Raw genomic sequence first — 113,291 nt, 5'->3', positions numbered from 1 at the left:
CGACGCGGCGGTTCTGGGCACGGCCGGCAGTCGTCGCATTGTCGGCGATCGGCCGCGACTCGCCGAAGCCGGTGACGGCGAAGCGGCGCGGGTCGACGCCCTGTCCGCTCAGGTAGTTGGCGACCGAAACGGCGCGGCGCTGCGACAGGTCGAAATTGTGCTGCTCGCTGCCCGTCGAATCGGTATGGCCGTAAACGTCGACGACAGTCTGGTTGAACTTCTTCAGCACCAGCGCGACCGAATTCAGCGTCGGGTAGAAGCCGGCCTTCACCGCGTCTTGGTCGGTGGCGAAGGTGATGTCCGACGGCATGTTGAGAATGATCTGATTGCCGGTGCGGGTGACACTGACGCCGGTTCCCTGGAGTTGGGCGCGCAGTTCGGCCTCGTTGCGGTCCATGGTGGCACCGATGGCGCCGCCGGTAAGCGCACCGATGCCGGCGCCGATCAGCACGGCGTTGCGCTGGGCATTGCTGCTGCCGCCGACTGCGAGGCCGGCGAGCGCGCCAAGGCCCGCGCCGAGTGCCGCGCCGCCAGCGGTGTTCGATACCTTCTGCTGGCCCGTATACGGATCAGTGGTGCAGGCAGCGAGCATTGTACCGGCGACAATAGCGGCGACGATCTTTTTGGACATGTTTCCCCTCACAAGAATGACGCCGGCTGGCGGCGCAACAAAGCGTTTTGCAGGCCGGCTTTTAGCATGAATTGCGGCAAAATGCGGGTGAGAGGCATTTCGCTGCCGACGGTTTCCGAACGCCCGCAGCCTTATCCGAGGACGGGACAATTGCCAAGCCGCCGACAATCTGGCGAAGGCGGGCTGTTCCTACGGCAAGTCAGACCCGCTTGCCGGCCGTGTCGAACCAATGCAGCTTCTCAGCCTTTGCCACCACCTTGAGCGTATCGCCGGGATTGGCGGGCGAGCGGCCGGATACGCGAACGATGATCTTCTGACCGCCGGCGGCGCAATAAAGAAAGCTCTCCGCGCCGACGGGTTCCACCCCTTCGACGGTGGCCGGCAGCGAGAGGCCACCAGCCGACGCTGCCGCGCCGACAGCAACGTCCGCATCTTCCGGGCGGACCCCGAGAATTGCTGCCCCTTTCGGCGCTTGCGGCACCGCCGTCCCATCGGACAACGTTGCGCCGTTGGCGCTATCGGTGAGCGGCAACAGGTTCATAGGCGGAGCGCCGATAAAGCTGGCGACAAAGGTCGAAGCCGGCTTCTCGTAGATGTCGAGCGGATTGCCGACCTGCTCGACCAAGCCGCCATTCATCACCACCAGCACGTCGGCCAACGTCATCGCCTCGAGCTGATCGTGGGTGACGTAGACAGAGGTGACTCCCAAGGTGCGTTGCAGATTCTTGATCTCCACCCGCATCTGGCCGCGCAGCTTAGCGTCAAGATTGCTGAGCGGTTCGTCGAACAGGAAAACCTTCGGGCTGCGAACGATGGCGCGGCCCATGGCGACGCGCTGGCGCTGCCCACCGGAAAGCTCGCGCGGGCGACGCTCCAGCAATGCGCCGAGCTCCAGTATCTTCGCCGTTTCGCGGACGCGCTTGTCGATCTCGTCCTTGCCCATGCCGCGGTTGCGCAGGCCGTACGCCATGTTGTCGTAGACCTTCATGTGCGGATAGAGCGCGTAGTTCTGGAAGACCATTGCAATGTCGCGCTCGGCTGGACCGATGGTGTTGACCACCTTGCCATCGATCGAAACGGTGCCATCGGTAATCGTTTCCAGCCCCGCGATCATGCGCAGAAGCGTGGACTTGCCGCAGCCGGACGGCCCGACCAGCACACAAAGCTGGCCGTCGGGAACGGCGATCGACACGCCCTTCACCGCCACGACATTGCCGGCGTAGGTTTTCTTCACATCTTTCAGGTCGACAGTCGCCATGTCTTCGTCAGCTCACTTCTCGGTTTCGACCAGGCCCTTGATGAACAGGCGCTGCATGAAAAGGATCACCAGCACCGGCGGCAGGGCGGCCAGAATCACCGCCGCCATGACGAGGTTCCATTTCGGATCGGCGTCGGCGACAACGGCCATGCGCTTAATGCCCATGACGATGGTGTAATATTGGGTGTCGGTGGTGATCAGCAGCGGCCACAGATACTGGTTCCAGCCATAGATGAAGAGGATGACGAACAGCGCCGCGATATTGGTGCGGCTAAGCGGCAGCAGGATGTCGCGAAAGAATTTGAGCGGCCCGGCGCCATCGACCCGTGCCGCCTCGACCAGTTCGTCCGGAACGGTGAGGAAGAATTGCCGGAACAGGAAGGTCGCGGTCGCCGAGGCGATCAGCGGGATCGACAGGCCGGCATAGGAATTCAGCATGCCTAGGTTCGCCACGACCTCGAAGGTCGGGAAGATACGCACCTCGACGGGCAGCATCAGCGTGACGAAGATCGCCCAGAAGGCAAGCATCCGGAACGGGAAACGGAAATAGACGATCGCATAGGCCGACAGGATCGAGATGGCGATCTTGCCGATCGCGATCGACAGCGCCATGACCAGCGAATTGAACATCATTGGCGCGATCGGCGGCGCGCCATACGACGTCATGCCACTCTCCAGCATGATCGAATAGTTCTCGAGCGTGTGAGGCCCCGGCATCAGAGGCATCACGCCGGAAAGGAAATCCGCTTCGCCGCGTGTCGAGGCTATGAAGGCGACATAGACCGGAAACGCCACGATCAACACGCCGAGAATCAGCGTCAGGTGCGTCAGGAAAGTGAGGAAAGGCCTGTTCTCTACCATGGTAGACCTCAATATTGAACGCGCCGTTCGATCCAGCGGAACTGGATGACGGTGAGAACAACGACGATCGCCATAAGCACGACCGACTGGGCTGCGGAGGAGCCGAGGTTGAGGCCCAGTTGGCCGTCGGCATATACTTTGTAGACCAAGATCGTCGTCGAGCCCGACGGCCCGCCTTCGGTTGTCGCATGGATGATGGCGAACGTATCGAACATCGCATAGACGATATTGACGACCAGGAGAAAGAAAGTCGTCGGCGACAAAAGCGGGAAGACGATCGTGCGGAACCGCTTGAACGGCCCTGCCCCGTCAATTGCCGCGGCCTCGATCAGAGAGTGGGGGATCGACTGCAGACCGGCGAGGAAGAACAGAAAGTTGTAGGATATCTGTTTCCAGGCCGCCGCCAGCACCACGAGGATGAGCGCGTCCGTGCTGTCGACGCGGTGATTCCAGTTGATGCCAAACCCGGCCAGCATATAGGGCAGAATGCCGATCGAGGGGTTGAACATGAACCACCACAATATGCCCGCGACCGCAGGCGCGACTGCGTAAGGCCAGACGAGCAAGGTCGTGTAGGCCTTGCCGGAACGGATCAGGCTGTTGACGCTCACCGCCATAAGCAGCGACACGCTCATCGAAAGCAGCGTGACAGCCAGTGCAAAAACGGCGGTGATCCAAACCGAATTCAGATAGGCCGGGTCCTCGAAAAGCTGAATGTAGTTCTCGAACCAGACGAAGGTGGACTTGAAGCCGAAAGCGTCCTCACGAAGGAACGATGTCCACAGCGCCTGACCAGCCGGCCACAAGAAAAAGACGATCGTGATCAGAAGCTGCGGAGCAAGCAACAGATACGGTAAGAACTTGTTCGGAAAGATGGTTCGTTTGGCCTGCATGCCGGACGCGCGCCCCCAACGGAATAGGTCCGAGCCCGCGCCGTGCGGCGCGGGCTCTTTGACAATTTTCGGCTAGTTGGCGCTTTCGAACTCGCGCAGGATCTTGTTGCCGCCGGCTACCGCGGCATCAAGCGCTTCCTTGGCGGTCTTGTTGCCTGCCAGCATCGCTTCGAACTCCTTGTCGAGTACGTCACGTGCCTGGGTAAGATTGCCGAAGCGAAGGCCTTTCGAGTTGGCGGTTGGTTCGGTGCGGGTCATCTGCTTGATGGCAACGTCCGAGCCGGGCGTCTTCTCGTAGTAGCCTTGGCTCTTGCCGAGATCATAGGCGGCATTGGTGATCGGCAGATAACCGGTGAACTGATGCCAATCGGCCTGCACTTCCGGCTTGGAGAGGTAGGCGAAGAACTTCGCCACACCCTTGTACTCTTCATCAGGACGGCCATTCAGCGTCCACAGCGTGGCGCCGCCGATGATCGAGTTCTGCGGGTTCTGGATGATGTCGTCGTAATAAGGCAGCGGAGCGAAACCGACTTCAAAACCCTTGGCATTGTTCACGACGGCGGCGCGTGCAGCAGACGAATTCATGTAGATGGCGCATTCCTGGCTGTAGAAGAGCGGTGGCGCGTCATTGCCGCCCACCGGGCCGCCATACTTGTAGAGGCCGGCGTCGTACCACTTCTTCAGATTGCCCCAGTGACGCTCATGCAGTTCGTCATTAAAGGTGAATTCCGCATCTAGACCCTCGAAGCCGTTGCCCTTGGTGCCATACGGCTTGTCATGGATGGCGGCGAGGTTTTCCGTGTGGATCCAGGACACCCAGGCAGTGCTCAGACCGCAGGGGGCGGCGCCTGATTCCTTGATCTTTGTGATCGCGGTCTCGAATTCTGTCCATGTCTTCGGCGGCGTCTCGGGATCGAGGCCCGCCTTTTTGAAGACGTCCTTGTTGTAATACATGATCGGCGTCGACGAATTGAACGGGAAGGACAGGATGTTTCCGTCGGGATCCGAATAGTAGCCGACGATGGTCGGCAGGAAACTCTTCGGCTCGAAGGCTTCGCCCTGGTCGGCCATCAGCTTGTAGACCGGATAAACGGCGCCCTTGGCCGCCATCATGGTGCCGGTGCCGACTTCGAATACCTGCACGATCGCCGGCTGCTGGTTGGCTCGGAACGCGGCGATCGTCGCGGTCAGCGTTTCCGGGTAGGTTCCCTTGAACACTGGCACGATCTTGTAGTCGGCTTGCGATTCATTGAACTTGGTGGCGATCTCCTCGAGCTTCGTTCCGAGTTCGCCGCCCATCGCGTGCCACCATGCGATTTCGGTAACGGCGAATGCGGAAGTGGTCGAAAGAAGTGCGAATCCGGCCGCAAAACCGGCCGCAATTACCTGATGTTTCATAGTTTTCTCCCGTTTTTCGTTGGCGAAATAGTGAGTTCCGCAGACGGGAGTATCGGCGGTATGTGACAATCCGACAACGGTTTTGTTTCAAATCAACAAAAAAATCGCAATTGATCGTAACCGAGCGAACCCGATGCGAAGATTTCGCGCAAGCGCCGGAACGGTTGAACGCCGTTCTTTTTGCCGGCTAATGCCTGCTGCGGCGCTCCTACAAGGCCTTCAGCACTTCGCTGATCTCACGATACGCCGCGACAGCGGATGGATAGGAAACCTGCGGCATCTGGCGCTCGGGCCGCGCGATCAGCCAGGCAATGGCCGTGTCGGCATTACGGATGCTTTCTGCCCATTCGACGATGCGCGCACGCTCCGCGCTGGCTTCAGCGGCGTGCTGGTTAAAATCCGCAACGCCCCGCTCGCCGCTCTTTCCGACAGGCAACGGAGCCAAGGGGGCAGTACGCGAAAAATACATCACATGGTCCCAGAAAATATCATCCGGGCCGCGATCTTGGCCGACAAAGATCGGAAATCGGTTCCGATCGGAACCGCAATTTTATTCAAAAGGAAATCGAACGAAATGCCGCGTCGGACTTCAGCACTTCGTTGAATTCATCGAGATCGACATAAAAGACCTTGGTCATCTCGACGATGATTTCTTCGGTGCGGTAACCACGCGTCCTGAGAATGTTCACGGCGGTGAGTATGTCGACGCGATCCGTCAACCGGCGCTTGGACGTGTCTTCGACAAAATGCAGCATTGGCTTCCCCCATTCGACCAACCCGCTGAACTCGATACGAACACCCTTGCCTGTAGTCATCGAAGCTTGCGCGAGGCCGAAACCACCGCCGTCCGATGTCAAAACCTTTTTGGAACGCCTGAACCGGCGACTCACCCTGCCCGGATGGACGATAGCATGCACTTTCGCCGATGCACGAGAAGCAAGCGATTCAGTTTGACCACTTCTCGGCTGGGCATTGGATAAATCCCGACAAGTGAGATTTTCCACTGGGAACGTCACAAACGCCGCAGCCAATCGTCATCTCTTCATCTAAGCCAACAATGGAAGGCAGACCCGAGGCACAAACCAGTTGCGCGATGCCCGGCCTCGCAAAGGAGATTCCAACGTGACCGTCACAGACACCCTGCTTCTGTTCAAACTGGTGCTTGCGGGAGGGCTGGCGCTGTGGCTCACCGTGGGTTTCTTCAACAACATCATGGGGTTCGGAGCCGGCGTTGCGGCGATCGGCCGCCTCATGGGCATGCAGATGTTCGACCAGCCGCCGACGATCCAGTCGCCGCTTCTGTCGCGTCGTGTCAACGCGCCAGCGCTGCATCTGGCGGTCTACAGCTTCATCACTCTCATCGAGGGTGTGGCAGCGGTGCTGTTCTGGTATGCGGTTTTTGGGCTGAGCGCCGCGCTGTTCGCCGGAGCCGACATCAACGAGGCTGTTTCGCGCGCCAATCTGGCGCTGTCCGTCCTCGCCTTCATGTCGTTCGTCATGCTGCTTGGCGGCGGCTGGTTCGCCTACCACATTCGCCAGGAGGGCCTGCAACTGACGCATTTCACGCTGATCGGTCTTTCCATCCTGGGCATCATCGTGATGAATCTGCCGATCGCCTGACAAAACCTCAGTGTCGACGCGCCTGCACCAGGTAGCCGGAGATGGTGGTCTCGCCCAGCCATTTGCAAGCTTCCAGCCGGTGCAAGCCTTCAACGAGAATATGCCTTTTGCCGTCGTGGCGGACCATGATGGGCTGCTTCAGGCCATTCTCGAGAATATCCTCGGCGAGCAGGCGCACCGTCTCGGGATGCAGCGTCTTGCGACGTGCCGTCGGGATATAGATGTCGTCGATCTTGAATTGTTCGACCCGCAGCATTCTTCCATCCATCCGAATGTGACACTCGCAATGAATAGAGCTTCCGGCCTGAAGTCCATGGTGGATCGGGCTGCCAAAGCGGCAACAGGGTTGATGGGTGACGATACGCAGTGGCGGCCCGTCAGCCGATACGACGCGCATCTTGCCTGGCCATCCGGCAATCTTCCAGGAAATCCAACGCCGCATTGGGATTTTCGGAAAACAGCCGATACTCGCTGTCGGTGATCGAAAAATATGCCTCGAACTCAACGGCGTGCATATTTCCGCTGACCGGCGTCGAGAGGAAGTGTTCGCCGGTGTCGCGATCGATCCCCAGCGAGAAACGTTCGGCACGGAAGACATGCGTGTCAGCGAAGCGCGGCATGGGCTCAACCTAACCTTGCCCTGTCGCTCAGGGCAAACCGGCGCGAACGGGCATGGCGTTCGCGCCGGTTTCCGCCGGGTGGGAGGTGCTTGCGCGGCGAGCCTTCTAAATCGTGCCCGCCGCCATTTCCCCGGCAATGTGCTCGGCCTGGCGGATCGCCAGCGTAACAATGGTCAGTGTCGGGTTTTCGGCTGCTCCAGTAGTGAACTGGCTGCCGTCGGACACAAACAGGTTCTTGATGTCATGCGTCTGGCCAAACTTGTTGACGACGCCGTCGGAAGCCTTCTCGCTCATCCGGTTGGTGCCTAGGTTATGTGTCGACGGATAAGGCGGCGTGGGGAACGAGCGCGTTGCGCCGACGGCGTCGTAGAGTGCCATGCCCTGCTTGTAGGCATGATTGCGCATGGCGACATCGTTCGGATGGTCGGTGAACGAGACATCGGGGATTGGCATCCCGTGCTTGTCCTTCAACTCGGCATGCAGCTTTACGGCATTCTGCTCCTGCGGCATGTCCTCGCCGACGATCCACATGCCGGCCATGGAATCGTAATGGTCGAGCACCGTGGTAAAGCCGCGTCCCCAGCCGCCTGGATTGAGGAAGGCTGCCATGAACGGAATTCCGAGCGCCAGCGTCTCCAGTTCATAACCGCCCACGAAGCCCCGCGATGGATCGTGTTTTGCCTCGTCGCGGATGATGCCGGCCATGGTGGTGCCGCGATAGAAATGCACCGGCTTGTCGAAGATCGCATAAACCGAGCCGGTGGTGTGGCGCATATAATTCTTGCCGACCTGGCCGGACGAATTGGCCAGCCCGTCCGGGAACATGGTCGAGGCCGAATTCAGCAGCAGCCGCGGGCTCTCGATCGAATTGCAGGCAACGCAGACAAGGCGCGCTTTCTGGCTTTGCAGCTTGCCGTCCTTGTCGGCGTAGACGACGCCGGTGATTTTCCCCGACGCGTCATGCTCGATTTTGACGGCATGGCTGTTCGGCCGCACCTCCAGCTTGCCCGTCGCCTCGCCTTTCGGGATCTCGGTATAGAGCGTCGACCATTTGGCGCCCCATTTGCAGCCCTGGAAGCAGAAGCCCGTCTGCTGGCAGCCCATGCGGCCGTCGCGCTCGGCCGAATTGATGGCCATGTTGCCGGTGTGGCATTCCTTGTAGCCGAGTTTGTCGGCGCCCGCCTTGAACACCTTGAAATTGTTGCTTGGCGGCAAGCCTTCGATGCCATTGGTGCGGGTCACCCCCATCTTGTCTTCGGCCTTGGCGTAGAACGGCTCGAGATCAGCCAGGGTGATCGGCCAGTCGAGCAGGTTGGCGCCTTCCACCTTGCCGTAATGGGTCAGGTCCTTGAATTCATGCTCCTGGAAGCGCAGCGATGCGCCTGCCCAGTGTGTGGTGGTGCCGCCTACCGCCTTGACGATCCAGGCCGGCAAATTGGGAAAGTCCTTGGAAACGCGCCAGCCGCCGCTTGTGGTGCGATTGTCGAGCCAGGCGAGCTGTGAGAACGAGTCCCACTCGTCATTGATGAAGTCCTCATATTCGATGCGCGGCCCGGCTTCGAGAATGACGACGTCGATGCCCTTTTGCGCGAGTTCGTTGCCGAGCGTGCCGCCGCCGGCACCCGAGCCGATGATAACGACCACCTTGTCGTCGTTGAGATCATATTGTGCAGCCATGGTTTCCTCCCCAAAGGCCGTGAATTTCTAGAGAAAGCTGTCAGAGCCACTCGATGTCGTCGAAGCCGCGGGTGATATAGCCGCCCTTCGAGTAGGACTCGCCCTCGTAGCCGAACAGCGGCCAGACATCCTTCTGGTTGTAGAGTCCGACGACGAGGCCGCCGCGCACCGCCTGGAAGAACGGCGTATCCTCGATCGCGGTGAGCAGTTTCACCCGCTCCTCTTCCCAGCCGAGGCCGGCATAGCCGCCGGCGCCGGCCTTCGTGTCGAGGTCGGCGATGCCCTTCTCGATCAGTTCCTTGTGCGCCGGATCCTTCGCCGCCGTTTCATCGTGGCTCTTCACCGCGATAGCGTAGAAGCGGTCGGGGATCTGGTCGTGAGGGTAGACGTCGCGCGCCATCTGGATCAGCGTCGCCATCGTCTCCGGCTTCAGCGCGGTGGTTTCCAGCCCCCATGCCTGTTGCGGGCTGATGACGGCACTTCCGCTGATGACGAGCAGTGCGCCTGCACCGAGCGTACTGCCGCGGCGCAGAAGCTCGCGGCGCGACAACCCCGGCTTGCTTTCGTAAAGTGTGACCATGTTTTCCTCCCTTGCTTGCTGTGGCGCCCGAAGACGCGATTGGCTGGCTGAGCCGCGCCCCTCTCCGGCGCGGCCTTTCACGGTCTCATCGGTAACGGCCGTGCCGTTGCAGAACCTCGATCTGGTAACCGTCGGGATCGGCGACAAAGAAGAACCGCGCCAGCAGCGCGCCATCCTTGTTGAATTCCACGATTTTCCTGGGATTGAAGCCGACCGTCTCGAAGCGCTTGTGCTCGGCGTCGAGATCGTCGACGGCGAAGGCGATATGGCCGTAGCCGTCGCCCAACGCATAAGGTTCCGCCCTGCCCTTGTTGATAGTCAGCTCGACCTCGAAATCGGCCTCGGCATTGCGCATGTAGACCAGCGTGAAGGTGTCGAAATCCAGCCGCTCGGCGATATCGAGGCCGAAAGCAGTTTTGTAGAAACCGACCGAACGGGCCTCGTCGAGAACCCGGAGCATCGAGTGGATCGCTTTCGCCAAATGCACCTCCGGCTGCCGTTAACGGGAGCGATTATGATCCGTTGGCCAACGAACGGGTGGCAGCCGGTTACCACGCCCGGAAATTGCCGCCCGGCAAGGACGAAAGTCCGATTGCCGCTGCGGCCAAATCGGCGGAAACTGCCCGGAAATGGACGGCGGACGGCCTCTTGTCTGCCCAAGAGCAACAAGAACGGGAGGTTTCATCATGTGCAGGGTATTTGCCGGGCAGGACCCGGAAGGCTATCGGCAGGTTAACCGCTCCATCCGCATTGGCGGACATTCGACCAGCATCCAGCTTGAGGCTACCTTCTGGTCGCTGCTCGACGAAATCGCGCAGGGCCAAGGGCTTTCGACACCGAAGTTCATCTCGAAGCTTTACGACGAAGCGCTTGAGATCAATGGCGAAATCCCAAACTTCGCTTCGATGCTGCGGACCACTTGCGCACTCTATCTGCGCGGCCACCGGCCATCGGAGGCCGAGGTCACCGAGTTGAGAAGCAGGGCCGCCTGAGCGCCGTCAGGCTGCCAGCGGCAAGGCAGCCGTGGCGCTTCTGACCTCATCGAGCACGATCCCCGCAAGGAGATCGGCCGGCGACCCGTGGTCGACGCCGGCCCGGCGCAGCGACAGCGCCAACGACGGAAGTTTTGGCAATCCACCCTCGCCCACAGCCATCGCATGAACTGTGGCGGGGAGACCGATGCCGGTGCGGATCGTGTAGCCGAGGCCGGCGGAGACCGCGGCCCACAGTCCGCCGAGGCTCGGGCTGGTGACCACGACGCGCCACGGGATGCCGGCACGGTCGAGAGCGTTTGTCGCCGCCGAACGCACGATGCATGGCGCTTCGAATACCACCAGCGGCAGCGGTTCGCGGCCCGCCCGCCAGATTTCGCGCTTGGCGGTCGGCCCGATCCATCGCAATTGCACCTCAGAGACGGTTTCGCCGCGCGTCGCGATGCTGCCGTCGTTCCAGACAAGTGCCAGATCGAGACGATTTTCCGCAGCTTGAGCGAGCAGGTCGGCGTTGCGCGCCACCCGTGCCTCGATGCGCACCTTCGGATGAGCGCGGGAGAAGCGGCCAAGAACGTCCGGCAGCACCGCCTCGCCGAAATCCTCCGGCATGCCGAGCCGCACCCACCCTTCCAGATCGGTGCCGCGCATCGCGCCCGCCGCCTCGTCGTTGAGGTCGATCAACCGGCGTGCATAGGCGAGCATCGTTTCGCCGGCTTCGGTGAGCGCCAGACCGCGCCCAGCCTTGCGGAAGACAGCGGTTCCCGCCTGCTCTTCCAGCTTGCGCAACTGCGCGCTTACCGCCGAGGTTGAACGGCCGAGCCTCTCAGCCGCCTGCGCGAAGCTGCCGAGTTCGACACCCGTGACGAAACTGCGCAGCACATCGAGTTCGAAATTGATGCGGCTCATCACAACCATCCTGATTTTTGGGATTAATATTACAAAACTTCCGAATTTTCAGGATAATCGTGCATCGCTATGGTCCATGGTGTCAAGCCCGTTCGGGCAACCAACAAAGGGACCACTCCAATGCCATTCGCACGTGTAACGCTTCTCAAGGGCAAGTCGGATGAATACATCGCCGCCGTTTCCGACGGCATCCATCAGGCGCTGGTTGACGAATACGAGGTGCCGCTGACCGACAAGTTCCAAGCCTTCCACGAGTTGGAGCCGGGCCGGCTGATCTTCGATCGCCACTATTTCGGCGGGCCGCGTTCCTACGACTTCATCGTCATCGCCATAACCGCCGGCCGGCCGCGCGAGACCGCAACCAGGCAGGCCTTCTACAAGCGCCTGGTTGAACTGCTTGGCCAAAAGCCCGGCGTCCGCAAGGAAGACGTGATGGTGGTCATCAGCACCTCGGAACGCGACGAATGGTCGTTCTCCAATGGCGAAGCGCAGATGGTGGCGGCCGCCTGAGGCTGTATGAGCTTCTCATACTAACGGCGAAGATGCCGAATGCCTTTGCCAACTTCCCGATAGACCCAACGTGGTGGTAGGTTTTTCCTCCCGGGGGGCATCCGGGAGGAAAGCATGTCTAAAAAGACCGTTCTCTTGGCGGCGCTCATGGCCAGCGCCGCGACAGTCGTTCATGCGCAGACCAATCTGGAAAAACTGTCCGGTTTCAAGAAAACAGGAACCACCGATTTCACCATCATCGAACAAGGCGGTTCCAAGGCCGAGGCGATCAAGGCAACGCTGGCGAAGATCAAGTTGCCGGAAGGCTTCAAGATCGACTTCTACGCCATCGTGCCCGACGCCCGGCATATGGCGGTCGGCCCGCAAGGCATCGTCACCTTCGTCGGCACCCGCAAGACCAAGATCTGGGCGGTTACCGATCGCGACAAGGACAGGATCGCGGATGAAGTGAAGGATTTCGCTCCGTCAATCGACTTCATGGTGCCTAACGGTCCCTGCTTCTCGCCAGAGGGCGTACTTTATCTCGCCGAGCAGAACCGGGTCCTTTCTTTCCCTGCCGCCGAGTTTTTCTATGAAGGGCCGGATGTCGCTGCGTTCAACGTCGTGAAACAGGGCGAACTCATCCCAGTCGACGAGGAAAGCTACAATCATACCGCGCGTGTCTGCCGCGTCGGTCCGGACGGCAAGCTCTACATTTCGCTCGGCCAGCCGTTCAACGTGCCGGCACCGGAAAAACTCGACCTGTACAAGCAGCACGGCATTTCAGGCATCATCCGCGTCGGCCAGGACGGCACCGGCCGCGAGGTATTTACGACCGGCGTCCGCAATTCGGTCGGCCACGACTTCAACCCGAAGAACGGCGACCTTTGGTTCACCGACAACCAGGTCGACGGGCTCGGCGACGACCAGCCGCCGGGCGAATTGAACCGGCAGACCGCCGCCGGACAGAATTTCGGCTTTCCCTGGTACGGCGGCGGCACGGTGCGCACCACCGAATACAAGGACCAGGAGCCGCCGGCCGACACCGTGCCACCTGCAGTCGAGATGGCGCCGCATGCCGCCGATCTCGGCATGACCTTCTATTCCGGCACGCAGTTCCCCGAAAAATACCGGGGCGGCATCTTTTCGGCACAGCACGGCTCGTGGAACCGCACTACGCCGATCGGTGCCCGCGTCATGTTCACCGCGGTCAACGAGGATGGCAGTGCGGGCGAAAGCGAAGTGTTCGCCGAAGGGTGGCTCGACGGCAATGGCGAATATCTCGGGCGGCCGGTGGATATCGCGCAGCTGCGTGACGGATCCATTCTCGTCTCCGACGACCTGGTCGGCGCCGTTTATCGCATCTCGTACGGTGACTAACCGAAGCAAACGAGCCCATCGGTTGCTCCGGCCCGTATATCGGCCGGAGCAAACTTTTCACCGGACCGAAGTTCATGAAAAAACTCCGCCTATGCCTTGTCGCGGTGGCTTCCATGTTGGCGGCACCATCCCATGCCGCCGACGCCAAAGCCGGCCGCGCTCTCGCCGCGCAGAAGTGCCAGGTTTGCCACGGCATCGACGGCATCGCCAAAATGCCGGTGGCGCCGCATCTCGCCGGCGAAAGCGACATCTACCTGCAGACGCAGTTGAAGTCCTTCCGATCCGGCAAACGGGAAAACGAGATGATGACGGTGGTGGCCAAGGACCTGTCCGACCAGGACATCGCCAACCTGGCGGCCTGGTATGCGTCGATCGAAATCAGTGTGAAGGTGCCGGAATAGCCTGGTTGGGCTACTCAGCTTCCAGAACATCCTTCACCACGGTCGCCAGCTGCTTCAGCGAGAAAGGCTTGGGCAGGAAGCCGAATTTGGCATCTTCCGGCAGGTTCTTGGCGAAAGCATCCTCGGCATAGCCGGACACGAACACGAACTTGATGTCCGGCTGCAGCTTGCGCAGTTCACCGAGCAAGGTCGGCCCGTCCATTTCGGGCATGACGACATCGGAAACGACGATGTCGACCTTGCCGTTCAGCTCGTTGAAAATTTCCAGCGCCTCGACGCCCGACGATGCCTCGTGCACCGTATAACCGCGCGAGGTGAGCGCCCGCATGCCGCCCATTCTGACTGCGTCCTCATCCTCGACCAGCAGCACGGTGGCGGAGCCTGACAAATCCTTGGCGGCATCGGGAATTTTCGGAGTGGCGGCGACCGCCTCGCCTTTCGGATCCGCGCTCTGAGCTTTCGTTTCGGCGACATGGCGGGGAAGGAAAATGTGAAAGACCGTGCCAGAGCCGACATCGGAGGTGCAGAAAATGAAGCCGCCGGTTTGTTTGATGATGCCATAGACCATCGACAGGCCGAGCCCGGTTCCCTTGCCGACCTCCTTGGTGGTGAAGAACGGCTCGAAAATTTTCTTCAGCGTGTCCGGCGCTATGCCCGTGCCGCTGTCCTCGACCTCGACCAATGCATAGTCGGCCGGCACGAGTTCTCGGAAAGCAAAAGATTTGCTCTCCTCCGCGGTAAGGTTCTTGGTGCGGATGACCAGTTCGCCGCCATCCGGCATGGCGTCGCGGGCGTTCACGACAAGGTTGACGATCACCTGCTCGAACTGGCCGATGTCCGCCTTGACCGGCCAGAGGTCTCGGCCGTGATCGACGCGCAGCTTGATTCCATTGCCGACCAGGCGAGACAGCAACATCCTGAGGTCGGCCAGCACGTCGGTCAGGTTGAGCACTTCCGGCCGCAAGGTCTGCTTGCGCGAGAAGGCGAGAAGCTGGCGGACAAGCGAGGCGGCGCGATTGGCGTTCTGCTTGATGTTCATGATGTCGGGGAAAGACGGATCCGACGGCCGATGGTTGGTGAGCAGAAGGTCCGACGCCATGATGATAGCGGTGAGCACGTTGTTGAAATCGTGCGCGATGCCGCCGGCAAGTTGGCCAACCGCCTGCATCTTCTGACTCTGCGCCATCTGGCCTTCGAGCGCCTTCTGCTCGGTCGTCTCGACGGCATAGACAATCGCCGCCTCCTCGGCGCCTTCGACGCCGGCGCCGTCGGCGATGGCGTTGACGTAGAAGCGCATGTGGCGCTCCTCATTGTCGGGCAACACGGTATCGATCGGTGCGATTTCCGCCTGGTGCTGTTTGGCCTTGTCGAGTGCAGCCGCGAAAGACATGCGGTCGCGATCGTGGATGACGGTATCAAGCCTTACGCGGCGATCGACGGCGTCGCGATCGACCACGGTCGAGAAAAGCGACAGGAACGGCGCGTTGGTGCGCACGATGCGGCCGTCCTGATCGACGCCGGCGATCGCCATCGGCGTTGAATTGAAAAACCGCGTGAAACGTACCTCTGCCGCCCGCAGTTCGGCGGACGCATCCTCGCCCTGGGTGCGGTTCAATACGATGGTGCGGCTCGGGCCGGGTAGACCTTCGCGGCTCGCCGTCACCCGGTGCATGAAGCGGACAGGCAGTGCCTCGCCCTTCACCGTGGCGAGATCGAGATCGATGACGGCGTTGCGGGTGGTGCCCGGATCGGCCTTGACCGAACGGATCAGCGCCATGCCGTCGCCGGCGACGATCTCGCGCAGGCTGGTCGAGCCAGGCGTGAAACTTGCAAGGTCGAGGCCCAGCCATTCGGCAAGCGTCGCGTTGATGTAGGTGACCCGGCCCTCCTGATCGGCCGCGAAAAACCCGGCCGGTGCGTGGTCGAGATGATCGATCGCCTTCTGCAGATCGAGGAAGAAGCGCTCCTGCTCGGCCCGTTCCGCCGAAATGTCGGCAAGCTGCCAGGCCAGCAGTGGCTGCCGCTGGCTTGGTATGCTGAAGGTCCGGGCGCGAACCCGGTACCAATGCGCGCCGGACTCGGAACCAGGCCGGATTGCCTGCTGAAGGCGGAACTCGCCGTCGCCGGCCTGACCATCGCGCAGGCCTGACGCAACGCGATAGATGACGGGCGAAGCCTCAGCTATGTCCGACAGCAATCCTTCAACCGTCTTTACATCCGCTGCGGACGTGGCTCCGGTCATCGTCGCATAGGCACGGTTGGCGTAAATTATGCGGCCTTTCGTGTCAGTCACGATCAGGCCCTGCGACATGGAGTCGACAAAGGACTTCGACAGTTCGTCGGCGGTCGAGCGCGGCGCGATCTGCACGAAACCTATGGCCGTGGTGAAAAGATAGCCGACACCGATCATCGCCAGGATGCCAAGCATTCCCAGCAGGAACGGATCGCCAAGGCGCTCGCGGAATATTCCAAAAACGATCGCCGAACCGGTCAGGACCACGATGAAAATGATCAGGCGCGTGATAACGCCTGGGCGCATGTTCTGGTCGACGATCGGTGTCGGATAGAAATCGTTGCGGGTTTCCCTCGCCATCTGCCTGCCTGTGATTCCCGGCGCTCCGGTGCCCCCTACCGGGGTCCGGTTGAATCACATTCTATCGGCCCGGAAAAGGCCTCGACGGAAAAAGCCCGGGAAAACCTGCGCTTCATTCTGCATGCGTTAACATCGGCGACGCAAAGGCGGCAATGGTAACTTGCAGTCGCCCGCCGCAACGGCATAGAGTGCCGCCGCTGCACGTACATCTGGAGGGCTCGATGCGGGAGTGGCTCGAAGGGCTGGCTGGCCCGGAATACGCTATGGCGCTGCTTTGGACCCTGCTTGCACTTTTTCTGCTTGTGGTGGTTCTGGTGGTGGTCAAGTTGGTGCGCAACTTGACATTTGGAACCTTCGTGGCAGGTGGGCGCAATCGCAAGACGCGGCTTGCGGTGATGGATGCAACCGCCGTCGACAGCCACCGACGTCTGGTGCTGGTGCGGCGCGACGATGTCGAACATCTGCTGCTGATCGGTGGTCCGACCGACGTCGTGGTCGAACAGGATATCCGGCTTCAGTTCCAGCAGCGCAGGCCCGCGCAGCACACCGAGCACGACCTGCCGCCGCGTCAGCCAGAGCGCTCACGCCCCACCGAGGTTCCACAGACTGCACCGCAGCGGAACGAAGCGCCGCCGCGCCACCCACAGGCTCAACCGGTTCCTCCGCAACAGCGCGCGCCTGAGCGGCATGCCCCGCAACTCGTAAGCCCGCATCCCGGGCGTCCGCCAAACAATTCCGTTCCGGAAACCCGCCCCCCTGCTCCAGCGCGCGCTCCTGCCGCTGTCAATACAGGTGGTCAGACTCACTATCTCGGCTCGCGGGCAACGCCGGTCGCGGCGAAGCCGCAACCGGTCGAGGTCGACGACGATATCGACGACGCGTTAATGGAGGAACTGGAAGTGAGCCTCGACAACGGTTCCGCCAGGAAACCGGCAAAACCGGAGCTTTCGCTCGAGGACGAGATGACCAAGCTTCTCGGCGAATTGTCCAGCCACAAACGCTAATTCAGACCCAGGCTCCAGAAATCTCTTGAAATGGAAAAGGCGGCACATGTGCCGCCTTTTCCATTTCTTCCGGTTCGATGCGCCGGTCAGTCGTCGCGATAGACCTTTTCGCGGCGTTCGTGACGTTCCTGCGCTTCGATCGACAGCGTTGCGATCGGCCGGGCGTCAAGACGCTTCAGCGCAATCGGCTCGCCCGTTTCTTCGCAATAGCCGTAGGTGCCCTCGTCAATCCTGTTAAGCGCGGCGTCGATCTTGGCGATCAGCTTGCGCTGGCGATCGCGTGCCCGAAGTTCGATCGCGCGGTCCGTTTCAGACGAAGCGCGATCGGCAAGATCGGGCAGATTGGCGTTTTCCTGCTGCAGGATTTCGAGGGTTTCACGCGCTTCGCGCAGAATGTCATTCTTCCATGAGACCAGTTTCGAGCGAAAGTACGATTTCTGCCGTTCGTTCATGAACGGCTCGTCTTCCGAGGGTACGTAATGGGCATCAACGACTGCGTTCATTCGACTCACCCTACCACCGCAATTGGCGCCTATATATTCGGCGACCAAAGGCCGCACAAGATCAATCCGAGCGCGAGTCACGCATTTGTTAGCTTGCGCTTAACGCAGACATGCCGCCCGAGTTTGCATGCCTACGTGAGCATGATTCGGTGCATAACCGTCGTATATCCGAGCGATACCTTGGCCTAAGGGCCGTGTTGCACGAAGTGTCTCGCGCTACTAAACCGTCTTCGGGTGATACGGATCGCCTGCCGCAACGGTGACCATGACAAGGCTTTTTCTCTTGAGGCATGCAAAAGCCGGCTGGGCGGAGCCCGGAATGCGGGATTTTGACCGGCCCCTCGATGCCACCGGCAAGGCCGACGCCGAAGCGACAGGTGCAGCCATGCGCGCTTGCGGCTATGTGCCCGAATTGGTGCTCTGTTCTTCGGCCAAACGTGCGCGGGAAACCCTGGAAGGGTTGCTCCGGCATTCGGCCATCGATCACCGGCGTGTTTCCTATATGGACCTGCTCTATTCCGAGGACGCCTACGGCTATCTCACGATCATCCATGAATACGGGCGTCAGGCGGCGTCGATGATGATCATCGGACACAATCCGATGATGGAAGATCTCGCCATGGCGATTTCGGGCGATGGCGAGGACCAGGCGCGCGGCGCCATGATCGGCGGTTTTCCGACCTCGGGCCTGGCGGTGATCCGCTTCAGCGACGGCATCGGCGAAGCGGCTCCCGGCAAAGGTTATCTCGAAGCCTTTTTTACGCCCGCCGATCTCTGAGAAAATTACATCCATTTCCATACCTGCCCGCAGTGCCTATATCGGGAGCCACGATTGGCCGGAACCGAGCATTTGGCGTCTCTGACCACCTATACCGACGAGGCGCGCATCGCGCTGGATACAATGGCTGGACGCGCAACGGGACTTTGGTCGCCGTCGCTGCGGCTCGGCGTGACCGGCCTCTCCCGTGCCGGCAAAACGGTGTTTATCTCCTCCTTCGTGCACAACCTGATCCACGGAGGGCGGCTGCCGCTGTTCGAAGCGCAGAAGTCGGGACGTATTTCGCGCGCGTTCCTCGAACAGCAGCCGGACGACGCGGTGCCGCGATTCCAGTACGAGGATCATATCGACTCGCTGGTGACGAGCCGCATCTGGCCGGAATCGACACGCGCGATTTCCGAGCTGAGGCTAACCATCGAGTATGAATCGGCATCCGGCTGGAGCCGGCTGTTTTCGAGTGGAAAGCTCTCCATCGATATCGTCGATTATCCTGGAGAATGGCTGCTTGATTTGCCACTTCTGGGAAAAAACTACCGCGAATTTTCAAAAGAAGCCTTCGAAATGGCGGAATTTCCGGTCCGTGCCGACCTTTCAGCGGATTGGCGCGCACTGTCCGCAACCATCGACCCGACCGCGGCGGCCGACGAGATGGTGGCTCGAAATCTGGCAGAGAGTTTTTCGAAATACCTGAAAGCCTGCAAGGAAGACGGACGAGCACTGTCTACGCTGCCGCCCGGACGGTTCCTAATGCCCGGCGATCTCGAAGGTTCGCCGGCGCTGACCTTCGCTCCGCTGCCGGATCTGGCAGACGGCCGCGCCCGCTCCGGCTCGCTGCAGGCGATGATGGAGCGCCGCTACGAGGCCTACAAGACGCATGTCGTAAAACCGTTCTTCCGCGAGCACATCACGCGTCTCGACCGGCAGATCGTGCTGATCGACGCCATGCAGGCGCTGAATGCCGGCCCGGGAGCGATGGCTGACCTCGAGCGCGCGGTGATGGAGATCCTAGCCTGTTTCCGGCCGGGGCGTGGCGGTTTCCTGACCGATCTTTTCTCGCGGCGGATCGATCGCATCCTCGTCGCCGCCACAAAGGCCGATCACCTGCATCACGAAAGCCATGACCGGTTGCAGGCGATCGTGCGCCGGCTTGCCGATCGGGCGATCAAAAAGGCCAATTTTTCCGGCGCCGAAGTGGACGTGCTCGCCATGGCCGCGGTCCGCGCCACACGCGAAGGAACAGTGAAGCAGGGCCGTGAAACCTTGCCGGTAATCATCGGCACGCCACTCAAGGGCGAGACGATTGGTGACGAAAAATTCGACGGCAAAACCGAAACAGCCATATTTCCCGGTGACTTACCGGCAAAAATTGATGACGTATTCGAGCAAGGCAAGAACACGGCATCCGACGATCCGGCCGTGCGTTTCGTGCGCTTCCGACCGCCCAAGCTGGAAAAGACCGCAGAGGGAGTGACGCTGTCTTTGCCCCACATTCGGCTCGACCGGGCGCTGCAATTCCTCATCGGGGACCATCTGGCATGACGGGAAATCGCAAACCCACCGCGTTTCGTCTTGAGCCGGAGCCCGAGCGCAAGCAGCAGTCTCCCGCCTCACGATCTTCGGAAGCGGAGACACCGCGTAGGCCGCGCGCGCTGAAGACCGTGGTAACGCCCGACGCCGTCGATGTGTTCGACGAACCGGATATGGTGACGAGCGAACCGCCTCCGGCCACGGCACCGAAACGACGCTCGCGTCTCGGCGCGGTCTTCATCGGCGCTTTCGGCATTCTCGTCTCGCTGGCGGTCGGGCTCTGGACCGACAGCCTGATCCGCGAGCTTTTTTCCCGCGCGGACTGGCTTGGTTGGGTTGCCACGGCCGCGGCGGCGATCGCCATGCTGGCACTCGTCGTCATTCTCATGCGTGAGGTGCTTGCACTGTCGCGACTGGCATCCATCGAAAAACTGCGCAACCGTGCCGCCGACGCGCTTCTGCGCGACGACCCGAAGGCGGCGCGGGGCGTGGTCGACGAATTGTCGTCTTTGCTTGCCGGCAGACCGGAGACGGCCGCCGGGCGCCGCATGCTCGGCGATCTACGCGACGACATCATCGACGGCGCCAATCTCGTGCGCCTCGCCGAGACCGAGATGCTGTCACCGCTCGACGCCAAGGCGAAATTGATGATCCTCGATGCAGCAAAGCGCGTCTCCCTGGTTACCGCGGTCAGCCCCCGTGCGCTGGTCGATGTCGCCTATGTCGTGTTCGAGGCCGGACGGCTGATCCGCCGACTGGCGGAACTCTATGGCGGCCGGCCTGGAACGCTCGGCTTTTTCCGCCTCGCGCGCAGCGTGCTGGCGCATCTCGCCGTCACCGGGTCGATTGCGGTAAGCGACAGTTTCGTCCAGCAGATCGTCGGTCACGGGCTTGCCGCGCGGCTTTCGGCAAAGCTCGGCGAAGGTGTCGTCAACGGCATGATGACGGCCCGCATCGGTATGGCCGCGATGGAGACAGTACGGCCTCTGCCCTTCAGCGCGGTAAGGCGGCCCGGCATGGCCGATTTCCTCTCAGCACTGACCTCCTTTGCCACGGCGCGGCAGGCCGAAGTAACCAAGCCTGAAAAATGAACTTGCAGCGGTTCACACACCGCAGCATGGTGCGCCGTACACGGGGAATAGACGAAGCATTAACCATTGTTGTTCATGGTCAGGCCGAGTTCATTCTCCAGTCCTGTTGCCGGGTGTCCCTTGATGAAACGCGCATTTCTGTCCGCTTTCCTGCCGCTTGTGGCCATCACTGCAACCACGGGAATCGGCGAAGCCGCCGACGGCCCGGAGCGCGACAAGAAATTCTTCCAATCGGTAGAGGGCGAATGGGTAGGACCCGGCGAAATCGTCGCCGGCAAGTACAAGGGCACCAAGTTCACCTGCACTTTCACCGGCTCGACGCCCAAGGTGAAGGTCGGCATGACGCTCGACGGCGCCTGCCGCGTCGGTGTGTTCACTCAGAAGATGAGCGCCACGGTAGAGCGCAAGGGAAAAGGCTATGGCGGAAAATTCCTGGACGGCGCCGCCGGCAAGGGTCTTGACGTCGTTGCCGGCAATGTTGATGGCCGCAAGGTCGTGCTGTCGCTGAACCGCAAACAGTTGAAAGGCGCGATGCTGGCCCGCCTACCCGACGAGAACACCATGAACGTGACGGTTTCCGTCCGCGTCGAGAAGCAGATGGTGCCGGTGATCGGCATGAGCCTCAAGCGTGTCGATGGGGCGGCCGTCGGCTCCGTCGCCCAGCAGTAAGAATTTTTAGCAAGACTTCATATAGCCGGGCTCATGCCCGGCTTTTTTGCTTATGCGGCCGGCGCCGCGTCGATTGCGTTCCTCGACTGCTCTCCGCATAGTTAGGCTCAAGTCGAACAAATGAGATCGAGGGCATATTCACGATGGCGGCAGAGGCAGCTGGAAACGACCTGGTTCAGGCAGTGGTACTCCTTGCGGCCGGTGTGGTCGCGGTGCCGATCTTCAAACGCCTGGGGCTTGGGTCGATTCTCGGCTATCTCGCTGCGGGACTTGTCATTGGTCCGTTCGGATTGGGGTTTTTCAGCGATTCCCAGGCGATCCTCCACGTCGCCGAACTTGGCGTGGTGATGTTCCTGTTCATCATCGGGCTGGAGATGCAGCCTCTGCGTTTGTGGGGGCTCAGACGTGAAATCTTCGGGCTGGGCGTGCTCCAGGTCGGCCTCTGCGCAGTACTTCTTACCTGTGTGGGCCTGGCCACCGGATTTCCCATCGCCGTCTCTTTCGTCGCGGGGGCCGGCTTCGTGCTGACCTCGACGGCGATCGTCATGCAATTGCTGGAGGAAAGCGGCGAAACCGCCGCGCCGAAAGGCCAGCGCATGGTGTCGATCCTGTTGCTGGAGGATCTGGCCATCGTTCCACTGCTGGCGCTTGTCGCTTTTCTGGCGCCGCTCGATCCGAACGCCGCGGAAACGGCGATGCGCTCGCGCTGGGTCGATGTCAGCATCGGTGTCGCGTCGATCCTTGGCCTGGTGATCGCCGGACGTTACCTGCTCAATCCATTCTTCCGTATCCTGGCCAATTCGCGTGCCCGCGAGGTGATGACGGCAGCGGCATTGCTGGTGGTGCTGGGTTCCGCGCTCGCCATGCAGTTGGGTGGCCTCTCAATGGCGATGGGCGCGTTCCTCGCAGGCGTGCTCTTGTCGGAATCATCATTCCGGCACCAGCTCGAAGCCGACATCGAGCCGTTCCGCGGCATCCTGCTCGGCCTATTCTTCCTGGCGGTCGGCATGGCGCTGGACCTCTCGGTTGTCGCCGCCAACTGGCATACCGTCGCCCTCTACGTTGCCGCTTACATGATCGTGAAGGGCGCCGGCATCTATGCCGTTGCGCGTATTCTCAAGTCGGATCACCGGGAAGCGCTCGAACGGGCCGTGGTGATGGCGCAAGGTGGCGAATTCGCATTCGTGCTCTACGCGGCGGCGACGGCAGTTGGCATCATCGACGGCGAAGCAAATGCAATCCTCACCGCCATCATCATCATCTCCATGGTGCTGACGCCGCTGGCGATTATCGTGTTGCGCTACTTCACGCCGAAAGACGAGCCGTCACTGGATGGCATCGAGGTAGCCGATGGGCTGACCGGCAGCGTGCTTGTTATCGGCTTCGGGCGTTTCGGCCAGATCGCCAGCCAACCGTTGCTGCTGCGCGGAATCGATGTCTCGATCATCGACAACGACGTGGAGATGATCCAGGCGGCCGCCACGTTCGGCTTCAAGGTTTATTATGGCGATGGCACCCGGCTGGACATTCTGCATGCCGCCGGCGCCGGCCGCGCCAACGCCGTGCTGATCTGCGTCGACAAGGGCGATGTCGCGGTGCAGATAGCGACGCTGTTGCGCCACGAATATCCCCTGCTTCAGGTGCTGGCGCGTTCTTATGACCGAGGTGTATCGCTGCAGCTCATCAACGCAGGCGTCGATTTCCAGGTGCGCGAAACATTCGAATCCGCGCTCATGTTCGGCGAGAATACATTGAAAGCGCTTGGCGTCGACGAAGCCGAAGCGGCGGAAGTCATCGAGGATGTCCGACGCCGCGACCAGGCGAGGTTCGACGAACAACTGGCCGGCATCGACCCCGTTGTGGCTGCCGGCAAGCTGCTGAAAGGCAACATGCCGGTGCCGACCCCGCTGACCCCGCCTCGCCGCGCCGGGCGTGCGCTCAACGAGGAGACCGCGGCCGTCCTAGAGGATTCGCCGAATGCCGCGCAGTAGGCCTGGAATTCGTCCTGGCCTGACAGTAACCGGCCGAACCACGGCCCATCAGCTCTTCCACCAATCACGGTCAGGAAGACGTTCGATCCCGCTGGCGTCGAGATTTGTGAGATGGTTGCCCACGGAGAGGCCCTCGATCACGAAATCCCCGGCAATCTCGGCAAGCGGTACAAGCACGAAAGCCCGCTCCAGCATGCGCGGATGCGGTATCTCAAGCCCCGCTTCATGGATCTTGCTGTCCCCGAAAGCCAGTATGTCCATGTCGATGAGGCGCGGCCCCCAGCGCTCTTTGCGTACCCGCTTCAGGCGGCGTTCGGCTTCAAGGCAGACATCGAGCAGCCCGCGCGGCGTAAGCGTCGTCCGCAGTTCGGCAGCGGCATTGAGGAAATCCGGCTGATCTATCTTGCCCCACGGCGGCGTGCGGTAAAGCGACGACACCGCAACGACATCGATATGCGGCTCCGAATCGAGCATCCGCAACGCCGCACCCATCGCCTGGGCCGGCTCGCCGAGATTGCCGCCAAGGCTGAGAAAAGCGCGCTCGGGGCTGATTTCAGGCAAGGTGGCCTCGATTTCCGAAGATGGGGCCAACAGCCGAAAAACATCGACTCTTCAAATCGTTCGACAGCATTTCTCGCACGCTGATCCCCCCTAACGCTGCCGTTCGAGCATAGCATCGGCGAAAACCAGCGCATCGATATTCATTGCGACATTGTGCACCCGAAAAAGGGCCGCCCCTTTCAGCCTGAGAATGACGCTGGTCGCGGCGGTTCCCGGATCGCGGGTTTCAGGATCGCGACCAGTGACGTGGCCTACCAGCCGCTTCCGCGACGTACCGATCATCCAGGGACGACCAAGCCCGCGCAATTCCTCGAACCTTGCCATGAGCTGCAGGTTTTCTTCATAATCCTTGGCGAAGCCGAAGCCGGGATCGAGCACGATCTGCTCCTCGGCGACACCGGCAAGCCGCGCAATCTCAAGCGATTTTTCGAGGAAGAGGAACTGGTCGGCGATGACATCGGCGAGTTTTTCGCGATCGCGGCCGGTGTGCATGATGACCAGCCCGGCGCCAGTCTCGGCCGCGACTTTCGCGATGCCGGGTTCGCGCTGCAGCCCATGCACGTCGTTGACGATATGCGCACCAGCGGCAACCGCCAGCCGCGCGGTCTCCTCGCGATAGGTATCGACGGAGATCAGGGCCTTGCCCGCGGAAGACAACGCTTCGATGACCGGCAGGATGCGCGACTGCTCTTCTTCAGCGGTCACCTGGACTGCTCCGGGCCGGGTCGATTCGCCGCCGACATCGACGATCGCGGCACCCTCGCCGACCATGCGTTCGGCCTGCGCGAGCGCGGCGTCCAGCACGTCGAACTTGCCGCCGTCGGAAAAACTGTCGGGCGTGACGTTGAGAATGCCCATCACCAGCGCTGTCGCGCCGAGATCGAGATGGCGCCCATGCGCGAGTTGCCAGCGTGTCATGTCGAAAGGTCCAGCGCGTCCGTGCCGGCTTCTTGTCGCTGCGCCGGCTCAAAAATCAAGTGGCAAAAGGTACCGTCTAGGGATCGCCAGCCTCAATTCGGCGTGTCGAACAGCCTGAAAATGAAGGAAATCTGGTAGATGAGACTGGCTGCCACAAAGGCGAGGTGGAAACGCCGATCCGATACCTGCATAGCGACCAGACAAAGCAGCACATAGGCTGGAGTGCGGATCATGTATTCCAGTCCGAACTCTTCGAAATGCGCACGCCCCTTGATCAGTGTGTCTACGAGGTCGAACAGAAAAGTGATCGCGAGCAGACCGAAGAACCATCGCCGCCTCGAAATGAAGAATTCCTCATAACCCGAATATTCCGCGATGTTGTCGGGAAACAGCAGCGTGCACATCAGGAACAGGAGAATGGCGTAGCCGATCAGGAAGAGATAGACTTGAAACGTCCATTCGCCGAGGTGAGACAGGCCGAATTCCCACCACCAGAAATGCACGAGCATCAGCAGAAGCGACAGAACCCAGCCGAGATGCACGATGTATATGCGATCCTTGCCGGGATGCTGAACAAAGCGGGCGGCGCCGGTCAGAAGCCGCGTTATGCCGAGACCGATCACCATCCCCATCACAATGCGGATGTGGACGAAGACGTCGACGGCGGGAGGCTCGGGGTGCATGGCGGACTCGGGCAATCGGACCAATGGTCGATCATCCTAGAGAATCCGCGCAACCGATCAACACAAGGCAAAAAACGCGAGTGCCGGGAATTTTAATTGCCTGGAGAGGAGTGCTGGCGCATGGTCGGGAAAACGAGGCGGCGCATGCTCTCCAGATTTCCGCTTACCATCCTTTTTGTCGCCGGCATGATGATGCCCACGGCGGCCGCCAGCCTCAACAAGACCTATAGCTATTTCTCCATCGGCGGCAAAACGCTGGAAGAGATCGAAGAAGAACTGGTCAAACGCGGCCCGCAGGTGAAAAGCACCGGCCGGCGACATCCTGGCGCCACCCAGATGGAGTTCACGACACGTCTGGCTTACGCCGAAAAAAAGGGCAGCTGCACGATCGTCAAGGCCGCGGTGAGCGTGCGTGCGAAGATGATCCTGCCGCGTTGGCGGCAGCGCGCCAGGGCGGATGGCGACACGCGACTGATCTGGGATACGCTTTCTTCCGACATCAAGCGGCACGAGGAAAGCCACGTGGTGATCGCCAAGAACCACGCTCGCGAGCTTGAACAGGCATTGAAGGCGATCGGCCGGCAAAAGAACTGCCAGATCGCCGCGGCCAAGGCAAAAACGACATCCGAAAAGATACTCGAGCGGCACGATCGCGCGCAGGATGCCTTCGACAAGGTGGAAGGCATCAATTTCGAAAGCCGCATCATCCGGCTGCTGCGCTACCGTATGGAGCGCATCGAGGCCGCTAAAAAGCCGGGTTGAGAAGTCATTGCTGGCGAAAGAGAAAACTCCTTCGCCAGCAAACCCTTAGCTCCAATTCTTCAAGCCGAGCAACTTTTCGCCGAGGTCGCTGAGCCTGGCGGTTTCATAGCGGTTTTTTTCCCATTCGCGCGGATCGCCCGGAAAAGCCGCCCGCTTCGGCGATTCGCGGTTCTTCCAGCTGTCGATACGGATCTGGCGCTCCTCGGCGTTTTCCTCCTCGGCCGGCTGCATGGCGATGTATTGGGCCATGCGGACACGGTTTTCGGAGCGGTTCGGCCGAATGCCGTGGGCGAGCAGGCTGTTGAAGATCAGGAGGTCGCCGGGGTTCATGCTGATGTTGGCGATCTCGAAGCCTTCGATGTTAGGCGCCTTCGGATTGCGGTCAGCCGGCTGCGTCTTGATCCATTCCTCGAGGTTCTGGAACAATTCCGGAATGCACTGGAAGCCGCCAACGTCGCCGTCCTGCTTGATCAGCGACAGTACGCCCTGCACGCCGATCGGCAGCGGCTTCAGCGAGGTGTCGGCGTCCCAGTGGATGAAGCCGTTCGTCGAGCGGGCGCCCCTGTTGGGCGGGTTGAGGTTGGCGCGGTCGATGGTGACCCAGAGCTCCTCCGTATCCCATATGTCGACGAAAGCGTCATAAACACGGGTATTCTGGCGGTTATCCCAGAGATACTGATGATTGTAGATCTCGACCATGCCGGTGTTGTTCAACTCTTTCATGGCGTGGTCGCGCAATTGCGGCTTGTACCAGCTCTCCGGGTCGTTCGGATCCATCTCCTGGAATTCCCAGAGCAAATCGGTCAAACGCTTTACATTTTCCGCAGGCACGGCATTGCGAACGATCACATAACCGTTGGTCGTCCAGTGCTTCCAGTCCTCCGGTGAGAGCACCCGGAGCGGCAGTTTTTTTTGGATGTCCTTGAGCTGCGTCGTCACCCGGCGGGTTGTCGGATGGCTGTCGGTCCTGACGTCGAGGGCTGCGCTCATTTCGTTTCCTCCACTGAAATCTTGATGCCCAACATAATGCCGGCGAAAAAGCCGTGTTGGCGAGGAGACGCAACAACTGATACTATTATGGCGTCAAAAGCACGATTGAAGCGTCAATTGGCACGAAGGGAGAGGATTTGCGCCCGCTTCTGGAGAAAGTGACCGTCGCGGAAGGCACGTCATGGACGCTGCTCAACCGCCGACTGGAAACGGAAATCCCGTTCCAATGGCACCATCACCCGGAATACGAGCTGACGCTGACGCTTAACAGCCGCGGCCAGCGTTTCATCGGCGATCATATCGGCAGCTACGACGATGGCGACCTCGTGCTGCTCGGGCCGAACCTGCCGCATACCTGGTGTTCAGCCGAAAAGATCGATCCGGAACGGCCGCACGTCGCGCTGGTGATGTGGTTCACGCCGGAATGGGCCGAACCGCTTGCCGATCTTCTGACCGAACTGGCGCCCGTCCGTGCAATGCTGCGCGGGGCAGGCCGCGGTCTGGCTTTTTCGAGGGAAGCGATCCGCGAAGTCCGTCCCGCAATCGAGGCGATGCCGGATTTGCCGCCTGACCAGCGCCTGCTGGCTCTGATGCAGGTATTGACCGCGCTGACCCGCGATCCAGCGCCGCAACAGCTGGCGAGCCTGGCAGTCGGGCGCAGTCCCGCCGCTCCCGCCGACCGGCAGCGCATTGATCGCATCCTGGCGCACATCCACACGCACTATCAGGACGAAATCTCGATCCCCGAACTTGCCGGCATCGCCTTCCTCAGCGTGTCCGCGCTACACAGGCTTTTCCGACGCCACACCAACACGACGGTGATGCACTATGTTGCGAGGCTGCGGGTCGGCGAAGCCTGCTCGCTGCTGATCGGTACGGATCGCCCGATCGCCCATATCGCCGAAGCCGTCGGTTATTCCAATCTCGCCAACTTCAACCGGCAGTTCCGCGTCATCAAAATGATGACCCCACGGGCGTTCAGGGCGAAATTCAAGGCGAGCAATACCGCCTGACCTGATTCAGCAGCCGCATATGTCTTCGAAGCATTCTTGTCTTTTCAAGCAAGTAAATTTTGTGTTTATATCAAATATCCATTCACACAATTGCCGAAAGACAAAGTCATGCATTTCTCGTCGAAGAAAACAGGTGGATATCGTGTCTTTGCGGTAAGTGGAACGAATACCGTTTCTTTCGCTATCGATTTCAGCGAGGCTGACACTGTCGGAATGCTTGGCTTTGCCGTGGAGCGGGAGGACCAAAAAGAGAACGAACGTTACTTCATGTACGGCTTCAAGGTTTTCGAATCCGTCATTCCCACCGTGACGGAAGATACCACCGTCTCGACATTCAATCATCCGGTGCAGAGCTTCATCTGGGACGATTTTACCGGCAAGCCCGATCGCACCTACACCTATTGGTTCCATCCCCTCAAGGGAAAGCCGAAGAACCTCGACCGCTCGGCGAAACCCATCGAAATCACGGTAAAGACGGAAGCGCTTTTCACCAAGGGGCGGCACGATGTGTTCTTCAATCGCGGTGTCGCCAGCAGCCAGGCCTATGCTCGCAAATTCAACAACCTCAGACCGGACAAGCAGCCGACCCAGAAGAAACGCGACGAAGCCTTGCAATGGCTGAGCCGCGACCTCGACGACGCATTCTTCAAGTTCATCGACAATGCAAAGGCCGGCGACACGCTGCTCGGCTGTTTCTACGAATTCCGCTACGAACCGGTCGCCGACCGCCTCAAGGCAGCGGTGGCGCGCGGCGTCACCGTCCGGCTGATCATTGATGCCAAGGTCAATGAATCGACCGACAGCGACGGCACGTTCCACGAAAGCTTTCCGCGCGTCGAAAATCTCAAACTCGTCGACGCCAAGGGGCTGAAACCCCAGATCGCCCGCCTGCGCGTCAACAACCCATCGAACATCCAGCACAACAAGTTCCTGGTTCTGCTGAAAGGTGCCGCGGCAAAACCGGCCGAGGTATGGACCGGCTCGACCAATCTTTCCGAAGGCGGCATCCACGGGCAGACCAACGTTGGACATTGGGTGCGCGACAACGCCATCGCCACGTCCTTCGAGAGTTACTGGAACCTTCTGCTTTCCGATCCAGGCTCAGCCGACGGCGACGACAGGTCGACGGCCAGTGCAAAGAAAAAGCTGTTCCGTGAACAGGTGGCGGCGCTCGAAGCCGTGCCTGCCGGATGGCAGGCGATCCCGGCTGGAGTTTCAACCATCTTCAGCCCGCGCTCCGGCAAGGCAGTACTGCAAATGTATGCCAAAGCCATCGACGAGGCCGGCGATGCCGCCTGCATCACCCTCGCCTTCGGGGTGAACAAGGTGTTCAAGGACCTGCTGAAGAACAACACCGCGCAATCGGCGATCACCTTCCTGCTACTGGAGAAGCGCGACGTGGCAAAGGCCAATGCCAGGACGCCGTTCGTCCCCTTGAATGCCAGCCACAACGTCTATCAGGCCTGGGGTTCGTTCCTGCGCGACCCGCTTTATCAGTGGACGCGCGAGACCAACGCGCTGGGGCTCGGCCTCAACAAGCATGTCGCCTACGTCCACTCGAAGTTCCTGCTGAAGGACCCGCTCGGTGCCGATCCGATCGTGGTCACGGGCTCGGCCAACTTCTCCGACCCGTCGACCAACGACAACGACGAGAACATGCTTTTGATCCGTGGCGAGCAACGCGTCGCCGACATCTATTTCACCGAATTCAACCGGCTCTTCTTTCACTACTATTTCCGGTCCGTGCAGGAGGCGCTGTTCGGCTGCCGTCCCGCGGAGGCCAATGCCGCGGCGACCAGCAGGTCGAGCCTGTTTTTGCGCGACAACGACAGTTGGCTGACGGACTACAAACCGGGCAAGCTGAAACGCAAACGGATGGAAATGTTCACCCGCATGGCGAACCCCATCACCTTGTGAGAAAGTGCCTGCAAGCGGCTGATCGCATTGATGAATCGCCGACCATGGATAGCACGGGCCGTCAGGCGACCCCGAGCTTCTTCTGCAGGCTGGTCGAGGAGGTCGTGTATTGGAACACGATCCGCTCGCCGGGACTGACTATGCGCTTTGCCGCCTGTGCCATCAGTGCAACTTCATGGAAGCCCGACAGGATCAGCTTTAGCTTGCCCGGATACCAGTTGATATCGCCCACCGCGAAAATGCCGGGAACGGAGGTTTCGAATTTCTCGGTGTCCACCGGAATAAGGTTTTCGTGGAGATTGAGGCCCCACTCTGCGATCGGGCCAAGCTTCATGGTCAGCCCGAAGAAGGGCAGCATGCGCGTGCAAGGCACCTCGACGTCTCCCTCCGGCCCTTTGATGGTGGCCGATTTGAGTTGACCACCCTCGCCCGACAGGCCCGTCACCTGCCCCACCTGGAAATCGAGCTGCTTCATCTCCTGCATGGCGTACATCTTGTTGACGCTGTCGGGTGCGGCGCGGAATTCCGGCCGGCGGTGAACCAGCGTGACGCTTTTTGCGATTGGCTGCAGGTTGAGTGTCCAGTCGAGCGCAGAATCGCCGCCGCCGACGATGACAAGGTCATGCCCGCGAAACTCCTCCATGCGGCGTACCGAATAGAAGACGCTTGAGCCTTCGTAAGCCTCAATACCAGGGATCGGCGGCCGCTTCGGCTGGAACGAGCCCCCGCCGGCCGCGATCACCACGATCTTGGCCTCTATCACCTCGTTTTCATCGGTGGTGACACGAAAACTGCCGTCTTCAAGCCTTTCCAGCCCGGAAACCATGCGGTTGTAGGTGAATTGCGGACTGAACGGCGCGATCTGTTCCATCAGTTGGTCGACCAGACCCTGCGCGGAAATCTTCGGCCACGCAGGAATGTCGTAAATCGGCTTTTCCGGATAAAGCTCCGCGCACTGCCCGCCCGGCCTGTCGAGAATATCGATCAGGTGGCATTTCATGTCGAAAAGGCCGAGTTCGAAGACTGCGAACAGGCCAACCGGTCCTGCCCCGATAATCACGACGTCGGTCTTGGTGATCGTGGTGATGCTGCTGTTCATCCGGCAATCCTAAAAGCTCCCAGCGCCGCAGTCTTTCAGAAGCGGCGCGGCAAGACCAGCATGCCAGCAGTGGAAAGTGGTTGGACCGGAAGCCTCAGCCTTGCCGCTCAGGCACCTGCACGACAAGGCCGTCGAGTTCGTCGCGCACCTTGATCTGACAGGACAGCCGCGAATTCGGCCTGACGTCGAAGGCGAAATCGAGCATGTCCTCTTCCATCGCCTCGGGCTCGCCGACAATATCGGTCCAAGCCTCGTCGACATAGACGTGGCAGGTGGCGCAGGCACAAGCGCCGCCGCATTCCGCCTCGATGCCTGGTACGGCATTGCGGATGGCGTTTTCCATCACCGTCGAGCCGTTTTCGGCCTCGACGTCGAAACGCGTGCCGTCAAAGGCGATATAAGAAAGCTTGGTCATGCGACGGCCTCGGAAGCACTGCCCTGAAAAGTCTTCCGCCGAGATAATCACTCCGGCGGGCAAGTCAACTGCGGCCGAAAAGCGCCGCCAGATGGCGTATTTGCGGGAAACTCCGCCGAAACGATATCAGCGGTTGATGGCGGCGATGAAGTCACGGACCTCGTCGATCAGCAAGGTCAGCCGTTTCAATGCGGCACGGTCGCCGGGATGCGCCTCGATCTCGCCGGCACAATCGGCCAGCGCAAACGCGCCGATGCCGCGCGCCGAGCCTTTCAGGCCGTGCGCAAGCTGGAAACGTTCGCCGGCACCTGCCTCAAGTATCCTGTCGCGGACCGCCAGAGCTTGGCTCACGAACAGCGCGAGCACTTCCTGCTCGACCTTGCGGTCGCCCAGTGTCTGACGCGAAAGATGCGCCAGATCGATCGGACGTGACTGCGATTGAACAGACGATTCGCCACCCGGACGGTCGAATGCGACCACCCTGGAATTCTGCAATGCCATCAGAGATTCCACTCCTAAGATTTGGTAGCGATAATTGCTCAAACTGCGGCAATCATGTGGACAACGGGTTAATGTCTGCCATTTATAGGTTCCTGCCGGGGAGCTTGCCGAAAAAAGGCCTGAAAGGCCGGGGTGTTAACCCTATGTTTAAACTTTTACGCATGTGGCCAAATCCGGGTTCCCTTTACCGGTGTGTGCCACTACGATACGGCAAGACCATAGTAAGCCACGCGCGCGGCCGACGAGGAACCAGTTTTGGTTCGGCTGCGCCTTTTTGTACAGGGTAAACGGCGGCATGGCGCGAAAAGCAACGACGACACAAAATCTCGACAGCGACGTCGCCAAGGAACTAGAGGAGGCTCTCGACTTCGACCTCACCGGAGGGATTGAGGGCGATCTCGATATCGCGGCATCGATGGAAGATCTCGAAGCGCAGATTTCCCAGGCCGCCGACGAACTGGCGCGCGAAAGCCGCAATGGAAACACGCCCGTTGCCGAGGAGCCAAAGGCAGAGAAAACGCAGCCGAAAAAAGAGAAAAAAGAAAATGGCAAGCTTTCGCTAAAACCAGCCAATACAGAGCCAGAGCCTGAACCGCACCTGCCAATGGGGCTCCGCCCAGCAGACGAGCCGGAGGAAAACCGCCCGCAGGCGGCCAACGGTTTCTCCCCCGCCAATGACGACCGGCAAAAGGATTTCCGCGCCGCCATGAACGGCCTTAACCGGCGCTCGTCGAGCACGCTCTACTGGATGGTCGGGCTGCTCACCGTCGCGTGGGTCGGTGGCAGTCTTCTTTTGGCACATATGCTGTTTGGCCCTGAAATCTGGAATATCCGCACTGGCCAGCAGCTGATCGCCCGGCCTTACCTCGTCTTGCTGGCGGTCGGAACCTTCCTGCCGGTCATCCTGTTCTGGGCGTTCGCCGTGATGATGCGCCGCGCCCAGGAAATGCGCATGGCGGCGCGGTCGATGACCGAATTGGCATTCCGCCTCGCCGACCCGGAAACGCTCGCACAAGATCGCGTCATGATGGTCGGCCAGGCCGTTCGCCGCGAGGTCGCAGCGATGGGCGAAGGCATCGAGCGCACACTGGCCCGCGCGGTCGAACTCGAAACGCTTGTTCATACAGAGGTCAATGAACTCGAGCGTGCCTATACGCAGAACGAGATGCGCATCCGCACGCTTGTCGATGGACTTGGCAGCGAGCGCGACGCTCTGATCAGCCATGCGGAACGTGTGCGTTCGTCGATCTCGGGCGCCCATGAGACGCTCCGCGACGAATTGGGCGGCGCCACCGACATGATTCGTGACAGCATCCTGGCAGCCTCCACCAAGCTGTCGATGACGATCACCGATTCCGGCGGCACGCTGATCGACCGTATCAATGAAAGCGGCATGTCGATCTACGATTCGATCGACCAGCGCATGGACACCATATCTGATCGCATCACGACGTCCGGCGAAGCTTTCGCGAGCCTGCTCGATACCCGTATCGCAACGCTGACCCAGAGCACCGACGATGTCACCCGCTCGCTGTCGCAGATGCTCGACGAACGCGCCACCGGCATGGTTTCGCTGCTTGGTGGCGCCACGGACAGCCTGAACGCCGAGCTTGAAACGCGTCTGAAGAGCATCGAGACCACGCTTGCCGAGCGTGGCCAGGCGCTGATCGGCGAATTCCAGACCCGCGCCGAGGCACTTGATACCGGCACTCAGAAGCTGAATGCCGCGCTGGAGGCCCGCGCCCGGCAGATCAACGACACGCTGGTGGAGCGCGCCCGCGAAATCGCCAACACCTTTACCGCCGGCAAGCAAGACCTGTCGACCGCGATCGACGAAGGCAAGGCACAGATCGGCGCCGAAATGGCCGACATAGTCATGTCCACTTCGACCATGCTCGAAGCGCGCGCGTCGGAGTTTGCCAACCGCCTGGAAGCCGGCCGCAGCGTGATCGGACAGGCCTTCGAAGCCGATATCGAGAAGCTCGCCGAAGCACGCGACGGCATCGACGCGGCAGTGGAAAGCCATACCCAGAGGCTCGCCGAGAGCCGCGAGCGCATGGCGTCCGCCCTGCATGAAGATCTGCAGAAATTTACCGACGGTCGCACCGAAATCGACCTCGCGATCGGCTCGCATCTCCAGAAGCTGGCCGAAGGGCGAAACATGCTTTCAAGGGCGCTCGACGACGACCTGCGCAAGGTCACCGAGCAGCGCGCCACGATCGATGCGGAGCTTGGCGGCCAGTTGGAACGCCTGGACGCTGGACGGACCGCCCTCGCCCGCACCTTGAGCGACGACATGCAGAAACTCGGCCACACACGGGCCGCGATCGACGAAACGATCGCGACACATGTCGGCAAGCTCGCCGAGGGCCGCAACATCCTCGCGCGTGCCCTTGAAGCCGACCTCGAGAAGCTCGCCGAAAGCCGCAGCGGCATCGACAACATCGTCGCCGGTCAGGTCTCGAAGCTGGCCGAGGGCCGCGACATCCTTTCACGCGCACTCGAAGCCGACCTGGGGAAGCTCAACGAAAGCCGCAGCGGCATCGACAACATCGTTGCCGGCCAGGTTTCGAAGCTGGCAGAAGGCCGCGACATCCTTTCGCGAGCGCTCGAAGCCGACTTGGAGAAGCTCAACGAAAGCCGCAGCGGCATCGACAATATCGTTGCCGGCCAGGTTTCGAAGCTGGCAGAAGGCCGCGACATCCTTTCGCGCGCGCTGGAAGCCGACCTGGAGAAGCTCAACGAAAGCCGCAGCGGCATCGACAACATCGTCGCCGGTCAGGTTGCCAAGCTTGCCGAAGGCCGCGACATCCTTTCGCGAGCACTCGAAGCCGACCTGCAGAAGCTCGACGATAGCCGCGGCGGCATCGGCGACATCGTCGCCGGACAGCTCGCCAAGTTGGCCGAGGGCCGAGACGTGCTGGCGCGTGCGCTGGAGGACGACCTGCAAAGGCTCGCCGAAACCCGTTCCGACCTCGACGACACGATTGCCGGCCATGTGGGCAAGCTGGCCGAAGGCCGCAATATGCTGACCCGCGCGCTGGAAGACGATCTGCGCCAGCTCGGCGCGACGCGCTCCGACATCGATAACGCGGTGGTTGCGCATATCCAGACTCTGGCAGACCGCAGGGCCGACATTTCCGAGGCGCTGTCTGCCGACGTCGAGAAGATCGAGGAAACATTCCGCCACCAGACCGGCGTCATCGAGGAGCGGACCGGCACGATGGAACGTGCGCTCGCAACGGGCATCGAAAATGTCCGCGGCGTGCTCGAGCGGAGTGCGGGGGCAGTTGCAGGCGCGTTGCGCGAGAAGGTTCTGGCAATTACGTCCGCACTCGGCGATGAAGCCGGCAAGGCTCTCGACAACGCCGACGAGCGGATTTCCCTCCGGGCGGAACAGACCGCGGAGGCGCTTGCGGCCCGTGCGGCCGAAATCGCCCACACATTCGATCAGGCTGACGAACGGCTGTCCGCACGCGCCCTGGAATCGGCGGGATCGCTGATCAATCGCGTTGCCGACGTGACACGCACCTTCGAGGATGCCGACAGGCGCCTGGTCGCACGTGTCGACGAAACGGCCGGTGCGATCGCCGCACGGGCCGATACGGTCGTTCAGGCTTTCGACATGGCCGACCAGCGCCTTTCGGCAAGGGCGGAGGAAACCGCCGGTACCCTGGTTTCGCGGGCGGAAGAAACGGCAAGTGCACTCGCCGCTCGTGCCGACGAAATCGCCCGCAGTTTCGACGATGCCGATCAGCGCCTCGCTGCCCGTGCCGGTGAAACCGCCGAAACCTTGCAGGTCAAGGCGGATGCGATCGCCCGCGCCTTCGAGGAAGCCGACCGCAGGCTCGTTACCCGCGCCGAGGAAACTACCGGTGTCATTGCAGCACGCGCATCGGAAGCTGCGGGATCTATCGTCGCCAAGGCGGCCGAAATCGTCCGCTCGTTCGACGATGCCGACCAGCGTCTGGCTGCCCGTGCCGGCGAAACCGCCGAAACCTTGCAGGTCAAGGCGGACGAGATCGCCCGCACCTTCGAGGAAGCCGACCGCAGGCTCGTTACCCGCGCCGAGGAAACCACCGGTGTCATCGCGGCACGCGCATCGGAAGCCGCGGGATCTATCGTCGCCAAGGCAGCTGAGATCGTCCGCTCGTTCGACGACGCCGACCAGCGCCTAGCTGCACGTGCAAGTGAAACGGCCGAAACCTTGCAGGCACGCGCTAGCGAGATCGTCAGGTCGTTCGACGATGCGGACATGCGGCTTGCCGCGCGTGTCAGTGAAAGTGCCTCGTCGATGGAAGCGCGCGCTGGGGAACTCGCCCGCGCCTTCGAGTCCGCCGATCGGCAACTTGCCGCCCGCGTCGACGATACCGCTTCGGCTATCACCGCCCGCGCCGCCGACATCGCCAATGTGTTCGACGAAACCGAACAGCGCATCATCGCGCGGACACATCAGACGTCCGCTGAACTTGATGCGCGCGCGGTAGCGATTAGCGGAGCGCTGGCTGCGGCCGACGAAAAACTGGCTGCCGGTGTCGATGCGATCGCTGCCCGTGTCGCCGGACATGCATCGGAAGTCGAGATCCGACTGACCACGAGCGCCGAAACGATCGGCCAGAAGCTGAACGATCAGGTTGCGGAAAGCGAGGCCCGCCTTGCGCAGCGCGCCAACGTGATCGCCGATACCTTCACCGCCGTCGGCCAGCACATCAGCCAGCGCACCAACGAGGCTGCTAAGTCGATCGGCGAGAATACCCGCGAACTGAATGCCATGCTGGCCAGCCGTTCATCGGAGATGTCCAAGATCCTCGACGAAACGGCAAGGCCGCTGGTCGAGCGCTTCGCGGAAAGCGGTGGCGAATTGCAGAAGAGCCTGGAGGAAGCAACACAACGGGCGACCGAACGACTGCGCTCCGAAAACGCCGCGCTCGTGAATGCGCTCGCCAACCGCACGGCCGAAACGCTGACCGTGCTGGATGGTGCGAAAACGAGCCTCGCCGACGGCGTCGGCGCGTTGATCGACCGGCTCTCCCATTCCAATGCAACGCTCAGCGAGTTGATCGAGAAGGCGTCCGAAAATCTTTCGGGCGTTGACGAGCGGTTGTCGTCGACGACCCAGAGCTTCCTCGTGACAACGGAAAAGGCGGCACAGACCTTTGCCAGCTCCGCCCGTTTGATCGACGCCAATGCCGGCCGCCTGACCGAGGTGTCGTCGCATACGCTGAAGGACATCGCAGCGATCGCAAACCGCTTCGACGACCACAGCAAGCTCCTGTCAAGCGCATCGGACCTGCTCGGTGCTGCCCAGACCAACCTCGCCTCGACGCTCGGCGACCGCCAGACGGCGCTCGAGGATCTGGCGGTTGGCCTGGTCAAGAAGTCCGAGGATATCGAACGGATGATGCGCTCCTTCGAGACCATCGTCGAACGTTCGCTGGAAACCGCAGAGGGGCGCACGCGCAAGTCGACGGACCAGATCCGCGCCTCGATTTCGGAAGTTGTCGAATCGGCGACCCAGCGTTTCGCCACTGCGACCGACGAAATGCGGCGCACTGCCGGAAGCATCCGCGAGGAGCTCGACCAGACCCGAGCCGAGCTGAAGCGCGGCGTTCTGGACATGCCGGTGGAAGCGAAGGAATCGACCACGGCGATCCGTCGCGCCGTCACCGAGCAGATCAATGCGCTGAAGGAACTCTCTGAGATCGTTGCGCGTTCAGGCCGGACAGTCGACGTTTCCGATGGCCGCGCGAGCCGCGCGGCAGCGCCGGCACCACAGCCGCGTCCAGCCGAGCCCGCCCGCCGGCCGGCTTCACCGGCGCCGGTCCAGGAACGCCGTCCGCTTGCCGAGCCCGCCTTGCGCGGCACTCTCGATGTCGAGCGAGTCGCACCGCCGCAGCCGCGCAACAACGGCCAGCAGCGCCCTGGCGGATGGGTAAGCGATCTGCTCACCAATGCGTCGCGCGACGAGGTCGAGGCGAAACCAGCAGAAGCACCGCGCCCGGCAGCCAGCCAGCGTTCGCCGTTGCATGTGGTGGAATCGCTGAACTCGCTTTCAGTCGACATCGCGCGAGCCATCGATCACGAAGCCTCGATTGAACTGTGGGACCGTTACCGCCGCGGCGAGCGCGATGTGTTCACCCGCCGCCTCTACACGCTGAAGGGCCAGCAGACCTTCGATGAAATCCGCCGCAAATATCAGGCGGATCCCGAATTCCGGGCCGCTGTCGATCGCTACTGCGACGATTTCGAGAAATTGCTGAAGGACGTCGCGCGCAGCGATCGCGACAACATCATGACGCAGACCTATCTCACCTCCGATACCGGCAAGGTCTACACGATGCTGGCGCATGCCAGCGGCCGGCTGCGGTAAGGCCCGAGAGATCAAAACTAAAAAGGCGGGATAATCTCCCGCCTTTTTGGTTTTGACTCGCTGCAGCTTATCTTGATCAAACCGCAGCGCACTGGCACAGTGCCTACATCCGCGCGCCGGGCCTACATCACTGTAATCGACCAGCGCACGATCTCGTCGGCAACATCGGCGAAAGCCGCGTCGAGCGCCCGGACATAAGCGTCGTTGCCACTGCCGCTGCTGACAGGCTGGCTTGCCTTGAACGTACGGGAGGCGCGAACGACGCCGTTGCGGTCGTTCAGCACTTTCACGAAGATTTCCACATCCGCTCGGCTGCCCTGCCCGACATTGATCTGGAAAGCGCGGATTTCGGTAAGCACCTGATAATCGATGGCAAGTCCCTCGCCCGGCTTGCCGACACCGCCGAAGCTGCCAGACTGCTGGAAGGATTCCGCCAAGCGGGCCTGGACAACCTTCGGCAGTCTGTCCGCCCACTGCGCACCCTTGAGGAACTGAATGGCGCCCGGTGCCGGCGTGATGACGATGTTCTGGCCATCGAGCGACTTCAGAGCGGAGGGTTCGGCGATCAAAACCTGCGTACCGCGGCGTGTCCGGCCGGTATCCGGCGTGGGAGCCGACAATTCATAGGTATCAAGCGGTGCCGGTCCGCCGCCAGGCAGCGCGGCACAGCCGGAAATGACGAGGGCCGCGAACGCCGCCCCGGACAAAAGCTTACCAAATCTCACGTGCGGCTCCCCGGAGACTCACGAATGCAAAGCTTACATCCCTCAAGGATTCTGTCTTGCGGGGTGACGCTCCCGATGTCAACGGCGAGCCCGACCATCATACTGGCGGACCTCGCCATCTCCACCGCTCAATATGCGCTGCGGATTGCGTTCCAGGTCGCTGACCGCTTCCTCGATGCGATTAATGGAGCGCCGGCTATCACGCGCCAGCGCCTCGATTTCCCGCAGACCCTGGTTGGAGAAGCGCGCGAACCCGTCTGTTATCGTGCCGAGGCGGGAATTGAGCGTATCGGCAACCTGCTTGAATGACTTCAGGGTCTGGCTGGCATCGGCCATCACGCCTTCCGCCTCACCCGAGCCGAGCAGATTGTCCACCTTCGCCAAAACGCCGTCGACGCGCACGGAAGCCTGGTTAAGCCGCTGCGCGAGTTGTTTGGCATCGCTGATGATCTGATCGATGTCCTCGGCACGGTCGCCGAACTTGTCGGTGACCTTGGCGACGTCTTCGGCCGCGCGGTTGGCAGTCTGGCTGGCCTTGCCGATATCGGCAAGAACCTGGCGCACAGTCGCCGGATCAACCGCGCCGACCACGTTGTCGACCTTTTCCAGGGTGGAGCTCGCCTTGCCGGCAAACTCGTTGACCGATCTCACCGTGGTATCCACGTTGGCGATGATTTTTTCCAGTTCGTCGCTGCTGTCGCCGAGGCTCTTGGTGAACGTCTCGACGTTGGCGACGATCGTTGCCACCTTCTCCCGGTCCACCGACCTCAGCAGTTGCTCCGCCGCGTCCAGCGTTCCGTCAAGCTTGCCCGAAACGCCCGCCAGTTCTTCGGAGAGAGCACTGACGCTCGACAGGAATTTCTCGACCCCATCTGCATTGGCGGCCAGCGCATCGGAAAACTTCTGCGCGTTCTGCACTGTCTGCGTCAGCGGCCCTCTTGCATCGCCGACAAAGCCCTCAAGCTGAGACAGCACATTGTCGGCGCGCTTGAATATGTCCTGTGCGGTCTGCAGCAGGTTGGTGACCGCAGACGGGTTGGCGACGATTTCGGCGACCGTGCCGTTCGCCTCCGCTTCGTCCAGGATGTTCGGTTCCTGGGAAACAGCGCCTTTCAATTCGATATTTGCCTGGCCGGTGAGGCCGGCAAGCCCGATGTCGGCCTGGGTGGAGCGGGTGATCGGCGTATAGCGATCGACAAGTGTATCGGCGATCGCCACGCTTGGGTTGTCGACATCGATGAAGACGCGCCGCACATCCCCGACTTTCACGCCATTGAACAGGACGGCGCTGCCCCGGCTCAGGCCCGACGCCGATCCCGGAATGCGGACCCGCAATTCGATCGTCTCACCCCGGTCTCCTATCGCAGCCGTCCAATAGACGAAACCGAAAGCGGCAAGGATCGCGGCGAGCGTGAAAATTCCGACGATGACGTAATTCGCTTTGGTTTCCATGCGCCCTATTTCCTCGCAGCGAGGTCGAGTTGCCGCGCCCTCTTGCCGCGGAAGTAGGATTTGACCCAGGGTTCTTCGCTGGCCAGCATGTCCTCGACCGTGCCTTCGACCAACACCTTTTTCTTACCAAGCACGGCGATTCGATCACAGACCGAGAACAGGCTGTCCAAATCGTGGGTGACCATATAGACGGTCAATCCCATCGTGTCGCGCAGCTTGGCGACCAGTTCATCGAAATCGGCGGCACCTATCGGATCCAACCCGGAGGTCGGCTCATCCAAAAAAACGATGTCGGGATCGAGCGCCAGCGCCCGCGCCAAGGCCGCGCGTTTGATCATGCCGCCTGACAATTCCGACGGAAACTTCACCGCGGCATCACGCGGCAATCCGACGAGTTCGATCTTTAGCAGAGCGAGTTCGTCCATCAGCTTTTTCGGCAGGTCCAGATATTCGCGCATCGGAACCTGAACGTTCTCCTGCACGGTCAGCGCCGAGAACAGCGCGCCATGCTGGAAGAGAACGCCGAGCCGCATATCGAGACGCTGGCGATCGAGCTCCGTCGCCTTGTCGACATCAATGCCGAACAGCTTGATCGTCCCGGACTGCTTGCGGTTGAGTCCAAGAATGGTGCGCAGCAACACCGACTTGCCGGCGCCGGAGGCGCCGACAAAGCCGAGAATTTCACCGCGGTAGATATCGAGCGACAGCTTGTCGAGGACGACCTTGTCGCCGAAAGCGACGGTAACGTCGCGGGCCGACAAGACGACGTCGTGCTGGCCCTGCGGAGCCGGCGGGTCTTCGACGATTGTCTCTGTCGCGTTTTGCATCCGCCGCCCTAAAAATCGATCGCCGCGTAGAACATCGCGAACATTCCGTCGACGATGATCACCACAAAAATGGACTTCACCACCGATGATGTAACCCGCAGCCCAAGCGATTCGGCACTGCCGCCGACCTTCATTCCCTCGACAGAGCCAATAATGCCGATGATCAGTGCCATGAATGGGGCCTTGATAAGACCGGCAAGTATGGTCGAAAGATCGATGCTGGCGCGCATGCGGTCGATGAAGGCTTCCGGGGGAATGCCGGAATAAACCCAGGTAACCGCGATCGCGCCGCCGATGGCGGCGAAATTTGCGGCAATCGTCAGGCAAGGCAAGGCGATCACAAGAGCAACGAGGCGCGGAAAAACCAGCACCCCGACGGGATTGAGGCCAATAACGGTCAGCGCATCGACTTCTTCGCGCATCTTCATCGAGCCTATTTCGGCTGTGATCGCACTGCCGGACCGGCCGGCGATCATGATGGCGGTGAGCAGGACGCCAAGTTCGCGCAGGACGAGGATGCCGACGAGGTCGACGACGAATATCTCGGCGCCGAAATAGCGCAACTGGAATGCACCCTGCTGTGCGACGATCGCGCCTACGATGGCCGACATGAGCACAACCACGGGAATGGCGCCGACGCCCATGCGGTCGATCTGGCTGACGATCGCCGCCGGATTGACCCCGTGTCCGCGCCCAAGCTTCATCTGAGCGCCGCGAATGGTCGAACCAAGAATGTACATGCTGGCGATAAAATCGTCTCGGGCGGCATAGACGCCCCGTCCGAGCGTTTCCAGGAAGCGGATCACAATGTTCGACTGAACAGGCCTGGGCGGAGCTTCCTTGCCTCGTGTCGCCTCGCCCACGGCTCCAAGCAAAATGCTCGCCGCCTCGCTTCCCCCCACAAGCTTGGTATCGACCCCGCGGCTCGTATTCGCGGCGATCAAGCGCTCGATGATCCATGCGCCGGCAGTGTCTATGCGCTGAATGCCGGAAATATCGACAGTCATAGACTTGGCGTCGCGTCGTGATTCCAGCACTCGCATGTCGTGATCGACAAAATGCACGCGCCGAGTCGTCCAATTACCCGAAAACGCACAGACCAGCGCACCGCCGTCCTCCCGAACCTCGATTTTGGGATGATTCTGCGCATCGGGCGTGCGGCTTGCTTCCAACGGAGCATCGTTCAACATGGCCTGAAGTCTTAACCGCTCGCCTCCGGTCTGTCACTTTGCTACGACCCACGGTGCTGATTCCAAGGAAGAAAAATATGCCGCGTGACATTTCCGTTGAGACCGAACGGTTCCCGATTGCCGGGGTTTTCACCATCTCGCGCGGCTCCAAGACCGAAGCCGAGGTGCTGACCTGCACAATTACCGAAGGCGGGTACAGCGGGCGCGGTGAATGCGTGCCTTACCGCCGCTACAGCGAGACGATGGAAAGCGTCCGCGACGCGATCGAAGCCGCGCGGACGCATATCGCCAGGGGCATCGACCGCACTGCGTTGCTGGCCTTGATGGCGCCGGGTGCCGCTCGCAACGCGGTGGATTGCGCGCTGTGGGACCTCGAAGCCAAGGCCACCGGCAGACGTGTTCATGAGCAAATCGGCAAGGGTATCCCTCACGCCCTCGAAACGGCTTTCACCCTGTCTTTGGCCGAACCGGAAGCGATGGCGGCGCAGGCCCGCGCCAATGCCGCAAGGCCGCTGCTCAAGGTGAAGATCGGCGGCAGCGGCGACGACATCGCCCGCATCCGCGCTGTCGTCGAAGCTGCCCCCGACAGCAAGATCATCCTTGATGCAAACGAGGGCTGGACGAACGAGAATATCCGCGAAAACCTGGCAGCGGCAGCGAAACTCGGCATCGCGCTGATCGAGCAGCCGTTGCCCGCGGGACAGGACGGCATTTTGCGTGAGATCGATCACCCAGTGCCGATCTGCGCCGATGAAAGCATTCATACGGCCGACGGCCTGGAGGCGCTGGTAGGCCTTTACGATGCCGTCAACATCAAGCTCGACAAAGCCGGCGGGCTGACGGCGGCAATCGCCTTGCGCGACCGGGCACGCGAAATGAAGTTCGGCGTCATGGTCGGCTGCATGATCGGCACGTCGCTGGCCATGGCGCCTGCCGTCCTGCTGGCACAGGGTGCGGACTTCGTGGATCTCGACGGACCGCTGCTTCTCGCCCGCGACCGCTCGCCTGGCCTCGTCTACGAGGGATCGATGGTGTCAGCGCCAGAGGCCGCGCTTTGGGGCTGAGCGGCGAGCCATGATCGCCAGAGCCAAGCCTCCCAACGCGGTTACCGCCATCACATAAAAGCCGTGCTCTTCAAGCGCATCGTAAAGCGGCCCGGAGAGCAGCGTCATGACCGCCAGGCCGAAGCCGCTGGCAAAATAATTGACGCCTTGCGCGGCGCCTGTCCGTTCTTCAGAAACGGTCTCCGCGATCATCTTCTGCAGGCTGAGCAGGATCAGGCCCGTCGACACGGCGTGCAGCGCCTGCACGAGAAAGAAACCGAAGACCCCGGCTCCGCTTGGCCAGACAAGCGGAAACGCGATCCAGCGGATCATTGCCGCGACTGAAGCAATGATAAGCGTGGTCGTCGCGGGAACCGAGCCGAAAAGCCGGGTGAAAACCATGAAAATGCCGACTTCCGCGATCACCGCGAAAGCCCAGAGCATACCGATCAGCGAATCGGAAATGCCAAGCGATTTCCAATAGATGGAGACGAAAGCGTAGAGAAATGCATGACTGGCGACGGTGACGCCGGCGCTTGCGACGAAATAGAGGAAATAGGGTCGCATGAGCGATGGAGCGGCTTCAGGCAGTTCGGCCGTCGAAAGAGGCGACGCGCGGCGCGGACGTCCAAGACGCGGTGTCATGAACGATGCGGCCAGCGCTATCGCCAGCCCAACCGAGATCATGACCGGCACGATGTCCTCGCTGGTCTTCGCAATGATCACGCCGCCGAAAAAATTCGCGCAAAAGAAGATGACCGAGCCCCAGATCCGCATCTTCGAATAATCGCAGCCGAAACGGCGCACACCCGACAATGCCAATGAGTCGACAAGCGGCGAATGCGGCGTCCAGACGATTGCCAACGCCAGGGATACGCCGAGAATAACGCCGTAGCTCGGCGGCAGGAAATAGCCGGTCGAGATCGCCAGCGCGCCACCGCAAAGGCCGATCAGGACGTCGGCCCGGTCGTCGGCGCGATCGGCGAGCGTAGAAATGATCGGTGTCGTGACGACGCGCAGAAACATCGGCGCGGCAAGGATGACGGCAATCTGCTCGGCGCTGAACCCGCCGGCTTCCAGCCACACCGGAAAATACGGCAGATGCACCCCCATCGGGATGAAGATGGCCACGAAAATCAACGAAATACGCAGCTCGAAATAGCGCGGTTTGACAAGCTGTTCGGGCGTGAGTGGCGGGAGCGACATCGAAGGAAGCCGAAGAGAGGCAGGCGACGCGACATATTTCGCCAGCCTTCCGGCTTCCATATCATGAGACTGCGGGCAAGAAAGCTGCTGGCCCAATCGATTTGTGTCAACAACCTGCCGAATGGCGGAATCACGCGGCGATGGCAATGCCGGAACCGGTGGAAACCGGCTGGTCTCCTACCGATATGTTGCGATCCGGAGTTTTGCGGGTCGAGCCGGTTTCGAAATGTTGCGGCGTACCAAGCACACCCAGGCGGACGCCATGACGGGAAACGGCAGCAAGCCCGGGCAAGCCTGACGGACGGACGTCAAATGGCGGCATTTCCACCCGGGCGGAGGTTTTCGATGATTTCCGGCGCATCACGATTCGCCTCAGGCGGCTTCCGCGGTCTTGTCCTCGATAACGACCGGGACGAAGCGCCCGTCCGACGCGGGCGCGTCGGCAAGAATCTGCGCCCACTGGATGATCTCCATCGTCCCGTCGAAATTTTCGGCCACGGCCGTGCAGCTCTCCACCCAGTCACCGGTATTGATGTATTCGACGCCGTCGATCCGCTCCATCGCGGCGTGGTGGATATGGCCGCAGATAACCCCGTCGACATGCGAGCGCCTCGCTTCCTGGGCGACGATCTCCTGGAAATGGCTGATGAAGTTGACCGCTTTCTTGACCTTCACCTTCGCCCAGGACGAGAACGACCAGTACGGCATGCCGAACAAACGGCGGAACCGCGCCACGATCCGGTTGACGATGATTGCAGTGTCGTAGGCCTTGTCACCGAGGTAAGCGAGCCAGCGCACGTTGTGAACGATCGAATCGAACTGGTCGCCATGGATGACCAGGAAGCGCCGCCCGTCGGCGGTCTCGTGGATCGCCCTGTCTGCGACGACGATGCCGCCGAAGTGCGTACCCTGGAACATGCGCAGGAATTCGTCGTGGTTGCCGGCGATGTAGGTGATGCGGGTGCCCTTACGCGCCTGGCGCAGCAGCTTCTGCACGACGTCGTTGTGCGATTGCGGCCAGTGCCACGAGCGACGCAACCGCCAGCCGTCCACGATGTCGCCGACCAGGTAGATCGTTTCCGCCTCATGGTGACGCATGAAATCGATCAGGAACTCGGCCTTCGCCGGCTTCGAGCCGAGATGGACATCGGAGATGAACAAAGTACGGAAATTGCGTGTCTTCTCGCCGGACATCGAGCTTTCCCAACCGGTTGCGGCGCGCTTGCTATGCCCCGATTCATGCAACAGGCGTGTGACGGTTGCAGTTGGAGCGCCCGGCAAGCTAGGTTGCCGCCCATCAGGAAAAGGATTGCATCATGGATCTCGGTATTCGCGGAAAGAAGGCCATTGTCTGTGCTTCGAGCAAGGGGCTCGGCAGGGGTTGCGCGATGGCGCTGGCCGAGGCCGGCTGCGATCTCGTCGTCAATGGTCGCGATGCAAAAACCCTCGCGGCAACGGCGGCGCAGATTCGCGACCGCTTCGGCGTGACGGTTACGGAAGTACCAGGCGACGTGTCGAAACCGGAAATCCAGAAGGCGCTGCTCGCCGCCTGCCCGCAGCCGGATATCCTGGTCAACAACAATGGCGGTCCGCCGTTTCGCAAGTTCGCCGACCTGACCCGCGAACAGATCCTGGCGGGCGTGACCAACAACATGATTGCGCCGATCGAACTTATCCAGGCAGTTCTGGTCGGCATGGCCGAACGCGGCTTCGGCCGCATCGTCAACATCACCTCGCTGTCGGTCTACATGCCGATTCCCGGCCTCGACGTCTCGTCCGGAGCACGCGCGGGGCTGACGTCATTCCTCGCAGGCGTTGCCCGGACCGTCGCCGACAAGAATGTCACCATCAACAATCTGCTTCCCGGCAAACTCGATACCGAGCGGCTGCGAGGCGCGAACCGCGCCGGCCACCAGATGACGGAGGATGAAAAGAAGATGCTGGCCGACATTCCGGCAAAGCGGCTCGGTACGCCCGAAGAATTCGGTCAGATCTGCGCCTTCTTCTGCTCGGTGCATGCCGGATACCTGACCGGGCAGAATATCCCCGTGGATGGCGGCAGTTACGTCAGCGCGTTTTAGCGTCGGAAGATTCTCCCGCAGTTTCCTGCGCTAACCTCCTGAAATGATAGGAACTTAGATCGGCGTAGATCCAAGCCACGCTTTTTGTGACGCGGCATCTCGCGATTTCATTTGCGCGTGCTAAAACCGGACTGGAAAACTGCGAAGGGAGCGCTGGATGAACGTCGAGACCAAGAAAGCCGAGCGCTCCGATCTCGACGAGGCAGCGCTCTTCTTCCACAAGCATCCGACGCCCGGAAAGCTGGAAATCCAGGCGACCAAGCCGCTTGGCAACCAACGTGATCTGGCGCTCGCCTATTCGCCCGGCGTCGCCGCGCCGTGCCTGGCCATCAAGGACGATCCGGCAACCGCCGCCGACTACACGGCGCGTGGCAATCTCGTCGCTGTCATCTCCAATGGTTCGGCGGTCCTCGGCCTCGGCAATATAGGGCCGCTGGCCTCCAAGCCGGTGATGGAAGGCAAGGCGGTCCTGTTCAAGAAGTTCGCCGGCATCGACGTTTTCGACATCGAGATCGATGCGCCGGAGATCGACCGCATGGTGCAGACGGTGGCCGCCCTTGAGCCGACATTCGGCGGCATCAACCTCGAGGACATCAAGGCGCCGGAGTGCTTTGAAGTCGAGGAGCAACTGAAGGCCCGCATGGGCATCCCGGTGTTTCACGACGACCAGCATGGCACCGCGATCATCGTCGCCGCCGCGGTGCTGAACGGTCTGGAGTTCGCCGGCAAGAAGCTCGAGGACATCAAGATCGTCACGTCCGGCGCGGGTGCGGCCGCCCTCGCCTGTCTCAATCTGCTGGTCTCGCTCGGCGCCAAACGTGAAAATATCTGGGTCACCGACCGCCACGGCGTCGCCTACAAGGGCCGGCTCGAGGAAATGGACCGCTGGAAGGATCCGTACGTCAAGGATACCAACGCCCGGGTCCTGGCCGACGTCATCGGCGGCGCCGACGTTTTTCTCGGCCTGTCCGCCGCCGGTGTCCTGAAACCCGAGCTGCTGGCCAACATGGCCGAAAAGCCGCTGATCCTGGCCCTGGCCAATCCGACGCCCGAGATCATGCCGGAACTAGCGCGTGCGGCGCGACCTGATGCAATGATCTGCACCGGCCGTTCGGATTTCCCGAACCAGGTCAACAACGTGCTTTGCTTCCCGTATATTTTCCGCGGCGCGCTGGATTGTGGCGCGACCGCCATCAACGAGGAAATGAAGATGGCGGCGGTCCGCGCCATCGCCGCACTTGCTCGCGAAGAACCATCCGATATCGCCGCCCGTGCCTATTCGGGCGAAACGCCGACTTTCGGGCCGGATTTCCTTATCCCCTCGCCCTTCGACCCGCGGCTGATCCTGCGCATCGCGCCCGCCGTCGCCAAGGCAGCCTGCGAAAGCGGCGTCGCCCAACGGCCGATCGAAGACTGGGCTGCGTATCTCGATCGGCTGAGCCGCTTCGTCTTCCGCTCCGGTCTCGTCATGAAGCCGGTGTTTTCCGCTGCCAAGGCGGCCGCCACCAAACGCGTCATTTATGCCGACGGCGAGGACGAGCGCGTGCTCCGGGCGGCGCAGGTGGTGCTCGAGGAAGGCACCGCTGAACCGATCCTGATCGGCCGCCCGCATGTCGTCGATGTCCGGTTGCGGCGCTATGGCCTCAAAATCCGTCCCGGCACCGATTTTGAGTTGATCAATCCTGAAGACGATCCGCGCTATCGGGGCTATGTCGATCTGTTGATAGAGCTTGGCGGGCGTCGCGGCGTCACGCCTGAAGCAGCCCGAACCATGGTGCGAACGAACACTACGGTGATCGCCGCACTGGCGCTGAAGCGCGGTGATGCCGATGCGATGATCTGCGGGTTGGAAGGCCGCTTCGAACGGCATTTGCGCAACGTCCAATTGATCATCGGCGCGCGTGACGGCGTGCAGGATCGCGATCTCTCCACACTATCCATGCTGATTACTCAGCGCGGCATCGTGTTCTTCACAGACACCTATGTTTCGGTCGATCCCACGGCGGAGGAAATTGCGGAGATGACGGTCCTCGCCGCCGAGGAGATCAGCCGCTTCGGCATCGAGCCGAAGGCCGCACTCCTGTCGCATTCGAACTTCGGCTCACGGGATTCGGCAAGCGCATTGAAGATGCGGGAAGCCACCAGGATCTTGCAGCGTATCGCACCCAACCTTCAGGCCGATGGTGAAATGCACGGCGATTCCGCCCTTTCGGAGCATTTGCGGCATCGCGTCCATCCACATTCGACACTCAAGGGCGAGGCCAATCTCTTGGTTTTTCCGAACCTCGATTCCGCGAATATCGCGCTGACGACGGTCAAGCAGATGATGGACGCACTGCATGTCGGGCCGATCCTGCTCGGAACCGCAAAGCCCGCGCATATTCTGACGCCATCGGTTACATCGCGCGGCGTCGTCAACATGACGGCTCTTGCCGTCGTCGAGGCCGCACAGCAGGCACAGAACCCAGCCTAGCGAAAGACTATCCGGAGAAAGATGTCGTCCGTTGGTAACCATGGCTTCTAAGCGGCGGTTAACCCGGCGGATGATAGTATCTATAAGACTTGGGTTGCGGCAAATTCCAGGCGCAAGGCTTTGGGAGGCTAAATGGCTGCGGGGATGGAAAGGCTTAACCGGCTCGCCGCTACGATAGCGGTCGTTGCCGCCTGTCTTTTCCTCGACGCCGGCGCGGCCCTCGCCGATGCGCGACTGTGCCGGCAATTGGAAGCCCAGCTCGCCTCCCTTTCTTCCGGAGGTGGAGGGGTACAATACAGGAAATACGACAAAGCCGTCGCTACCCAGCGGGCTCAGTTGCAGCAGGCGCGTGGGCGCGCCCGCAGCGCCGGTTGCGGTTTTTCGCTCTTCGGTCGTGGAGGCCGCGGCTGCAGCAAGCTCGACGATACGATCGACCGGATGGAGCAAAACCTCTCGGCGTTGCAAAGCAAACGCACGCAACTGGCTGGAAACAGCGGATCGAAGCGGCAGCGCGGCCGCCTGCTTGCTTCGCTCGATGCCAACGGCTGCCGTGGAAAGACGGCGCCCCGGCAACGTGAGGCCCAGCGCTCGAGCGAGAAACCCAATCGTGGAACATCCCTTTTCGATCAGATTTTCAACGGGGATGTCCGGCAGCTCGATGAGATCGATGAAGAAACTCCGCGCAATGTCCGCCGTCTCGGACCGTCACAACGGCAATATTCCGGCGGACAATACCGAACGCTCTGCGTACGCAGCTGCGACGGCTATTACTTCCCGATCTCGCCGTCTTCCTCGATACGCGAATTCGAGCGAGACCAGCAGAACTGCCAGACGATGTGTCCCGGAACCGACGTGCAGATCTACTATCAGGATGCCGATGACGAGAACGCGGAAGCTATGGTCTCGACCGCAACCGGCGAACCATATGCAAACCTGCCCACGGCATTCCTGTATCGCCAAACGGACACACCCCGCCAGGCGCAATGCGCCTGCAATCCTGCGAAGAACTTCTCCGTGATTGCCGGAAACCCGCCATCGAGCTGGACAACCATCAACGTCGAAGCGGAAAGCGCCACCTCGGCTCCAGCCAGCGGCAGCATTTTGACCTTTGGCCAGGAACCCACGAGTTCGCCGGCTCCGACGCAGATGCCTCAGGCGACGGAACTGCCGCCACCCGGTGAGCGCAAGGTCAGGGTCGTCGGGCCAGTGTTCCTTCCCGACCCAGCAGGGGCAATAGATCTGCAAGCTCCGGCCCAGAAGCAAGTCCAGTAAGCGCCAGCCGCAATGGCATGAACAATGCCTTGCCCTTGCGGCCGCTCTTTTCCTTCACCTGATCGGTCCATGACTTCCAGGTCGACCTGTCCCATGGCTCCTCCGGCAGAAGATCGAAGGCCTCCCGCACGAATTCTCGGTCCTCCGCGGAAAGCATCTCGCCTGGTTCAGGACCCTCGTTGACGATCCCCCACCATTTCCCGGCGTCCGCGAGCCTATCCAGATTGCCACGCACGGTGATCCAGAATGGCTCGGCGCGCTCGCCATCGACGCCAAGCGCCAGCAGCCGGGTGCGGGCCTCCTCGAATGGCATGGCGTGCAAAAGCACCCGATTGAGCACACCCAGTTCGGCGGGATCGAATTTGGAAGCGGATTTCGAGGTCGATGCCGGATCGAATTTTTCAGCGAGTTCGTCCATCGTGCGTACGGCCGAGACATTTTCCGACGTACCGATCAGCACCGCGAGCGACGCGACCGCCATCGGCTCGATGCCGGATTCGCGCAGGCCGGAAATCGACAGCGCGCCGGTTCGCTTGGACAGGCCCTCGCCGGAGGCGGTCGTCAGCAGATTGTGGTGACCGAACGCGGGCGGCTCGGCGCCTAGCGCTCGAAACAGCGCAATCTGTACACCGGTGTTGGTGACATGGTCGTCGCCGCGGATCACATGGCTGACACCCATGTTGATGTCGTCGACGACCGACGGCAGCGTATAGAGGTAGGTGCCGTCGGCCCGGACGAGCACCGGATCGGACAGAGATGCCAGATCGACAGTCTCTTCGCCGCGCACCACATCGTTCCAGTGGATCTCGGTGCGTTCCGTCTCAAAAGGGTCCGAGCGGAAGTTCGGCAGCAGGAAACGCCAGTGCGGCTGGCGGCCTTCGCCCTCGAAGTCGGCTTTCTCGGCTTCGTTCAACTTCAGCGCTTCGCGGCCGTAGACCGGCGGCAGGCGGCGCGACAACCGTACCTTGCGTTTCAGTTCAAGCTCTTCGGCCGTTTCATAGCAGGGATAGAGCAAGCCCGCCGCCTTCAGCCGCTCGACCGCCGCGTCATAGTCACCGAACCGTCGCGACTGGTAGTCCACCGCATCCGGGAAAATGCCCAGCCAGCCGAGATCGTAAAGAATGCCGTCGGCATATCCCTGCTTCGAGCGCGCGAGGTCGGTGTCGTCGAAGCGCTGGATGAAACGGCCCTTGTTCTTCAGGGCGTAAAGCCAGTTGAACAGCGCGGTGCGCGCATTGCCGATATGGATATGGCCCGTCGGCGACGGGGCGAAACGGACGGTAACGGTCATCGGCGGGGCGTAGCGGATGAGTTTGACGTTGGCAAGGCGGTGATCTGCAAGAGAAAGGGCCGCACCTTGCGTGCGGCCCTTCCCTTATCAACAAGCCTTGGTCAGACCAGGCCCTTGGTCAGTTCCAGCGCCTGGCGTTCGAACAACCGGCGATAGATGCCACCGTCGAGGCGGATCAAGGCGTTGTGGTCGCCCTCCTCGGTGATACGGCCATTGTCGAACACCAGCAGCCTGTCGAGTGCACGCACTGTCGACAGCCGGTGGGCAATCACCAGCGTCGTGCGCCCGACCATCAGCCGCTCCATCGCCTGCTGGATCAGCACTTCCGATTCCGAATCGAGGCTGGACGTCGCCTCGTCGAGGATCAGGATCGGCGCGTCGGCGAGGAAGGCGCGGGCAATCGCCACGCGCTGGCGCTCGCCCCCCGACAGCTTCACACCCCGCTCGCCCACCAGTGTGCCGTAGCCTTTCGGCAGGCTCATGATGAAATCATGGGCGCTGGCGAGCCTGGCCGCTTCCTCGATCTCCGCCTGGCTGGCCCCGGGCCGGGCATAGGCGATGTTCTCGGCAAGCGAGCGATGGAACAGGATCGGCTCCTGCTGAACGATGGCGATCTGCTGGCGCAGCGACGCCTGGCCGACCTTGGCGATATCCTGACCGTCGATCAGGATGCGCCCCGATGTCAGATCATAGAGACGCTGGATCAGCTTGACGAAGGTCGTCTTGCCCGAACCCGAATGCCCGACCAGACCAACGCGCTCGCCCGCCTCGATCGTCACCGAGAAGTCGCGATAGAGCGGCAACCGGTGATGGCCGTAGTGGAACGTGACGTTCTCGAAGTCGATGCGACCGGCGCCGATGCGGATCGCTCCTGCGCCGGGACGATCGGCGATGCCGAGCGGCTGGCCCTGGATATCGACCAGTTCTTCCATGTCGTTGACCGAGCGCTGGACGTTGCGCACATGCATGCCGACGTCGCGCAGATAGCCTTGCAGCACGAAGAACGACGTCAGCACGAAGGCGATATCGCCCGCGCTCGCCTGCCCGCGTGACCACAAGACCAGCGCGAAGCCGATCACTGCGGCCCGAAGCACGAGCAGCGTAACACCCTGCGTCGTGCCGTTGACCGTACCACGCACCCAGGTTCGGCGCGTCCGGTGATGCCATTTGCCTGTCACCTTTGCGAGACGGCTGTCTTCGCGATCCTCAGCGCCAAAGCCCTTGACCACGGCGTTGCAACTGATCGCGTCGGCCAAGGCGCCGCCAAGCCGCGTATCCCAGCTGTTCGCAAGGCTCGCCGCAGGTGCGACGTAGCCGAGCGACAGCGAAACCGTCAGCGTGACATAGACGATCGAACCGACGGCGATGATCACACCCATCATCGGCCAGTACCAGCCAAGCAGCAGCGTCGAGCCGACCAGCATGACAAGCGACGGAAACAGCGCCACCAGCAACGTGTCGTTCAGCAGGTCGAGCGCCCACATGCCGCGCGTTACCTTCCGCACGGTCGAACCGGCGAAGCTGTTGGCGTGCCAGTCCGTCGAGAACCGCTGGACGCGATGGAATGCGTCCGCGGCGATGTCCGACATCATGTTCAGCGTCAGGTCGATGATCGTCATGAAGGCGATGTGGCGCATGACGATGGCGCCGAGCGCCAACGCGATCAGCATGGAAAATGCCGCAACCGCGGCGTTCCAAGCGATGACGTCCGTCGCCCCGCCGTCGGCGACAGCGTCGACCAGCCGGCCGGAATAGAGCGGTGTCAAGACGTCGGCCAGCGTCGACACCAGAACCGCAACCATGATGATGGCGACCCGGCCGGGCTGCCGACGCCAGTGCGCGCCGGTGAATTTGAAAACGCTGCGGAATGCACCGCCGCGCAGGTCGATACGAAAACGAGCCATGATCTCATGCGGGCACGACAAGGCGCCCGTTCCCAAGAAAGTTCTGAAAAATGGAACACCGTGGAGAACGAAAATGTCGTTCGAAAACGATGTATGACGCGAAAATTGGCAACCGGCCCGTCTTTGCGCGGGCGGGGACCGAGATCTAACGATGCCTGTTCTGCAGCCTGCCGCTCCTACCGGAGCGAAGCTGAAGACCTAGGCCTCGCGACCTCGCACAACAACACTGTTGAATACTGCCATTCGTACCTCCCGCAGAGGGATGCGGAGAGGTGCTTATAAGAGAGGCAATTCGCCACGCCAACCCCTCAACGTGTAAAAAACCAACTGGCACAACCCATGAGGCAAGTTTGCAACAGTTTAGCCGACACGAATTCGGGACAGCAGCGCCGACGCGAACGCGCCTGCGATTTTGGCACAGGCCGTTAACGGCGCGAGCGTAGTTATTCCGGCAACCTGCGTGGCTCACGCACCAGCCGCATGTACATGCCGTCGTTCTGCGTCACGAATCCGAACCGCGCATAAAGTTCGTGGGCATCGCTGGTGCGCAGGCTCCAGCCTTCGACGGATGCGAGTTCGGGATGGTCGAGCAAAGCCTGGATCAACCTGGTGCCGATGCCTGCGCCGCGAAAGTCCGGCCAAATTACGATGTCAGCGAGATAAGCGAAATAGGCATAATCGCTGACGACTCGGCCGAAGCCCACCTGCCTTCCATCCATATAAGCGCCAACGCAGAGCGAGTTTTCGAAAGCGCGCCGATGCCCCTCGTCGGTGCGTCCGTCACCCCAATAGCTCGCCTTGATCACATCGGACGTCGCCCTGAAGTCGATGCGCGAACGGTCGAAACTGATTTCAATGTCGGGCAATACGTACGGCTCCGAAATAGGCACCGCCGGCTCAGCCGCGATCCCTGAACCTGTTGGTGATCGGGTAGCGGCGGTCGCGGCCGAAATTCTTCCTGGTGATCTTCACCCCGGGTGCCGCCTGCCGCCGCTTGTATTCGGCGACGTAGAGCAGATGCTCGATGCGATGCACCGTTTCGCGGTTGTGACCGCGCGCGACGATCTCGTCGACGCCCATCTCGTTCTCAACCAGGCATTCCAGAATGTCGTCGAGCACCGGATAGGGAGGCAGCGAGTCCTGGTCGGTCTGGTTCTCCCTGAGTTCGGCGGACGGCGCCTTGTCGATGATGTTCTTCGGGATCACCTCGCCCGAGGGGCCGAGCGCCCCGGGCGGCACGGTCGTGTTGCGCCACGCAGACAGCGCATAGACCTGCATCTTGTAGAGGTCCTTGATTGGATTGAAGCCGCCGTTCATGTCGCCATAAAGCGTTGCATAGCCGACCGACATCTCGCTTTTGTTGCCGGTGGTGACGACCATCGAGCCGAACTTGTTGGAGATCGCCATCAGGATGGTGCCGCGGGCGCGGCTTTGCAGGTTTTCCTCGGTGATGCCTTCCTTGGTACCCTCGAACAATTGCGTCAGCGTATGGTTAAAGCCGTCGACCGGCTCGAAGATCGGTACGATGTCGTAGCGACAGCCCAACGCACGGGCGCAATCCTCGGCGTCCTTCAGCGAATCCTTCGACGTATAGCGATAAGGCATCATGACCGCGCGCAGCCGCTCTTCGCCAAGCGCGTCGACGGCAAGTGCCGCGCAGATCGCCGAGTCGATGCCGCCGGAAAGGCCCAGCACGACATTCTTGAAACCGTTCTTGTTCACATAGTCGCGCAAGCCGAGCATGCAGGCTCGGTAATCGGCCTCTTCCTTGTCGGGTATTTTCGACATCGGCCCGTCGGCGCAGGCCCAGCCTTCTTCCCCACGCTTCCAGAGGGTTGTGACAACCGCTTCCTCGAACTGGCTCATCTGGAAGGCGAGCGTCTTCGCGGCGGATATGGCGAAGGAGGCGCCGTCGAAGATCAACTCGTCCTGGCCGCCAAGCTGGTTGGCGAAGAGCAGCGGCAGGCCGCTTTCGATCACCTGGCGGATCACCACCTGGTGGCGAACGTCGAGCTTGCCTCGGTAGTAGGGCGAGCCGTTCGGCACGACCAGGATTTCGGCGCCGCTCTCAGCCAGCGTTTCGCAGACGCCGAGATCGCCCCAGATATCCTCGCAGATCGGGATACCGAGCCTGACACCGCGAAAATTGACCGGTCCGGGCATGTCCGGTCCAGCCTGGAACACACGCTTTTCGTCGAATTCGCCGTAGTTCGGCAGGTCGACCTTGAAACGCTCGGCGATAATCTTGCCACCATCGGCGACAACCACCGAATTGTGGGTGCCGCTCTCGCGCTTCAACGGCGTCCCGATGATGACCCCCGGGCCGCCGTCGGCCGTGTCCTCGGCAAATTCCTTGACCGCGCGCTCGCAGGCGGCAAGGAAGGCCGGCTTCAGCACCAGATCCTCGGGCGGATATCCGGCGATGAACAGTTCGGTGAAAAGCACCAGGTCCGCGCCCTGGCGCGCCGCATCGGCGCGTGCCTCGCGTGCCTTGGCGAGATTGCCGGCGACATCACCGACTGTCGGGTTCAATTGGGCTACGGCTATGCGGAGAACATCGAGGCGCTTGGTCATGGAAGCGGTTTAGCGCGGCGGCTTTCGGGCGGCAATGCTGTTCGCTTGTGCCACTAGATTCCCATATATTCACTCAAGACCTCGGGCGGGTTGTTTTCGCCGATCGACATCGAAAGAATGCGGGAAAGGTGCCGGTAAGGCAGGCCGGTTTCTTCGGCCCAGGCGTTCATCTGCTCCTGTATCCGCGCCAGATCGCGTTTCGATGTGGGGCTTTCCGCCACGTCGAGGCCGCTGTCGCGTAATGCCGCAACCAGGTCGCGCGACATGATGAAGGCATCCCAGCCGATCCAGCGCAGGAAATACTGGCCGGTGTTACCGCCAAGCCGGCTGCCGTGCTTGCCGAGATAAGCAGTCAGGCCGATCTGGTCGTCTTTCGGCCATCGGCTGAGGAATTTTCCGAACCCACCATGTTCTTTCGACATCCGCTCGACGAAAGCGGCGTTCTCCTTCACCGACTTGATCTTCTGCGGATTGCGCACGATACGCTTGTCGGATGCGAGTTCGTACCAGAAATCGTCTGGCTGGAAGAGCAGCCGCTTTGGTTCGAAGCCGAGGAAAGCTTCCTCGAAGCCAGGCCATTTCTGCTCGATGACACTCCAGACGAAACCGGCAGAAAATATACGCTTGGCGATCGTCGAGAGAATGCGGTCGTCTGTTATACCGGCAACTGCAGCATTGCTCGGCATCGGTCCGAGCAGCGATTGCAACACTTCTTCACCGCCTTTGCGCTTTGCGGCACGGGCACGGATCTTCGCAAAAGTGGACATTCGCCTCTCCCTCAGCCGTCAAATCGCCCATTCGTGGGTGGAATGGCGGAGCATCTTCATATAGTCGGGCCATGGCGCGCAACCTGGATACTGTGGAGCGAGGAGCGTGATGAACAAGACCGTGGCCGACCTCGCCCTTCGCTGGCTTACCCGCAATGCCGATTCGCTGAGCGACGCCGAGCGCCGGGTATTGCAGAGTGCCATCGACCGAAAGCCGATATCGCGAGACCAGTTTCAGGCTCATGCGGACGACCAGAAGATCGGCGAACGCATCGCCGATTCGATCGCCAGGGTTGGAGGCTCGTGGACCTTCATCATCAGCTTCCTTATCTTCCTTGTAGCCTGGTCGACCCTGAATACCGTGCTTCTCGCTACCGGCGCCTTCGACCCCTACCCTTACGTCTTTCTCAATCTCATCCTCTCGATGCTGGCCGCGCTGCAGGCGCCGGTCATCATGATGTCGCAGAACAGGCAGGCCGAACGCGACCGCCTAGACGCGTCACACGACTACGAGGTCAACCTCAAGGCCGAAATCGAGATCATGGCGCTGCATGAAAAACTCGACGAATTGCGGCATGGCGAATTGCTGGCCGTACGCGACAAGCTTGCGGAACTCACCGGCGCCGTTCTGCGTCTCGAGGAACGCCTTGGCGAGCGCGGCCAGCCCGGATGACCGAGACGTTCCATTTCCTGATTACCAAGTACGGACTGCTCGCCGTGTTTGTCGGCTGCTTCGCGGAAGGTGAAAGCGCCGCCATCCTCGGCGGCTTCTTCGCCCATCAACGGGTATTCGTACCCTGGCAGGTCTTCTCGGTGGCCTTCGCCGGATCCTTTCTCGGCGACGCGGCGCTGTTCTTTCTCGGACGGCACTATTCCGAGAATGCCTTTGTGTTGCGGATGCGGAAAAAACCGGGTTTCAGCCACGCGCACCGGCTCGTTACCCGATACCCGAACACCTTCGTTTTCTTCAACCGTTATGCCTATGGCATGCGGGTCGTCGGAGGCGTAACCGCCGGATTGTCAGGTATTGCGGTGGGACGCTTCCTTCTCCTCAACGCGTTGTCCTCGCTGGTGTGGGTCACACTGTTCGGGTCGATCGGTTACCTCGGAGGCCTGGGTGCCGAAAAGCTGCTCGGTGAAGCGCTGGTCGAACACCAGCGGCTGATCTTCGCCCTCATCGGCGGATTGGTGATCACCGCGCTCGCATGGTACGCTGCCCACCATTTCTTCCGAAACGGGAAGAAAAACGACTGACCGCCAGCCACGGCCAGCCTAGATCGCGAGACCGGTGATGCGCTCGATGATGGCGATGCCCCAGACACCCGCGGCAAGCACGACCGAGATCAGCACGGCGAGCGAACCGCAATCCTTGGCGAGTTTGATGTCGATGTTGAATTCACGCGAGACGGCATCGCAGGCTGCTTCGATGCCAGTGTTCAGCACTTCGACCATAATCATCAGCAGCACCGAACCGATGAGCAGCGCGTAGCCGCGCCAGGTCGTTGCGATAAACCAGCCGAGCGGCAGCGCGATCACCAGCAAGGCTAGTTCCTGCTGGAAAGCCGCTTCATGACGCATGAGATGCCGCGCCGCCCGCATCGAATTTTGAAATGCCTTGATCAGCCGTTCCATCCAGCCGAATCCCTCTCCGAGCCCGAGAATGCGATCATGTACCGCACAGAACGCCTTCTCGAACAGCCAGGAATGCCGGCAAAGAGTCGTGCATGCTGTAACCGTCAGTCATTCGCGACCCGGATCGACGCCGTCGAGCGGGTATGGCACGGCAGGCCGTCGTCGATTTCGTAATATTCGCCCTTGTCCTCGACGAAGATATGCCTTTCGCCCTTCAGGCCGGATGGCTGGTCGAACGAACCAGCCATTATGGATATTTCGGCAAGATCGTTGTGTTTCCAGAAGAGAGCCGAGCCGCAGACCTTGCAAAACCCGCGACGGGCTGCGTCGCTGGCGTTGTACCAGGTCAGATTTTCGCCGCCGGTAACTTCCAGGTCGACATCCGTGACATTCGTCGCCGCGTAATAGTGGCCGGATTGCTTGCGGCATTGCGAGCAATGGCAATAGACCACGCCGCGCAATCTCCCGCTCGTCTTGAAGCGGACCGCACCGCAAAGACATGAACCGGTGTGAATCTCAGCCATTTTTTCCTCCCATCGTCTGGATCGGCCTCTTCGCATTTTCGCGCATCCGGAAGAATCGCAAAATTTTCAACGAACGATCAGAGATTTGCGACTCGGCTTGCCTCAAGCGCCGCGCTGGCGAAGGCAATCTCTCCGGCGGAAACCGGAATATCTGCTTTGTATGTCAACATAAGACATAAGACTCGTACGATATTGTTTCTGGAACAGTTGTTTAGGGTTCTTCCGGCTTAAGGAAGCTTTAGCGGCGTTGTTCTATGTTGCGGGAGGGAAAGTGCATTCTGCAGGGCGTCGCCTTTGCCGAATGCTTCAGGGCCGGCGGGATAGAATGCAAGCAGCGAGTACTGCGGAAGATCGCGTGACCGACATCGCAACGACGATTGCGGTGACCATGCGGCAGATGGGCGTACTCGGCCTGCCACGCAACTATGAAATCTTTTATGAGGCGCTGAACGGATCGAACCACGCGCTCAGCCTGGAGGTGGTTTCGCTCGGCAACCAGCCGACGCAGGAAGATCTCGACAGGATCGGTCGAAAATTCTTCGCCCAGAACCATGGCCATGGCGTCGTCGAGAACGCGCGCGAAGTGATCGCCAAGGAACTCGAGGAAATCGCCTCGATCATTAGAAACGAACGATGCCACTTGGAAAAGTATGGAAAAATCCTCGGCGAGACGTCGAGCGGTCTCGCCAATCGCGACACTGTGACCAAGGACCTGTTGCAGAAGATCGTCGGGGTGATGACAGTCGCGACCACTTCGACGATCGACCATGGAAAGCAAGCCGCGAGTTCGCTCAGCGACAAGAGCGCCGAACTCGAGACGGTGAAGACGAAACTCGAGGAATACAAAAAACTCGCCGACACCGACCCGCTGACGCACATCTGGAATCGCCGCGCCTTCGACAGGCGGATCGCCAGTATCTACGACAACAAGACGGGCATATTGTTCAATGCGCTGATCCTTGCCGACATCGATCGGTTCAAGGAGATCAATGATCATCACGGCCATCCGGTCGGCGATCGCATCCTGCAGATCATCGCGGAAATCCTGAAGGCGAATGTCAACGAAGACGCTTTCGTCGCCCGGACCGGGGGCGAGGAGTTCGCGCTTATCGTCGAGGGGACCAGCGAAGAAGCGACTTTTGAATTGGCAGACCGCATCCGCGATGCGATCCACCAGACGCCGTTCGGCAACATTCAGACCGGTGAGAACTACGGCCCGGTCACCATTTCGATGGGCATCTGCATGGCATCCGAAGCCGACGGCTCGGAAGACCTCTATGCAAAGGCCGACCGCGCGATGTACCGTTCCAAGGTCGGGGGACGGAACCAGGTGACGAGATATTCCACCACCGCCGGTGGAAAACCCGGCAAAAACTGGCTGCTCTACCGACGGGATTGACGACAATCCCTTTCCACAGGAAGTTTTATGCACTATATTTCCCGTGGAAAGGAAAATCAAAATGCTGAAGCCAGTCCCGCGGATCACATCACAGGAAGGCGCCGTCATCACCAAGGCAGCGTTGCGCGCTGCCGAACAGCTCGATGTCACCGCGCGCACCTTTGCCGCCGTCATCGGCGTTTCCGAAGCCACGGTTTCTAGAATGCGCCGGCAGGAATTCGCGCTGGAACAGGGCAGCAAGCCGTTCGAGCTCGCGGTGCTGTTCGTGCGCCTGTTCCGCTCCCTCGACGCGATCACCGGCGGCGACGAAACCGTTTCGCGCGCCTGGCTGAAGAGCTTCAACAGCGCGCTCGACGGCAAGCCGCTCGAAAAAATCCTCACGATTTCCGGCCTTTTCAATGTCATCGCCTATCTGGACTCCCGCCGCGCTCTCGTCTGAGGCCATCCACCTCGAAGGCAAGTGCTGGCGCATGGTGGAAGCGCAGCACCGCATATCCACGCTGAAGCTGGTGGACAGCCTGGACGAGCAGGCGCTGCTGGAAGACCTCATCGAAGAAACCAAGCCCGCGATCCCGGCGGAATGCCGCCATCTCGACTACCTGCTGGCGACGCCGTTCCGCTACGGTTCGCCCTATCCTTTCGGTTCGCGCTTCCGCAGGGCCGGCCGGACGAAGGGCGTCTATTATGCGGCCGAGAACGTGGTGACGGCGGTGGCCGAAATGGCGTTCTACCGGCTGCTGTTCTTTGCCGAATCGCCCGATACGCCGTGGCCGAAGGACGCCGCCGAATACACCGCCTTCTCCGCAGCGATCCGTACCGACAAGGCCGTCGACCTCACCAGACCGCCGCTCGACCGGGACGCGGCGAAATGGACGCATCCGACCGATTACGAAGCGTGCCAGCAGCTGGCCGATACCGCACGGGAGGCCGAGATGGAGGCGATCCGCTACATCTCCGTGCGCGATCCGCAACGGCGGGCCAACGTTGCAGCACTTTCCTGCCGCGCCTTCGCCAAACCGCGGCCGCTCGACCGGCAAACCTGGCGGATACGGCTCAGTGCGTCGGGCGTGCAGGCGCTCTGCGAATTCCCGGAAAAGCGCATCGGTTTCGATCGTACCTCCTTCGATGACCCGCGGCTCAAATCGTTACGCTGGGACCGCAAGCGATGAGCGCGTCGCCTCCGCCTCGGCGATGATCCAATCGCGGAAGAGCTGGATTTTTCGCGAACGCCGGCGAGCTTCAGGGTAGACTAGGAAATAGCCGCGACCGTCCTCCACGACATGCGTGAACGGCTGCACCAGTCGGCCGTTCTTCAGTTCATCCACGAAGAAGGTCGGAACAACCATGGCGACCCCCTGCCCGAGCAGCGTGACGGCGACGTCCATCGCCTGGACGCCGAGCACGAGGCCCATCTGGTTGCCTTCGTCCAGGTTTTCCACTCCAGCCTCCGTCAACCAGCGCCGCCACCAGCCAGGCGAACCGAAGCGGCGGACAGCCAGAAGATCGGACGGTTGGGTGAGCCTGTTGCGGTCGCGGAATTCGGGCGTGCAGACCGGCGTGTATTCGATCGGAAACAACGGAAAGACATCGTTTCCCGGCCAATTGCCATTACCGCTGAGCACTACCAGGTCGATGTCCTCCTTGATGAAATCGACCATTTCGTTGGAGGTGTGCAGGTTGATCTTGATATTCGGATTGGCCGCCTGAAACGACGAAAGGCGCGGGACGAGCCAGGCGGACGCAATCGTCGGGAGGACAGAAATAGCAAGGTCGAGCCTGGCTTTCTCGGCAATTTCGATGAAAGCCGACCCGAGCAGGTCCAGTGCCTCGGTTACCTTCGGCGACAGGCTGCGGCCGGTGGCGGTCAGCGTCACCTGGCGCGGTTCGCGGATGAACAGCGGTGTCCCCACCCGGTCTTCCAGAAGCCGTATCTGGTAACTTACCGCAGCCTGCGTCATGCCGAGTTCCTCGGCGGCTTTAGTAAAGCTCTGGTGCCGGGCGGCAGCCTCGAAGGCCCTGATGGCGGCAATTGGCGGCAGCTTCATGCTCATACATAAGCATTCTTTATGGCAGATAGCGATAATTCGCTTTGTCGGTTCAGGCCGCAATCCCCATTTTCCAACTCGGCAGGCGATCTGCATAAACGCATGCGAGGTGAGGAATGAGGGTACTGACGGAATTCTTCAGCATTTTCCGGAGCCGTGGACGACGGGATGCGTCCCTGGAGGACCTGAACGACAGCCAGCTTCGTGATATCGGCTACTTCCGCCTAAGCGAGCATAGATATCGGAAAGTGCAGGAGCCGCTCACGCTGGATGTCCTGTTTCCCAAGGCGGGTGGAACGCCGGCAAGCAGGGAACATGATTGTCCCACCCGGCCCGGCGCCGCAAAGACGTCGCGCAAACAAGGGCAACGGACTGACGCATAAGCTTTTAGTCGGTTCCAAAGCTGGTTGGCTGATATCGGCATCCACCGAGTCTAACGCCTCCAGAGACGACGTGAACAAAAAGGCGCCGGTTTTCTCCGGCGCCTTTTTGATTGATTGCAAGCCGTCAGAGCAAGGCTTACTCGGCCGCTTGGGTGTGCGTGTGCTTGACCTGGCCCTTCTTGAGAAGATCCGATGTCAGGAAAGCCAGTTCGATGGCCTGGTCGGCATTGAGGCGCGGATCGCAATGGGTGTGGTAGCGGTCCTGCAGGTCCTCGTCACGGATGGCGCGGGCGCCGCCGGTGCATTCGGTGACGTTGTTGCCGGTCATCTCGATGTGGATGCCGCCTGGATGCGTGCCTTCGGCGCGATGCACGTCGAAGAAGGTCTGCACCTCCTTCAGGATGCGGTCGAACGGCCGGGTCTTGTAGCCGGCGGCGGTGATCGTGTTGCCATGCATCGGATCGCACGACCATACGACCTTGCGGCCTTCCTTCTCGACGGCGCGGATAAGCTTCGGCAGATGCTCACCGGCCTTGTCGGCGCCGAAACGCGCGATCAGCGTCAGGCGGCCGGCCTCGTTTTCCGGATTGAGGATGTCGATGAGGTTCAACAGCCCATCCGCCGTCATCGACGGACCGCATTTGAGGCCGAGCGGGTTCTTGATGCCGCGGCAGTATTCTATATGCGCATGGTCGGGCTGGCGAGTACGGTCGCCGACCCAGATCATGTGCCCCGACGTGGCATACCAGTCGCCCGAGGTGGAATCGACGCGCGTCAGCGCCTCCTCGTAGCCGAGCAGCAGCGCCTCGTGACTGGTGTAGAAATCGGTCTCGCGGAGCGCATAGTTCGTCTCCGACGTGATGCCGACGGCACGCATGAAATCCATCGTCTCGGTGATGCGGTTGGCCAGCGCCTCGTAACGCTCGCCCTGCGGGCTGTCCGAGACGAAGCCGAGCATCCATTTGTGGACGTTCTCGAGGTTGGCGTAGCCGCCCTGCGCGAAGGCCCGCAGCAGGTTGAGCGTCGCCGCCGACTGGCGGTAAGCCATTTCCTGGCGCGCCGGATCGGGCGTGCGCGACTTCTCGTCGAAGCCGGTGCCGTTGACGATATCGCCGCGGTAGGTCAGCAGCGAAACGCCGTCCTTGGTTTCGAACTCGGAGGACCGGGGTTTCGCGAACTGTCCGGCGACGCGGCCGACCTTCACCACCGGCTGCGAGCCGGCGAAGGTCAGCACCACCGACATCTGCAGGAAGACGCGGAAGAAGTCGCGGATGTTGTCGGCGCCATGTTCCGCGAAGCTCTCGGCGCAGTCACCGCCCTGAAGAAGAAATGCGTCACCGGCAGAGACCTGTGCAAGCTGCTTCTTCAGCTTGCGCGCCTCACCTGCAAAAACGAGCGGCGGAAAGGTGGCAAGACGGGCCTCGGTCTCAGCCAAGGCAGCCGCATCCGGATAGGCCGGCACCTGCTGGATCGGCTTTGCTCTCCAGGAATTTGGTGACCATTTCGTCATTGTCGCACCCAACGCTGTTCCATACGGGCACGGATTGCCCGCCTTTTCGCCCCAATATGGGGATCGCGGCTCATTACACGAAGCCGGATCGCTATTCTAGACCGCTTTTGGGCAGGATGCGATGCATGATTCCTCGCCATATCTTGATCGTCCTCCGCTCGTTCGTACCCTCTGGCCTGCCGGCCATCTCCCCCATAAGTGGGGAGATTAGTCGAGGCGCCGCCTCGCGCTTCATCGGCATGCCGGCCTCAACAGGTTGCGCGTGCTGGCCCATACGAAAACCGCGACCAGGTGTTGCGATTGCGGGGCGCGGTTGCGAGATAGCGCCGATGTTGCCGGAACAATCCAACCTCAAGGCCGTGCTGTGGATGGCGGGAGCCATCACCTGCTTCCTCGTGATGGCGGTGGCGGGCCGCGAGACGACCGAAGTGCTGAACATCTTCCAGGTGATGGAGATGCGTTCGGTGCTCGGGTTCATCATGCTGCTGCCGCTGGTCTACCGGGCCGGCGGGCTGCGGGCGATGAAGACCGCGCATCCGCTGCAGCATCTCGGCCGCAACCTCATCCATTATGCCGGCCAGACCGCTTGGCTCTACGCGCTGACGCTCATCCCGCTGGCGCAACTGATCTCGATCGAATTCACCACGCCGATCTGGACGGCGCTCCTGGCGGTGGTGGTGCTGGGCGAAAGACTGGACGCGGCGCGGATCACGGCGATCGTGTTCGGCCTGATCGGCGTCACCGTCATCGTCCGTCCCGGGCTCGACACGGTGAACCCCGGGCATCTGGTGGTGCTGGGCGCCGCTTTGGCCTTCGGCATATCGATCGTCATGACGAAGTCGCTCACCCGCACCGACAGCGTCGTGAGAATCATCTTCTGGATGCTCATCATCCAGTCGGCGGCAGGCATCATTCCCGCCATCCAGGTCTGGCAGACGCCGCCGGCGAGCGTGTGGCCGTGGATCTTCGTCATAGCCTTTTCGGGCACGTTCTCGCATTTCTGCATGGCGCGGGCGCTGGCGCATGCCGACGCCACCGTCATCATGCCGATGGATTTCCTGCGGGTGCCGCTGGCAGCACTCATCGGCTGGCTGCTGTATGCCGAGCAGATCGATCTTTTCACCGCGGCCGGCGCGGCGCTGATCCTGACCGGCAATCTCCTCAACCTGCCAAGGCGGCGTGGCAAGCCAGCCGACATGGCGGTTACACCCATGCCGTGAACGAACCTGCGTCACGACGGCATCACGCGAACGTGCAGCCGTCCCTTCCGCCATCACGATCGCGCGATTGAACAGTATCGATCTTGCTAGGAATGGCACCGCGACCGTACGCTTGAGGAAGCTACGCCTCGACGCAATGCGTCCCGAGCCCAGCCACCCGAGGCGTAGGCACCAATTTGCTCAAAAAAGGAGAGCATCCCATGGTCGCTTTTACCCTCAATGGCGAAGCGCAAACGCTCGACGCCGATCCGGAGATGCCGTTGCTCTGGGCAATCCGCGACGTGATCGGACTGACCGGGACGAAATTCGGCTGCGGCATGGCGCAATGCGGCGCCTGTACCGTGCATATCGACGGATCGCCGACCCGCTCCTGCCAGACCGCCATCGGCGACGTGGAAGGCATGTCGGTCACCACGATCGAGGGCCTCTCCGGCAAGGTCAGCGAGACGGTGCAGACGGTGTGGGCAGAGCTCGACGTGCCGCAATGCGGCTACTGCCAGTCGGGCCAGATCATGTCGGCAACCGCGCTTTTGGCCGAAACGCCGAAGCCGACCGACGACGACATCGATTCGGCGATGAGCGGCAATCTCTGCCGCTGCGCAACCTACCAACGCATCCGCGCGGCAATCCACGAAGCCGCAAACCGGCTGGAGGCATGACCATGCTGCAGTTTTTGATGAAGAAAGAAGCCGTCAAGCCGACCCGCCGCCAGTTCCTTCTCGGCGCCACCGCAGCCACCGGCCTTGCTGTCGGCTACCGACTGATCGCCGGCAACCCGGCGATCGCTCAAGCGGCGCCGGCAGCCGCGCAGGCCAACCCGTTCCAGACCTATGTCGAGATCACGCCGGAGAACCGCATCATCATCCATTCGTCCCAGTTCGAAATGGGGCAAGGCTCCTATTTCGGCATCGCGACGCTGGTGATGGAAGAGCTCGACGGCGACTGGGCGCAGGTCGACGTGGTCGGCGGCTCCGGAAACACCGCGCTCTTCGGCAATCTTGCCTGGGGCGGCGCCTTCCAGGGTACAGGCGGCTCTACGTCGATGACTTCATCCTGGGAGCGCTATCGCAAGGCTGGCGCGGCGGCCCGCGCAATGCTGGTCGCGGCGGCCGCAAAGGAATGGAGCGTGCCGGACAGCGAGGTCACGGCGGCTTCGGGTGTGATCTCCCATGGATCGGACAAGCGCGCCACCTTTGGCGAGCTGGCGCAAGCCGCGGCGGGCATGCCGGTTCCCGAGGACGTGCCGCTGAAGTCGCGCGACAAGTGGACCCAGATCGGCTCCGACACGCTGAAGCGCTACGATTCCGCCGGGAAAGCCAACGGCACCCAGTCCTACACGATCGACGTGAAGATGGACGGGCTGCTGACCGCGGTGATGATCCATCCGCCGAAGTTCGGGGCCGAAGTGACCAGCTTCGACGCTGCCAAGGCGAAAGCGTTCGACGGCGTCGTCGACGTGGTCCAGACGCCGCGCGGCATCGCGGTGGTCGGCCAGAACATGTGGGCGGCGCTCAAGGGCCGCGACCTCGTGACTGTCGAATGGAATGAGGCCAAAGCCGAGCAGCGCGGCACCGCAGAGATCATGGCGGAGTACAACAAGCTCGCCGAAGGTCCGGCCAAAGCCACGGCCCGCAATGACGGCGATGTCGCCGCGGCGCTGGCCGGGGCAGCCAAGGTTGTCGAAGGGCGATACGAGTTCCCCTATCTCGCCCATGCGTCGATCGAGCCGCTGAATGCGGTTGCGCGGATCGACGCGGACGGCACCGTGGAGGTCTGGGGCGGTCATCAGATGCCCGACATCTACCAGGCCGCCGCAGCCCAGGTTGCCGGAACCACACCGGACAAGGTCAGGCTGCACGTCCTGAAGACCGGCGGCAGCTTCGGCCGCCGCGCCGTCGCGGACGCCGATCTGGTTGTCGAAGCGGTCGCCGTGGCGAAGGCGCTCGGTCCCGGCAAGCCGGTCAAGGTGCAGTGGACGCGCGAGAACGACATGCGCGGCGGCCGCTACCGGCCCGCTTATGTCCACGCGATCAAGGCAGGGCTCGACAAGGACGGCAAACTCGTCGCGCTGCAGGACCATATCGTCGGGCAGTCGATCATGGGAGGCACGCCGATGGCGGCGATGATCGAGAACGGCGTCGACCCCACCTCGGTCGAGGGCGCTTCCAACCTTCCCTATGCGGTGCCCAACTTGAAGGTCGACCTGACTACGACGGACGTAAACATCCCGGTCCTGTGGTGGCGGTCGGTCGGCTCGACGCACACGGCTTACGTGATGGAGACCTTCATCGACGAACTTGCGTTGGAGGCCAAGCGCGACCCCGTTGAGTTCCGCCTGTCGATGCTCGACGCGCATCCGCGCCATGCCGCCGTGCTGCGGCTTGCGGCGGAGAAAGCCGGCTGGGACACACCGCTGCCGGAAGGCCGCTTTCGCGGCGTCGCCCTGCATGAGAGCTTCTCGACCTATGTGGCGGAGGTGGTGGAGATCACCTTCAAGAGCGCCAGCGACTTCACCGTCGACCGCGTGGTCTGCGCGGTCGATTGCGGCATCGCCATCAATCCCGACCAGATCCGCGCGCAGATGGAAGGCGGCATCGGCTTCGGGCTTGGCGCCATCCTGCAGGAGGAACTGACGCTCACCGGCGGCGTGGTGGACCAGGAGAACTATGACACCTACACGCCGCTGCGCATCGACCAGATGCCGAAGGTCGAGGTGCACATCGTGGCGTCCGACGAGCCGCCTACCGGCGTCGGCGAGCCGGGCGTGCCGCCGATCGGCCCGGCCGTCGCCAATGCGCTGAGGGCGGCGACCGGAAAGACCATCCGCAGCCTGCCGATCACCAAGGGCCTGTCGGCGTAAGGGCTGCACTCAAGGAAGGTACCGGCGGGCATTCGGCCGTCGGTACCTTCCTTTCAACCCTTTCCAGTTTAGCTGCTTGCGATCGCGGCGATGATCTCGCCCGCGAGACTGTGCAGACTGTCGCGGTATCCGTTCCGTGCGGCGGGATTGTTTTCATCCGACGTCATGGCGACGGTGAGTTGGAGCGACGGCACGATGTAGAGCATCTGCCCGCCATAACCCCAGGCGTAGCGCACATCCTGTCCGCCGATCTCGCGCAGGAACCAGCCATACCCGTAAGCGTCGCCGGTGAAGCGCGAATTGGTGCGCGGCCGCCAGGAAAGTTCGATCCATTCCGGCGATACCAGTTGTTGCCCGCCGGCGGTCCTGCCGCCGTTGCGATACAACTCGCCGAAGGCCAGCAGCGAACGCGTGCTCATCGCCATCTGGTTGCCGCCGAGATAGATGCCTTGCGGATCGCGTTCCCAGCCGCCGATGGAAAAACTTTCCAGCGGCCCCAGCCAGTCGCGAGCCAGCTCGCGCGTCGAGCGACCGCTGACGCGGGTGAGGATGGCCGAGAGCAGATGCGTCGAGGCGGTTGAATAGAGCATGCCGCCTCCCGGTTCGTCGACGAAAGGCTGCGCCAGCGCCTCCCGCACCCAGTTGCGGCTCGACACCCAGCGCCCGTAGTTGGCGCCGGACATACGGTCCAGCCCGGCCTGCATGGAAAGAAGATTGCCGATGGTGATTTCTTCCATCCGCGGATCGGGATTATCCGGCAGATCTCTTCTCAAGAGCGGCGCGATCTTCTGATCCACCCCTTTCAGGACGCCCTTGTCGATGGCGATGCCGACCAGGGCCGAGATGACCGACTTCGACGCCGACTTGATGTTGGTCGGCTCCGTGACGCTGCTGCCGTGGTAGCCGCGCTCGGCGACAATCGCACCGCTGCGGGCAACCATGACCGCCTTGAGTTGGCCGAGGCTCCCTGCCCGCTCGAGGATTCCGTCGAGCGGCGAAACGGCGGTCATTGCGGGAGCCTGACCGCTCTGGGCAACGGCCTTGCGAGAAACCAATGCCAGAATGACGAAGGAGAGCAGCGCGCGTCGGTTCATGATTCCGCGCTAGGGACAACGCACGGCAAAATCGTGGCCGCTTCGGCGTGATGGACCCTGCTCACGCTGAAGTGATTATCCGCGACCGGGTCGTGCACGCAAAGCGGCAGGCGGGCGCTAGACCAGTTCGACCTCGACAACGCCGGGAACGGCGCGCATCGCCGAGGCGATCTGCGGTGAGATGCGGTAGCGGTCGAGCAATCCGATCTCGACTTCGCCTCGTCCTTCCTTGATAACAATAATGCTCACCTGACCTTCACCGCGTTGAGCAAGTTGCGATTGAATCGTCGTTGCTGGTCCCTCGTCGCGCACATAAACACGCAACGCCTTCTGCACCTGGCTCGCTACATCATCCAGCAGTTGAACGGTCTGGATGCGCAGATTAACGCCTTCCGGCCGGTCCTCCGCCGCAACGGTGATAACGACGGATCTGCCGGCTTCGAGAATGTCGCGATATTGCGCCAGCGCTTCCGAGAAAAGCACCGCTTCATACTGGCCGGTGGTGTCGGAAAACTGCACGACGCCCATCTTGTTGCCGGTGCGGGTCTTGCGCTCCTGCTTCGAGGTGACGGTGCCGGCAAGCCGGCCGGCGGTCGCTCCCTGCTTCACGCCGGCCGAGAACTGCGCCCAGTTCTGCACGCGCATCTTGGCGAGCACCGCCTTGTATTCGTCGAGCGGATGGGCCGAGAGATAGAAGCCGACCGCTTGGAATTCGCGGTGCAGCTTTTCCGCCGCCAGCCATGGCTCGGCGACAGGCAGGTGCAGGACGGCCGCCAGCCCGGTCGCCGCCATCCCGAAGATGTCGGTCTGGCCGGACATGGCGTTTTCCTGGGCGCGCTGCGCCATGCCCATCATGCGCTCGACGCCCGCCATCATCGCGGCGCGGTCGTGACCGAAGCAATCCAGCGCACCGGCTGCGATGAGGCTTTCAAAGACACGCTTGCCCACCACCCGCGGATCAACGCGCTCGCAGAAATCGGCAAGACTGGAGAACTGCCCCTCCTTCCGCTTTTCGACGATATGCTCGACGGCGGCGTCGCCAACGCCCTTGATGGCGGCCAGCGCGTAGAAGATGCGATTTTCCCCCACTTCGAAGTTGCGGAAGGAACTGGTCACCGACGGGGCCACAACGTCGATGCCGAGCCGCAGCGCATCCTGGCGGAAATCCGCCAGCTTGTCGGTGTTGCCCATGTCGAGCGTCATCGAGGCGGCGAGGAACTCGACCGGGTAATGCGCCTTCAGGTAGGCGGTCTGGTAGGAGACGATGGCGTAGGCGGCGGCGTGCGACTTGTTGAAGCCGTAGTCGGCGAACTTGGCCAGCAGGTCGAAGATGAAATCGGCCTGCGGCTTGCCGACGCCGCGTTCGACGGCACCAGTGACGAAGCGCACCCGCTGCTGGTCCATTTCGGCGCGGATCTTCTTGCCCATGGCGCGGCGCAGCAGGTCGGCTTCGCCGAGTGAATAGCCGGAAAGCTCCTGGGCGATCTGCATCACCTGTTCCTGGTAGACGATGACGCCTTGCGTCTCCTTGACCAGATGGTCGATCTTGGGATGGATCGACGCCATCTCCTCCTCGCCATGCTTGCGGGCATTGTAGGTCGGGATGTTCTCCATCGGACCTGGGCGGTAAAGCGCCACCAGCGCGATGATGTCCTCGATGCGGTCAGGACGCATGCCGATCAGAGCCTTGCGCATGCCGGCCGATTCCACCTGGAACACGCCGACCACCTCGCCGCGCGACAGCATTGCGTAAGTGTCCGGATCGTCGAGCGGGATTTTCGCCAAGTCGATATCGATGCCGCGGCGGCGGATGAGCTTTACCGCAGTCTCAAGGACGGTGAGCGTCTTCAGGCCGAGGAAGTCGAACTTCACCAGCCCGGCCTGCTCGACATATTTCATGTTGAACTGGGTGACCGGCATGTCGGAGCGCGGGTCGCGGTACATCGGCACCAGTTGCGACAGCGGCCGGTCGCCGATCACGATGCCGGCGGCGTGGGTCGAGGCGTGGCGATAGAGCCCTTCCAACTTCTGCGCCATGGCGAGCAACGTTTCGACGATCGGCTCTTTTTCAGCCTCCTCGGCAAAGCGCGGCTCGTTGGCGATGGCGTCCGCCAGCTTGACGGGGTTGGCGGGGTTGGACGGCACCATCTTGCAGAGCCGGTCGACCTGTCCGTAAGGCATCTGCAGAACGCGCCCGACATCGCGCAGCACCGCGCGCGCCTGCAGCGTACCGAAGGTGATGATCTGGCCGACCTGGTCGCGGCCATACTTCGCCTGGACGTAGCGGATGACCTCTTCGCGCCGGTCCTGGCAGAAGTCGATGTCGAAGTCGGGCATCGAGACGCGGTCTGGATTGAGGAAGCGCTCGAACAGCAGCGAGAAGCGCAGCGGATCGACATCGGTTATGGTGAGCGCGTAGGCGACCAGCGACCCGGCACCCGAACCGCGGCCCGGACCGACCGGGATGTCCTGTGCCTTCGCCCATTTGATGAAGTCGGCGACGATGAGGAAATAGCCCGGATATTTCATCCGGGCGATGATGCCGAGTTCGTATTCGAGGCGTTCGCGGTACTGTTCCTCGCTGTAGCCCGCAGTTAGGCCCCGCGTCTCGATGCGCATCGCGAGGCCTTCGCGCGCCTGGCGGGCTAACTCCTCAGCTTCGGCCTCCACCGCCGCGTTGGCATCCTCGGCGTCGCGGGCGGCAAAGCGCGGCAGGATCGGATTGCGATTCTTCGGATAATAGGAACAGCGCCGGGCGATCTCGACGGTGTTGTCGACCGCTTCCGGGATATCGGCGAAAAGTGCCGCCATCTCGGCCTGGCTCTTCAGGAAATTGTCGGGCGACAGGCGGCGGCGGTCGTCCGCAGCCACGACGGCGCCCTCTGCAATGGCAATCAGGGCATCATGCGCCTCGTAGTCGTCGCGGGCGGGGAAAAACGCCTCGTTGGTGGCGACCAGCGGCAGGTCGTGGCGGTAGGCGAGTTCGATCGTGGCCGCCTCGACCGTGCGGTCGTAGCCGGAGGGGCGGGAGAGCTCGACATAGAGCCGGTCGCTGAACAGGCGGCTGAGCTCGGCAAGCCTCGATTCGGCGAGTGCGGCATGGTCGGTCTTCAGCGCGGCGCCGACCGGGCCACGCTCGCCGCCGGTCAGGCAGATGATGCCGTCGGAGTTCCCGTCGATCGCCTCGACCGGCAACTGAACGCCCTCGCCCGGCGGCGTGTCCAGGTACATGCGGCTGACGAGACGGACGAGATTGCCGTAACCCACCTCGTTGGCAGCGATCAGCACAACCGGAAAAAGGTCCGGACCCTTGCGGTGATGGCTGCGCTGACCTTCATTGACCTCGCCGCCAAAGGCGAGATCGACCTGGCAGCCGATGATCGGTTGGACGCCTTCCTTGGTCGCTTTCTGCGCGAATTCGAGCGCGCCGAAAAGATTGTTGGTATCGGTGACGGCTATCGCAGGTGCGGAATCCTTCGCCGCGTGGTCGACGATCTTGGCAAGCGGCAGCGCGCCTTCGAGCAGCGAATAGGCCGAATGGACACGCAGATGGATGAACGGGCGCGCCGGCGTTTCCGCCTTCGCCGCCTGCGCCATCGCCTCGCGCTTCAGCGGGTCACGTATGGTTATGTCGGCCGCCATCGGTCTGTCTGTCACCGGTCGAATGGAATCTGCATGTCGAAAATCTATTGTCCGTGACCGGGGCGTTCCAGTCCAGCGGCTATCGGCTCAAAGCACAGTTTCGTGTCGCCACCGGTTGGACGGCCCAGCGCTGCCGTCACGCGGGCGCGGTGGTGTCGGAAAGCTGTCCACTGACAAGTTCGGGCAGCGCGGACGGACGTTCCGCAATGGCGGCGGCTCCGGCGTTGTCGAGTTCTTCGCGGTCTCCAAAACCCCAGAGCACGCCAATCGCGCGGATGCCATGCCTGGCCGCGCCGACGACGTCGTGCAGCCTGTCGCCGATCATGATCGTGTTGGCCGGATCCAGCCGTTCCGTTTCGATGATGTGGCCGATGAGTTCGCCCTTGTCGGCGTTGCGGCCATCCAGCCCCGAACCATGAACGGCGCGGAAAAACCGCGAAAGGCCAAAATGCTCCACAATTTCGACCGAGTAGGTTTCGAGCTTCGATGTCGCAACGCACAGGTAATGGCCCTGGCCGGCGAGGATTTCCAAGGCATCGACGATGCCGTCGATCAGGACGTTCTCGAGTTTCCCGACATCCGCGTAACGCTGGCGGTAAAGCCTCAGTGCCTCGTCATTCAGCGCCCTGTCGTCGCTGGCCAGCAGTTTCGGAAAGGTGACCTGCAGCGGCGGGCCGATGTATGAGCGCAGGGAAGCTGCTTCCGGCGACGGATATCCGAGCGTCGCGAGCGCATGCTGCATGGACCGGCTGATGCCGACAAAAGGGTCTGTCAGCGTGCCGTCCAGATCGAACAGTACCGCGGTTTGACCGGGAATAGCCGGCATCATGCAAACTCCATGATCACGGCATCGACGGCGAGGCTGTCGCCCGGCCTGGCATTGATCTTGACCACCGTCAGGTCGCGTTCGGCGCGCAGCACGTTTTCCATCTTCATCGCCTCGACCACGGCGAGCGTCTCGCCGGCCTTGACCTCCTGGCCGTCCTTCACCGAAATCGAGACGACCAGCCCGGGCATCGGGCAAAGCAGCATCTTCGATGTATCGGGCGGCAGCTTGACTGGCATCAGGCGGTCGAGCACCGCCGTCCTCGGCAGCATGGCGCGGGCGTTCACCGCCATGCCTTTCCAGGCGATGCGCAGGCCGTTCGGCACCGGGCGTATCTGCGCGGAAATCCGGCGCTGGCCGATCGTACCGTGCCAGACGATTTCGCCCGGCCGCCATTCAGAAACGACGGTGACAGGCGGTGCGCCGGCGATCGAGAGATCGGCTTCGAGCGGGATCGAAATCATGCCTTCGACAATCGAAACGGGAATATAGGCGTCGCCGATCTTGACCTCCCAGTCGCGTTTCAGCGCGCCGGAATGCGGCGCCAGCCGGCCGGACAGCCGGTCGAGGCGATCGCGGCGCAGCAGTTCCACCGTCGTGGCGATGGCGGCCAGCACCGCCGTCTCCTCCGCGTTCGGCACGATCGGAGCAAAACCGTCGGGATATTCCTCGGCGATGAAGGCAGTCGAAATGCGCCCTTCCCGCCAGCGCGGATGCTGCATGAGTGCTGCCAGGAACGGGATGTTGTGCTCGATGCCGTCGACGACAAAATTGTCGAGCGCGTCCGACATGGCGTCGATCGCCTCCAGCCGGGTCGGCGCCCAGGTGCACAGCTTGGCGATCATCGGATCGTAGAACATCGAGATTTCCGAGCCTTCGGTGACGCCGGTGTCGTTACGGATGACCGCGTCGCCTGAACGCCCTTCCGCCGGCGGCCTGTAGCGAGTCAGCCGGCCGATCGACGGCAAGAAGTTGCGGTAGGGATCCTCGGCATAGAGCCGGCTTTCGACCGCCCAGCCGGTGAGCTTCACGTCCTTCTGGGCGATCGCCAGCTTTTCGCCGGCCGCGACACGGATCATCTGTTCGACCAGATCGACGCCGGTGACAAGTTCCGTCACCGGGTGCTCGACCTGCAAACGTGTATTCATTTCAAGGAAATAGAAGTTTTTCTGCGCGTCAACGATGAACTCGACGGTGCCGGCGCTCTGGTAGTCGACGGCTTTGGCCAGCGCCACCGACTGCTCGCCCATGGCTTTCCGCGTCTTTTCGTCCAGAAACGGCGACGGCGCCTCTTCGGCGACCTTCTGGTTGCGGCGCTGGATCGAGCATTCGCGCTCGCCGAGATAGATCGCGTTGCCATGCGCGTCGGCCAGCACCTGGATCTCGATGTGGCGCGGGTCGACGACGAATTTTTCGATGAAGACGCGGTCGTCGCCGAACGAGCTTTTTGCTTCCGAGCGGGCGCGGTCGAAGCCGTCGCGGACTTCCGATTGCGACCAGGCAATGCGCATGCCCTTGCCACCGCCGCCGGCCGACGCCTTGATCATCACGGGATAGCCGATGTCGCCGGCTATCTTCTCGGCATGATCGGCATCCTCGATCACGCCCAGCCAGCCGGGCACGGTGCTCACCTCGGCGGCGTTGGCGAACTTCTTCGATTCGATCTTGTCGCCCATGGCGTTGATCGCCTTGGGCTTGGGGCCGATGAAGACGATGCCCTCTTTTTCCAGCGCCTCACAGAAAGGGGCCCGCTCGGAAAGAAACCCGTAGCCTGGGTGGACGGCTTCCGCGCCGGTGGCCTTGCAGGCCTCGATGATTTTTTCGGCGACCAGATAACTCTGCGCGGCGGCCGGCGGGCCGATATGCACGGCCTCATCGGCCATCTCGACATGCACGGCGTCGCGGTCGGCATCCGAATAGACCGCGACCGTGGCGATGCCCATGCGCCTTGCCGTCTTGATGACGCGGCAGGCAATCTCGCCGCGGTTGGCGATCAGGATTTTCTTGAACATTTTTGGCGCGTTCCCTCGGATAGTCCTCCTTCTTATGGGCTAACACGCGGCGGCTCAAGCGGCGCCGGCGGTCGCAACGCGCCACTGGATGCGCTCCTCGCCTTGCCAAGCCGATGAGCGTCGGCGAAGGGTGTCCACCGTTCGTGGAGCAGCCGTTCGCATGCAAGACACCGTGAGAATAATGCTTATCACCGGCCCCGCCGGCATCGGAAAATCCACATTGTGCTGGGAAATTGGCGCAAAGCTCGTGGAAGCCCAGGTCGCCCATGCAATCGTCGAGACGGACGAGCTCGACCGGGTCTATCCCAAACCGGCTGCGGAGGAACTGGAACAACTGCGGCCCGGCGCAACGGATGTCAGCGCCCTTAATCTCGCGGCCATCTGGTCGACATACCGGGCGCTCGGCCATTCGCGGCTGATCATGTCGGGCGTGATCATGCACCCGGGCTTCGACCGCCGCTGGATCCTTGCCGCCATCCCGGATGCCGAAATCACGCTGGTGCGGCTGCAAGCCTCGGAATCGACGCTGGCCGAAAGGCTGGAGCGGCGCGAGATCGGCTCCGGTGCCGAAGAACAACTGCAACGAACGTTGCGGCAGGCACGGCGGATGGCAGCAGAAAGCGGCGACGGGCTTCTGCGCGTGCCGACCGACGGCAAGACGCCGGCCGAACTCGCCGACACGGTTTTGCTCGAGACAGGCTGGCTGGCGTGACGAAAACCGGCCATACATTTTGCACCACCCTTGGTCGTTAGACCGGGTTGAACGCCAGTGAAAATCCTGAAAGTTTGGCGCCGATTTTGAAATTGGAGACTATTCAGCATGAAAACCCGCGCCGCCGTTGCTGTTGCCGCCGGAAAGCCCCTCGAAATCATGGAGGTCGATCTCGAAGGGCCACGCGAGGGCGAGGTGCTGGTCGAGATCAAGGCGACAGGCATCTGCCACACCGACGAATTCACCCTGTCGGGCGCCGACCCGGAGGGCATTTTTCCGGCAATCCTCGGCCATGAGGGCGCCGGCGTCGTTGCCGATGTCGGCAAGGGCGTCACCTCGCTGAAGAAGGGCGACCACGTCATCCCGCTCTACACGCCGGAATGCCGGCAGTGCCCGTCATGCCTGTCGCGCAAGACCAATCTGTGCACCGCGATCCGCGCCACCCAGGGCCAGGGTGTCATGCCCGACGGCTCCTCGCGCTTCTCGATCGGCAAGGACAAGATTTTCCACTACATGGGCTGCTCGACCTTCTCGAACTTCACCGTGCTGCCGGAAATCGCGCTGGCCAAGGTCAACCCGGACGCGCCCTTCGACAAGATCTGCTACATCGGCTGCGGCGTCACCACCGGCATCGGCGCGGTCATCAACACCGCCAAGGTGGAGATCGGCGCAACGGCGATCGTATTCGGGCTGGGCGGCATTGGGCTGAACGTCATCCAGGGGTTGAGGCTCGCCGGTGCGGACATGATCATCGGCGTCGACCTGAACAACGACAAGAAGGAATGGGGCGAGCGCTTCGGCATGACGCATTTCGTCAATCCGAAGGAGGTCGACGGCGATATCGTGCCACATCTCGTCAACCTGACCAGGCGCGGCGCCGACCAGATCGGCGGCGCCGACTACACGTTCGACTGCACAGGCAACACGAAGGTCATGCGCCAAGCCCTTGAATCGTCTCACCGCGGCTGGGGAAAATCCGTGGTCATCGGCGTCGCCGGCGCCGGCCAGGAAATCTCGACGCGGCCGTTCCAGCTGGTCACCGGCCGCACCTGGATGGGCACCGCCTTCGGCGGCGCGCGCGGCCGCACCGACGTTCCGAAGATCGTCGACTGGTACATGGACGGCAAGATCGAGATCGACCCGATGATCACCCACACGCTGAACCTCGAGGAGATCAACAAGGGATTCGACCTGATGCATGCGGGCGAAAGCATCCGGAGCGTGGTAGTGTACTGACGACGCGCCAAGGGGAGACCGATGCTTTTTCCGCCAACCATCGCCGGCAGCCTGCCCAAGCCCTCATGGCTGGCCGAGACCGAAAAGCTGTGGCCGAAGTGGAAGCTGGAAGGGGATGCGCTGGCGCAGGCCAAACGGGACGCGGCGCTGATCTGGATCAAGGAGCAGGAAGACGCCGGCATCGAGATTGTCTCGGACGGCGAGCAGTTCCGCACCCATTTCGTCCACGGCTTCCTCGAAACGGTCGAAGACATCGACTGGGACCTCAAGACGAAGATGGGCATCCGCAACAACCGCTATGTGGTGGATGTGCCGACGGTGACCGGACGCCCGAAGCGCAGCCGCCCGGTGCACGCGCAAGAAGCCGCGTTCTGCCGGGCGCACACGAAAAAGGGGCTGAAATTCACCCTGCCCGGCCCGATGACGATCTGCGACACGCTCGCCGACGGCCATTTCGGCCGGCGTGCCGACATGGCGATGGCTTTCGCCGAAATCCTGAACGAGGAGGCGCTCGAACTGGAAGCCGAGGGCGTCGACACCATCCAGTTCGACGAACCCGCCTTCAACGTGTTCATGGACGATGTCAACGAATGGGGCATCGCGGCACTGGAGCGGGCGGCGCGCGGACTGAAATGCACCACCGCAGTGCACATCTGCTACGGCTACGGCATCGAGGCGAACCTCAAATGGAAGGAGACGCTCGGCGCCGAATGGCGGCAATACGAGGCGATCTTTCCTGCCATCAACCGCTCGTCGATCAGGCAGGTATCGCTCGAATGCACCAATTCGCACGTGCCGATCTCGCTGATCGGGCTTTTGCCTGACAAGGAACTGCTGATCGGGGTGATCGACGTGGCCTCCAACACCATCGAGACGCCGGAACAGGTGGCCGGCACGATAACGGAGGCGCTGAAGCACGCCGACGCGGCGCGAATCCTGCCCTGCACCAATTGCGGCATGGCGCCGCTGTCGCGCACTGTTGCCAGCGGCAAGCTGAAGGCGCTCGGCGCCGGCGCGGAACTGGCTCGGCGGCAGTTGGGTTGACGGTGCTCCGTATGCAAGAACCTGGACGCCGTGCGCCATGACACAGGCCGTCACTGGTCCCGCAATCTATGTCGATGCCGACGCCTGTCCGGTGAAGGCGGAGGCGGAAAAGGTCGCCGCACGGCACGGCCTCGTCGTCACCTTCGTTTCAAACGGCGGCTTGCGCCCTTCCCGCGATCCGATGGTGCGCAATGTGGTGGTGTCGAAGGGTGCAGACGCCGCGGACGACTGGATCGTCGAGAACGCAAAAGCCAACGACATCGTGATTACCGCCGACATTCCGCTTGCGGCGCGGACGGTGGCGCTCGGCGCGCATGTGCTGGGCATGACGGGAAAGCCCTTCACGCCGGAGACGATCGGCATGGCGGTGGCGATGCGCGACCTCAAGCAGCATCTGCGCGAGACCGGCGAAAGCAAGGGCTACAATGCCGGCTTCAGCCCAGCGGACCGGTCGCGGTTTCTCGGCGCGCTGGACCAGATCGCCAGGCGGGCGCTGAAGACGGCGGACACGGCATGATGGCGCCGCTGCATCGACGCCGGGCATTTTATATCGCGGCAGTTGCCGGCATCGCCGCCCTGCTGCTCGGCTTCTGGCTGGCGCGCGACCTTGCCGTGGTCATCGGCGCCAACATGTTTTTCACCACCTACCTCGTGCTCAGCTTGATCGGATTTCCAAAACTCACGCCACAATATCTCAGGAAGAATGCCGACAGCGCCGACGAACCCGTGTCGATCATCTTTCTCGTGACCCTGGCGACGGTGGTCGTGGCGGTCGTCTCGCTGTTCATCCTGATCAACCGGCAAGGTAGCTTCCACCCTCTCGCCTTCGCCCTGACGCTCGCCGCCGTGCCGCTGGGCTGGTTCACCATCCACACGATGGCGGCGCTGCATTACGCGCATCTCTACTGGCAGCCCGAAACCACGGCCGAGGAAAAGGCGGAGGCACATCGCGGCAATGCACGGCAGGGGCTGGAATTTCCCGGGACAAAAAGCCCGACCGGGCTGGATTTCCTGTATTTCTCCTTCACCGTCGGGGCGACCGCGCAGACATCCGATGTCGAGGTCACCAACACGGCAATGCGCATGGTGTGCGTCATCCACTCCGTTATCTCGTTTTTCTTCAACACGGTGCTGGTGGCGGCGGCGGTGAATGTCGCCGTTTCACTGGGCGGTTAGGCTGGTGCGTTGTGAAGCTGCGCCACAAGTGATATCATTGTGATATCAAAATGGAGAAATGCCATGGGCAGCATGGTCATCAGGAACCTTCCGGACGATGTCGTGGAGAGCTTCAAGGCCCGAGCCAAGGCCAAGGGGCAGTCCGCCGAACAACTGGCGCGCGATGTCATCACGCGCGAAGCGGGGATGACGCGCGACGAGGCCTGGGCGGCGATAGATGCCATTCGGGCGAGATCGAAACCCGTCGACCTCGAAACCGCGCTGAGAATCATGAACGAAGCGCGCGAGGAACGAGACGCGAGGCCATTTTTACCTGGCGTCGACGATGATCGTTGACGCAAGCGTTGCGGTGCCGTGGTTTGTCGACACGCCGTTCTCGGTATCGGCTCGCAGGCTGCGATCGTTCCAAGGCAACGCACCGGCACTGCTGCTGGTGGAAACCACGAATTCATTGCTCAAATATGTCCGCCTCGGTCAGATCGATCTCGATCAGGTGCTCGTCGGGATGGGCGCCTTGAACGTAGCCATCACCGAATTCGTGCCCGATGCGGCGCTTCTTCCATCGGCGACCAAACTCGCGGCCGGCAACAATCACAAGATCTACGATTGTCTTTATCTGGCACTCGCGCTCGAGCGAAACGAACCATTGGCAACCGCCGACAAACGCCTGGCGGTGCTCGCCAATTCACTCTCCATTCAAACAGAACTGATCGAACCAGCCTCATGAAAACAATCTCGACTTCGAAATCCCATGGCGGCGTCCAGGGCGTCTATTCGCATGCTTCGGAAGCGTGCGCCTGCGACATGACATTTGCCGTATTCGTGCCGCCGCAGGCCGCGGGAAAGCCCTGCCCGGTGGTCTGGTATCTTTCCGGCCTCACCTGCACGCACCAGAACGTCATGGACAAGGGCGAATACCGGCGCATGGCGGCGGAACTCGGGCTGATCGTGGTCTGTCCCGACACCAGCCCGCGCGGCGACGACATACCCGACGAGAAGGACAACTGGCAGTTCGGCAAGGGCGCCGGTTTTTATGTCGACGCCACGCAGGCGCCTTTCGCCCGCAACTACCGCATGTACTCCTACATAACCGAAGAGCTGCCGGCGCTGATCGCCCGCGAATTCCCGGCCGACATGATGCGGCAGGGAATCTTCGGCCATTCGATGGGCGGCCACGGCGCGTTGACCATGGCGCTGAAGCACCCGGAACGCTTCAAGAGCTGCTCGGCCTTCGCGCCGATCGTGCAGCCGATGACGGCCGGCTGGTCTAAACCGGCGCTGGAGAAATATCTCGGCCCCGACGAGCAGGCCTGGCGCCAGTACGACACGACAGCACTCATCGAGGACGGCGCCAGTTTCCCGGAATTTCTGGTCGACCAAGGCAGCGCCGACGGGTTCCTCGACGACGGGCTGCGTCCGTGGCTGCTGGAAGAGGCCTGCGCCAAGGCGAACATCCCCCTCACCCTGCGCATGCGGGAGGGCTACGACCATTCCTACTTCTTCATCTCAACCTTCATGGACGTTCACCTGAAATGGCACGCCGAACGGCTGCGGTAACGCCGTTCTCAAGCAAATGTCAGCAAAAGCGCCAAACTTCACGGGCTTCCTCACCGTAGCTTGACTTCAGTTGATCGGGTGTCCCGCCTAGGGTCGCCCGCGACCGAGGGAGGCAAGGCATGACCACGCCATCGAACCCCGACACGCTGATTTACCGGCAATCGGGCTGGACACGGCTGACGCACTGGATCTGGGCGATCTCGCTGTTCTTCCTGCTGCTCACCGGCCTGCAGATATTCAACGCGCATCCCGCGCTCTATCTCGGCAAGCAGTCGGGCTTCGGCTTCGACAACAGCGTGCTTGCGATCGGCACCATCCAGGGCGAGAGCGGCCCGCGCGGCGTCACCGAGGTTTTCGGAACGCGTTTCGACACCACCGGCGTGTTCGGTCTGTCTGAGGTGGGCGGGCAGATACGCGGCCGGGCGTTTCCGGCGTGGGCGACGATCCCGTCGCACCAGGACCTCGGCACGGGCCGGGTCATCCATTTCTTCTTCGCCTGGGTGCTGGTCGGCACACTGCTGGTCTGGCTGACCGCGAGCGTCATCAATGGGCATCTGCGGCGCGATCTGGCACCCAAGGTCGAGGATATCAAAAAACTGCCAGCCGACATCGCCGCGCATGCGAGGCTGAAATTCCACCATACGCGCGACTACAACACGCTGCAGAAGCTCGCCTATGGCGGCGTGCTGTTCGTCCTGTTGCCGCTGATGATCCTGACCGGACTGGCGATGTCGCCCAGCGTCAACGCCGGACTGCCGTTCATCGCCGATTTGTTCGGTGGCCGGCAGTCGGCGCGCACCATCCATTTTGCGGTGATGCTGCTGCTCGTCGGCTTTTTCATCGTCCACATGCTGATGATCCTTGCCGCCGGCCCGCTCAACGAACTGCGCTCGATCGTCACCGGCTGGTACCGCACCGATCTGCCGAAAAGAAGCGGCCCCAAGGGGAGCGCATGAGATGCAGAAGTTCCAGCTCAGCCGCCGCAAGTTCCTCACCTCCGCCGCGCTCGGCGCTTCGGGCCTGGCGCTCTCCGGCTGCGACGCGTTCGACAGCGTCAGCAATTCCGACAGCGCGGTGCGCCAAATCCTCGAAGGAGCCAACGGGCTGACCTACCGGGCACAGCGGCTGCTGGTCGGCCGGCAGGCTCTGGCGCAGGAATTTTCGGAGAGCGACATTCGCCAGCCGATGCGCCCGAACGGCGTCACAGCGCCCGACGACGCCACCTACAAGGGGCTGTTGAGCAACGATTTCGCCGATTGGCGGCTGGAGGTGACGGGGCTGGTGGAAAGACCGCTGTCGCTCAGCCGCGAGCAGTTGATGAACATGCCCGCCCGTACCCAGATCACCCGCCACGACTGCGTCGAGGGCTGGAGCTGCATCGCCAAATGGACAGGAACGCCGCTGTCGCTGGTGCTCGACCAGGCCGCGGTCAAGCCGCAAGCCCGTTACGTGATTTTCCATTGCCTGGACACCATCGACCGCGATCTGTCCGGCGACATCAAATATTACGGCAGCGTCGACTTGATCGATGCCCGCCACCCGCAGACGATCCTTGCCTATGGGCTGAACGGCAAGCCGCTGCCGGTCGAGAACGGTGCGCCGCTCCGGGTGCGGGTCGAACGGCAGCTCGGCTACAAGATGCCGAAATACATCCACAAGATCGAACTGGTCGACGGTTTTGCCGCGATCGGCCGCGGCAAGGGCGGTTATTGGGAAGACAATGGCTACGACTGGTATGGCGGGATTTAGTGAAAGCACCGATCAACCGGAGCAACCGCAACGCACCCGTATCCGGCCTCCTGCAAAAGGTTACTGGAGCTTACCGTCGCGGCTCCTATCTGCCTTGGTGAAATCAGCCATGACCTGATTCATGAATTCCGTCTGGCTCGCTCTGCCGTCCCCGTCGCGATCTATAGCGGCAAACTGATTCGGGGTAAGCACCTTACCAACATCGGCGGCGCGCAAACTGCCGTCCCGATCCGTGTCCAATTTCTTGAAGGCGTCCGTCATGAAAGCCTGATACTCGGTCTGGTTCACCGAACCATCATCATTGGTGTCGAGATGGTCCCGATGGCCTTCATACATTGGCGAGGCCTGCTGCGCCGCCGCTGTGGCGGTGCAAAGCAGGAGGACGGAAATAGTTGTCGCGATTTTTGTTTTCATCCTGATGTCCCTTCTTTTTGCGGCCCTAGCGACAGGCCAGACGATTTCCGAGGAAGCCGCCACCGCCCACGCCGATTGCCGTGCCGATAACCTGACCGGAACCGCCACCGATCGTGCTGCCGATCAATCCACCGACGATCGCGCCTCCGACCGTGCCGGCAATACAGCCGAATTCCGCATTATGGGCCTGAACGGATGGGTCCGATGACGACTGGCAGGCGGACAGGGCAAGAATGCCCGCCAACATGAGTGCCACAGCTGGTTTCTTCATTGGTTTGGTTTCTCCCGTTTGTGATTCCGTAAATCGCGCCAGCAATGATCCACTGTCATTCGGTAACGGTCTCGGCAAAACAATCTGCCAGGCCTTGCGGTGCTCCGAGTTTCTTCGCCCAGGACACCAGTTCAGGCTTTTCCGAGGGTTCGGCATAGCCGCCCCATACGTCGCGAAAGTGCTTCTTTCCGTTGACTGTCTGGAAGAACATCATGCCGTCATCGGCTGCCGGCGTGGAAGCGTAAGCAGCGCTCCAGTTGCCGCTCTCCATGATCGCACTGAACGTCACCTGCGCGGGCTTGACCTTGCTGCCCATCGCCGCCGCGACGAGAGGAGCATATTCAGTCTTGCGCGCTTCCGTCACCTCGACCTTTACGCCATCACACGCTTTGTTCGCGGCGAACGCGGATGTCATCGTCATTCCCAGTCCCGCGAGGCCGATCATCACTATTTCGATTTTGGCATGTCGCCAGACAAAGCCGCTGAATTCAGACATAATTGGCTTCCTCCTTACGTCGCCGCGGGTCCATTAATCGGAACCATCATCGTCCGATGAACTGTCATCCCCCGGCGTGTCGACCTCGCAGCCGATGCCGTGGCATCCTTGATAGTTGCCTTGCGTATCGAAGTTCGGATTGCCTTCCTTGTCGTATTGCGGGGTGTTGTCGATGCTTTGATTCCCATCGTCAGGATCGTCGACTTCACACCCCACACCCCGGCACCCGATGTAACGGCCCCGCGTATCGAAATTGGGATTGCCGTTCCTGTCGAACTGCGGCCGGTCATCAACCCATCCACTCGTCCTGGTGGGCTGGTCGACCAGGCAGCCTGTTCCGTGACAGCCATCGTAGTCGTCCACGGTGCAGCCTGCGAACACCAGCAAAGCGGTGGTGAAAGATTGCATAGATCGCGAGTTTCATGATTCATCCTCCGACTGGCTGGCGGGCTGGCGGCCGATTGTCCGTCAGATGTATGGCCGATAGCCGATGGCGGCCCGAACAGGATCGCTGCGATCAAGAGCCGCTTGTGCGCCTGCCGGAACATGATCGCCTGCAATCTGAAGACGTCCGACAGTAGAGCCACCGAAGAAGAGCCGACAGGGTTGGCACGACGACGGTCGCGGCGAGCAAAGCACCAACAAATCCGACATGTTAGTCCCTCCGTCCGGAGGCTGCGGCAGCGCTCGTCCCCTGCCCCTGTCGGCCGCGCGAAGTCCTTTGATCCGGTTTTTAAGCTGACCCGAAGGTTCAGCTTGCCGAAGGTTGCACGGAAGTGCCGTATAAGGCAAGATTAGATTGGGTCAGTTGATTAAATTTTAAATTAGAAGACGCTAACAAACTACGAGATTTTCCAAATCTCGTGCAACCACGAGAATGAAGGCCAATCATGATCACGAAAAGCAAGACGCTGATTTTGTCGATTACCGCAACTATTCTATGCGCTTTAACTTTTATTCTTCCAGCCATAGCGCAATCCGACAAAGAAATTAACAATCAACTTGATGAATTATTCGGGCAGCACGAGGTCTATCATTCGTTCTTTACCGACCTGAAGAAGGCCGTTTCTGCCAGTGACAAGAACGCGGTCGCAGCAATGGTACATTATCCGATCACGGTTTCCGTCGGCGGCAAGGACGTGAAGATAAAATCGGGTAAAGACTTTGTGTCGCATTACGATCATGTCTTTTCCGACAAGATCGTTGCGGCAATCGAGAAGGAAACCTATGCCGCTCTCTTTGCCAATGACCAAGGTATCATGATCGGAGACGGCGAGGTCTGGATCAATGGAATCTGTCTCGACCACGACTGCAAGAAGCAGGCGGTCAAGATCGTCACCATCAATTCGGACATCTAGCTGCGACTTCAGAAGCCGCTTCATGACCTTAAAAGGTTGCGCTCAAGCCTCAGCGGCCTATGTTGGTCACATGCCGTGCCGCGCGCGCGAGCAAAAAGATCAACAGACCGCAGGAGGTTGGCAGGGTGTCGGACACCACGAATATCTATGAAGAAACACCTGATTTGGACACGATCGGCGGACGCCTGTCACGGGCACGCGAGAGTGCCGGACTGAGCGTCAAGGAGATCGCCTGGCGGCTCGGCGTGAAGATCGCCACGGTCAACGCCTGGGAAAGCGATCGCACGCTGCCGGGCGCGCAACGTCTGAATCGGCTGGCCGGCATATTGGGCGTCAGCATTTCCTGGGTCCTGCACGGCGTCGGGACGGCGCCCATGGAACATGGCGGCCAACAGACAGTGAAAAACGTCACCGCGCAGCTTGAAAAACTGAAACTGCTGCACCTCGAGACCGGACAGTTGATCGGACAGATCGAGAAGGACATCGAGAGGGTCGCGGCGCACCGCGCAGAGGAACGGCTCGACCTGGCCACTTGATCCTTTGGCGGTGGCAACGGCTTCGATCCGACAGCCGCGTAAAGGTGTCGATCGCCAAGGCGGATGGGACCATCCGTCATCGCCTGCGACAGCACGGATGCTGAAAATCGTCACATCGCGATGAAACAGGACAAATTGTGCGTATCTCCGCGCCGATGTCGTGGGGAGGTGACAATCCGTCGGGCATGGGCTATTCACGACTCGTCGAGGGCTTCGGCCCTACCTGTTTGCGGGAGAGAGTCGCTTGAATGCGGCCGCCGAAGGGGAAATCGCCCGAAATCTCTCAGGCAAAAGAACCGTAGACGGGAAAGACACTCTGGAAAGTCGGGAATAAACCCCCGCGCCGAAGGTGTAAGCGTCGCCGACAGAGTTCCGGTTGCGCAAGTCTCTCAGGCTTCAGACAGAGGGGCACGGAATGGCCGCCAGCGCGGCCGCTTGCGTGCGTCTCTGGAGAAGTCATGACCGGCGAAGAGCTTTTTCATCTACCCCTTGAAGATCTGCATATCGCGGCCGGCGCCCGCTTCGGCGGTTTCGCTGGGTGGTCGATGCCGCTCACCTACCCCGCCGGCGTGATGAAGGAGCACCTTCACACACGCGAGCATGCCGGGCTGTTCGACATTTCCCACATGAAGCTGATCAAGGTTTCCGGCAAGGATGCCGCGGCACTTCTTTCCCGCGCGTGCCCGCTCGATCCTGATGCGCTGGAGATCTCGCAGTCCAAGCTGACGTTCTTCCTGAATGAGGCCGCAGGAATACTGGACGATCTGATCGTCACACGGCTCGGCGAGCAGCGCTTCATGGTGGTCGCCAACGCCGGCAATGCGGTGGCCGACGTCGCGCACCTGACCGCGTTGGCCGAGGAGTTCGATGCCAAGGTCGAGCCGCTGGACCGGGTTTTCCTGGCGATCCAGGGACCGGAGGCCTGGGCAGTCCTGTCACGCGCTGGCATCGAGACCGGTTCGCTGACCTTCATGCATGGCGTCGAGCCGCATCCGGGCTGGTTTATGAGCCGGTCGGGCTATACCGGCGAGGACGGTTTCGAGATCGGGCTGCCGGCAGATGACGCCCGGAAACTTGCCGAAAAGCTGCTCGCCGACGACCGCCTGATGTGGATCGGCCTTGCCGCACGCGACAGCCTGCGGCTCGAGGCAGGTCTCTGCCTGCATGGCAACGACATCACCCCCGACACCGACCCGGCGAGCGCCAGCCTGATGTGGGCTATCCCCAAGGACCTGCGCGCCGACGGCACCTTCATCGGGGCCGAAGCGTTGCGCAAAATCGTTGCCGACGGCCCGGCTGAAAAGCGCGTCGGGCTGAAGGCCGAGGGCCGCCAGCCGGTGCGCGGCGGCACCGTTGTCATCGACGAGGCGGGCAATCCGGCCGGACGCGTCACCTCCGGCGGCTTCGGCCCGTCGGCCGGCCACCCGGTCGCCATGGGTTATGTGGCCACACTGCTCGCCAAGCCTGGAACCAAACTCTTCGCCGACGTGCGCGGCAACCGCATTCCGGTCGACGTTCACACCCTTCCCTTCACGCAGCACCGCTACCGCAAAGGATAAGTCCCTATGGCAACGACCTATTTCACCGAAGACCACGAATGGATCCGCGTCGAAAACGGCATCGCCACCGTGGGCATCACCGACTACGCGCAGGAACAGCTCGGCGACCTGGTTTTCGTCGAACTGCCGGAAGCCGGCCGGCAGCTCAAGAAGGGGGATGCCGCGGTCGTCGTCGAATCGGTCAAGGCGGCATCGGACGTCTATGCGCCGGCGGACGGCGAAATCACCGAATCCAATGCCGCGCTGTCATCCGACCCGGCGCTGGTCAATTCCGCGGCTACCGGCGACGGCTGGCTGTGGAAGATGAAACTCGCCGACGAAGGGCAGCTGTCCGGTCTGATGGACGAAGCCGCCTATAAAAAGCTGGTCGGATAAGCAGGACACGACACCATGAGCGACAACAGCCCAGCCTTCGCCGGCCGCCATATCGGCCCGGGAACCGCCGACACCCGCGCCATGCTCGCCACGCTCGGTGTGCCGTCGGTGGAAACCCTGATCGCCCAGACGGTGCCGCAGCCGATCCGTCTCGGCAGGCCCCTGCGCCTGCCCGCAGCCGCGTCCGAAGCCGAGGCACTGGCCGAACTTTCCGCCGTAATGAGCCGCAACACCGTGCTCAAGAGCTTCATCGGCCAAGGCTACCACGGTACCATCGTGCCGCCGGTGATCCAGCGCAACCTGTTCGAGAACCCGGCCTGGTACACCGCCTACACGCCCTACCAGGCCGAGATCAGCCAGGGGCGGCTGGAGATGCTGTTCAACTTCCAGACGCTGGTAGCCGAACTGAGCGGGCTGCCGGTGGCGTCGGCCTCGCTGCTTGATGAGGCAACGGCGGTGGCCGAAGCGATCGGCATCGCTTACCGGCATCACCGCGAAAAGCGCAGCAAGATCGCGCTTGCCGGCACGCCGCATCCGCAGACGCTCGACGTCGCCCGCACCCGCGCCGAGCCGCTCGGTATTGAGATCGACGGCGAGACGATCGACGACAACACCGCGGCGCTGCTCGTTTCCTGGCCGGATACCTACGGCGTCTATGGCGATCACACCGCTGCCATCGCAGCCGCCAAGGCGGCCGGGGTCATCGTGGTGTTCATCAGCGACCCGCTGGCGCTGACCCTGACGGATTCGCCGGCCTCGCTCGGCGCCGACATCGCGGTCGGTTCCATGCAGCGCTTCGGCGTGCCGATGGGGTACGGCGGCCCGCATGCCGCTTATTGCGCGGTGTCGGAAAAACTCACCCGGTTGATGCCGGGCCGGCTGGTCGGCCAGTCGGTCGACGCGCATGGCAGGCCGGGCTACCGGCTGGCGCTGCAGACCCGCGAGCAGCACATCCGCCGCGACAAGGCGACCTCCAACATCTGCACGGCGCAGGCGCTGCTGGCCAACATGGCCACGGCCTATGCCATCTGGCACGGCCCGCAAGGCCTGCAGGCGATCGCGCAGCGCGTGCATTCCATGGCCGCAAGGTTCGCCGCGGCTGCCTGGGTAGCTGGGCTGACGGCCAGCGATACGCAGTTCTTCGACACGGTGACGCTGACTTTCCCCGATGCCGCAACGGCGGCCGACCTGGTGCGCCAGGCCGAACACGGCGGCAGGCTGGTGCGCATCATCGACGAGCTGCGCATTGGCGTCACCTTCGACGAAGCGTCGACGGAAGCCGATCTCGCGGCACTTGCCACATTATTCTGCAGCGCGTCGGCCCTGCCCGAAACGGCGGATGCCATGCCGGGCACGCCGCGCGGCAAGAGCTTCCTGTCGCAGCCGGTGTTCCATGACGTGCGCTCGGAAACCGAGATGATGCGCTTCCTGCGGCGGCTGGCCGACAAGGATCTGGCGCTCGACCGGGCGATGATCCCGCTCGGCTCGTGCACGATGAAGCTCAACGCGGCGGCCGAGATGATGCCGGTGAGCTGGCCGGCAGTCGCCAACCTTCATCCCTTCGCGCCGGCGGCGCATGCGCTTGGATACCGCGCGATGACCGACGACCTGGAGCGCTGGCTTGGCGAAATCACCGGCTTCGACGCGGTGTCGCTGCAGCCCAACGCGGGCAGCCAGGGCGAATATGCCGGGCTGCTGGCGATCCGCCGCTACCACATAGCCCGCGGCGAGGCGCATCGCACGGTGTGCCTGATCCCCTCCTCCGCGCACGGCACCAACCCGGCGAGTGCGGCCATGGCCGGCATGCGTGTCGTCGTCGTTGCCTGCGAGGCCGAAGGCGATGTCGACATCGACGACCTGAAGGCGAAGGTGGCCGAGCACTCTGACAACCTCGCGGCGCTGATGATGACCTATCCATCGACGCACGGCGTGTTCGAGGAAGGCGTGAAGGAGATCTGCGAGATCATCCATGCACACGGAGGCCAGGTTTATCTCGACGGCGCCAACCTGAACGCGCTGGTCGGCCTGGCGCGGCTGGGTGACATCGGCGGCGACGTCTGCCACATGAACCTACACAAGACCTTCTGCATCCCACACGGCGGCGGCGGACCGGGCGTCGGCCCGATCGGCGTCAAGGCGCACCTGGCGTCACATCTGCCGGGCCATGTCGAGGCGGGCAGCAGCCACGCGGTTGCCGCAGCACCCTTCGGCAGTGCCTCGATCCTGCCGATCACCTGGATGTATATCCGCATGATGGGTGCGGTCGGGCTGAAGCAGGCGAGCGAAATCGCGATCGTCAGCGCCAACTACATCGCCGAACGGTTGAAGGGCCACTTCCCGATCCTGTTCAACGGCAAGAACGGCCGGGTCGCGCATGAATGCATCCTCGACACGCGGGTGCTGAAGGACAGCGCCGGCATCAGCGTCGAGGATGTCGCCAAGCGGCTGATCGACTACGGCTTCCATGCGCCGACCATGTCGTGGCCGGTTGCCGGCACGCTGATGGTGGAGCCGACCGAATCCGAGCCGAAGGAGGAACTAGATCGGTTCTGCGACGCGATGATCGCCATTGCCGGCGAAGCGGCGCGGGTCGCCGGCGGCGAATGGCCGCTTGCCGACAATCCGCTGGTCAACGCGCCGCATACGGCGGCCGAAGCGCTGGCGGCGGAATGGACGCATCCCTATTCGCGTCTCGAGGCCGCCTATCCGGCAGCCGACGCCAACACAGCGGCAAAATACTGGCCGCCGGTTTCGCGCATCGACAATGTCGGCGGCGACCGCAACCTGGTCTGCTCCTGCCCGCCGCTGACGGAATATCTCGGCGCCGCCGAATAGGCCATTCGACGGGCTGGTGCGCGGCACCAGCCCGTCGAACTCAGGCCGCGCGGGCGGCCGGCTTCTCCGCCTTGACGTGGGTGACGCTGCGGCGGCCATCCACGCTGACCGGAACGTCACCATCGACGGTCGCTCGGCGGACCACCCTGTGCTGGTCGCCATAGTCGTTGACGGCGTAGTGCTGTGTCGCGCGGTTGTCCCAGATGGCGACGTCGCCGGCGCGCCAGCGCCAGCGCACGGTGTTTTCGGGGGCTGTCACATAGGATTGGAAGACTTCGTAGAGGCGCGCGGAGTCGCTTTTCGACAGACCGACCAGCCGCTGCACGAAATTGCCGAGCAGCAGCGACCGCTCTCCCGTTTCGGGATGGACCCGCACGACGGGATGTTCGGTCTCATAGACGGTCGAGGTGAAAACCTCCTCGAAATGCTTTTTCTCGTCAGCGGTGGCGCGAGGGCGAACCGCGGCGTAGTCATAAACGTTGCTGTGAACCGCCCATAAATTGTCGGCGAGCAGCCGCAACGGCTCCGGTAGACTCAGATAGGCCGCGTGCGTGTTCGACCAGATCGTGTCGCCGCCCGCCTCCGGGATAACAACCCCGCGAAGGACCGAGAATTTCGGATAGGCGTCCACGAAGGTGACATCGGTATGCCACTGGTCCGCCCTGCCCCCGCCGCGGCTGGAATCGAGCGCCAGAATGGAGGATGTGCCCTGCACGGCGCCCTGTGTCGGGTGCGGAACGAGATCGCCCAAACGCTGGGCGAACGCTTCCTGCGCCGCATCGTCAAGATGGGCCTGGTCGCGGAAGAAGACGACCTTGTGGCGCAGCAGCTGCTGGTTGATCGCGGCAATGACGGCCTTCGGCAGGTCATCGTCCAGACGGACGTTCCTGATTTCCGCGCCGACGCGCGCCGTAAGGGGCACGACGTCGGCGTCCGGGATGACCTGATTGACAAGGGTAGGACTGCTCATGATGAAGCCTCGCAATTGATGTCCGAGCGCTGGGCGGCGCATGTCGCCGTGCGCGTCGAGCTCTTCGACTTCGCCATTCAGCCGTAAAGTCTATGACTTTTATAGAAATATATTTTCAACCTGAGGTAACAGCGGGGAAGATTCCACCCTGCCGTCACTCCGTTTCGGCGCCGCCGAATAAACCGCGAAGGCCGGCCTCAAAAAGCCGGCCTTCTTGGTCCCGCTGCCCCCTTGATTATGATTTGTTCAGCAGCGCGAGATTGGCATTCACCACGGTCGGATCGGCCATGCCCTTGCGGGCTTCGAGCAGGAGTTGGCGCGCCTTCTTCCTGTCGCCGCGCAACAGGTGCGAATAGCCCATGTTGTTGAGAACCTGCGGCTTGCGCCCGGCAAGGTTCAGCAGCTGGTCATAGGCCCGGTCGGCGAAATCGAAACGACCGAGCTGGTCGTAGGACGCGGCGAGCCCCATCCATGCCTCGGCGTTGTCGGCGCGCTGTTCGACCGCCTTGCGGAAGTGCTTTTCGGCGAGCCCGTAATTAGCATCACGGAACTGCGTCTTGCCGATCGCCAGGTCGCTGGCGCTGATATCCTGCGCCACCGGTGTGATCGCCGTCGTCTTGGTGCTGTCGATCTTTGCCGTTGTGCAGCCCGACGCCGCAAGCGCCGCGCAGATCACAGCCGTCGCGATGAAATTCCTGTTGCCCATGCCTGCCCTGTATCGCCCATTATCCGGGTCGTTCTTTCAAGGCTATATTAGCCGGCAGGCATTAACCTTCGGTGCCGAAACGAGCTTAAAAATAGCTTGCGCGAAAGGGCCGGATTTTGGCGCCCCGACGTATACGGTCAATCGCCGGCGGTGAATTTCACCAGAATGGGGATGATGGCGATCATCAACACGACCGGCAGGATGCACACGGTGACAGGCACCGACATCTTCGCCGGGAGAGCGTGCGCCTTCTCCTCTGCGATCGACATGCGCTTGTGGCGCATCTCGTCGGAAAATACCCGCAGGGCGCCGGAGAGGCTGGTGCCCAGTTCCTTGGATTGCTGTAAAAGCGTTGCGAAGGAGCGCACTTCATCGAGGCTGAGGCGATCGGCGAGTGCCTTCAGCGCATCGTCGAGGCTGCGGCCCGCGCGCAATTCCAGCGACACCAATTGCAGGTTCTGGCTGAGCGACGGATAGGTCGCGGCCAATTCCTTCGATACGCGCTCAACGCCCGCCTCCATGCTCATGCCCGCATCGGAGCAGACAATCATCAGGTCCATGAAATCCGGGAAGCCGTTGCGGTATTCGACCATCTTCGCGTGGATCATCCGGCCGAGCACGAAACCCGGCGCGAAATAACCGAAGCCGGCGGCCATGGCGACGAATACCCAGAAACTGCGTGTCGAAGCGTCGGAGCCGAACAGCTTGTCGAGCACGACCGCGGAGAGCGCTCCGACCACGAGGCCGACGAAACGGATCAGGAAAAACATGCCGACCGCACGCGGGTCCATGTAACCCGCCTGGATCAGCTTCAGGCGCAGGCGGGCGACATTTTCGGGATCGCTCCTGGCGTAGAATTCGTGCGCCGTCCTGACCGCCTTTTCACGCACTGCATTGGTGTTCTTCTTCACCGGCGCATCCGGCTTCGGCGGCTCGAAGCCGGTATCGATTTTCAGCCGGCGCTTGAGATCGCTGCGCTCGCCGCGCGCGGCGAGCATCGGCCAGGCAACAGCGACACCGCCGGCAAGCAGCAGAAGTAGCGCCACCGGCGCGAGCGATGTCGGCCGCAGCGAGGCGAGGAGTTCGATCAGCGTTTCCATCTCAGAACTTGAAGGTCGACATCTTGAACAGCATGAAATTGCCGAGCATCAGCCAGGCAAACGATCCGCCGAGCAGATACCAGGTCATCGGCTCGTCCCAGACGTTGTTGTAGAAATGCGGCATCATCACCATGATCGCCGTCATCAGCAGAATGGGAACGGCGGTGAGGATGTAGGCCGACATGCGCCCTTCCGTCGAAATCGCGCGGACCTTGCGCTTCAGCTTGCCGCGTTCGCGGATAACCGTCGAAAGGCCGTCGAGAATTTCGCGCAGATTGCCGCCCGACGAGTGCTGGATCGACACCGCCGTGACGAACAGCGGCAGATCCTCGTGGCCGACGCGCTCGAACAGGCTGTGCAGCGCGCTGACGAGATCGGACCCGTAGGTCACCTCGTCTGCGACGACGCCGAACTCGGTGCCGATGGGGTCGGGCATCTCCCGCGCCACCATGGCGATGGCCACGGGCACCGGGTGGCCGGCCTTGAGGCTGCGGGTGATGAGTTCCAGCGCCTCGGGCAACTGGATGCCGAACTGCTTGTGACGACGCTTCTTGAGATGGCGCAGCGCAATGATTGGAAACGCCAGGCAAAGCACCGGGAGCACGGGTGCGGCAAGCGACAGCGGAACGCCTTTCCATACGCCGGCCAGAACCAGGGCCAAAGCGGCGCCGGAGGTCATCGACAGGAATTTCGGCAGCGGCATGACCAGGCCCGACTGCGTCCGGAGCTTGCGGAAGCGCTCCAGCGAAAACAGCGATCCGCGCCTATCCAGACCGCGCTCCTTGCGCAACTGGATCAGCACCTGCTCCTGGGAGAGCTTCTTCTCCTGCAGCTTCATGCGCCGGTTGATCGCCGCGCGGCGGTCGCTGCGGCCCGCATAAAGCAGGTAGATGGCCTCGGCGATCATGACGGCGCAAAGGCCGATGAGCGCGTAGAACAGGTAGAGCCCGCCGCCCAGCATCGCGTTATTCCTGCGGCCTGCCGGGTTCGAAATATTTTCCGGGAAACTCGATGCCCATCGCCTTGAGGTCTTCGAGGAAGCGCGGCCGGATGCCGGTCGCTTCGTAATGCCCGAGGATCTTGCCGTCGGCTTCCATGCCGGTGCGCACGAAGCGGAATATCTCCTGCATCTGGATGATATCGCCTTCCATGCCGGTGACCTCGGCGACGCTGGTGACCTTGCGCTTGCCGTCAGACAGGCGGGTGAGTTGCACGATGAGGTCGAGCGCGCTGGCGATCTGGCTGCGGATCGACTGCACCGTCATCGGCATGCCGGTCATGCCGAGCATCTGTTCGAGACGGGAAATCGCATCGCGCGGCGTGTTGGCGTGAATGGTCGCCATCGAGCCTTCGTGGCCGGTGTTCATCGCCTGCAGCATGTCGAAAGCTTCCTCGCCGCGGCACTCGCCGAGGATGACGCGGTCGGGCCGCATGCGCAGCGCGTTCTTGACGAGGTCGCGCTGCTTCAGTTCGCCGTGGCCTTCGATGTTGGCCGGCCGCGTTTCCATGCGCGCGACATGCGGCTGCTGGAGTTGCAGTTCGGCGGCGTCCTCGATGGTGATCAGCCGCTCGTCTTCCGGGATGAAGGCCGACAGCGCATTGAGCATGGTCGTCTTGCCGGTGCCCGTGCCGCCCGAGATGATGGTGGTCTTGCGGGCATGCACTGCGGCCGCCAGCACCTCGGCCATGTTCTGGGTGATGGCGCCGAACTCGACCAGCTTGTGCAGGCCGAGCTTGTTCTTGGAAAACTTGCGGATCGAGACCAGCGGGCCATCGACGCCGACCGGCCGGATCGCCGCGTTGAAACGCGAGCCGTCCAGCATGCGGGCATCGACCATCGGCTGGGATTCATCGACGCGGCGACCCACCGCGGCGACGATTTTGTTAATGATCCGAAGCAGATGTGCCTCGTCCTTGAAGGGAATATTCACCTGCTGGAGCTTGCCGTGACGCTCGACGAAACAGTTCTGGTGACCGTTGATCAGGATGTCGTTGATGGAGGGATCCTTGAGCAGCGGCTCGAGCGGGCCGAGGCCGACCATCTCGTCGACGATGTCATCGACCAGTGCGTCGAGTTCGGCGACGTTGATCGCCATGCGCTCTTCGCGCGTCTTCTCGGACACGAATTCGTGCACCTGGCGGCGCATCTCGTCCTTCGGCAGGCGCTCCAGCGCGACAAGATTGATTTCTTCGAGCAGCATGCGGTGGATGCGGCCGCGTGCCTCAAGCACCTTGTTGGCGGTCTTGGCGGTGGCGGCTGCCGCCGGTTCCGGTTTGGGCGCCGGTACCGGCCTGCGCACATTGGGGATGAGCACGCTACCCTGTTCGCGCGGCGGCCTCGGTTCCGCCGGACGCTCCGGCTCGAGCGTGCGTTTCTGGAGGGTCGAAAAACGGCTGTTCATCCTGCTTTCCTCAGCAGGCCGCGGCCAAGGCCGAACAGCGAGCGCGATTTCTGCGGCCCGGCGCCAAATTCCTCCGGCAGCACGATCTTCTTCAGATCGTTGACGACATTGGCGTTCGGGTCGATCTCGTGTAGCGGCACGCCGCGGTCTACGGCTTCGCGTACCAGCCGGTAGTTGTTGGCGATGCCACCGATGAAATGCTCGCCCAAAATCTCCTCGACGTCGGCCTGCTTGATGCCGTTGTCGAACATCTTCTGCTCGAAGCGGTTGACGATGACGTTTGGCTTCACTTCCTTGCCGGCGGTCTCGTAGATCGCCTGGATCAGCCGTTGCGTGTGGCGCAGGCACGGCACCGTCATCTCGGCGACGATGTAAAGCTTGTTGGAGCCGAGCAGCACGGTTTCGGTCCACGGGAACCAGGTGCGCGGCATGTCGATGACGACATTGTCGAAATAGGCCGAGACGAGGTCGAGCATGCGCACGACGACATCGGTGTTGAACGACCGCATCTCGGAGGGCCGCGTCGGTGCGGCCAGCACGCAGAGGCCGCTCGAATGCTTGGACAGCATGACGTCGAGCAGCTGGCGGTCGAGGCGCTCCGGCTGGTTCTCGATCTCGGCGATGTCGAAACGCGGTTCGAGGTCGAGATATTCGGCGCAGGCGCCCTGCTGGAAATTCAGGTCCACCACGCAGGTCGAGGCGCCGCGCGTTACCGAGTGGTGCAGCTGGAAGGCCGTCTGCAACGTCAGCGTCGTGGTGCCGACGCCGCCGGCGGCCGGCATAAACGTGTAGATCTGCGATTCGGTGTTCTGTTCCCGCCCCGGCCCCTGCAAGGCCCGAATGCAGGAACGGACAAGGTCGGCGGTGGTGATCGGCTTGACCAGGAAATCCGCGACCTGAAGCTGCACGAGGATGCGCACCGCCGCGGCGTTGAACTCCTGGGTGACGACGATGACCGGGGTACGCCCCTCCAGCCGCCTGGTAATGCGCTGCAGCGCCTCGATTTCCTCGAGCCGCGCCGCATCCATGTCGACGATGACGGCGGCACTGTCGGTTTCCTGGATCTCGCCCCGGAGCTCGGTGACATTCTTGTCGACCGTGACCAGTTCGATCATGTCGGATTGCGCCAACGCCGCGCGGACGTCCTGCAGGAAAAGCTTGTCGGTCGAGACGAGCACGACCTTCCTTGTCTTGGCGGGATTTGTCATTTGCCGAGCCCTGCCGTCAGTTGGATGTGGTGGATGGTGCCTGAGCGGCGGGCGCGGAATTGCCCTGCGATGCGGCGTCGGGCGACGTCCTCACCGCCGGCACCCGAAGCTTGGTGTGCTGGACTCCGGGCTGCCACGGGTCGACCATCTGCATGACGGTGTTGGCGTAAACGCTGTTGCCCGCACTGGAGGTGAGGCCATCGGCACGGGAATAGTCTTCGGTGGTGCATCCCGCCGTCAATGCGGCAGCCAGCAACAATACGCCCGTCTTCAACCTGTTTGCCATGGGATCATTCCTTCGGCAGATCGAGAAAATGGCCGGATGTCACCGCGGGCATCGCGGTGGCCCCTGCCCTTGCCGTCATCACTTCGGCCTTTCCGCCGGCAGGCACCTTCACCTCCTCGGTATTGCCGAGAAAATAGTCGACGTTGCTGGCGGGAACGGTGCTGTCGGCCGGCGTCAGCGGCTTCTTCGACGGGTCGATCGGCTTGACCAGATAGGGCGTGACGATGATGACCAGCTCTGTTTCGCGGCGCATGTATGATTTCGAGCTGAACAGCGGACCGAGCACAGGCAGCTTGCCGAGGCCCGGCAGGGCCATGTTGGTCATGTCGTTCTGGCTCTGCAGAAGCCCCGCCATCATGAAGCTCTGACCGCTCTTCAGATCGATCGACGTCGAGGCGCGGCGGACAATGAAGCCCGGAACGGAAATGTCGCCGATCTTGTAGGAAGCCGAGGCATCGACCGACGACACTTCAGGCGCGATATCGAGGCTGATGAGGCTGTCCTTCAACACCGTCGGTTTGAAATCGAGGCCGATGCCGTATTTCTTGTAGGTGACGGTAATCTGGCCGTCGTCCTCCGAGACCGGGATCGGGAACTCGCCGCCGGCAAGGAAGCTCGCCGTCTGGCCCGAACGCGCGATCAGGTTGGGCTCGGCGAGCCGCCGCGCAAGCCCACGCTCCTCCAGCGCCTTGATCGCGATGTCTATGGAGGCGCCATTCGACAGGAGACGTCCGACGATCTCGCCCGTCGACGCCGTCGGAATCTCGCCGGGGGAGATGATGATGTCGCGGCCGTCAAGCCCGTAGGCGAAGTTGGCGCTGTATTTGGCGCCGAGCTGCTGGCCGGCCTGGCGGTTAATCTCGACAAAGCGGACGTTGAGCTGAACCTGCTGCGAGGAGGAAATGTCGACGGTGTTGATGACCTCTTCCTCGCCGGAAAAGCGGGTGGCGATCTCGGATGCCTTGCCGGCGGCAACCGCATCCTTTGCCGAACCCGACAGCACGAGCCGCCCATTGGCCGAACTCACCTCGATGTCGGCGTCGGGCACGGAATTGCGGATGGTGCTGGCAAGGCGGTCGGTATCCAGCGTCACCTCGACGTCGATCGTGCCGACAAGCTGCTTGTTTTCGTCGAAAAGCGCGATGCCGGTGGTGCCGAGATTGTTGCCGAGCACGTAGAACGATTTGTCGGTAAGCGGATTGACGTTGGCGATATCCGGATCGCCGATGACGATCTCGTAGAATGCCGCGTTCGTCTTGACCGTCCTCGGCTTGCCTTTGGCGACCTTGATGACCGTATTCCTGCTGGAGGAAATATGGATCACGTCGCCATTCGCGAAGCTCTCCTGCGTGATCGCGACGTTGATGGCCATGGCAGCCAGGGCCATCAAGCCGGCGCGCCCATGCCTATCGAAATTCCCAACCCACCCAAACATAATCGTCGTCCCCAAAACCGGCGCCCACCGGTCATTCAAATCATTGGACGGGAGCCACCACCTGGTAGGTCTCCGCCTGTATTCCCCGCGTCACGATCACCGTCTTGAATTTAGGTTCCGCCGGCGCGACAACCTCTGTCACTGCTTCGGCCGCACCCGCGGCGATCGAACCGCCGAATGCCGAAATCGTGGTGACACCGTCGACGGACGCGCCACCCGCGGCTGCCGCGCGCAGCGACAGCGAAAGCGAACCGATATTGCGGGCGAGCGCCACCTTCTGCGCGCCCTCGGTGGTGACTTCGAGGGTCACCGAGGTCACCACCTGTGGGCTGGTCTGCCGCTCGTCGGCGCCCTGCCCGACCGTCAGCACCTTGGCATTCTCGACGACGATCTCGCTGGTGATGGTGGCACCCGAGGCGCCCTTGGCATTGTCGGAGGTCTCGTCGATGGCGCCGGCGTCGCGCGTCAGCACGACATCGACGCGGTCGCCCGGCGTCACGAAGCCGCCGACACCGGCGATCTCGTCGGTCTTGATGGTCACCGCACGCATGCCCGGCGACAGGAGATTGGAAAGCGTTGCACGGCCATTCGGTCCCGACAGCTTGGCAAGCAGCACCGGCTCGTTGGCCTCGATCGGCGACAGCACGACACGGGCGCCGTCGGCGAACAATTTGTCGATGGTGGCGAAGGCGCCCTGCGGCAGCGAAGCCTGCGGCCACGGAATTTCAGAGAGTTGGGCGCGATCGAGCGGCATGCCGAAACGCAACGGCGCCGTGGCAACGACGATGGTCTTGAACTCGACCTTGGGCTGCGCGGGCTGTGCCGGCAGCTCGACCGATACCTCCTGGACACGGGCGCCGGCGCTCTTCATCCAGATGTCGGCCGCAAAAATCGATGCAGCACCGACAACGGCAGCGATGCCGATCATCGTAATGGCTTTGCCCCTCACGCCCTTTTCCCTCGTCGCCCTGCTTTTTCTTTTCGAAGCGAGGCTACGGGCCAATGCTAAACAATTAGGAATGGCGCATATGGGAGCTGGACCTAAATTCGAATGCGTGGTTATCGAAGCCTTTAGGAAAACCGCCTATCTGGAACGATCCGGCGCTCGAACGGAACGGGAACCTCTGTCCTTTTCCGGACAAAGCGTGGCATTATCCTGCATCGATATCCTGCATCGATTCGCAGCGTTGAAAGCATCCATGGACGACAGCAACGATCTCTTCTCGACCATCGGCAAACAGCCGGAGCCTGCCCCGCGCGCCTCTTCACGCCCGGCCGACCCGTTGGTGCAGGCCGCCAGGAAGACATCGCAAGCCAAGGACGCCAGCGACGCCTATGACGCCAGCCATATCGAGGTGCTGGAGGGGCTGGAGCCGGTGCGCCGGCGGCCGGGCATGTATATCGGCGGCACCGATGACAAGGCGATGCACCATTTGTTCGCCGAGGTGATCGACAATTCGATGGACGAAGCGGTGGCGGGGCACGCTACCTTCATCGACGTCGAGCTCGGCGCCGACGGATTTTTGACGGTCACCGACAATGGCCGCGGCATTCCGGTCGACCCACATCCGAAATTCCCGAAGAAGTCGGCGCTCGAAGTCATCATGACCACGCTGCATGCCGGCGGAAAGTTCGATTCCAAGGTTTACGAGACGTCGGGCGGCCTGCACGGCGTCGGCGTTTCGGTGGTCAACGCGTTGTCCGATCTTCTCGAGGTCGAGGTGGCGCGCGGCCGCAAGCTCTACCGACAGGTCTATTCGCGCGGCATTCCACAGGGCGGGCTGGAGCAGCTCGGCGATGTGCAGAACCGGCGGGGCACCCGCACCCGCTTCCATCCGGACCCCGACATCTTCGGCAAGGGAGCGCATTTCGAGCCGGCCAGGCTCTACCGCATGGCGCGTTCGAAAGCCTACCTTTTCGGCGGCGTGCAGATTCGCTGGAGCTGCGATCCATCGCTGATCGAGGACAAGGATCCGACGCCAGCCAAGGCCGAGTTCCACTTTCCGGGCGGCCTGAAGGATTATCTCGCGGCGAGCCTGGGTGACGATTTCCAGGTGACGCGCGAGATGTTCGCCGGCAAGAGCGACAAGCAGGGCGGCCACGGCTCGCTGGAATGGGCGGTGACCTGGTTCGGCGGCGACGGTTTCATCAACTCCTACTGCAACACCATTCCGACGCATGAGGGCGGCACCCACGAAACGGGCTTCCGCAACGTGCTGACGCGCGGGCTGAAAGCCTATGCAGAGCTCGTCGGCAACAAGCGCGCCGCGATCGTGACCAGCGAAGACGTGATGATCTCGGCGGCGGGCATGTTGTCGGTGTTCATCCGTGAGCCGGAATTCGTCGGCCAGACCAAGGACCGGCTGGCCACCATCGAGGCGATCCGCATCGTCGAGACGGCACTGCGCGACCCGTTCGACCACTGGCTGGCCGACAATCCGCAGGAAGCCTCGAAACTGCTCGACTGGGTGATCGCGCGCGCCGACGAGCGGGTGCGGCGGCGGCAGGAGAAAGAAGTCAACCGCAAGAGCGCGGTGCGCAAGCTGCGGCTGCCGGGCAAGCTTGCCGACTGCACGCAGAACGCGGCGGCCGGCGCTGAAATCTTCATCGTCGAAGGCGATTCGGCCGGCGGCTCGGCCAAGCAGGCTCGCGACCGCGCCAGCCAGGCGGTGCTGCCGCTGCGCGGAAAAATCCTCAACGTCGCCAGCGCCGGCGCCGACAAGCTGACCGCCAACCAGCAGATCGCCGACCTCATCCAGGCGCTCGGCTGCGGCACGCGTTCGAAATACCGCGACGAGGATTTGCGCTACGACCGCGTCGTTATCATGACCGACGCCGACGTCGACGGCGCCCATATCGCATCGCTGCTGATCACCTTCTTCTACCAGGAAATGCCCGACCTGATCCGCGGCGGCCATCTCTACATGGCGGTGCCGCCGCTCTATTCGATCCGGCAGGGCGGCAAGGTGGCCTATGCCCGCGACGACGCCCACAAGGACGAACTGTTGCGGACCGAGTTCACCGGGCGCGGCAAGATCGAGATCGGCCGCTTCAAGGGACTGGGCGAGATGATGGCCGCGCAGCTCAAGGAAACCACGATGGACCCGAAGAAGCGTACGCTGCTTCGGGTCGAAGTGCTCGACGACGCGGCGGCGACCAAGGCTTCCATCGACGCGCTGATGGGCACCAAGCCGGAATTGCGCTTCCGCTTCATCCAGGAGCGCGCCGAATTCGCCCACACGGAAGAATTGGATATCTGACTCCATGCACTCCTGACGGAGTGCTGTCAGCATCGGCGGCCGTGGCCATCGACTGATACCCTGGGTTGGCGCATGCTTCCTGCATGGAAAACAGTGCAAACCGGCTGCTCGGCATCGGGCTGATCGTCGCCTCGACGGCGTTCTTCGGGCTGGCCGGGGTCTTTACCAAGACGACCACTGCCGATCCATGGACGATCGCCGGCTGGCGTGGATTTGTCGGAGCGGCGCTGATCACCGCCTATGTGTTCTGGCACCGGGACGGCGGCAAGACAACCTTGCGGCTGGGCTGGCGCGGCTGGTTGCTTGCCGTCGTCGGCGCGGTATCCAGCATCCTGTTCATCGCCTCGTTCAAACATACCTATGTCGCCAATGTCGCGGTCATCTACGCGACAGTTCCGTTCATGGCGGCCGCGATCGAATGGCTGGCGTTCCGCGAGCAGCCGCGCTGGCGAACCATGGCGACCGCCATGATATCGCTCGCAGGCGTGGCAATCATCGTTTCCGGCGGCTTCGGCGGCGCCAACCTGTTCGGCGACCTGCTTGCGCTGGCGATGACGGCCGGCTGCGCGCTTTACCTGGTGATGATCCGGGCCTTTCGCGACACGCCCGTCGTCTGGGCGGCGGCCGTCTCGGCGCTGCTGCTTTTCGCCGCCAGCTGGTTCGTCGTCGATCCGCTTGCCGTTTCCGCCCACGACATGATCGTGATGTGCGCGTTCGGCGCCTCGTTCGCGGCCGCGGTCATCTTGTGGACGGAGGGTGCGAGGCTGCTGCCGGCCGCGGAAGCCGGGCTGCTCGGCACCGCTGAGATACCGCTCGCGGTGCTGTTCGCCTGGCTCATACTGGCAGAGTTGCCGCCTGCAACGAGCATCGTCGGTGGCGTCGTCATCCTGGCCGCGGTGCTGGTCCATGCCAGTCACGACATCGCATCCTACCGGAGAGTCGGGACTGCGCCGGCTGGCTGACTGGTTTTCGTGAACAACTTATTGTCAGCAAAAACAGCTTACTTGCAGCCGTTTTTCGCCCAGTTGGCCAGCGCGACCTTGAAGCGCGTGCCGAGCGGATGCTGCAGGCGCAACACCGACACGTCGATGCGGTCGTAGGTTCCGGCCTGTTCGCAGAGACGTTCCTTGGTCCACTGATGGCAGGCGCTGCAATGCTGGTCCCATGCCTGCTTCTCCAGCCCCTCGACAGGACTGAAGCGCGGCTTGCCCTGGATGAGCTGTGCGATGCTCTTGCCGTCGATCGCCGGGTCGCCGAAATCGATCGGCAGGTCGAACAGAACAGGCCGATCCGATTCCAGTTTGGGAATCTGCTGGCGCAGCAGATTGAGTGCGATCTGGGCATTTTCCTCGGAGCCGGAGGGATCGGTCACGCCGGTGGCATTGCGCACCTCCGAGCCGGGCTGGCCGGGGTGCGGAGCCGCCTCACCGACGATCAGCGGTGCGTTGAGATCGATCTTGTGGAGGACGACCTCGGTGGTGAGCGAAACATTGAGCCAGGGGCGCTGCTTTCCGGATGTCGCCTTGAAGACATCGCCAGTAACCCGGTTCATCGCCTCGGTGATGGAAATGTTGGGTTCGCCGATATGGGCAAGCAGCGCCGCGGAGAACGGCGAATGCTCGCCCGCCCCATCATAGGCGACCTGGTTGGGGCTGGTGGCGAAGGCGACAAGCGTGCCCGAACCGCCATTCTCGATCTGGATTTCGGCAAGACCGCTGCCTGCCTTGGCGTTCCCGCCGGCTTTTGCCAGCACCTCTGCGAGCGGGTTGTCGCGGCAGGCGTCGAGGAAGATCAGGCGGACGCTGGTCTCGCGCGACATCTGCCGCAGGATGAAGTCGATCTGGACGGCTTCAAAATCGAGCGAGGTTTCGTCTTCAAGCGCCGCATCCACGGGAAGCAGATAGTTGGCTCCCGAAACCTGCAGGCCGTGACCGGCATAAAACAAAAGCGCGACATCGGCGCCGCGCACCTGTCTGGCGAATTGCGCGATCGTCTCCTGGGTCCGCAACTTGGTGAGATCGAAACCGGAAATGACCTCGAAGCCGAGCTGTTCCAGGCGCGTGGAGATGGCCTTGGCGTCGCGCACCGGGTTGATGAGCGCCGGAGCATGCTGGTACTGCGAATTGCCGAGCACGAGCGCGACGCGGCGGTCCGCGCTCGCGGTGCCCAGCGTCAAAAGCAGGGCGACGAGGGCCAGCCCGAGATTGCGCGCGAGAGACCTGCGGCGAGCCATCAGACCGCACCCCACCGGATCAACGGATCCTTGTTCAATTGACCAACCGCGTGGCGGAAAATTCGATCCGCCGGTTCAGTGCCTTGTTCTTGGCCGTATCGTTCGGGGCAAAGGGGCGGTCTTCGCCATAACCCGCGGCAGCAATCTGCCGCGCCGACACGCCTGCTGCAAGTATGGCATCTGCGACCGCAGCGGCCCGGCGCTCCGAGAGAAGCTTGTTGGCCTCCAGGGAGCCATCGGAATCGGTGTGACCCGCGACCTCGATCTTCAGGCCGGGACATTTGCCGACCACGTCGACGACCGCGTCGAGCAGCGGACGGCTCTTGTCATCGAGCCGCGTGCTGGCGGAGCGGAAATAGATGGCTCCGGTGCGTGACAGAACCTCGAACCTGTTCAGGCACTCGTCTTCGCTGAAGGCGGTCTTTGCGGCGTCGGTGGCAACCGGCCCAACCTCGGTCGTCGCGGCGACGGTCTGCACCGGCAGGGACGGTTGTCCGCCGTCGGCGGTGAAGACGAAGTCGAAGGAAACCGACGCCGTCGGCACGATGTTGGTCACGTTGGCGGCCTGCTGGAGCTTCTCGATGTTCGGAAGCAGGCCGAAATCCTCGACATGGACGGCGACCGGGCTCTCGGACGCTACCGATACCATCTTGTCGGTGATCATGGTGACGACGACGTTGGCTTCGAAATCCTTGTCGACGCCATGCAGATTGAGGCGGAACGGCAGCTTTGCCGCCATCCGCCGCTTCGCCGGAAGATCCGCGAAAGCCGAGGGATCGACCTTCGCCGTCAGTTCCGCCGTCGGATATTTGTAGGTTTCGAAAAAGAGGAACCGCATGCGGACATTGCGCAGGTCGACGCCAGTATCGACCGAGTTGAGGTCGAACGTGATCCTGGCGGCGCCGTCGGCGGCAAGCGAGCCGGCAATATTCCGGATCTTGTTGGTCTCCACGACGGTATTCTTCTTGACCGACTGGTAGGTGAGCACCGAGGCGGCTGGATCAAGCGTCCAGTTTGTCTGCGCAAATGCGGCTGCCGGCGAAACCAGCACTGCCGCTGTCAATGTCGCCATCAAGTAAATCGCCTGCCACGCCGCGCGCCGACGCGCAAACCTTCGCTTGAAAGAGTGAAAATCATCAAACAACTTGTACATGCATGCCTCCTGAGCAAGGAAACAAGATGCAACCTTGCCGTCAGCCCAGAAAACGGCGCGGCTTTACATTAGAACAGTTGAGAAGATTTTGCGAGGCGTCAGTCGAGGCCGGCTTGAAACGTGATGGCTCAAGCCGCGGCGATGGCCAGGGCGTGGCCGCGGGCGTTTTCGCGCAGCGCGTCGAGATGGATCGACTTCAAAAGATTGGCGAGGTCGCTGCCTTGCGCCTTTTCACCGAGTTCGCTGAGCATCAGCCAGGTGACCTCCTGAGGGCCGGCAATACGCTTGCCGTTGGCCACTTCGCGCCAGATCTTGAGAGCACGCAGGATGACGCCATGGACGGCTGCCGACAGCCCGGCCTTGCGGAACAACGACGACAGGGCGACATCCTGGCCGGCGGCAAGCAGCGCCCTCACCCGCGCCTCGCCTTGCGCCGTGAGCGCGACCAGCGCTGATCCGAAGAAATCGATCTTGCCGTGGGCGACAGTGCGCACCAGGAAACTGGCGGTGAGATCGCCGCGGATGCGCAGATGCTCGATCAGCGCGGCGAACTCGCCGGACGACGTGTTGTCGATGAGCGTCAGCGAGGCCTTGACGCATGCTTCCCTGGTGATGCGCTCGGCGCGCGCGGCGCCCATCATGGCCACCACCAGCGGCGAGGCCTTCAACGCATCGCCGAGCTTCACCAGAAGCATGTGCCGGCAATCGGACGGCAGACGCCCGTCGCCGAGCAGGCTTTCGCGCAGCGGCGCAATGTCGCCATGGCGCTCGGCCATGCGGCGGAAACTCAGCGATGCGATGTCGGCGGAAGGATTGTCGAGCAGCGCCAGACAGGCATCGGCATCGGCGACTTCAGCGATCGCCGCCGAAAGCGCCATCGAAACCCCGGGCCGGGCGGCGATAAGGCGCTGGGTCGACGCAGCGCCGGATGCTACGCGATCGATCAGGTCGGCATCGTTGAGCAGCGGCGAACGCGCCAGGATGAGGGCGGCAACCTCGGGCTGGTCGGCGGCGAGCGCGCTGACTATCTGCATCGGCGCATGGCGGCTCATCGACAGCGCATCGGCCAGTGCGAGGCGCACCTTCGCCGAGGGGTCCTCAAGCAGCAGCGTGAGCGCCGCCTCGGCGGCGCAGCGGTCCTCGAACGGCAATTCGGCATCGATGTACGCGCGGGCCAGGGCCCCCGCAGCCGCCGCGCGCTCCGAAACACGCGCCGTCTCCATCCATTTCAGGAAATGACCCACGACCATCCCGATTCCCCCCCCAAGCAGACCCACTTTGGACCTTAGGCAGAATTGGTTTACGAACGGTTCACCATGTTCGTTAACCGGCGCGACAGGCCGTCGCCGCAAAAACCGGTTTCCACTTTTCGGAGCGATGCTCTATCAAAACTGCCGACAACGGAGAAAGAAGCCATGGCCGGACTGTTCCTTGAAGAATTCGAGATCGGCCAGGTGATCAGGCATCCGATCACGCGAACCATTACCGAGAGCGACAACGTGCTGTTTTCGGTGATGACGATGAATCCGCAGCCGCTGCATATCGACTTTGATTTCGCCTCCAAGACGGAATGGGGCAAGCCGCTGGTCAATTCGCTGTTCACGCTCGGCCTGATGATCGGCATCTCGGTACACGACACCACGCTCGGCACCACGATCGCCAATCTCGGCATGACGGACACGACATTTCCGCACCCGCTCTTCCACGGCGACACGGTCCGCGTGGAGACCGAGGTCAAGACGGTGCGCGAATCGAAATCCAAGGCTGATCGCGGCATCGTCGAGTTCGAGCATCGCGCCTATAACCAGAACGGCGCGCTGGTCGCTCAATGCACGCGCCAGGCGATGATCAGGAAGAAGGCCGCCTGATATGCGTTCGCTGCTGTTCGTTCCCGGCGATTCGGAAAAGAAACTCGAAAAAGGATTTCAGTCCGGCGCCGACGTGGTGATCGTCGACCTGGAAGATTCGGTCGCGCCAGCCAACAAGGCAGCGGCGCGCGCCGTGACTGCCGGATTCATCGCGGCGCGGCGCAAGGAAACGGCGGCAAAGCTCTATATCCGCGTCAACGACCTTTCGACCGGGCTGACCGACGACGATCTTGCCGCGGTGGTCGGCGTGGCACCCGACGGCATCATGCTGCCCAAGGCCAACAGCAGCATGGACGCTACCCACCTCTCGGCAAAGTTGCGCGTCCACGAGGCGCAGCAAGGGCTAACCGACGGCGCCACCAAAATCATCGCCATCATGACGGAAACCGCCATCGGCGCGCTTGCCGCGCCGACCTGGCGGGATGCAAATCCGCGACTGGAGGGGTTGACCTGGGGTGCGGAAGACCTTTCGGCGTCGATCGGCGCACGCGCCACCCGCGACGACCGCGGACGCTACACCGACGTCTTCCGCTTCGCCCGCACGATGACTATCCTTGCCGCTTCCACCTCGGAAGTGGCGGCGATCGACACGGTTTTCGTCAATTTCCGCGACACGGACGGCCTGCGCACCGAATGCGACGAGGCCGAGCGCGACGGCTTCACCGGCAAGATGGCGATCCATCCGGCGCAGGTCCCGATCATCAACGAAGCGTTCACGCCGTCGGCCGAAGCGGTTGCCCGCTCCCAGGCCGTCGTCGAGGCTTTTCGCTCTGCGGGCAACCCGGGTGTCGTGGGCATCGAGGGCAAGATGTACGACCGGCCGCATCTGAGGCTGGCCGAGCGGTTGCTGATGCGTGCCAAGGCAGCCGGTATCTAGTCTTCCCAGCGCGGCCTGCGCATCGCGAACGTCGCATCGATCGTCGAATAATCCATGTAGCCGAGCCGGGAAACGTTGCCGGCCTTGACGGCGTCGAACAGGCCCTCCGGCGTCAGGAATGCCTCGTCGATATGGACGCCCACCACTTCGCCAACAACGACGAAGACGCCGGCATGCCCGCCGTCCAGGCCTTTCGGCTCCAGAATTTCGGTGACCCGGCATTCGAGGGCCGCCGGCGCTTCGGCAACGCGCGGCGGCGCAACCAGGCGGGAGGGCGCCGGTGTCAATCCCGAATAGCCGAACTCACTGACACCGCGCGGCGCGTTGACGGAGCTGCGGTTCATCTTTTCCGCCAATTCGCGGCCGACGAGATTCGCAACGAATTCAGGCCGCTCGCGGGCAAAGCTCACGCTGTCTTTCTCGCCGTCCGAGGAAAACAGCACCAGAAGCGGGTTGTTGCAGATCGCGTTGAAGAAGGAATAGGGCGCGAGATTGACCTCGCCCCTGCCGTTCATCGTCGATATCCAGCCGATCGGGCGCGGCGAAACGATCGCCTTGAATGGATCGTGCGGCAGGCCGTGACCATTTGACGGTTCGTAAAACAATATCTCTCTCCCCTTATCAGCCTTGCCACGGCCCGGAATAATCGGCGTAGAGTTTAGACACATCAGGCCGCGGCCGCTCGAACTTTTCTCCCGAAAATGTACCTATATGGACGAAGCCGACGACGCGCTCCTCGGGCGCCAAGCCGAGTATTCGGCGCCCCTCCCCGGTGTCGGAATACCAGTTGGTGATCCAGTTGGTCGAATAGCCCATAGCGTTGGCTGCGATCACCAGGTTCATCGCCGCGGCCGCACCGGAAAGCAACATTTCCCACTGCGGGATTTTTGGATTCTCGCGCGGCACATGAACCACGCCGATGACCAGCGGAGCTCGCGAAAACCTGGCCTTTTCCTGCGAAACCCTGCCTTCCGGCAGCGGGCCCTCGCGCTTTTCAGCCAACTTGGCCAGTTCTTCACCGATTTTTTCGCGCGCTTGCCCGCGGTAGAGGATGAAACGCCAAGGCTCCAGCCGGCCATGGTCGGGCACACGCGAGGCGATGCGGATCAGCGTTTCGATCTCGGCGTTGGACGGCGCCGGCTCCTTCAATTCCGGGATCGGTGCCGAACTTCTGGTCAGCAAAAAATCGACGATCGGTGAAGTCATGGCAAAATGCTCCTGGTTGTTGGCTGAAGCTTACCCAGGAGAACGGCAGGGCTGCTTGGGCTGCGGCGGCTCGAGGCCAATGAACAGGCCTTGAAATTGCCACCGCCTTGGGCTTCAAGGCAAGTCATGTTCGCTGGCCTGTACAGATTCACACGGCATTGCCTGATCGTTGCGCTCGCCGTCTGGCCAGCAGCGGCTTTGGCGCAGGAAAGTCCCGCCCCGGCCGCGGACCTCAAGCTGCCGCAAATAAACAATTTTGCGCCGGCCAAGGAAGACAAGCCGCTGGCGCTGGGCGACGGCCAGATCACGCTGTCGGCGCAATTGACCGAGGACGGCACCGAAATCACACGCGGGCTGGTCTGGCGGGTTTTCAGGCCGGAAGCCGGCGATGACGGCAAGCTGCCGCTGGTCGCCTCCGCGCAGGGCGGTACCAGCGCCTTCACGCTCGATCCCGGCAGCTACCTCGTCCATGCCTCCTTCGGCCGTGCCGGCGCCACCAAACGGATCACCGTGACCAAGACGGCGCGGCGGGAAAACCTGGTGCTTGACGCGGGCGGCCTGAAACTCGATGCGGTTCTTGCCGGCGGCGTGAAGATCCCTCCCGAAAAATTGCGCTTCTCCATCTATGAAGTGGGCGCCGCGGACGACGACGACCGGGCACTGATCATTCCGGACGTGAAGCCGGGCGCCGTCGTCGGGCTCAACGCCGGCACCTATCACGTCGTTTCGACCTACGGTTCGGTCAACGCGATCATCCGCTCCGACATCCGCGTCGAGGCCGGCAAGCTTACCGAAGCCACGGTGGAACACCGCGCCGCCGAACTCACCATGAAGCTGGTGCGCGACCACGGCGGCGAGGCGATCGCCGACACGTCCTGGTCTATCCTCACCAATTCGGGCGATCCGATCCGTGAAACCGTCGGCGCCTTTGCCTCGATGGTGCTGGCCGAGGGCGACTATACGATCGTGGCGAAGAACCGTGACCGAATCTACCAGCGGGATTTTACCGTCGAGGGCGGCCACAACACGGAAGTCGAAGTCTTGGCAACAGAGGCGACCGCGACCGGCGACGACATCATCGACGGCGCCGACTGAGGCCCACTCCAGCGCCAATCCACGAAAATCCAGCGATTTCAGGCGCCCAAGGCGGAGCGGTCGCGCCGCAATCGCTTGCGCATCGAGCGGTGCCGTGCCGGCTGCTCCGGCGCCAGCCCGAACACCCGGTCGTGCAGGAACCTGATAAGATGCCTGCGGTCGCGGAGCGGCTCCATTTCCTGCCAGGGTATCACCGGGCCGATCCTCACGCTGATCGACTTGCCCGAAAGCCGCGCGAATTCGCGGATCAGGAGCGAGATGCGCAAGGTCAGCGACACGTTGCCGACCAGTTTCGCCAGCCTGCCATCCTGTTCGCTTCTGTTCATCTGGCTCGAAACCAGATGAAAAAGGCGGCCGTTCTGGCCTGAAAAATAGACCGGGATCACCAAAGCCCTGGCTTCCTGCACCAGTTTGGCCGGGAACATCTTCCATGGCAGGTCTTCGGCCTTGCCGAATCCCTTCGGCGCCGTCGCCACGCCGCCGGCCGGGAAAATGACCACCGTCACGCCTTCCTTCAGCAACCGCAGCGCCTCATGGCGGATCGCCATGTTGTTCTTCAATGCTTCCTTGGTTTCATCGAAGTCGACCGGCAGTGCATAAGGCTCCATCTCGCGGATTCTCAGCAGATCGCGGTGAATCATGACCCGGAACGGCCGCCCGAGCCGCTCGGCGAGCGACAGGACGGCAATGCCGTCGCCGATGCCGAACGGGTGATTGGCGACGATGACAAGCGGACCGTCAGGCAACTCCCGCGGCGGCCACTCGTCCCGGCAATGGACCGACACATCGATGAGGTCGAGCATGCGGCCGAAAATGCGCTCGCCGGTCGGCACGATTTCGCGGCGCCAGATCTCGTAGAGCCGCGCGTAACGATCGCGGCCGGAAAGTCCTTCGACGGAGCGGATGAACCATCGCTTCAGCCGCGTATGGTTCTCATTGGCATAGGAAAGCTCGGGAAACTGAGTGTTCCGGCGCATATCGATCAGCATCCGCGCTTGGTGAGCCGGTATTGTGACAGGCATATGAAAAGAGGGCTGGACGGCTTGCGCATCCAGCCCCCTTTTTGTCCGTTCAGGCTGCGTTGGCCAGGCGTTGGCGCCGCAGATCGGGCGGCAGTGCCTCGTCGACCAG

At 62.0% G+C, this 113,291-nt stretch carries 109 protein-coding genes and 1 riboswitch (2 of these 110 running past the window's edge); of the genes, 47 read left to right on the top strand and 62 right to left on the bottom strand.

Annotation, left to right across the window (positions count from 1 at the left end; all coding sequences use genetic code 11):
• The 7 genes from OHD58_RS16135 to OHD58_RS16105 form a co-directional block, all read right to left on the bottom strand.
• Positions 1-631, bottom strand: the 5' portion of a protein-coding gene (locus tag OHD58_RS16135; RefSeq protein ID WP_263804441.1) for an OmpA family protein. 26 nt of this gene lie to the left of the window's left edge; 631 of the gene's 657 nt are visible here — the first part of the coding sequence; it begins with the start codon at positions 629-631; the stop codon falls past the left edge of the window.
• A 199-nt stretch (positions 632-830) separates the two neighbouring features.
• On the bottom strand, positions 831-1,889 hold the full coding sequence (locus OHD58_RS16130; RefSeq protein WP_263804440.1) for a sn-glycerol-3-phosphate import ATP-binding protein UgpC: 1,059 nt from the start codon (positions 1,887-1,889) through the stop codon (positions 831-833).
• A 12-nt stretch (positions 1,890-1,901) separates the two neighbouring features.
• Positions 1,902-2,750 (bottom strand): sn-glycerol-3-phosphate ABC transporter permease UgpE, encoded by an 849-nt coding sequence (gene ugpE, locus OHD58_RS16125; protein ID WP_263804439.1) that lies wholly within the window; start codon positions 2,748-2,750, stop codon positions 1,902-1,904.
• Between the two features lie 8 nt (positions 2,751-2,758).
• On the bottom strand, positions 2,759-3,643 hold the full coding sequence (gene ugpA / locus OHD58_RS16120; RefSeq protein WP_263804438.1) for a sn-glycerol-3-phosphate ABC transporter permease UgpA: 885 nt from the start codon (positions 3,641-3,643) through the stop codon (positions 2,759-2,761).
• Between the two features lie 72 nt (positions 3,644-3,715).
• Complete coding sequence (gene ugpB, locus OHD58_RS16115; protein WP_263804437.1) at positions 3,716-5,041, bottom strand: sn-glycerol-3-phosphate ABC transporter substrate-binding protein UgpB; 1,326 nt, start codon at positions 5,039-5,041, stop codon at positions 3,716-3,718.
• Positions 5,042-5,249: 208 nt separating this feature from the next.
• Complete coding sequence (locus OHD58_RS16110) at positions 5,250-5,510, bottom strand: hypothetical protein (protein ID WP_263804436.1); 261 nt, start codon at positions 5,508-5,510, stop codon at positions 5,250-5,252.
• Between the two features lie 85 nt (positions 5,511-5,595).
• Positions 5,596-6,072 carry a hypothetical protein gene (locus tag OHD58_RS16105; protein WP_263804435.1) on the bottom strand — a complete coding sequence of 159 codons (477 nt, stop codon included), beginning with the start codon at positions 6,070-6,072 and terminating at the stop codon, positions 5,596-5,598.
• Positions 6,073-6,163: 91 nt separating this feature from the next.
• Between OHD58_RS16105 and OHD58_RS16100 the strand changes: the two genes are divergently transcribed.
• Positions 6,164-6,661, top strand: coding sequence for a DUF2165 domain-containing protein (locus tag OHD58_RS16100; RefSeq protein WP_263804434.1), 498 nt, complete (start codon positions 6,164-6,166; stop codon positions 6,659-6,661).
• A gap of 7 nt (positions 6,662-6,668) precedes the next feature.
• Here the strand turns inward: OHD58_RS16100 and OHD58_RS16095 are convergent, their stop codons facing one another.
• From OHD58_RS16095 to OHD58_RS16075, 5 genes are all read right to left on the bottom strand, one after another.
• Entirely contained in the window at positions 6,669-6,917 is a 249-nt protein-coding gene (locus OHD58_RS16095; protein ID WP_263804433.1) for a ParB N-terminal domain-containing protein, read from the bottom strand.
• Positions 6,918-7,038: 121 nt separating this feature from the next.
• On the bottom strand, positions 7,039-7,281 hold the full coding sequence (locus OHD58_RS16090; RefSeq protein ID WP_263804432.1) for a hypothetical protein: 243 nt from the start codon (positions 7,279-7,281) through the stop codon (positions 7,039-7,041).
• A 105-nt stretch (positions 7,282-7,386) separates the two neighbouring features.
• Entirely contained in the window at positions 7,387-8,958 is a 1,572-nt protein-coding gene (locus OHD58_RS16085; protein ID WP_263804431.1) for a GMC family oxidoreductase, read from the bottom strand.
• A 40-nt stretch (positions 8,959-8,998) separates the two neighbouring features.
• Positions 8,999-9,538 carry a gluconate 2-dehydrogenase subunit 3 family protein gene (locus OHD58_RS16080; protein WP_263804430.1) on the bottom strand — a complete coding sequence of 180 codons (540 nt, stop codon included), beginning with the start codon at positions 9,536-9,538 and terminating at the stop codon, positions 8,999-9,001.
• 85 nt (positions 9,539-9,623) lie between these two features.
• Entirely contained in the window at positions 9,624-10,019 is a 396-nt protein-coding gene (locus OHD58_RS16075; protein ID WP_263804429.1) for a VOC family protein, read from the bottom strand.
• A 205-nt stretch (positions 10,020-10,224) separates the two neighbouring features.
• On the opposite strand from OHD58_RS16075, the gene OHD58_RS16070 reads away from it, so the two are divergent.
• Positions 10,225-10,530, top strand: coding sequence for a ribbon-helix-helix domain-containing protein (locus OHD58_RS16070; protein ID WP_263804428.1), 306 nt, complete (start codon positions 10,225-10,227; stop codon positions 10,528-10,530).
• A gap of 6 nt (positions 10,531-10,536) precedes the next feature.
• On the opposite strand, the gene OHD58_RS16065 is transcribed toward OHD58_RS16070, so the two are convergent.
• Positions 10,537-11,436, bottom strand: a complete 900-nt coding sequence (locus tag OHD58_RS16065) for a LysR substrate-binding domain-containing protein (RefSeq protein WP_263804427.1) — start codon at positions 11,434-11,436, stop codon at positions 10,537-10,539.
• Positions 11,437-11,556: 120 nt separating this feature from the next.
• Here OHD58_RS16065 and OHD58_RS16060 point away from each other — a divergent pair, with 120 nt between their 5' ends.
• The 3 genes from OHD58_RS16060 to OHD58_RS16050 all read left to right on the top strand — a co-directional run bounded on the left by OHD58_RS16060 (position 11,557) and on the right by OHD58_RS16050 (position 13,706).
• Positions 11,557-11,946: a tautomerase family protein gene (locus tag OHD58_RS16060; RefSeq protein WP_263804426.1), complete on the top strand. Its 390-nt coding sequence runs from the start codon at positions 11,557-11,559 to the stop codon at positions 11,944-11,946.
• Between the two features lie 114 nt (positions 11,947-12,060).
• A complete protein-coding gene (locus tag OHD58_RS16055; RefSeq protein ID WP_412177223.1) occupies positions 12,061-13,305 on the top strand; it encodes a PQQ-dependent sugar dehydrogenase in 1,245 nt (414 codons plus the stop codon).
• A gap of 74 nt (positions 13,306-13,379) precedes the next feature.
• A complete protein-coding gene (locus tag OHD58_RS16050; RefSeq protein ID WP_263804425.1) occupies positions 13,380-13,706 on the top strand; it encodes a c-type cytochrome in 327 nt (108 codons plus the stop codon).
• 10 nt (positions 13,707-13,716) lie between these two features.
• Here OHD58_RS16050 and cckA read toward each other — a convergent pair whose 3' ends face one another.
• Entirely contained in the window at positions 13,717-16,299 is a 2,583-nt protein-coding gene (cckA, locus tag OHD58_RS16045; protein ID WP_263804424.1) for a cell cycle histidine kinase CckA, read from the bottom strand.
• Positions 16,300-16,520: 221 nt separating this feature from the next.
• Between cckA and OHD58_RS16040 the strand changes: the two genes are divergently transcribed.
• A complete protein-coding gene (locus tag OHD58_RS16040) occupies positions 16,521-17,303 on the top strand; it encodes a flagellar biosynthetic protein FliO (RefSeq protein ID WP_263804423.1) in 783 nt (260 codons plus the stop codon).
• 86 nt (positions 17,304-17,389) lie between these two features.
• Here the strand turns inward: OHD58_RS16040 and dksA are convergent, their stop codons facing one another.
• Positions 17,390-17,806, bottom strand: a complete 417-nt coding sequence (gene dksA / locus OHD58_RS16035) for an RNA polymerase-binding protein DksA (RefSeq protein ID WP_263804422.1) — start codon at positions 17,804-17,806, stop codon at positions 17,390-17,392.
• Between the two features lie 265 nt (positions 17,807-18,071).
• Here dksA and OHD58_RS16030 point away from each other — a divergent pair, with 265 nt between their 5' ends.
• The 5 genes from OHD58_RS16030 (at position 18,072) to OHD58_RS16010 (ending at position 23,862) form a co-directional block, all read left to right on the top strand.
• Positions 18,072-18,584 (top strand): SixA phosphatase family protein, encoded by a 513-nt coding sequence (locus OHD58_RS16030; protein ID WP_263804421.1) that lies wholly within the window; start codon positions 18,072-18,074, stop codon positions 18,582-18,584.
• 123 nt (positions 18,585-18,707) lie between these two features.
• On the top strand, positions 18,708-20,123 hold the full coding sequence (locus tag OHD58_RS16025; protein ID WP_412177232.1) for a YcjX family protein: 1,416 nt from the start codon (positions 18,708-18,710) through the stop codon (positions 20,121-20,123).
• Entirely contained in the window at positions 20,120-21,202 is a 1,083-nt protein-coding gene (locus OHD58_RS16020) for a YcjF family protein (protein ID WP_263804419.1), read from the top strand. Before OHD58_RS16025 ends, OHD58_RS16020 begins: the two co-directional genes overlap by 4 nt.
• 123 nt (positions 21,203-21,325) lie before the next feature.
• Positions 21,326-21,871 (top strand): hypothetical protein, encoded by a 546-nt coding sequence (locus OHD58_RS16015; RefSeq protein WP_263804418.1) that lies wholly within the window; start codon positions 21,326-21,328, stop codon positions 21,869-21,871.
• Positions 21,872-22,014: 143 nt separating this feature from the next.
• Entirely contained in the window at positions 22,015-23,862 is a 1,848-nt protein-coding gene (locus OHD58_RS16010; protein WP_263804417.1) for a monovalent cation:proton antiporter-2 (CPA2) family protein, read from the top strand.
• A 48-nt stretch (positions 23,863-23,910) separates the two neighbouring features.
• Here the strand turns inward: OHD58_RS16010 and folK are convergent, their stop codons facing one another.
• From folK to OHD58_RS15995, 3 genes are all read right to left on the bottom strand, one after another.
• Entirely contained in the window at positions 23,911-24,423 is a 513-nt protein-coding gene (folK, locus tag OHD58_RS16005) for a 2-amino-4-hydroxy-6-hydroxymethyldihydropteridine diphosphokinase (protein WP_263804416.1), read from the bottom strand.
• A 90-nt stretch (positions 24,424-24,513) separates the two neighbouring features.
• The gene (gene folP, locus OHD58_RS16000; RefSeq protein ID WP_263804415.1) at positions 24,514-25,341 is read right to left on the bottom strand and encodes a dihydropteroate synthase; all 828 of its coding nucleotides are present in this window, start codon (positions 25,339-25,341) and stop codon (positions 24,514-24,516) included.
• 92 nt (positions 25,342-25,433) lie between these two features.
• The gene (locus OHD58_RS15995) at positions 25,434-26,024 is read right to left on the bottom strand and encodes a hypothetical protein (RefSeq protein ID WP_263804414.1); all 591 of its coding nucleotides are present in this window, start codon (positions 26,022-26,024) and stop codon (positions 25,434-25,436) included.
• A 144-nt stretch (positions 26,025-26,168) separates the two neighbouring features.
• Between OHD58_RS15995 and OHD58_RS15990 the strand changes: the two genes are divergently transcribed.
• On the top strand, positions 26,169-26,786 hold the full coding sequence (locus tag OHD58_RS15990) for a DUF922 domain-containing Zn-dependent protease (RefSeq protein ID WP_263804413.1): 618 nt from the start codon (positions 26,169-26,171) through the stop codon (positions 26,784-26,786).
• Between the two features lie 45 nt (positions 26,787-26,831).
• On the opposite strand, the gene OHD58_RS15985 is transcribed toward OHD58_RS15990, so the two are convergent.
• Positions 26,832-27,776 carry a phytanoyl-CoA dioxygenase family protein gene (locus OHD58_RS15985; protein ID WP_263804412.1) on the bottom strand — a complete coding sequence of 315 codons (945 nt, stop codon included), beginning with the start codon at positions 27,774-27,776 and terminating at the stop codon, positions 26,832-26,834.
• Between the two features lie 137 nt (positions 27,777-27,913).
• Here OHD58_RS15985 and OHD58_RS15980 point away from each other — a divergent pair, with 137 nt between their 5' ends.
• Together OHD58_RS15980 and OHD58_RS15975 are read left to right on the top strand one after the other, a co-directional pair.
• Entirely contained in the window at positions 27,914-28,789 is an 876-nt protein-coding gene (locus tag OHD58_RS15980; RefSeq protein WP_263804411.1) for an AraC family transcriptional regulator, read from the top strand.
• Positions 28,790-29,002: 213 nt separating this feature from the next.
• Positions 29,003-30,706, top strand: a complete 1,704-nt coding sequence (locus OHD58_RS15975; RefSeq protein WP_263804410.1) for a phospholipase D-like domain-containing protein — start codon at positions 29,003-29,005, stop codon at positions 30,704-30,706.
• Between the two features lie 61 nt (positions 30,707-30,767).
• Here OHD58_RS15975 and OHD58_RS15970 read toward each other — a convergent pair whose 3' ends face one another.
• The 3 genes from OHD58_RS15970 to OHD58_RS15960 all read right to left on the bottom strand — a co-directional run bounded on the left by OHD58_RS15970 (position 30,768) and on the right by OHD58_RS15960 (position 32,715).
• Positions 30,768-31,793 carry an NAD(P)/FAD-dependent oxidoreductase gene (locus tag OHD58_RS15970; protein ID WP_263804689.1) on the bottom strand — a complete coding sequence of 342 codons (1,026 nt, stop codon included), beginning with the start codon at positions 31,791-31,793 and terminating at the stop codon, positions 30,768-30,770.
• A gap of 106 nt (positions 31,794-31,899) precedes the next feature.
• Positions 31,900-32,220, bottom strand: a complete 321-nt coding sequence (locus OHD58_RS15965; RefSeq protein ID WP_263804409.1) for a (2Fe-2S)-binding protein — start codon at positions 32,218-32,220, stop codon at positions 31,900-31,902.
• A gap of 126 nt (positions 32,221-32,346) precedes the next feature.
• A complete protein-coding gene (locus OHD58_RS15960) occupies positions 32,347-32,715 on the bottom strand; it encodes an Hpt domain-containing protein (RefSeq protein WP_412177231.1) in 369 nt (122 codons plus the stop codon).
• Positions 32,716-33,016: 301 nt separating this feature from the next.
• Here OHD58_RS15960 and OHD58_RS15955 point away from each other — a divergent pair, with 301 nt between their 5' ends.
• Entirely contained in the window at positions 33,017-39,091 is a 6,075-nt protein-coding gene (locus OHD58_RS15955; protein ID WP_263804407.1) for a kinesin, read from the top strand.
• Positions 39,092-39,213: 122 nt separating this feature from the next.
• Here OHD58_RS15955 and OHD58_RS15950 read toward each other — a convergent pair whose 3' ends face one another.
• The 4 genes from OHD58_RS15950 to OHD58_RS15935 all read right to left on the bottom strand — a co-directional run bounded on the left by OHD58_RS15950 (position 39,214) and on the right by OHD58_RS15935 (position 43,285).
• Positions 39,214-39,816 carry an ABC-type transport auxiliary lipoprotein family protein gene (locus tag OHD58_RS15950; protein WP_263804406.1) on the bottom strand — a complete coding sequence of 201 codons (603 nt, stop codon included), beginning with the start codon at positions 39,814-39,816 and terminating at the stop codon, positions 39,214-39,216.
• 78 nt (positions 39,817-39,894) lie between these two features.
• Positions 39,895-41,268 carry an MCE family protein gene (locus OHD58_RS15945; RefSeq protein WP_263804405.1) on the bottom strand — a complete coding sequence of 458 codons (1,374 nt, stop codon included), beginning with the start codon at positions 41,266-41,268 and terminating at the stop codon, positions 39,895-39,897.
• A gap of 5 nt (positions 41,269-41,273) precedes the next feature.
• A complete protein-coding gene (locus OHD58_RS15940) occupies positions 41,274-42,095 on the bottom strand; it encodes an ABC transporter ATP-binding protein (RefSeq protein ID WP_263804404.1) in 822 nt (273 codons plus the stop codon).
• A gap of 8 nt (positions 42,096-42,103) precedes the next feature.
• Positions 42,104-43,285: an MlaE family ABC transporter permease gene (locus OHD58_RS15935; protein WP_263804403.1), complete on the bottom strand. Its 1,182-nt coding sequence runs from the start codon at positions 43,283-43,285 to the stop codon at positions 42,104-42,106.
• 77 nt (positions 43,286-43,362) lie between these two features.
• Here OHD58_RS15935 and dgcA point away from each other — a divergent pair, with 77 nt between their 5' ends.
• Entirely contained in the window at positions 43,363-44,349 is a 987-nt protein-coding gene (dgcA, locus tag OHD58_RS15930; RefSeq protein WP_263804402.1) for an N-acetyl-D-Glu racemase DgcA, read from the top strand.
• Here the strand turns inward: dgcA and OHD58_RS15925 are convergent.
• From OHD58_RS15925 to OHD58_RS15915, 3 genes are all read right to left on the bottom strand, one after another.
• Complete coding sequence (locus OHD58_RS15925; protein WP_263804401.1) at positions 44,320-45,534, bottom strand: MFS transporter; 1,215 nt, start codon at positions 45,532-45,534, stop codon at positions 44,320-44,322. The two genes, dgcA and OHD58_RS15925, sit on opposite strands and share 30 nt — an antisense overlap.
• Before the next feature lie 130 nt (positions 45,535-45,664).
• Positions 45,665-45,895, bottom strand: a complete 231-nt coding sequence (locus OHD58_RS15920) for a hypothetical protein (RefSeq protein ID WP_263804400.1) — start codon at positions 45,893-45,895, stop codon at positions 45,665-45,667.
• A gap of 11 nt (positions 45,896-45,906) precedes the next feature.
• Positions 45,907-46,728: a UDP-2,3-diacylglucosamine diphosphatase gene (locus OHD58_RS15915; protein WP_263804399.1), complete on the bottom strand. Its 822-nt coding sequence runs from the start codon at positions 46,726-46,728 to the stop codon at positions 45,907-45,909.
• Positions 46,729-46,850: 122 nt separating this feature from the next.
• Here OHD58_RS15915 and OHD58_RS15910 point away from each other — a divergent pair, with 122 nt between their 5' ends.
• The 3 genes from OHD58_RS15910 to OHD58_RS15900 all read left to right on the top strand — a co-directional run bounded on the left by OHD58_RS15910 (position 46,851) and on the right by OHD58_RS15900 (position 51,360).
• Entirely contained in the window at positions 46,851-47,615 is a 765-nt protein-coding gene (locus OHD58_RS15910) for an SDR family oxidoreductase (protein ID WP_263804398.1), read from the top strand.
• Between the two features lie 157 nt (positions 47,616-47,772).
• On the top strand, positions 47,773-50,088 hold the full coding sequence (locus OHD58_RS15905; RefSeq protein ID WP_263804397.1) for an NADP-dependent malic enzyme: 2,316 nt from the start codon (positions 47,773-47,775) through the stop codon (positions 50,086-50,088).
• Between the two features lie 246 nt (positions 50,089-50,334).
• A complete protein-coding gene (locus OHD58_RS15900; protein WP_263804396.1) occupies positions 50,335-51,360 on the top strand; it encodes a DUF2865 domain-containing protein in 1,026 nt (341 codons plus the stop codon).
• On the opposite strand, the gene OHD58_RS15895 is transcribed toward OHD58_RS15900, so the two are convergent.
• From OHD58_RS15895 to OHD58_RS15875, 5 genes are all read right to left on the bottom strand, one after another.
• Positions 51,278-52,651: a glutamate--tRNA ligase gene (locus tag OHD58_RS15895; protein ID WP_263804395.1), complete on the bottom strand. Its 1,374-nt coding sequence runs from the start codon at positions 52,649-52,651 to the stop codon at positions 51,278-51,280. The two genes, OHD58_RS15900 and OHD58_RS15895, sit on opposite strands and share 83 nt — an antisense overlap.
• A 101-nt stretch (positions 52,652-52,752) precedes the next feature.
• Complete coding sequence (locus OHD58_RS15890) at positions 52,753-54,555, bottom strand: ABC transporter ATP-binding protein (protein ID WP_263804394.1); 1,803 nt, start codon at positions 54,553-54,555, stop codon at positions 52,753-52,755.
• A gap of 443 nt (positions 54,556-54,998) precedes the next feature.
• Complete coding sequence (locus tag OHD58_RS15885; RefSeq protein WP_263804393.1) at positions 54,999-55,421, bottom strand: GNAT family N-acetyltransferase; 423 nt, start codon at positions 55,419-55,421, stop codon at positions 54,999-55,001.
• Positions 55,422-55,452: 31 nt separating this feature from the next.
• A complete protein-coding gene (locus OHD58_RS15880; RefSeq protein WP_263804392.1) occupies positions 55,453-57,129 on the bottom strand; it encodes an NAD+ synthase in 1,677 nt (558 codons plus the stop codon).
• A 53-nt stretch (positions 57,130-57,182) separates the two neighbouring features.
• Entirely contained in the window at positions 57,183-57,896 is a 714-nt protein-coding gene (locus OHD58_RS15875) for a DNA-3-methyladenine glycosylase I (protein ID WP_263804391.1), read from the bottom strand.
• A 109-nt stretch (positions 57,897-58,005) separates the two neighbouring features.
• Here OHD58_RS15875 and OHD58_RS15870 point away from each other — a divergent pair, with 109 nt between their 5' ends.
• Together OHD58_RS15870 and OHD58_RS15865 are read left to right on the top strand one after the other, a co-directional pair.
• Complete coding sequence (locus OHD58_RS15870) at positions 58,006-58,569, top strand: DUF1003 domain-containing protein (RefSeq protein WP_263804390.1); 564 nt, start codon at positions 58,006-58,008, stop codon at positions 58,567-58,569.
• Entirely contained in the window at positions 58,566-59,150 is a 585-nt protein-coding gene (locus OHD58_RS15865) for a DedA family protein (RefSeq protein WP_263804389.1), read from the top strand. Before OHD58_RS15870 ends, OHD58_RS15865 begins: the two co-directional genes overlap by 4 nt.
• Before the next feature lie 18 nt (positions 59,151-59,168).
• Here the strand turns inward: OHD58_RS15865 and OHD58_RS15860 are convergent, their stop codons facing one another.
• Both OHD58_RS15860 and OHD58_RS15855 read right to left on the bottom strand, forming a co-directional pair.
• Positions 59,169-59,528, bottom strand: coding sequence for a diacylglycerol kinase (locus OHD58_RS15860; RefSeq protein WP_263804388.1), 360 nt, complete (start codon positions 59,526-59,528; stop codon positions 59,169-59,171).
• 104 nt (positions 59,529-59,632) lie between these two features.
• On the bottom strand, positions 59,633-60,052 hold the full coding sequence (locus tag OHD58_RS15855; protein WP_263804387.1) for a GFA family protein: 420 nt from the start codon (positions 60,050-60,052) through the stop codon (positions 59,633-59,635).
• A 325-nt stretch (positions 60,053-60,377) separates the two neighbouring features.
• Between OHD58_RS15855 and OHD58_RS15850 the strand changes: the two genes are divergently transcribed.
• From OHD58_RS15850 to OHD58_RS15840, 3 genes are all read left to right on the top strand, one after another.
• Entirely contained in the window at positions 60,378-61,451 is a 1,074-nt protein-coding gene (locus OHD58_RS15850) for a GGDEF domain-containing protein (RefSeq protein WP_263804386.1), read from the top strand.
• Between the two features lie 61 nt (positions 61,452-61,512).
• Positions 61,513-61,890 carry an MbcA/ParS/Xre antitoxin family protein gene (locus tag OHD58_RS15845; protein ID WP_263804385.1) on the top strand — a complete coding sequence of 126 codons (378 nt, stop codon included), beginning with the start codon at positions 61,513-61,515 and terminating at the stop codon, positions 61,888-61,890.
• Positions 61,850-62,620, top strand: a complete 771-nt coding sequence (locus OHD58_RS15840; RefSeq protein ID WP_263804384.1) for an RES family NAD+ phosphorylase — start codon at positions 61,850-61,852, stop codon at positions 62,618-62,620. Before OHD58_RS15845 ends, OHD58_RS15840 begins: the two co-directional genes overlap by 41 nt.
• Here OHD58_RS15840 and OHD58_RS15835 read toward each other — a convergent pair.
• Together OHD58_RS15835 and OHD58_RS15830 are read right to left on the bottom strand one after the other, a co-directional pair.
• Positions 62,597-63,502 (bottom strand): LysR substrate-binding domain-containing protein, encoded by a 906-nt coding sequence (locus OHD58_RS15835; protein WP_263804383.1) that lies wholly within the window; start codon positions 63,500-63,502, stop codon positions 62,597-62,599. The two genes, OHD58_RS15840 and OHD58_RS15835, sit on opposite strands and share 24 nt — an antisense overlap.
• Positions 63,503-64,015: 513 nt before the next feature.
• Positions 64,016-65,389 (bottom strand): class II 3-deoxy-7-phosphoheptulonate synthase, encoded by a 1,374-nt coding sequence (locus tag OHD58_RS15830; RefSeq protein ID WP_263804382.1) that lies wholly within the window; start codon positions 65,387-65,389, stop codon positions 64,016-64,018.
• A 329-nt stretch (positions 65,390-65,718) separates the two neighbouring features.
• Between OHD58_RS15830 and OHD58_RS15825 the strand changes: the two genes are divergently transcribed.
• The 3 genes from OHD58_RS15825 to OHD58_RS15815 all read left to right on the top strand — a co-directional run bounded on the left by OHD58_RS15825 (position 65,719) and on the right by OHD58_RS15815 (position 69,469).
• Positions 65,719-66,609 carry a DMT family transporter gene (locus OHD58_RS15825; protein WP_263804381.1) on the top strand — a complete coding sequence of 297 codons (891 nt, stop codon included), beginning with the start codon at positions 65,719-65,721 and terminating at the stop codon, positions 66,607-66,609.
• A gap of 200 nt (positions 66,610-66,809) precedes the next feature.
• Entirely contained in the window at positions 66,810-67,268 is a 459-nt protein-coding gene (locus OHD58_RS15820) for a (2Fe-2S)-binding protein (protein WP_263804380.1), read from the top strand.
• A gap of 2 nt (positions 67,269-67,270) precedes the next feature.
• The gene (locus OHD58_RS15815) at positions 67,271-69,469 is read left to right on the top strand and encodes a xanthine dehydrogenase family protein molybdopterin-binding subunit (RefSeq protein ID WP_263804379.1); all 2,199 of its coding nucleotides are present in this window, start codon (positions 67,271-67,273) and stop codon (positions 69,467-69,469) included.
• A 68-nt stretch (positions 69,470-69,537) separates the two neighbouring features.
• Here OHD58_RS15815 and OHD58_RS15810 read toward each other — a convergent pair whose 3' ends face one another.
• The 4 genes from OHD58_RS15810 to OHD58_RS15795 all read right to left on the bottom strand — a co-directional run bounded on the left by OHD58_RS15810 (position 69,538) and on the right by OHD58_RS15795 (position 77,043).
• On the bottom strand, positions 69,538-70,563 hold the full coding sequence (locus OHD58_RS15810; protein WP_263804378.1) for a serine hydrolase domain-containing protein: 1,026 nt from the start codon (positions 70,561-70,563) through the stop codon (positions 69,538-69,540).
• Between the two features lie 117 nt (positions 70,564-70,680).
• Positions 70,681-74,160 carry a DNA polymerase III subunit alpha gene (gene dnaE, locus OHD58_RS15805; RefSeq protein WP_412177230.1) on the bottom strand — a complete coding sequence of 1,160 codons (3,480 nt, stop codon included), beginning with the start codon at positions 74,158-74,160 and terminating at the stop codon, positions 70,681-70,683.
• A gap of 181 nt (positions 74,161-74,341) precedes the next feature.
• The gene (locus tag OHD58_RS15800) at positions 74,342-75,031 is read right to left on the bottom strand and encodes an HAD hydrolase-like protein (protein WP_263804376.1); all 690 of its coding nucleotides are present in this window, start codon (positions 75,029-75,031) and stop codon (positions 74,342-74,344) included.
• On the bottom strand, positions 75,031-77,043 hold the full coding sequence (locus OHD58_RS15795) for an acetyl/propionyl/methylcrotonyl-CoA carboxylase subunit alpha (RefSeq protein ID WP_263804375.1): 2,013 nt from the start codon (positions 77,041-77,043) through the stop codon (positions 75,031-75,033). Before OHD58_RS15795 ends, OHD58_RS15800 begins: the two co-directional genes overlap by 1 nt.
• A 181-nt stretch (positions 77,044-77,224) precedes the next feature.
• On the opposite strand from OHD58_RS15795, the gene OHD58_RS15790 reads away from it, so the two are divergent.
• From OHD58_RS15790 to OHD58_RS15745, 10 genes are all read left to right on the top strand, one after another.
• Entirely contained in the window at positions 77,225-77,755 is a 531-nt protein-coding gene (locus OHD58_RS15790; protein ID WP_263804688.1) for an AAA family ATPase, read from the top strand.
• 108 nt (positions 77,756-77,863) lie between these two features.
• A complete protein-coding gene (locus OHD58_RS15785) occupies positions 77,864-78,991 on the top strand; it encodes an S-(hydroxymethyl)glutathione dehydrogenase/class III alcohol dehydrogenase (RefSeq protein ID WP_263804374.1) in 1,128 nt (375 codons plus the stop codon).
• A gap of 21 nt (positions 78,992-79,012) precedes the next feature.
• On the top strand, positions 79,013-80,035 hold the full coding sequence (locus OHD58_RS15780; protein ID WP_263804373.1) for a methionine synthase: 1,023 nt from the start codon (positions 79,013-79,015) through the stop codon (positions 80,033-80,035).
• A gap of 37 nt (positions 80,036-80,072) precedes the next feature.
• Positions 80,073-80,552, top strand: a complete 480-nt coding sequence (locus tag OHD58_RS15775) for a YaiI/YqxD family protein (RefSeq protein WP_263804372.1) — start codon at positions 80,073-80,075, stop codon at positions 80,550-80,552.
• The gene (locus OHD58_RS15770) at positions 80,552-81,211 is read left to right on the top strand and encodes a DUF1345 domain-containing protein (RefSeq protein ID WP_263804687.1); all 660 of its coding nucleotides are present in this window, start codon (positions 80,552-80,554) and stop codon (positions 81,209-81,211) included. The genes OHD58_RS15775 and OHD58_RS15770 overlap by 1 nt, the downstream gene beginning before the upstream one ends.
• A 63-nt stretch (positions 81,212-81,274) precedes the next feature.
• Positions 81,275-81,547, top strand: a complete 273-nt coding sequence (locus OHD58_RS15765; RefSeq protein ID WP_263804371.1) for a FitA-like ribbon-helix-helix domain-containing protein — start codon at positions 81,275-81,277, stop codon at positions 81,545-81,547.
• Between the two features lie 13 nt (positions 81,548-81,560).
• Positions 81,561-81,938 carry a type II toxin-antitoxin system VapC family toxin gene (locus tag OHD58_RS15760; protein WP_263804370.1) on the top strand — a complete coding sequence of 126 codons (378 nt, stop codon included), beginning with the start codon at positions 81,561-81,563 and terminating at the stop codon, positions 81,936-81,938.
• The gene (gene fghA, locus OHD58_RS15755) at positions 81,935-82,768 is read left to right on the top strand and encodes an S-formylglutathione hydrolase (protein ID WP_263804369.1); all 834 of its coding nucleotides are present in this window, start codon (positions 81,935-81,937) and stop codon (positions 82,766-82,768) included. Before OHD58_RS15760 ends, fghA begins: the two co-directional genes overlap by 4 nt.
• Before the next feature lie 119 nt (positions 82,769-82,887).
• Positions 82,888-83,724 (top strand): cytochrome b/b6 domain-containing protein, encoded by an 837-nt coding sequence (locus tag OHD58_RS15750; protein ID WP_263804368.1) that lies wholly within the window; start codon positions 82,888-82,890, stop codon positions 83,722-83,724.
• 1 nt (position 83,725) lies between these two features.
• Positions 83,726-84,517: a molybdopterin-binding protein gene (locus tag OHD58_RS15745; RefSeq protein ID WP_263804367.1), complete on the top strand. Its 792-nt coding sequence runs from the start codon at positions 83,726-83,728 to the stop codon at positions 84,515-84,517.
• 60 nt (positions 84,518-84,577) lie between these two features.
• Here OHD58_RS15745 and OHD58_RS15740 read toward each other — a convergent pair whose 3' ends face one another.
• The 4 genes from OHD58_RS15740 to OHD58_RS15725 form a co-directional block, all read right to left on the bottom strand.
• Positions 84,578-84,931 carry an EF-hand domain-containing protein gene (locus tag OHD58_RS15740; protein ID WP_263804366.1) on the bottom strand — a complete coding sequence of 118 codons (354 nt, stop codon included), beginning with the start codon at positions 84,929-84,931 and terminating at the stop codon, positions 84,578-84,580.
• 25 nt (positions 84,932-84,956) lie between these two features.
• Positions 84,957-85,202 carry a glycine zipper 2TM domain-containing protein gene (locus OHD58_RS15735; protein WP_263804365.1) on the bottom strand — a complete coding sequence of 82 codons (246 nt, stop codon included), beginning with the start codon at positions 85,200-85,202 and terminating at the stop codon, positions 84,957-84,959.
• A 55-nt stretch (positions 85,203-85,257) separates the two neighbouring features.
• Positions 85,258-85,647, bottom strand: a complete 390-nt coding sequence (locus OHD58_RS15730; RefSeq protein WP_263804364.1) for a hypothetical protein — start codon at positions 85,645-85,647, stop codon at positions 85,258-85,260.
• Between the two features lie 84 nt (positions 85,648-85,731).
• The gene (locus tag OHD58_RS15725) at positions 85,732-86,106 is read right to left on the bottom strand and encodes a hypothetical protein (protein ID WP_263804363.1); all 375 of its coding nucleotides are present in this window, start codon (positions 86,104-86,106) and stop codon (positions 85,732-85,734) included.
• A gap of 482 nt (positions 86,107-86,588) precedes the next feature.
• On the opposite strand from OHD58_RS15725, the gene OHD58_RS15720 reads away from it, so the two are divergent.
• From OHD58_RS15720 to gcvP, 5 genes are all read left to right on the top strand, one after another.
• Positions 86,589-87,056, top strand: a complete 468-nt coding sequence (locus OHD58_RS15720) for a hypothetical protein (RefSeq protein WP_263804362.1) — start codon at positions 86,589-86,591, stop codon at positions 87,054-87,056.
• Between the two features lie 125 nt (positions 87,057-87,181).
• Complete coding sequence (locus OHD58_RS15715; protein WP_263804361.1) at positions 87,182-87,592, top strand: helix-turn-helix domain-containing protein; 411 nt, start codon at positions 87,182-87,184, stop codon at positions 87,590-87,592.
• Between the two features lie 220 nt (positions 87,593-87,812).
• A riboswitch (glycine riboswitch) is annotated at positions 87,813-87,901 on the top strand.
• 149 nt (positions 87,902-88,050) lie between these two features.
• Positions 88,051-89,151 carry a glycine cleavage system aminomethyltransferase GcvT gene (gcvT, locus tag OHD58_RS15710; RefSeq protein ID WP_263804360.1) on the top strand — a complete coding sequence of 367 codons (1,101 nt, stop codon included), beginning with the start codon at positions 88,051-88,053 and terminating at the stop codon, positions 89,149-89,151.
• Between the two features lie 6 nt (positions 89,152-89,157).
• Entirely contained in the window at positions 89,158-89,526 is a 369-nt protein-coding gene (gene gcvH, locus OHD58_RS15705; RefSeq protein ID WP_263804359.1) for a glycine cleavage system protein GcvH, read from the top strand.
• Between the two features lie 15 nt (positions 89,527-89,541).
• Positions 89,542-92,361 (top strand): aminomethyl-transferring glycine dehydrogenase, encoded by a 2,820-nt coding sequence (gcvP, locus tag OHD58_RS15700; protein ID WP_263804358.1) that lies wholly within the window; start codon positions 89,542-89,544, stop codon positions 92,359-92,361.
• 40 nt (positions 92,362-92,401) lie between these two features.
• Here the strand turns inward: gcvP and OHD58_RS15695 are convergent, their stop codons facing one another.
• The 9 genes from OHD58_RS15695 to cpaB form a co-directional block, all read right to left on the bottom strand.
• Entirely contained in the window at positions 92,402-93,331 is a 930-nt protein-coding gene (locus tag OHD58_RS15695; RefSeq protein ID WP_263804357.1) for a TauD/TfdA dioxygenase family protein, read from the bottom strand.
• A 235-nt stretch (positions 93,332-93,566) separates the two neighbouring features.
• Positions 93,567-94,037 carry a tetratricopeptide repeat protein gene (locus tag OHD58_RS15690; protein ID WP_263804356.1) on the bottom strand — a complete coding sequence of 157 codons (471 nt, stop codon included), beginning with the start codon at positions 94,035-94,037 and terminating at the stop codon, positions 93,567-93,569.
• 137 nt (positions 94,038-94,174) lie between these two features.
• Positions 94,175-95,137: a type II secretion system F family protein gene (locus OHD58_RS15685; RefSeq protein WP_263804355.1), complete on the bottom strand. Its 963-nt coding sequence runs from the start codon at positions 95,135-95,137 to the stop codon at positions 94,175-94,177.
• Position 95,138: 1 nt separating this feature from the next.
• Positions 95,139-96,098, bottom strand: coding sequence for a type II secretion system F family protein (locus tag OHD58_RS15680; RefSeq protein ID WP_263804354.1), 960 nt, complete (start codon positions 96,096-96,098; stop codon positions 95,139-95,141).
• Positions 96,099-96,102: 4 nt separating this feature from the next.
• Entirely contained in the window at positions 96,103-97,539 is a 1,437-nt protein-coding gene (locus tag OHD58_RS15675) for a CpaF family protein (RefSeq protein ID WP_263804353.1), read from the bottom strand.
• Positions 97,536-98,747 carry an AAA family ATPase gene (locus OHD58_RS15670; RefSeq protein WP_263804352.1) on the bottom strand — a complete coding sequence of 404 codons (1,212 nt, stop codon included), beginning with the start codon at positions 98,745-98,747 and terminating at the stop codon, positions 97,536-97,538. The genes OHD58_RS15675 and OHD58_RS15670 overlap by 4 nt, the downstream gene beginning before the upstream one ends.
• A 16-nt stretch (positions 98,748-98,763) precedes the next feature.
• Positions 98,764-99,033, bottom strand: coding sequence for a hypothetical protein (locus tag OHD58_RS15665; protein WP_263804351.1), 270 nt, complete (start codon positions 99,031-99,033; stop codon positions 98,764-98,766).
• Between the two features lie 4 nt (positions 99,034-99,037).
• A complete protein-coding gene (locus tag OHD58_RS15660; RefSeq protein WP_263804350.1) occupies positions 99,038-100,420 on the bottom strand; it encodes a type II and III secretion system protein family protein in 1,383 nt (460 codons plus the stop codon).
• Between the two features lie 88 nt (positions 100,421-100,508).
• Entirely contained in the window at positions 100,509-101,417 is a 909-nt protein-coding gene (gene cpaB, locus OHD58_RS15655) for a Flp pilus assembly protein CpaB (protein WP_263804349.1), read from the bottom strand.
• A 250-nt stretch (positions 101,418-101,667) separates the two neighbouring features.
• Between cpaB and parE the strand changes: the two genes are divergently transcribed.
• Together parE and OHD58_RS15645 are read left to right on the top strand one after the other, a co-directional pair.
• Positions 101,668-103,728: a DNA topoisomerase IV subunit B gene (gene parE / locus OHD58_RS15650; RefSeq protein ID WP_263804348.1), complete on the top strand. Its 2,061-nt coding sequence runs from the start codon at positions 101,668-101,670 to the stop codon at positions 103,726-103,728.
• A gap of 83 nt (positions 103,729-103,811) precedes the next feature.
• On the top strand, positions 103,812-104,690 hold the full coding sequence (locus OHD58_RS15645; RefSeq protein WP_263804347.1) for a DMT family transporter: 879 nt from the start codon (positions 103,812-103,814) through the stop codon (positions 104,688-104,690).
• Positions 104,691-104,728: 38 nt separating this feature from the next.
• Here the strand turns inward: OHD58_RS15645 and OHD58_RS15640 are convergent, their stop codons facing one another.
• The 3 genes from OHD58_RS15640 to OHD58_RS15630 form a co-directional block, all read right to left on the bottom strand.
• On the bottom strand, positions 104,729-105,961 hold the full coding sequence (locus OHD58_RS15640) for a caspase family protein (protein ID WP_263804346.1): 1,233 nt from the start codon (positions 105,959-105,961) through the stop codon (positions 104,729-104,731).
• A 34-nt stretch (positions 105,962-105,995) separates the two neighbouring features.
• A complete protein-coding gene (locus OHD58_RS15635; RefSeq protein ID WP_263804345.1) occupies positions 105,996-107,033 on the bottom strand; it encodes an OmpA family protein in 1,038 nt (345 codons plus the stop codon).
• Between the two features lie 209 nt (positions 107,034-107,242).
• Positions 107,243-108,364, bottom strand: a complete 1,122-nt coding sequence (locus OHD58_RS15630) for a DUF2336 domain-containing protein (protein ID WP_263804344.1) — start codon at positions 108,362-108,364, stop codon at positions 107,243-107,245.
• A gap of 165 nt (positions 108,365-108,529) precedes the next feature.
• Between OHD58_RS15630 and OHD58_RS15625 the strand changes: the two genes are divergently transcribed.
• Positions 108,530-108,982, top strand: coding sequence for a MaoC family dehydratase (locus tag OHD58_RS15625; protein ID WP_263804343.1), 453 nt, complete (start codon positions 108,530-108,532; stop codon positions 108,980-108,982).
• Between the two features lies 1 nt (position 108,983).
• Positions 108,984-109,859: an HpcH/HpaI aldolase/citrate lyase family protein gene (locus OHD58_RS15620; RefSeq protein ID WP_263804342.1), complete on the top strand. Its 876-nt coding sequence runs from the start codon at positions 108,984-108,986 to the stop codon at positions 109,857-109,859.
• Here OHD58_RS15620 and OHD58_RS15615 read toward each other — a convergent pair.
• Both OHD58_RS15615 and OHD58_RS15610 read right to left on the bottom strand, forming a co-directional pair.
• Positions 109,856-110,464 (bottom strand): flavin reductase family protein, encoded by a 609-nt coding sequence (locus tag OHD58_RS15615; RefSeq protein WP_263804341.1) that lies wholly within the window; start codon positions 110,462-110,464, stop codon positions 109,856-109,858. The two genes, OHD58_RS15620 and OHD58_RS15615, sit on opposite strands and share 4 nt — an antisense overlap.
• 16 nt (positions 110,465-110,480) lie before the next feature.
• On the bottom strand, positions 110,481-111,065 hold the full coding sequence (locus OHD58_RS15610) for a nitroreductase (protein WP_263804340.1): 585 nt from the start codon (positions 111,063-111,065) through the stop codon (positions 110,481-110,483).
• 126 nt (positions 111,066-111,191) lie between these two features.
• On the opposite strand from OHD58_RS15610, the gene OHD58_RS15605 reads away from it, so the two are divergent.
• On the top strand, positions 111,192-112,160 hold the full coding sequence (locus tag OHD58_RS15605) for a hypothetical protein (RefSeq protein WP_263804339.1): 969 nt from the start codon (positions 111,192-111,194) through the stop codon (positions 112,158-112,160).
• A gap of 38 nt (positions 112,161-112,198) precedes the next feature.
• Here OHD58_RS15605 and OHD58_RS15600 read toward each other — a convergent pair whose 3' ends face one another.
• On the bottom strand, positions 112,199-113,137 hold the full coding sequence (locus OHD58_RS15600) for a lysophospholipid acyltransferase family protein (protein WP_263804338.1): 939 nt from the start codon (positions 113,135-113,137) through the stop codon (positions 112,199-112,201).
• Between the two features lie 94 nt (positions 113,138-113,231).
• A protein-coding gene (thrS, locus tag OHD58_RS15595; RefSeq protein ID WP_263804337.1) for a threonine--tRNA ligase crosses the window boundary here: on the bottom strand, positions 113,232-113,291 show its 3' portion. The gene runs 1,935 nt beyond the window's last position; only the last 60 of its 1,995 coding nucleotides appear in the window; its start codon lies beyond the right edge, outside the window — the gene reads right to left on this strand; it ends in the stop codon at positions 113,232-113,234.

Source organism: Mesorhizobium sp. ZC-5 (assembly GCF_025753855.1).
Classification (GTDB): domain Bacteria; phylum Pseudomonadota; class Alphaproteobacteria; order Rhizobiales; family Rhizobiaceae; genus Neomesorhizobium.
Note: the sequence above shows the minus strand (reverse complement) of the source record. Positions and strands in the feature narration are given on the sequence as shown.

Excerpts from the sequence above, each read along its gene's own strand:
- OHD58_RS16130 (WP_263804440.1), bottom strand. The coding sequence starts at position 1,889 with ATGGCGACTGTCGACCTGAAAGATGTGAAGAAAACCTACGCCGGCAAT.
- ugpE (WP_263804439.1), bottom strand. The coding sequence starts at position 2,750 with ATGGTAGAGAACAGGCCTTTCCTCACTTTCCTGACGCACCTGACGCTG.
- ugpA (WP_263804438.1), bottom strand. The coding sequence starts at position 3,643 with ATGCAGGCCAAACGAACCATCTTTCCGAACAAGTTCTTACCGTATCTG.
- ugpB (WP_263804437.1), bottom strand. The coding sequence starts at position 5,041 with ATGAAACATCAGGTAATTGCGGCCGGTTTTGCGGCCGGATTCGCACTT.
- OHD58_RS16110 (WP_263804436.1), bottom strand. The coding sequence starts at position 5,510 with ATGTATTTTTCGCGTACTGCCCCCTTGGCTCCGTTGCCTGTCGGAAAG.
- OHD58_RS16095 (WP_263804433.1), bottom strand. The coding sequence starts at position 6,917 with ATGCTGCGGGTCGAACAATTCAAGATCGACGACATCTATATCCCGACG.
- OHD58_RS16090 (WP_263804432.1), bottom strand. The coding sequence starts at position 7,281 with ATGCCGCGCTTCGCTGACACGCATGTCTTCCGTGCCGAACGTTTCTCG.
- OHD58_RS16085 (WP_263804431.1), bottom strand. The coding sequence starts at position 8,958 with ATGGCTGCACAATATGATCTCAACGACGACAAGGTGGTCGTTATCATC.
- OHD58_RS16080 (WP_263804430.1), bottom strand. The coding sequence starts at position 9,538 with ATGGTCACACTTTACGAAAGCAAGCCGGGGTTGTCGCGCCGCGAGCTT.
- OHD58_RS16070 (WP_263804428.1), top strand. The coding sequence starts at position 10,225 with ATGTGCAGGGTATTTGCCGGGCAGGACCCGGAAGGCTATCGGCAGGTT.
- OHD58_RS16065 (WP_263804427.1), bottom strand. The coding sequence starts at position 11,436 with ATGAGCCGCATCAATTTCGAACTCGATGTGCTGCGCAGTTTCGTCACG.
- OHD58_RS16060 (WP_263804426.1), top strand. The coding sequence starts at position 11,557 with ATGCCATTCGCACGTGTAACGCTTCTCAAGGGCAAGTCGGATGAATAC.
- OHD58_RS16055 (WP_412177223.1), top strand. The coding sequence starts at position 12,061 with ATGTCTAAAAAGACCGTTCTCTTGGCGGCGCTCATGGCCAGCGCCGCG.
- OHD58_RS16050 (WP_263804425.1), top strand. The coding sequence starts at position 13,380 with ATGAAAAAACTCCGCCTATGCCTTGTCGCGGTGGCTTCCATGTTGGCG.
- cckA (WP_263804424.1), bottom strand. The coding sequence starts at position 16,299 with ATGGCGAGGGAAACCCGCAACGATTTCTATCCGACACCGATCGTCGAC.
- OHD58_RS16040 (WP_263804423.1), top strand. The coding sequence starts at position 16,521 with ATGCGGGAGTGGCTCGAAGGGCTGGCTGGCCCGGAATACGCTATGGCG.
- dksA (WP_263804422.1), bottom strand. The coding sequence starts at position 17,806 with ATGAACGCAGTCGTTGATGCCCATTACGTACCCTCGGAAGACGAGCCG.
- OHD58_RS16030 (WP_263804421.1), top strand. The coding sequence starts at position 18,072 with ATGACAAGGCTTTTTCTCTTGAGGCATGCAAAAGCCGGCTGGGCGGAG.
- OHD58_RS16025 (WP_412177232.1), top strand. The coding sequence starts at position 18,708 with ATGGCTGGACGCGCAACGGGACTTTGGTCGCCGTCGCTGCGGCTCGGC.
- OHD58_RS16020 (WP_263804419.1), top strand. The coding sequence starts at position 20,120 with ATGACGGGAAATCGCAAACCCACCGCGTTTCGTCTTGAGCCGGAGCCC.
- OHD58_RS16015 (WP_263804418.1), top strand. The coding sequence starts at position 21,326 with ATGAAACGCGCATTTCTGTCCGCTTTCCTGCCGCTTGTGGCCATCACT.
- OHD58_RS16010 (WP_263804417.1), top strand. The coding sequence starts at position 22,015 with ATGGCGGCAGAGGCAGCTGGAAACGACCTGGTTCAGGCAGTGGTACTC.
- folP (WP_263804415.1), bottom strand. The coding sequence starts at position 25,341 with ATGACACGCTGGCAACTCGCGCATGGGCGCCATCTCGATCTCGGCGCG.
- OHD58_RS15995 (WP_263804414.1), bottom strand. The coding sequence starts at position 26,024 with ATGCACCCCGAGCCTCCCGCCGTCGACGTCTTCGTCCACATCCGCATT.
- OHD58_RS15990 (WP_263804413.1), top strand. The coding sequence starts at position 26,169 with ATGCTCTCCAGATTTCCGCTTACCATCCTTTTTGTCGCCGGCATGATG.
- OHD58_RS15985 (WP_263804412.1), bottom strand. The coding sequence starts at position 27,776 with ATGAGCGCAGCCCTCGACGTCAGGACCGACAGCCATCCGACAACCCGC.
- OHD58_RS15975 (WP_263804410.1), top strand. The coding sequence starts at position 29,003 with ATGCTTGGCTTTGCCGTGGAGCGGGAGGACCAAAAAGAGAACGAACGT.
- OHD58_RS15965 (WP_263804409.1), bottom strand. The coding sequence starts at position 32,220 with ATGACCAAGCTTTCTTATATCGCCTTTGACGGCACGCGTTTCGACGTC.
- OHD58_RS15955 (WP_263804407.1), top strand. The coding sequence starts at position 33,017 with ATGGCGCGAAAAGCAACGACGACACAAAATCTCGACAGCGACGTCGCC.
- OHD58_RS15945 (WP_263804405.1), bottom strand. The coding sequence starts at position 41,268 with ATGGAAACCAAAGCGAATTACGTCATCGTCGGAATTTTCACGCTCGCC.
- OHD58_RS15940 (WP_263804404.1), bottom strand. The coding sequence starts at position 42,095 with ATGCAAAACGCGACAGAGACAATCGTCGAAGACCCGCCGGCTCCGCAG.
- OHD58_RS15935 (WP_263804403.1), bottom strand. The coding sequence starts at position 43,285 with ATGTTGAACGATGCTCCGTTGGAAGCAAGCCGCACGCCCGATGCGCAG.
- dgcA (WP_263804402.1), top strand. The coding sequence starts at position 43,363 with ATGCCGCGTGACATTTCCGTTGAGACCGAACGGTTCCCGATTGCCGGG.
- OHD58_RS15925 (WP_263804401.1), bottom strand. The coding sequence starts at position 45,534 with ATGTCGCTCCCGCCACTCACGCCCGAACAGCTTGTCAAACCGCGCTAT.
- OHD58_RS15920 (WP_263804400.1), bottom strand. The coding sequence starts at position 45,895 with ATGCGCCGGAAATCATCGAAAACCTCCGCCCGGGTGGAAATGCCGCCA.
- OHD58_RS15915 (WP_263804399.1), bottom strand. The coding sequence starts at position 46,728 with ATGTCCGGCGAGAAGACACGCAATTTCCGTACTTTGTTCATCTCCGAT.
- OHD58_RS15910 (WP_263804398.1), top strand. The coding sequence starts at position 46,851 with ATGGATCTCGGTATTCGCGGAAAGAAGGCCATTGTCTGTGCTTCGAGC.
- OHD58_RS15905 (WP_263804397.1), top strand. The coding sequence starts at position 47,773 with ATGAACGTCGAGACCAAGAAAGCCGAGCGCTCCGATCTCGACGAGGCA.
- OHD58_RS15895 (WP_263804395.1), bottom strand. The coding sequence starts at position 52,651 with ATGACCGTTACCGTCCGTTTCGCCCCGTCGCCGACGGGCCATATCCAT.
- OHD58_RS15890 (WP_263804394.1), bottom strand. The coding sequence starts at position 54,555 with ATGGCTCGTTTTCGTATCGACCTGCGCGGCGGTGCATTCCGCAGCGTT.
- OHD58_RS15880 (WP_263804392.1), bottom strand. The coding sequence starts at position 57,129 with ATGACCAAGCGCCTCGATGTTCTCCGCATAGCCGTAGCCCAATTGAAC.
- OHD58_RS15875 (WP_263804391.1), bottom strand. The coding sequence starts at position 57,896 with ATGTCCACTTTTGCGAAGATCCGTGCCCGTGCCGCAAAGCGCAAAGGC.
- OHD58_RS15870 (WP_263804390.1), top strand. The coding sequence starts at position 58,006 with ATGAACAAGACCGTGGCCGACCTCGCCCTTCGCTGGCTTACCCGCAAT.
- OHD58_RS15865 (WP_263804389.1), top strand. The coding sequence starts at position 58,566 with ATGACCGAGACGTTCCATTTCCTGATTACCAAGTACGGACTGCTCGCC.
- OHD58_RS15860 (WP_263804388.1), bottom strand. The coding sequence starts at position 59,528 with ATGGAACGGCTGATCAAGGCATTTCAAAATTCGATGCGGGCGGCGCGG.
- OHD58_RS15855 (WP_263804387.1), bottom strand. The coding sequence starts at position 60,052 with ATGGCTGAGATTCACACCGGTTCATGTCTTTGCGGTGCGGTCCGCTTC.
- OHD58_RS15850 (WP_263804386.1), top strand. The coding sequence starts at position 60,378 with ATGCAAGCAGCGAGTACTGCGGAAGATCGCGTGACCGACATCGCAACG.
- OHD58_RS15845 (WP_263804385.1), top strand. The coding sequence starts at position 61,513 with ATGCTGAAGCCAGTCCCGCGGATCACATCACAGGAAGGCGCCGTCATC.
- OHD58_RS15840 (WP_263804384.1), top strand. The coding sequence starts at position 61,850 with ATGTCATCGCCTATCTGGACTCCCGCCGCGCTCTCGTCTGAGGCCATC.
- OHD58_RS15835 (WP_263804383.1), bottom strand. The coding sequence starts at position 63,502 with ATGAGCATGAAGCTGCCGCCAATTGCCGCCATCAGGGCCTTCGAGGCT.
- OHD58_RS15830 (WP_263804382.1), bottom strand. The coding sequence starts at position 65,389 with ATGACGAAATGGTCACCAAATTCCTGGAGAGCAAAGCCGATCCAGCAG.
- OHD58_RS15825 (WP_263804381.1), top strand. The coding sequence starts at position 65,719 with ATGTTGCCGGAACAATCCAACCTCAAGGCCGTGCTGTGGATGGCGGGA.
- OHD58_RS15820 (WP_263804380.1), top strand. The coding sequence starts at position 66,810 with ATGGTCGCTTTTACCCTCAATGGCGAAGCGCAAACGCTCGACGCCGAT.
- OHD58_RS15815 (WP_263804379.1), top strand. The coding sequence starts at position 67,271 with ATGCTGCAGTTTTTGATGAAGAAAGAAGCCGTCAAGCCGACCCGCCGC.
- OHD58_RS15810 (WP_263804378.1), bottom strand. The coding sequence starts at position 70,563 with ATGAACCGACGCGCGCTGCTCTCCTTCGTCATTCTGGCATTGGTTTCT.
- dnaE (WP_412177230.1), bottom strand. The coding sequence starts at position 74,160 with ATGGCGCAGGCGGCGAAGGCGGAAACGCCGGCGCGCCCGTTCATCCAT.
- OHD58_RS15800 (WP_263804376.1), bottom strand. The coding sequence starts at position 75,031 with ATGCCGGCTATTCCCGGTCAAACCGCGGTACTGTTCGATCTGGACGGC.
- OHD58_RS15795 (WP_263804375.1), bottom strand. The coding sequence starts at position 77,043 with ATGTTCAAGAAAATCCTGATCGCCAACCGCGGCGAGATTGCCTGCCGC.
- OHD58_RS15790 (WP_263804688.1), top strand. The coding sequence starts at position 77,225 with ATGCTTATCACCGGCCCCGCCGGCATCGGAAAATCCACATTGTGCTGG.
- OHD58_RS15785 (WP_263804374.1), top strand. The coding sequence starts at position 77,864 with ATGAAAACCCGCGCCGCCGTTGCTGTTGCCGCCGGAAAGCCCCTCGAA.
- OHD58_RS15780 (WP_263804373.1), top strand. The coding sequence starts at position 79,013 with ATGCTTTTTCCGCCAACCATCGCCGGCAGCCTGCCCAAGCCCTCATGG.
- OHD58_RS15775 (WP_263804372.1), top strand. The coding sequence starts at position 80,073 with ATGACACAGGCCGTCACTGGTCCCGCAATCTATGTCGATGCCGACGCC.
- OHD58_RS15770 (WP_263804687.1), top strand. The coding sequence starts at position 80,552 with ATGGCGCCGCTGCATCGACGCCGGGCATTTTATATCGCGGCAGTTGCC.
- OHD58_RS15765 (WP_263804371.1), top strand. The coding sequence starts at position 81,275 with ATGGGCAGCATGGTCATCAGGAACCTTCCGGACGATGTCGTGGAGAGC.
- fghA (WP_263804369.1), top strand. The coding sequence starts at position 81,935 with ATGAAAACAATCTCGACTTCGAAATCCCATGGCGGCGTCCAGGGCGTC.
- OHD58_RS15750 (WP_263804368.1), top strand. The coding sequence starts at position 82,888 with ATGACCACGCCATCGAACCCCGACACGCTGATTTACCGGCAATCGGGC.
- OHD58_RS15745 (WP_263804367.1), top strand. The coding sequence starts at position 83,726 with ATGCAGAAGTTCCAGCTCAGCCGCCGCAAGTTCCTCACCTCCGCCGCG.
- OHD58_RS15740 (WP_263804366.1), bottom strand. The coding sequence starts at position 84,931 with ATGAAAACAAAAATCGCGACAACTATTTCCGTCCTCCTGCTTTGCACC.
- OHD58_RS15735 (WP_263804365.1), bottom strand. The coding sequence starts at position 85,202 with ATGAAGAAACCAGCTGTGGCACTCATGTTGGCGGGCATTCTTGCCCTG.
- OHD58_RS15730 (WP_263804364.1), bottom strand. The coding sequence starts at position 85,647 with ATGATCGGCCTCGCGGGACTGGGAATGACGATGACATCCGCGTTCGCC.
- OHD58_RS15725 (WP_263804363.1), bottom strand. The coding sequence starts at position 86,106 with ATGCAATCTTTCACCACCGCTTTGCTGGTGTTCGCAGGCTGCACCGTG.
- OHD58_RS15720 (WP_263804362.1), top strand. The coding sequence starts at position 86,589 with ATGATCACGAAAAGCAAGACGCTGATTTTGTCGATTACCGCAACTATT.
- gcvT (WP_263804360.1), top strand. The coding sequence starts at position 88,051 with ATGACCGGCGAAGAGCTTTTTCATCTACCCCTTGAAGATCTGCATATC.
- gcvH (WP_263804359.1), top strand. The coding sequence starts at position 89,158 with ATGGCAACGACCTATTTCACCGAAGACCACGAATGGATCCGCGTCGAA.
- gcvP (WP_263804358.1), top strand. The coding sequence starts at position 89,542 with ATGAGCGACAACAGCCCAGCCTTCGCCGGCCGCCATATCGGCCCGGGA.
- OHD58_RS15695 (WP_263804357.1), bottom strand. The coding sequence starts at position 93,331 with ATGAGCAGTCCTACCCTTGTCAATCAGGTCATCCCGGACGCCGACGTC.
- OHD58_RS15690 (WP_263804356.1), bottom strand. The coding sequence starts at position 94,037 with ATGGGCAACAGGAATTTCATCGCGACGGCTGTGATCTGCGCGGCGCTT.
- OHD58_RS15685 (WP_263804355.1), bottom strand. The coding sequence starts at position 95,137 with ATGGAAACGCTGATCGAACTCCTCGCCTCGCTGCGGCCGACATCGCTC.
- OHD58_RS15680 (WP_263804354.1), bottom strand. The coding sequence starts at position 96,098 with ATGCTGGGCGGCGGGCTCTACCTGTTCTACGCGCTCATCGGCCTTTGC.
- OHD58_RS15675 (WP_263804353.1), bottom strand. The coding sequence starts at position 97,539 with ATGAACAGCCGTTTTTCGACCCTCCAGAAACGCACGCTCGAGCCGGAG.
- OHD58_RS15670 (WP_263804352.1), bottom strand. The coding sequence starts at position 98,747 with ATGACAAATCCCGCCAAGACAAGGAAGGTCGTGCTCGTCTCGACCGAC.
- OHD58_RS15665 (WP_263804351.1), bottom strand. The coding sequence starts at position 99,033 with ATGGCAAACAGGTTGAAGACGGGCGTATTGTTGCTGGCTGCCGCATTG.
- OHD58_RS15660 (WP_263804350.1), bottom strand. The coding sequence starts at position 100,420 with ATGGCCCTGGCTGCCATGGCCATCAACGTCGCGATCACGCAGGAGAGC.
- parE (WP_263804348.1), top strand. The coding sequence starts at position 101,668 with ATGGACGACAGCAACGATCTCTTCTCGACCATCGGCAAACAGCCGGAG.
- OHD58_RS15645 (WP_263804347.1), top strand. The coding sequence starts at position 103,812 with ATGGAAAACAGTGCAAACCGGCTGCTCGGCATCGGGCTGATCGTCGCC.
- OHD58_RS15640 (WP_263804346.1), bottom strand. The coding sequence starts at position 105,961 with ATGGCTCGCCGCAGGTCTCTCGCGCGCAATCTCGGGCTGGCCCTCGTC.
- OHD58_RS15635 (WP_263804345.1), bottom strand. The coding sequence starts at position 107,033 with ATGGCGACATTGACAGCGGCAGTGCTGGTTTCGCCGGCAGCCGCATTT.
- OHD58_RS15630 (WP_263804344.1), bottom strand. The coding sequence starts at position 108,364 with ATGGTCGTGGGTCATTTCCTGAAATGGATGGAGACGGCGCGTGTTTCG.
- OHD58_RS15625 (WP_263804343.1), top strand. The coding sequence starts at position 108,530 with ATGGCCGGACTGTTCCTTGAAGAATTCGAGATCGGCCAGGTGATCAGG.
- OHD58_RS15620 (WP_263804342.1), top strand. The coding sequence starts at position 108,984 with ATGCGTTCGCTGCTGTTCGTTCCCGGCGATTCGGAAAAGAAACTCGAA.
- OHD58_RS15610 (WP_263804340.1), bottom strand. The coding sequence starts at position 111,065 with ATGACTTCACCGATCGTCGATTTTTTGCTGACCAGAAGTTCGGCACCG.
- OHD58_RS15605 (WP_263804339.1), top strand. The coding sequence starts at position 111,192 with ATGTTCGCTGGCCTGTACAGATTCACACGGCATTGCCTGATCGTTGCG.
- OHD58_RS15600 (WP_263804338.1), bottom strand. The coding sequence starts at position 113,137 with ATGCGCCGGAACACTCAGTTTCCCGAGCTTTCCTATGCCAATGAGAAC.